Raw genomic sequence first — 113585 nt, forward strand, 5'->3', positions numbered from 1 at the left:
CCCGCACCGCCTCGACCAGCGCCCCGATCCTCGACGTGCTGGCCGAGCGCTGGAGCCCCCGCTCCTACGACGCCACCGCCGTGATCGCGGACGAGACGCTGACCTCGCTGCTCGAGGCCGCCCGCTGGTCCCCCTCCGCCGGCAACTCGCAGCCTTCGCGCTTCATCGTCGCGCGCCGCGGGACGCCCGAGTTCGTCAGCATCGTCGGCACCCTGGTCGGCTTCAACGCCGCGTGGGCCGGCTCGGCCGCCGCGCTGATCGTCGCGCTCGCCGAGACCGTCGACGAGAAGGGCGAGGCGCGCCCGTGGGCCGTCTACGACCTCGGCCAGGCCGTCGCCCACCTCAGCGTGCAGGCGCACCACGAGGGACTGCACGTGCACCAGATGGCCGGCTTCGACAAGGACGGCGTCCGGACGGCGTTCGGCGTCGACGCGCGCTTCGACCCCGTGACCGTCGCCGCCGTGGGCGTGCTGGCCGGCCCCGAGGCGCTCTCGAACGACGTGCTGCGCGAGCGCGAGACCGCGCCCCGCACGCGCCTCCCGCTCGAGGAGCTCGTGCTCGTCCAGGCGTAGTCCGCTCCCCCGAGGCCCCGTCGGCCGCCGCTCCGCGGTGCCGGCGGGGCCTTCGTCGTTCGGGGCCCGTGGCGCGGCGCCCGCTGTGTTACTCCGCGTTTCGTCATGGAATCGGAGGAGTCGGCGCTCGTCCGTACGATCGGACGGGTCCGCCCGCCCGCCCCGCCTCGGAGCCCTCATGACCGGAACGCCCGCCCGCACGAGCCTCGCCTTCGACGCCGCGCTCGGGCAGTCGGCGTTCCCGGTGCGCTTCGACGGGGTCGGCCGCACCTTCGCCCCGGGCGCCCCCGTCCTCGCCGACGTCTCGCTCGATGTGCGGGCCGGCGAGGTGATCGCGATCCTCGGACCGAGCGGCTGCGGCAAGTCGACGCTGCTCCGGATCGCGGCCGGTCTCGACACGGCGAGCGCCGGCAGCGTGCTGATCGACGACTCGCCCGTCTCCGGCATCGACCCGCGCTGCGCGGTGGCGTTCCAAGAGCCGCGGCTGCTGCCCTGGCGCTCCCTCGCGGCGAACGTGGCGCTCGGACTGCCCCGCGGTACCTCGCGCGAGGCGGGCCGCACCGCGGTCGACGAGCTGCTCTCGCTCGTCGGGCTGACCGCGCACGCCGGCTCCCGGCCGCGCGAGGTGTCCGGCGGCATGGCCCAGCGCGCCTCGCTCGCCCGCGCCCTCGCCCGCAACCCCGGTGTGCTGCTGCTGGACGAGCCGTTCGGAGCGCTCGACGCGCTGACCCGCCTGCGGATGCAGGACCTGCTGCTCGAGGTGCACGCCGCCGCTCCCGCGACGATCCTGCTCGTCACCCACGACGTGGACGAGGCGCTGCAGCTGGCCGACCGCATCGTGCTGCTCGGCCGCGACGAGCCGGGCGGCGTCTCTCGCATCCGGCAGATCATGACGGTCCCCGGCGCCCGGCCCCGAGACCGGGGCTCCGCCGAGCTCGCCGAGCGGCGGGTCGAGCTGCTCGAGGGTCTCGGGATCGAGCGGCACTAGGCCGTCCCGGACCCGCTCCCCCGCTCCTCCCCAGGCGGTGATCCCGCTGTCCGTCCACGGATCCCGCCGCTCGCGGGCATCCCTCCCCCCCTGCTCCCGCACACTCGTTCCACTCCCGGAACCGCATCGAAGTCGAGGCCCCCATGTCGCTCCAGTCCTTCAGCACCTCCCCGCTCACCCGTCGCACCGCGCTCGCCGGCCTGCTCACCGCCGCCGCGGTCCCGCTCCTCGCGGGCTGCGTCCAGGGCGAGGGCAGCGGCGGCGCGGCCGCGGCACCCGCCGCCTCCGACGGCTCGACCGCGACGACCCGGGGCGGCACGCTGACGCTCGACTTCGCGACCTACAACCCGCTCAGCCTCGTCATCAAGGAGAAGGGCTGGCTCGAGACCGCCCTCGCCGAGCAGGAGGTCACGGTCACCTGGGTGCAGTCGGCCGGCTCGAACAAGGCCAACGAGGCGCTGCGCGCCGGGGCGATCGACGTCGGCTCGACCGCCGGCTCGGCCGCACTGCTCGCCCGCTCGAACGGCTCGCCCATCAGGACGATCGACATCTTCTCGCAGCCGGAGTGGTCCGCCCTCGTCGTGCCCGCCGGCTCCGCCATCACGAGCGTCGAGCAGCTCGCCGGCAAGCAGATCGCGGCGACCAGCGGCACCGACCCCTACTTCTTCCTCGTGCAGGCGCTCGAGGCCGCCGGCCTGAGCATCGACGACGTCACCGTGCAGAACCTCCAGCACGCCGACGGCTGGGCGGCGCTGCAGAACGGCTCGGTCGACGCCTGGGCCGGTCTCGACCCGATCATGGCGGGGGCGGAGGCGGCCGGGGCGACCCTGCTCTACCGCAACGTCGACTTCAACTCCTACGGGCTGCTCAACGCCACCGAGAGCTTCCTCGCGGCCAAGCCCGACCTCGCGCAGACCGTGGTGAACGCCTACGAGCACGCCCGTGCCTGGGCGCTGGAGAACCAGGAGGAGACGGCGAGCATCCTCGCGTCGGTCGCCGGTCTCGACGTCGCCGTGGCGACCACGGTGATCACCGAGCGCAGCAACCTCGACGTCGACAACGTCCCCGGCTCCGCGCAGACCGACGTGCTCGCGGTGATCGGCCCGATCTTCGTCGCGAACGGCGACGTCGCCTCGCAGGACCAGGTCGACGCGGCCCTCGACTCGCTGATCGACGACACCTACGCGTCGGCGGCGGACCCGTCCGCGATCGCCTGACGGCGCTCCTGACGCCCACCCGGACCCGGCCCCCTGCACCGACCGCTCGATGAACGAGGAGACGACGATGGCGACACGCGACGACGAGACCGTGACCGACGCCGACCTCGTGCGCCGGAGCACCGGACTCGTGCAGGCGCCCGGCGCGGTGGGCACCGCCGTGGTCGGACCGAGCGTCGAGGCGTCGCAGAAGCGGCTCCGCGACGACGAGGCGGTGCACGCCCGGCCGCTCACCTCGCGGCGCTGGTTCCTGGTCGTCGGCGGGGCGATCCTGCCGGTGCTGCTGCTCGCGGCCTGGCAGATCGTCACGACCACCGGGATGGTGTCGGTCTCGGTGTTCCCGTCGCCGGCGATGGTCTGGGCGGCGGCGGTCGATCTCGCGCAGCGCGGCGACCTCGGGCAGGACGTGGCGATCTCGACGCAGCGGGTGCTGATCGGGTTCGGCCTCGGCTCCGCGCTGGGGCTGCTGGTCGGCGCGCTCTTCGGGCTCTCCCGGGTCTGGGAGGTCGTGCTCGCGCCGACGCTCGGCGCGATCCGCGCGGTGCCGTCGCTGGCCTGGGTGCCGCTGCTGCTGCTCTGGATGGGGATCGGCGAGGAGTCCAAGATCACCCTGATCACGATCGGCGCGTTCTTCCCCGTGTTCACCACCGTGGCGACCGCCCTCGGCCACGTCGACCGTCAGCTCGTCGAGGCGGGCCGGGCGTTCGGGCTCTCGGGCGTGCGGCTGTTCACGGCGGTGCAGCTGCCCGCCGTGATCCCCTCGGTGATCGCCGGGCTGCGACTGGCCCTCGCGCAGTCGTGGCTGTTCCTGGTCGCCGCCGAGCTGATCGCCTCGTCGATGGGCCTGGGCTTCCGCCTGACCGACAGCCAGAGCAACGGGCGGATCGACCGCGTCTTCCTCGCGATCATCCTGCTGGCGGTGCTGGGCAAGCTGACCGACTCGATCGTGGGCGTGTTCCAGCGCTTCGCGATCAGGAAGTGGGCGTGAGGATGACCGGCAGGACGCATCCCACGACCGGTACGACCATCACGGAGGCACGCCGATGAGCGAGACGATCGCCAACCTGCTCGAGGAGTCCCGCCGCTTCCCGGCGCCCGAGGCGTTCGCGGCGCAGGCGAACGTCGGCCCGGACGAGCACGCGCGCGCCGCCGCCGACCCCGTGGCGTTCTGGGAGGAGGCCGCCCGGCGCCTCGACTGGGTCGAGCCCTGGCACACCGCCCACCGCTGGGAGCCGGCCGTCCCGCAGGAGGACGGCACGCTGTCGGTCCCGCGCGCGACCTGGTTCGAGGGCGGCACGCTCAACGTCGCCGTCAACTGCGTCGATCGGCACGTCGATGCGGGCCGCGGCGACAAGACCGCCCTGCACTTCGAGGGCGAGCGCGGTGACCGGCGCTCGATCAGCTACGCCGAGCTGCAGCGCGATGTCGCCCGCGCCGCGCACGCTCTCACCGCGCTCGGCATCGGGAAGGGCGATCGCGTCGTCGTCTACCTGCCGGTGATCCCCGAGACCGTCGTCATCACCCTCGCCATCGCGCGGATCGGCGCGATCCACTCCCTCGTCTTCGGCGGCTTCTCCGCGGAGGCGGTGCGGTTCCGCGTCGAGGACACCGGAGCGAAGCTGCTCGTCACCACCGACGGCCAGTTCCGGCGCGGGAAGGCCGTCGCCGTGAAGGCGAACGCGGACCACGCCGTCGCCGGCGTCGAGTCGATCGAGCATGTGCTCGTCGTCCGCCGCACCGGCGACGAGACGCCGGACCTCCCGTGGACCGAGGGCCGCGACGTCTGGTGGCACGACGTGGTGGACCCGCAGCCCGACGTGCACGAGGCCGAGGCCTTCGACGCCGAGACGCCGCTGTTCATCATCTACACCTCGGGCACGACCGGGAAGCCGAAGGGCCTCGTGCACACCAGCGGCGGGTACCTCACCCAGGCCTCCTGGACGCACTGGGCCGTCTTCGACGCGAAGCCGGACGACGTGCACTGGTGCACCGCCGACCTGGCGTGGGTGACGGCGCACACCTACGAGATCTACGGGCCGCTCTCGAACGGAATCACCCAGGTGATCTACGAGGGCACACCGAGCACCCCGCACACCGCGCGGCACTTCGAGATCATCGAGCGCTACGGCGTCACCGTCTACTACACGGCGCCGACCCTGATCCGGACGCTGATGACCTGGTTCCCGGAGGGCGTGCCGTCCGAGTACGACCTCTCCAGCCTCCGGCTGCTCGGCACGGTCGGCGAGTCGATCAACCCCGAGGCCTGGGTCTGGTTCCACGAGCGGATCGGCGGCGGGCGCTGCCCGATCGTCGACACCTGGTGGCAGTCCGAGACGGGCGCGGCCGTGATGTGCCCGCTGCCCGGCGTCTCGACGCTGAAGCCCGGCTCCTCGCTCGGCGCCCTGCCCGGCCTCGGCGCCCTCGTCGTGGACGAGGCCGGCGAGCGGGTGCCGAACGGCTCCGGCGGCTACCTCGTGGTGGACCGCACCGGCCCGGCCCTCGCGCGGACGGTCTGGGGGAACCCGGAGCGGTACCGCGACTCCTACTGGGCCCGCTACGCCGACCGCGGCTACTTCTTCTCCGGTGACGGCGCGAAGTACGACGCCGACGGCGACATCTGGGTGCTCGGCCGGGTCGACGACGTCATCAACGTCTCGGGGCACCGGCTCTCGACCATCGAGATCGAGTCGGCGCTCGTCGCGCACCCGGCGGTGGGCGAGGCCGGGGTGGTGGGCGTCGAGGACGCGACGACCGGGCAGGCGATCGCGGCGTTCGTGATCCCCTCCGACGAGGGGATCGACCGCGCCGAGGAGGATCCCGCCTACTGGACGGCGCTCGAGGCCGATCTGTCGCAGCTGCTGCGCGAGCACGTGGCGACGGCGATCGGGCCGATCGCGAAGCCGCGCGACGTGGTCGTCGTGCCGGATCTGCCCAAGACCCGCTCGGGCAAGATCATGCGCCGCCTGCTCGGCGACATCCGCGACGGCCGCGCCCTCGGCGACGTCACGAGCCTCCAGGACGACACCGTCCCGGAGCGGATCGCCCGCATCGTCGCCGCGCGCGGCTGAGACGCACGGGCCCCGCGTCCAGCAGGGTGGGTCTCGAGACGCCCCTGCGGGGCTGCTCGACCAGCATGTGTGAGCGCGGGCGGGGCTGCTCGACCCGGCATGACGGTGCGCGCCGCCCGAGGCTTCCGGTCACCTCCGAAGCGGGGCGGGGCGGGGGCATCGGGAGTAGCGTTGACGCGTGCGCGATGTCCAGCAGCGAATCATCTCCGAGCTCCACGTCTCCCCCACCGTCGACCCGGCCGCCGAGGTCGAGCGGCGCAGCGGCTTCCTCGCCGACTACCTCCGGCACACCGGGGCCAAGGGCCTCGTGCTCGGCATCAGCGGCGGGCAGGACTCGAGCCTGGCCGGGCGGCTCTGCCAGCTCGCGGTCGAGCAGGTGCGCGCGGACGGCGGCGACGCCTCCTTCATCGCGGTGCGGCTGCCCTACAGGGTGCAGGCGGACGAGGAGGACGCGCAGCTCGCGCTGACCTTCATCCGGCCCGACCGCCAGGTCACCTTCGACATCCACGCCGGCGTCGACGGCATCGCCTCGGCGTTCGGCGATGCGGTCGGCGAGCCGATCTCGGACTTCGTCAAGGGCAACGTCAAGGCGCGCGCCCGGATGGTCGCGCAGTACGCGATCGCCGGCCAGGCGGGCATGCTCGTCGTCGGAACGGACCACGCGGCGGAGGCGGTGACCGGCTTCTTCACCAAGTTCGGCGACGGCGGTGCCGACGTCCTCCCGCTCACCGGCCTGACGAAGCGCCAGGGCCGCTCGCTCCTCGAGCACCTCGATGCCCCGGCCCGGCTCTACCAGAAGGCGCCGACGGCCGACCTGCTCGACGAGAACCCCGGCCAGACGGACGAGTCGAACCTCGGCCTCGTCTACGCCGACCTGGACGAGTACCTCGAGGGCGGCGACGTCGCGACCGAGGTCGCCGAGGCGATCGAGGCCCGGTACCAGGCGACCGAGCACAAGCGCCAGGTGCCGCTGTCGATGTTCGACGACTGGTGGCGCGCCTCCGCCGTGTACACGCCCGGCAACCACTGAGCCCACAGGCACAGCGACGGAACGAGCCCGCCGACAGCACGAGCCGCCCCGGAGATCCTCCGGGGCGGCTCGCTCGTTCAGGGCGCGGGGCTCAGTCGGCGGCGCGCGCGTTGTAGACGAGCACCTCGCCCGCGTCCACGTGCTCGCGGTAGGCGCGGAACACGGCCAGCGCCTCGTCACGCAGCACGCCGTCGACGACCTCGATGCCGCGCCCCTCGAACTGCGCGGCCCAGTCCTCGCGCATCGGGCCCTCGTCGAAGGTGGAGATCTCCTCCAGCTCCGGGCCCGACCCGGCGACCACCAGGCGGCGCACGCCCGACCACAGCGTCGCTCCGTAGCACTGCACGCAGGGCCGCCAGTTGACGACCAGCTCGTGCGCCGGCAGGCCCTCGCCGCCCAGGTCCCACGAGCCGAGCGCGGTCTGCGCGAGACCGAGCGCGGTGACCTCCGCGTGCCCCGAGGAGACCCCGCTGCCCAGGACGACGTTCACGCCGACCGAGACCACGCGGCCGGAGTCGCGCTCGACGACGATCGCCGCGAAGGGGCCGCCGTTGCCCTCGCGGAAGTTGCGGTCGGCCAGAGCGTGCACGAGGGCCATGCGGTCCTCGCGCTCGGGCAGGAACTCGGGGACGTCGCGCACAGCGTCCTCGATCCAGGCGGGCAGGGCGATCTCGTAGCGGGTGGCGAGGCGGTCGATGTCCATGCGTCCATGCTCCCATCCGGGGTGGCGGCAGCCGGACATCACACCGAGAGGGCCGCCTGGAGGGCCGCCGCCTTCGCCGCCCAGAAGCGCTTCGCCACCCCGGTGCGGGAGAAGAGCGCGTCGAAGCCGTGGAAGGCGCCCTCGACGATCTCGAGCTCGCACGGAACTCCGGCCGCGCGGAGCCGCTCGGCGTAGCGGACGTCCTCGTCGTGGAAGAGATCGAGCGTGCCGACGCCGATCCAGGCGGGCGGAAGGCCCGAGAGGTCGTCGCGGCGGGCGGGCGCGGCGTAGGGCGAGACGTCGGGGCCGCCGGGCTCGCCGCCGAGGTAGGACGTCCAGCCGAAGCGGTTGCTGCCCGGCGTCCACACGCGGACGCCGCGCGGCGCGGGGCCCGGGCGGGTGACGGTGCGGTCGTCGAGCATCGGGTAGACCAGCAGCTGGAAGGCGGGCTGCGCTCCCCCGCGGTCGTGGGCGAGGAGGGTCGCCCCCGCGGCCAGGCCGGCGCCCGCGCTCGCGCCGCCGAGCGCGATCCGCGCGGGGTCGATGCCGCGCTCGTCGGCGTGCGCCGCGAGCCAGTGGAACGCGGCCAGCACGTCCTCGAGGGCGGCGGGCGCCGGGTGGGCGGGTGCGAGCCGGTAGCCGACCGAGAGGACCGTGATGCCGAGGGTCCGGGCGAAGGCGATGTTCGACGCCTCGTCGTCGAAGCGGCTGCCGAGCACCATGCCGCCGCCGTGCACCCAGACCAGCGCGGGTGCGGCACCGCGGAGGGTGCGCGGGCGGTAGCTGCGGGCCGGGACCGGGTGGCCGTCCGGTCCCGGGATCTCGAGGTCCTCGACCACGAGGTCGGGCGGTGCCTCCCCGCCGGTGGCCTGGCGGCGGGTGGCGAGGCGGAGCAGGCGCGGGCCGAGGACGATCGGCGGGAGGAGGCGGCCGATCGCGAGGTCCGGATGGAAGAGGGGCGCCGTCGCGGCGCCGCGCGGTGACGCGGTCATGCGCGGGAGGCTACTCCTGCGCACCGCGCGAACGCCCCTCCCCGAGGAGGCCGGGCCCGGCTCGCGGGCGGGACCGGCCTCCGGCGGGTCGGACCTACGGGCGGACCAGCGTCTTGATCGCGCGGCGCTCGTCCATCGCGGCGTACGCCTCCGCGATCTCCTCGAGCGGCAGCTCCAGGTCGAAGACGAGGCCCGGCTCGATCGCGCCGCTCAGCACGTCGGGCAGCAGCTCCGCCATGTAGCCGCGGACCGGCGCGACGCCTCCGTTGACGCCGACGTTGGAGCCGAACATCTGGCGCACGGGCAGCTCGGGGCCGCCGTTGGGGACGCCGACGTAGCCGACCATGCCGCCGGGGCGGGCCGAGTCGAGGGCCTGCTGCATCGACTCCTTGGTGCCGACGCACTCGAGGACGCAGTCGGCGCCGATGCCGTCGGTGAGCTCGCGGACCCGGGCGACGCCCTCGTCCCCGCGGGTGTCGACGATGTGGGTCGCGCCGAAGCGGGTGGCGAGCGCCTGGCGGGACTCGTGCCGGGACATCGCGATGATCGTCGTCGCGCCGAGGCGCTTGGCCGCCAGCACGGCGCAGAGGCCGACCGCGCCGTCGCCGACGACCGCGACGGTGGAGCCCGCGGTGACCCCGGCCGAGACGGCGGCGTGGTGGCCGGTGCCCATCACGTCGGCGAGGGTGAGCAGGCTCGGGATGAGCGTCGGGTCGACGTCGGTGCCGACCGGGAAGAGCGTGCCGTCCGCGAGCGGGACGCGGACCTTCTCGCCCTGCGCGCCGTCGGCGAAGCCCTGCTCGCCGACCTCGGCGCCCCACCAGCCGCCGGTGAGGCAGGAGGTCGAGACGCCGTTCGCGCAGTTCGCGCAGGTGCCGTCGCAGACGTAGAAGGGGGCGATGACGAAGTCGCCGACCGCGATGTCGTGCACGTCGTCGCCGATCTCCTCGACGACGCCGACGAACTCGTGGCCGATGCGGTGCGCCTCCTTCGTCGGGGTGACGCCGCGGTAGGGCCAGAGGTCGGAGCCGCAGACGCACGCGGCGGTGACGCGGACGATCGCGTCGCGACCGGTGGACAGCACGGGGTCGGGCACCTCCTCGAGTCGGACGTCGCGCTCGCCGTGGATGATCGTTGCTCGCATGGGGACTCCTGCTCGAGAGGGGGTGGGGGCTCGACCACGCTACGCCGCTCGCGCGGAGCGACAGGTGCCGGGACAGGGGCTTGCACGAACGTCCGCGGACGCTACGGCGGTGCCTCCCGCCAGCCGTCGGCGCCGACGACGACGTGCGCGACGAAGCGCAGCCCGCAGGCCGCGCACGCCTCGACGAGCGACCGCGTCACGGCGCGGTCGGAGGGGAGGACCTCCGCCGCACCCGCGTGGCTGTGGGCGAGGCTGACCGCGGCCGCACCCCGCGCCAGCACCTCGGCGAGGATCTCGGACACCGGCAGGTCGGCGTGGGCGGGCGGGCCGTCCGCGAGCGCGATGACGTCGCGCACGGCGCCCGCGGCGGTCAGGGCGACCGCGAGCACGGTCTCCGTCGGCCGTGCGGCGAGCAGCGGCGTCACCAGCTCAGCGAGGCCGGCCGCGTCGACGACGCGCGCGGCCCGCCCGGCGCGGTTCATCCTCCGCCGCAGCTCGAAGGACGCGACGATGCGGCAGGCCGCGACCTCGCCGACGCCGCGCAGGCGGACCAGGTCGGCGACGCCCGCCCGCGATACCGCGTCGATGCCGCCGAAGCGTGCGAGCAGGCGCTGCGCGACGACGGTGGCGTTCGCCCCGCGGACCCCGCTGCCGATCAGCACGGCCAGCGTCTCCGCGTCGGTCAGCGCCTCCGGACCGCGGGCGCGGAGCCGCTCGCGCGGCCGCTCCTCGGGCGCGAGGTCGGCCATGCGCGCGCCGGGGAGGCGGGTCGAGTGGTCCATGCCCGGCACGGTACGCGCGCGGACTGCCGCCGCGCGGCTCCGTCCTCCGCTCTGTGGACGGACCGCCCGCGGTCGCCCCCTGTGGAGGAGCCCCCGTGCCCGGCCGCCCCCCTCACTCTCCAAAAGTTGCGGTAGTGGCGCGCGACTACCGCAACTTTTGAGGAATGGGAGGGGCGCGGGGGGAGGGCGCGGGGCGCGCCCGGGCTACGGCGTCGTCAGGCCCGCGGAGACCTGGAGGCCGTCCGGGCCCGCGTCGACGAGCACGACGTCGCCGTCGCGGATGGAGCCGTCGAGGAGGGCCGTCGCCAGCCGGTCGTCGATCTCCTGCTGCATGAGGCGGCGCAGCGGGCGGGCGCCGTACTGCGGGTCGTAGCCGCGCTCGGCCAGCCAGCCGCGGGCGGCGGGCGTGACCGCGAGGTCGAGGCGCCGCTCCGCCAGCCGGCGCGAGAGCCGGTCGACGTAGAGCGAGACGATCTCGCCGAGCTCGGTGCGGTCGAGCGCCTCGAACACGACGATGTCGTCGAGCCGGTTCACGAACTCGGGCTTGAAGGCCTGCCGCACCATCTGCTGCACGGCCTCCACCTTCTGCGGGCGGGACAGCGACTGGTCGATCAGGAACTGCGAGCCGAGGTTCGAGGTGAGGATGAGGATCGTGTTGCGGAAGTCGACCGTCCGGCCCTGGCCGTCGGTGAGCCGACCGTCGTCGAGCACCTGCAGCAGCACGTCGAAGACCTCGGGGTGCGCCTTCTCGATCTCGTCCAGCAGCACGACCGAGTACGGCCGGCGGCGCACGGCCTCGGTCAGCTGGCCGCCCTGCTCGTAGCCGATGTAGCCGGGAGGGGCGCCGACGAGCCGCGAGACGGCGAACTTCTCGCCGTACTCCGACATGTCGATGCGGACCATCGCCTTCTCGTCGTCGAAGAGGTGATCGGCCAGCGCCTTCGCGAGCTCGGTCTTGCCGACGCCGGTCGGGCCGAGGAAGAGGAAGGAGCCGGTGGGCCGGTCGGGGTCGGAGACGCCCGCGCGGGTGCGGCGGACGGCGCCGGCGACGGCCGAGACGGCCTCGTTCTGGCCGATCAGGCGCCGGTGCAGCTCGGTCTCGAGGTGCAGCAGCTTCTCCGTCTCGCCCTGCATCAGCCGGCCGACGGGGATGCCCGTCCAGGCGGCGATGACCGCGGCGATGTCGTCCGAGGTGACCTGCTCGTTGACCATGCGGCCCTCGGCCGGCTGCTCCTCCTGCTCGGCCGCCGCGAGCTCGCTCTCGGCCGCCGGGATGTCGCCGTAGAGCAGGCGCGAGGCGCGCTCGAGGTTGCCCTCGCGCTGGGCCCGCTCGGCCGCGATCCGCAGGGCGTCGAGCCGGTTCTTGAGATCGCCGATGCGGTTGAGGGAGGCGCGCTCGCGCTCCCAGCGCTGCTGCAGCTCGGCGAGGTGCGCACCACGGCGGGCGAGGTCCTCGCGCAGCTTCTCCAGCCGCGCCTTCGAGGCCTCGTCCTTCTCCTTCTTCAGCGCGAGCTCCTCGAGCTTCAGCCGGTCGACGGAGCGGCGCAGCTCGTCGATCTCGACCGGCGCGGAGTCGATCTCCATCCGCAGGCGCGAGGCGGCCTCGTCGATGAGGTCGATGGCCTTGTCGGGCAGCTGACGGGCGGTGATGTAGCGGTTGGACAGCGAGGCGGCGGCGATCAGCGCGGAGTCGGCGATGGCGACCTTGTGGTGCGCCTCGTAGCGCTCCTTGAGGCCGCGGAGGATCGCGACCGTGTCCTCGACGGTCGGCTCGCCGACGAAGACCTGCTGGAAGCGGCGCTCGAGGGCCGCGTCCTTCTCGATGTACTGGCGGTACTCGTCGAGCGTCGTGGCGCCGATCATCCGCAGCTCGCCGCGGGCGAGCATGGGCTTCAGCATGTTCGCGGCGGCCACCGAGCCCTCGCCGCCGCCCGCGCCCATCAGGGTGTGCAGCTCGTCGATGAAGGTGATGATGCGGCCGCCGGAGTCGTTGATCTCGGCGAGGACGGCCTTCAGCCGCTCCTCGAACTCGCCGCGGTACTTCGCACCCGCGATCAGCGCGGAGAGGTCGAGGCTGACGAGCCGCTTGCCCTTGAGGCTGTCAGCGACGTCGCCCGCGACGATCCGCTGCGCGAGCCCCTCGACGACCGCCGTCTTGCCGACGCCGGGCTCGCCGATGAGCACGGGGTTGTTCTTGGTGCGGCGCGTGAGCACCTGGCTCACGCGACGGATCTCGGCGTCCCGTCCGATGACCGGGTCGAGCTTGCCGCTCGCCGCGATCGCGGTCAGGTCGACGCCGTACTGCGCGAGAGCGGACGACTCGTCCTGCTGGGGTGTCCGACCGGCCTGCATCTGCATCTCCTCCTTGCGGTTCGAAAGTTGAGTTCGAATGACTCAACTTTACGCCCGTCGGAACCATTCCCGCGGGGACGGCGAGTTCTGCGGCGGCGACTCGCAGCTCAGGCCGTGAGACGGCCCTCGCTCAGCCCGCCTCGGAGGGAGCCGAGCGCGTCGCGGAGGACCGCGCCCAGGCGCGACTCGCGCACTCCCGTCAGCGCCGCGATCTCGGGCTGGGAGTAGCGGCCCGCGACGGCGAGCAGCAGCAGCTCGCGGTCCGGGCAGGCCAGGGCGAGGAGCCCGTCGGCGAGCGGGCGCCGCGAGGGCTCGCGGGAGGAGCCGAGCGTCTCGCAGAGCACCTCGAGCAGCCACAGCACCGGCTCCGGAGCGCGGGCACCCTCGCGGGCGCGGCGCCACACGGAGGCGAACGCCTCGGTGCAGATCCGGTCGCGAGCGGCGGCGTCGGCCTGCACGGTCGCGATCGACGCGGAGAAGAGCCCGCCGAAGCGGTCGAACAGCTCGGCGAACGCGGCACGGTCGCCGGTCGCGACGGCCCCGAGGAGGCGCGCGGCGGCCTCGGCCAGGGCGGGGCGGATCCGCTCCGCGCGCGCGTCGTCGCTACGTTCATGCATCTGCACACACTGGCACCGCAACCCGGGTCGTGGCACCAGTTGCGGTCACACCCGTCAGGGGGTAACGGCACCGCGGCGCCCCGACGGGTCACCCGCACGCGGGTGCCGGTGGCGTCCTTCCGCGGTTCCCGTGCCGCCCCGGGGCGAGGGACCGGACGCCGTTGCGCAGCAGAGTCCGGCGCGCATGGGCGGGCGCGGCGTCGGCGATCGTGCCGACGCCCGTCTCGGGAGCGCCGGCGGGCCGGCTCAGAGCTTGGGCCAGCGCGCGCGGGCGAAGCAGAACACGCCGTACGCGATGAGCCCGACGGCCACGGCGGCGAGCAGGGCCACGCCGAACGGCAGCTCGGTCAGCGACTTCAGCGCCTCGTCCAGCCCGCCCGCCTGCTCGGGGTCGTGCCGGACCGCGGCGACGATCAGGAGGACGCCGAGCGCACCGAGCACGATGCCCTTGGCGACGTAGCCGGCGACGCCGAGGCCCGTGACGACGCGGCCGGCGGTCCCGCCGGGCACGGCGATGTTCTTCAGGAACTTCTTCGAGGCGCCGCGGTAGACGAAGACGCCGCCCACGGCGAGGACCGCGAGCCCCGCGATCACGAGGAGGACGACGCCGCCCGGCGCGGCGAGGACCTGCGCGCTCGCACTCTGCGACGTCTCGGACGAGTCGGAGCTGCCGCCCGTCGCGAAGCGCAGAGTGGTCGCTCCGAGCGCGGCGTAGACGACGGCCTTCGCCGCCTCCTTCAGCCGGCTGCCCCAGCGCGACACCGCGCTGTCGCCGTCCGCGATCAGGAAGGCCTCGAGCACACCCCATAGGGCGAGCCCGAACAGGCCGATCGCGCAGACCCACAGCACGACCACTCCCCCGGGCTGCGCGGCGAGCTGCCCGAGCGCTCCGGTCTGGTCGGCCTCGCCGCCACCGCCTCGGGCGACCTGCAGGGCGATCACGCCGATGAGGATGTGGACGAGGCCGTTCGCGGCGTAGCCCCCGCGAGCGAGGGTGCGGATCGCGGTCGAGTCCTGCGCGTCGTCGGCAGCGCGCTTGGCCTGGGTGCCTGAGGGAGTGTTCACGATCCGGACGGTACGCGACTCCGCCCGCCGCGTCGAACCCGGGCCGTGGGCGCGGGCAGCCCGGGGAGCCCGCCGACCCCGATTCCCGGCGGGAGTCCGACGGCGGCACGCGTCGCTTCTCCACATGCTCTCCCCAGCCTGTGGACGGCGGATCCCGCGTCGGACCGGCCTCGACTCCGGGGCGGACCCTGTGAGGACGGTCGTTCTCCACATCTCTCCACAGAGTTATCCACAGCTGTGGAGATCTCTCCTGGGGAGAGAGCTGGAGTGGGCGCTCACCCCTGCTGCCGCTCTCCCCCTCAGCGCCCGATCGACCCGGCGAGGTCGGCGTGAGCGGCGATCGTCTCGATGAAGGCGGCGACGAGGGGGGTCGGGGGCGGCCCGGGTGAAGGCGGGGACAGCCCGCGTGGGGGCGGGATCCAACGGCAGGACGGCCCCGCGGAAGCCGCCGTCGAGGATGTTCCGCGGCACGACGACCTGCTGCAGGAGGTGTCCGGGCTGCTGGGCGAGGGGGTGCTGCGCACGACGCTCACCCGCGCACTGTCGCCCCTGAACGCGGGGACCCTGGCCCAGGCGCACCGCCTGGTCGAGGCCGGCGGGCGTCCCGGCGAGGTCGTGGTCAGCGGCTGGTGACGGTGCGGGCGGGGCTGGTCACACGTCGATCGCGTGGACCAGGCCGTCCTGCACGCTGCCGAGCCAGTCGTAGACCGCGCGGATCGCCTGCCCGGTCTCGTCTTCGGGCTCGACGTCGTCGGAGTCGAGGATGCCGAGTCGCGCGGCGAGGGCGAGGCGCATGTCGGTGAGGCCGCGGAGCCAGGACAGCGCCTGGGGCGGCTCGAGGCGGACGGTGACCTCGCCGAGCCCGGCGAACACGCGGGCGTGCCCGGAGCCCTCGCCCGCGTCGAGCGCGGCGGTGATCGCGCGGGCGTCGTCCATCTTGCGGCCGGCCAGGTCCGGGGCGGTGAAGCGGCGGAACTCGGCGGCGGCCTCGTCGTCGTCGCGGTAGGCGTCGGGGAGCAGGCGCGCCAGGGCGGGGTCGTCGCGGGCGTCCTCGGACGTGCCGCGATCGAGGAGCTCGAGCATCTCGCCGGCGAGGTGGCGGAGGATCCCGGCCTCCTCGCGGTCGAAGCGGGCCACGGCGGCGCCGGAGGAGTCGCGGCGGAAGGAGCGCATCAGCGGCCGCCGGCCGTGCGTCGGCGGGTCGAGCGTCGGCGGGCTGGGCCTCGGCGGGTCATGCGTCGGCCTTCTGCAGCGTCGCCCACAGGCCGTAGCCGTGCATAGCCTCCACGTGCCGCTCCATCTCCTCGCGGTTGCCGGTCGCGACCACGGCGCGCCCCTCCGTGTGCACCTGGAGCATGAGGCGCTCGGCCTCAGCGCGACCGAAGCCGAAATAGCTGCGGAAGACGTAGGACACGTACGACATCAGGTTCACCGGGTCGTCCCAGACGAGCACGACCCACGGCACCTCGGCGGCCGAGCGGGTCGCCAGCCGCTCGTCGGCGCGCTCGATCGTGTCCACCATCCCTCCAGCCTAGGTCGCGCGGTAGGGCCCCCATGCCGGTCGAGCAGCCACCTCCGGCGGCGTATCGAGACCCGGCCTCTGCAGAACGGTGGATCTCGATACGCCCGCTCCGCGGCTGCTCGATCAGCATGCAGCGCCCGCTCCGCGGGCTGCTCGATAGCAGGGGGTGCTCAGGCCGACAGCCGCGGCAGGACCTCCCGGGCGAAGAAGTCGAGGTGGTCGAGGTCCTGGAGGTCCATGAACTGGAGGTAGACGCGCTCGGCGCCGGCCTCGCGGAGGGACTCGAGACGGTCGACGGTCTCGTCGACTCCGCCGGCGACGCCGTGCTCGCGCAGCTCGGCGGGCTCGCGGCCGATGGCGGCGGCGCGACGGACGAACTCCGCCTCGTCCGCTCCGCCGACCGCGATCAGCGCGACCGAGTGCACGAGCGAGGACGGCTCGCGGCCGATCGCGGCGCACGCCTCATCGACGCGCTCGAACGATCCGGGGATCGCGTCGAACTCGGGGAAGGGCAGGTTGAACTCGCTGGCGAAGCGGGCCGCGAGCCGCGGGGTCCGCTTCGGCCCGCCTCCGCCGACGATCACCGGCAGCGGCAGCCGCGCGGGCTTGGGCAGCGCGGGCGAGTCGGTCAGCGTGTAGTGCTCGCCGGCGAACGAGTAGCGCTCGCCGACCGGGGTCGACCAGAGACCGGTGACGATCTCGAGCTGCTCCTCGAGCAGATCGAATCGGCGCGGCGGGAAGTCGATGCCGTAGGCGGCGTGCTCCTCCTCGAACCAGCCGGTGCCGAGGCCGAGCTCGACACGGCCGCCCGACATCGCGTCGACCTGGGCGACCTGGATCGCGAGGATCCCCGGCGGCCGGTAAGTGACGGAGGAGACGAGCGTGCCGAGCGCGATCCGCTCGGTCTCGCGCGCGAGGCCTGCGAGGGTCGTCCACGCGTCGGTCGGACCGGGGCCGGGGTCGCCGTCGCCCATCCGGAGGTAGTGGTCGGAGCGGAAGAAGCCGTCGTAGCCGAGGGCTTCGGTGGCCTGCGCGACCGCGAGGAGATCCTCGTAGCTCGCGCCCTGCTGGGGTTCGGTGAAGACTCTGAACTGCACGGGTCCAGCCTGCCGCACCGATCCGAGCGCCCTCGCCGCCCCCGCTCGCGACACGCCGCCCGTGTACGGTGGAGCTTTTGCCGTCGACGAGAGGCCCGCGCATGCTCGAGCAGAAGACGTCCGAGAGGCCCCCGCAGCGCCTCGCCCGCTGGGTGTTCTGGCCGGCGGCGGTGATCACGCTCTCCATCGCCGCTTTCGCGATCATCGCTCCCGAGGTCGCCACCGAGGTCTTCGCCTCCCTGCAGACCACCGTCGTGAACACCTTCAGCTGGTACTACGTGCTGATCGCCGCGGTCTTCGTCGCCTTCGCGATCTGGATGGGCGTCAGCCGCTTCGGCGACATCAAGCTCGGCGCCGACGACGACGAGCCCGAGTTCTCGATGCTCTCCTGGATCTCGCTGCTCTTCGCGGCCGGAATGGGCATCGGCCTCGTCTTCTACGGCGTCGCGGAGCCGCTCACCCACTTCGCCACCCCGCGCCCCGGCGTCACCGGCACGGAGACGGAGCTCGCGCAGAGCGCCATCTCGCAGACCTACCTGCACTGGGGCGTGCACGCCTGGTCGATCTACGTGGTCGTCGGCCTCGCCCTCGCCTACGCGATCCACCGCCGCAAGCGCCCGGTCTCGATCCGCTGGGCGCTCGAACCGCTGCTGGGCCGCCGGGTGCGCGGCGGCTGGGGCAACACGATCGACGTCGTCGCGCTGGTCGGCACGATGTTCGGCGTCGCGACGTCGCTCGGCCTCGGCGTCACCCAGATCTCGGCGGGCCTGGAGTCGAGCGGCATCGTCGACTCCTCGCTCACGGTGCAGATCATCGTCATCGCGGTCGTGACGGCGCTGACCGTCTTCTCGCTCGTCTCGGGCGTCGGCAAGGGCATGAAGTGGCTCTCGACCGGCAACCTGCTGCTCGCCGCCGCCCTGCTGGTGTTCGTGCTCGTCGCGGGCCCGACGCAGTTCCTGCTGCGCGAGTTCGTGCAGTCGCTCGGCAACTACCTGCAGAACTTCATCGGCCTCACCTTCACCGTCAGCGCCTACGCCGGCCGGGAGGGCGAGGCCTGGCAGGCGACCTGGACGACGTTCTACTGGGGCTGGTGGATGTCGTGGGCGCCGTTCGTCGGCATCTTCATCGCCCGGGTCTCCAAGGGCCGCACCGTCCGCGAGTTCGTCGCGGGCGTGCTGCTGGTGCCGACGATCATGACCTTCCTCTGGTTCAGCGTGCTCGGCGGGACGGCGCTCTTCCGCGAGCTCTACGGCGACGGCGGGCTCGTCGGCGCGGACGGCGCGGTGAGCACCGACACGGCGCTCTTCTCGATGCTGCAGGGCCTGCCGGCCGGCTCGGTGCTGGTCGTCGGCGCGATCATCCTGATCGGCGTCTTCTTCGTCACCTCCGCCGACTCCGGCGCCCTGGTGATGGCGATGATCGCGACCGGCGGCGACGCGGAGCCGCGCAACGGCATCCGCGTCTTCTTCGCGCTCGCGACGGCCCTGCTGGCGCTCTCGCTGCTGATCGCCGGCGGGCTCGACGCCCTGCAGACGGCCGCGATCCTCTCGGCGCTGCCGTTCAGCGTGGTGATGATCCTGATGTGCGTGGCGACGGTGATCGCCTTCCGGAGGGAGATCCGGGCCTACGACCGGGCCCGCCGGGCCGCCTTCGTCGGCGACATCGGCTCGTTCTACGGCCTCGAGGTGGAGGAGCCGCTCGAGCGCGAGCCGGCGCACCCGCTGAAGCGGCTGGCGCAGCGGATCAAGCCGGGGTCGACCCCGCGGGAGTAGGCGCCCGGATCTCGATACGCCCGCTTCGCGGGCTGCTCGACCAGCATGGGATCTTCTACGTCGATGAATTCGGGAATCACACGCTCGACCGGAACGATGCACCGGGAATTCCGACCCTCAAGGAAGGCGCCAGCCAGTACTTCGTGCTCGGCGCCGTCGGAGTCCGAGACACGTCACGGCGTGCCCTGGCAGAGCGGATCGTCGACGTCAAGGAGAAGCACTTCGGTGTGCTCGCCGCATGCGATCTTCCGTGGGGTGATTCCGAGATCAAGGGTCGCCACCTCCGTCGGGTGGCACGCAGTGTCGCATCAGGACATCGTCTGGACAGGCCCGCTGCGTACCGGGCACTCGTCACCGAGAAGCAGACGGCCGCCCTCTTCGAGGACGTCGGGCTGCTCTTCGACACCTTCCGCCCGCTCGTCTTCGCAGCGGCCGTGGACAAGCTCGAGATGGTGGAGACCGGACGCGACCTCATGCCGCTGGGCGTCGCCTACGCATACCTGCACCAGCGCGTCGCGACGACTGTGGGCGACTACTACTCCGGGGACGCCGCCATGTTCGTCGCCGACCAGCAGTCCCAGCACGAGAAGTTCTTCCGCAGCGGCGGCCTGCGGGACGCGCGGGCGACCCTGGACAGGATGCTGCGGAGGAAGCCCGAGTACGACCTGGTGCTCGACAAGCCGCTGTGGGTCGACACGGAGCTCAGCCACTGGGATCGCGAGATCCTGCAACTCGCGGACATCGTCGCTTACTCGGCAGGCACCTACCTTCTGCAGGGCGGAGCGCCGGAGGAGCAGAGCTACCTCTGGGAGCAGATCCGACGGTGCATGGCACTGCACCAGAAGACGGGACTGCGCCTCGGTGCCGGGTTCTCGATGTATCCGAGCAGCGCGCGGATCCCGACGGGTGAGGCCGACGACGCGTGAGGGACCAGGCAGACGGAACCGGCGCGATGCGGGGCCCGCCGGATTCCAGAAGCCCCCGCTCGCGCCGGTGGCGTCGACGCTAGCAGGCACTCCTCATCGCCTGTCGAGCAGGCGTGGCGACGTGGCGTTCGCTGCGGCGGATCTCGATGCGCCCGGCCGCGCCGGGCTGCTCGATCAGCATGCACTCGCAGCCGCCGGGTCACGCTGGTCGGAGGGCCACCGGAACATGCTGGTCGAGGAGCCGCTGCAGGCGGCGTATCGACACCCGGCGACGTCGCTCGACTCGTTCCGGTCGGCGGGACGGCGCACTCACCGTACGATCGCCTCGCACGAGACCGACGTCCGCACCAGCGTCCCGCCCCCAGGAGCACCCGCATGACCGATCCCCGCCCGCTGCTCTTCAACGCGTTCGTGATGAACACGCCCTCGCACATCCACCACGGCCAGTGGCGGCGGCCCGGGGCGCGGCCCGGCGCGTTCGAGGACCTGGGGCACTGGATCGAGGTGGCGAGGACGCTCGAGCGCGGGGTGTTCGATGCGATCTTCTTCGCGGACGTCGTGGGTACCTACGGCGCGGTCGGCGCCTCGCTCGAGGTGAATGCGCGCGAGGGCCTGCAGCTGCCGAACAACGACCCGTCGATCCTGCTGGCCGCCCTGATCGGCTCGACCGAGCACCTGGGCCTCGCGATGACGAGCTCGATCCTGCAGGCGCACCCGTTCGAGTTCGCGCGGCGGATGTCGACCCTCGACCACCTCTCGAAGGGCCGGGTCGCCTGGAACATCGTCACCAGCTACCAGGAGAACGCGGCCCGCAACTTCGGCCTCGACCGCCTGACCGAGCACGACGCCCGCTACGCGCAGGCCGAGGAGTACCTCGACGTCGTCTACAAGCTGTGGGAGGGGTCGTGGGACGACGACGCCTCGGTCCGCGACCAGGCCGGCGCGTACTCCCGACCGGAATCGGTGCACCGCATCGACCACGCCGGCGCGAGCTACCGGGTCGAGGGCCCGCACCTCTCGGCGCCGTCGCCGCAGCGCACGCCGTTCCTCTTCCAGGCCGGCTCCTCGCCCGCCGGCCGCGCCTTCGCGGCCCGGCACGCGGAGGCGCAGTTCGTCGGCGGCTCGACGACGGAGCAGACCCGCGAGCTGATCGCCTCGACCCGCGCGCTCACGGAGGCGGCCGGGCGCCGCGGTGACGACGTGCTGTTCTTCTCACCCCTGTCGGTGATCGTAGGCAGCACCGAGCGCGAGGCCCGGGAGCGCGAGGCCGAGCTCGACGCGTACACGAGCGTCGACGCCCACCTGCTGCACGCCGGCCTCAGCGTCGACCAGGCCGACGGGAAGCCCTTCCCGCCCGAGACGAAGCTGCGCGACATCGTCACCAACGGCAACCGCAGCACGCTCGAGTCGATGATCCGGCTGCTGCCCGACCGCGACGCGACCGTCGCCGACCTGGCCCGTCTCGCGGTGCGTCGTCACCAGCGCGTCGTCGGCACGCCCGAGCAGATCGCCGACCGGCTGTCGGAGCTGCGCGACGCGGGCGTCGACGGCATCAACCTCAACCACTGGTCGCTGCCCGACAGCTACGTCGAGTTCGTCGACGAGGTGATGCCGGTGCTGCGGGATCGCGGGCTGGCCCGCTCGGAGTACGCGCCGGGCGGCCTGCGCGAGCGGCTGACCGGAGCCGCGCGGCTGAACCCGCGGCACCCGGCGGCGCGCTACCGCGGAGCCTTCCGCGGCTGACGGGGGTCGACCGCCTCGTCACCGGCCGCTCGCAGCGTCGTCAGCCGCGGAGGGCGGGCACGACCGAGGGCGGAAGCGGCGGATCGGGCGTTCTCGCGGGCCGGTCCGGCCCTTGCCGCCTCACTCGTGCGCGCGCCGGGCGGGAGCCCAGGTCGGTCGCTCAGCTGGGCGAGGGGACGAAGGGGTGCTCCGGCGGGTCCTGGTCGTCGTCGAGGCGCGAGTCGGCTCCCTCGTCGGTCGCCTCTCCGGACGCCTGCGTGTCGTCGGCCTGCGTGTCGTGGACCTGCGTGTCGTCGACCTCGGCGGGGTCCTCCGGCGGGACCGGCAGGGAGTCGGCGTCAGGACGGGTGGTGTCGGTGACGTCCTCGGGGGCGTCGAAGCCGAAGCTGCTCATGGTGTCCTCTCCGCGGCGCACCGGGAGGCGACGCCGCTGCCGGCAGCCTAGGTCGCGCATCCGGGAGCAGTCACCGGCTTGACGGTGCCGCCCCTTGCGAGCACCTTCGGCACGCGGATCCGACCTCGGCACGTGGGATCGCGCGATTCCGGCGAGCCGGACGACGTTTCACGAGCCGGAGGTCGGCGAGCCTGGACCGCAGGGGAGCGAGCGGAAGCACGCGGCCGCTGCGACCGTCAGTGCACGTACTCCAGCAGGTCGACGCCCAGCGTGCGCATGCCGTCGAGCACCGCGAGGCGGTAGCGCAGGCTCGAGTCGTCGAACTGCGTGATCACGGCGTAGGCGACGCCGGCGCGCGGGCCGCGGAGCACGCCGACCTCGGCGCGGACGCCGGTGTCCGTGCCGGTCCGGTTGACCAGCAGCACGCCGTGGTCGGGCTGGCGGTGCGAGAGCGCGTCGAGGCCGAAGGCGGAGGCGACCATCGACAGGTCGCTGTTGAGCGAGAGCCAGCCGATCACGCGCGAGCTGACCGCCGCGTCGACGATCTCGCCGTTCGCGAGGGTCGCGAGCAGCCAGGTCAGCTCGCTGGCCGAGCCGATCGAGAGCTGCGGAGCGTCGTCCGGACCGCGCTCGTCGCGGACGACGTCGAGCAGGGCGGTGCGCGAGAGGCCGAGCGCCTCGGCCCGCTCGCGGACCGCGTCGAGGCCGACTCGGCGCAGGAGCACATTGGTGGCCAGGTTGTCGCTCGTCGCGCCGACGAGGGCGGCCAGGTCGGCGATCGGCATCGACGGGATCTGCAGGTGCTGCCAGATCCCCGTGCCGGTGACCGCGTCGGCGGCGGTGCGGTCGACGAGGCGCAGGTTCTCCTGGGGGTCGGTGGCGAGCCGCGCCGCGACCTCGATCAGGAGCACGATCGTGCCGACGGACGCCGTCGGCATCGAGACGGAGTCGTCGACCGCGAAGAGGGCGCGCCCGGTGCCGAGGTCGACCGCGCGCGCCGACACCACGACTCCGTCCAGCGCCAGCCGGCCGAGCGCGTCGAAGCCGCGCTGGAAGTCGTCGTGGTCGTACTCGCCCTTGTGGCGCCCGCGGCGGGCGCGGCGGTTCGCGCGGCGGGTCTCGTGGGCGGGGATCACCACGGCGGCGGCCTCTCTCCGGGGTCGGTGGAACGGTCGATGCGGAGGGGCGGGACGGGAGTCCGTCGATCCGCCGCGGGGACGCATCGGAGGACCGAGGACCCGCGGCATCGGTCGGCTCTCGATGCCCCGGGATCCGGCCGCGGTGCGGGACGGCAGCCGGCGAGGGCTACCAGATCGCGACGCGCTCGCTCGGCGGGAGCCAGAGGGCGTCGCCCTCGGTGACGTCAAAAGTAGCGTAGAACTCGTCGAGGTTCCGGACGATCTGGTTGCAGCGGAACTCCGACGGCGAGTGCGGATCGATCGCGAGCAGGCGGATCGTCTCCTCGTCGCGCGCCTTCTGCTGCCAGGCCTGTGCCCAGGAGAGGAAGAAGCGCTGGGCGCCCGTCAGGCCGTCGATCACGGGCGGCTCCTCGCCGTCCAGCGAGAGCAGGTACGCCTTCCACGCGATGCCGAGCCCGCCGAGGTCGCCGATGTTCTCGCCGATGGTGAGCGCGCCGTTGACGTGGTGACCGGGCGTGGTGGCCGGGGCGAGCGCGTCGTACTGCGCGATCAGCGCCTTCGTCCGCTCCTCGAACGCGGCCCGGTCGTCCTCGGTCCACCAGTCGGTGAGGCGGCCGTCGCCGTCGAAGCGCGAGCCCTGGTCGTCGAATCCGTGCCCGATCTCGTGCCCGATCACCGCGCCGATCGCGCCGTAGTTGGCGGCGGAGTCGCGGGACTCGTCGAAGAAGGGGAACTGCAGGATCGCGGCGGGGAAGACGATCTCGTTGAAGCCGGGGTTGTAGTACGCGTTGATGGTCTGCGGCGTCATGAACCACTCGTCGCGGTCCAGCGGCTTCCCGATCTTGCCGAGCTCGCGGTCGAACTCGAAGGCGGCGACGCGGCGGGCGTTGCCGACCAGGTCGGCGGGGTCGATCGTCAGGGCGGAGTAGTCGCGCCAGCGGACCGGGTAGCCGATCTTCGGCGTGAACTTCGCGAGCTTCTCCAGCGCGCGCTCACGGGTGTCGGCGCCCATCCACTCGAGGTCGACGATCGAGCGGCGGTAGGCCTCGATCAGGTTCGCGACGAGGACGTCCATCGCGGCCTTGGCGGTCTCGGGGAAGTGCCGCTCGACGTAGATCCGGCCGACGGCCTCGCCGAGCGAGCCCTCGACGAGCGAGACGGCGCGCTTCCAGCGCTCGCGCTTCTGCGGCGTGCCCGTGAGGGTGCGGCCGTAGAAGTCGAAGTTGGCGTCGACGAAGTCGCTGGAGAGGTAGGCCGCGGCGCCGCGGATCACCTGCCAGGACAGCCAGTCGCGCCAGGCGGGGAGGCGGTCGTCGGTCAGCAGGCCGGCGAGGCCCTCGAGGAAGCTCGGCTGGCGCACGACGACCTCGGCGAGCGCACCCTCCGGAGCGCCCATCGCGGTCAGCCAGACGTCGAGGTCGATGCCGGCGGCGAGCTCGGTGACCTCGGCCCAGGAGCGGAGGTTGTAGGTGGCCTGGCTGTCGCGGCTGCGCACCTTGTCCCAGTGCACGGCGGCGAGGTCGGTCTCGAGCGCGACGATGCGCTCCGCGCGCGCCTCGGGGGCGTCGATGCCGGCGAACCCGAGCATCCGCGCGACGAAGGGGAGGTAGGCCTCGCGGACGGAGGCGAACTCCTCCTCGCGGTAGTAGCTCTCGTCGGGAAGGCCGAGACCGCCCTGGTTCACGAAGACGAGGTAGCGCTCGGGGTCGCCCGGGTCGTTGTCGACGAAGAGGCCGAAGAGGCCGGGGACACCGGAGCGCTCGAACTCGCCCACCGCGCGCAGGAGCCCGGGGATCGAGTCGACGCGCTGCACGGCGGCCAGGTCGTCGGCGATCGGCTGGGCGCCGAGCTCCTCGGCGCGCGCCTCGTCGAGGAACGAGGTGTAGAGGTCGCCGAACATGCGCGCCTCGGTGCCGCTCGGGGCCGACTGCGCCTCGACGATGATGTCGCGGACCGCCTTCTCCGCCTCCTCCTGGAGCACGTGGAAGGAGCCGTAGCGCGCCTTGTCGCTCGGGATCTCGGTGCGGTCGATCCACAGGCCGTTCACGTGGCGGTAGAGGTCGTCCTGCGGACGCGTCGCCGGGTCGAGTTCGGAGAGGTCGATACCGGAGCGAGGCGTCGTCGAGGTCATGGCGGTAAGCCTACGTCGGGGGTCGGACACGGCGGCCCCGGGGCGCGGGTCCGGCTCGCGGAACCGTTCCCGGCACTCGAGAACCGGCCGATCCGACGAGCCGGAGCCGATTCTGCGTGCCGGAGGTGCACCGGTCGGAACTCCGGCACGCGAGAACACGTCCGGCACGCTGGAACCGGCCAGTCCCACGAGCCGGAGCGGAGTCCGCGAGCCGGAGGTCAGCCACCGGCAGCAGGCCGCGGCTCAGCGGGCGAGCTGCTCCTCGACGTAGGTGCGGATCGGGGTGGTCGGGCGGCCGATCAGGTGGGCGAGCGAGCCGTCGGTCTCGCCGAGGAGGCCGTCGGCGATGTTCGCGTCGAGGCCGACGACGAAGCCGACGCCGCCCTCGGGGACACCGGCCTCGGTGAGGATGCGGGCGTGCTCGGCGGAGTCGACGTGCGTGATCGCGGCGTCGCGGCCGGCGACCTCGCCGACGAGGGTCGCGAGCTCGTCGAAGCTCCAGGCGGTGTCGCCGGAGAGCTCGTGCACCGACCCGACGAGGGAGGCGTCGAGCAGGGCGACGGCGGCGGCCTCGGCGTAGTCGGAGCGGGCGGCACTGGAGACGCGGCCGTCGCCGGCGCTGGAGAGGGTGGTGCCGGTCGAGGCGAGCTCGGCGACCGTCTGCGTGTAGTTCTCGTTGTACCAGCCGTTGCGGAGGATCACGGCGGGGAGGCCCGCGGCGGCGATCGCCTCCTCCGTCGCCTTGTGCTCGGGGGCCAGGATCAGCGGGCTGGTCGTCGCCTTCGGGGCGCTCGTGTAGACCAGGCGCGCGCCGGCGCGGGCGGCGGCCTCGATCGCGGCGGTGTGCTGCGCGACGCGCTTGCCCACCTCCGAGCCGGAGACGAGCAGCACGGCCTCGGCGCCGGAGAAGGCGGCGTCGAGCGAGGCCGGGTCCTCGAAGTCGGCGACGGCGGTGCGGACGCCGAGATCGGCGGCGAGCGCCTCGAGCTTGGCGGCGTCGCGGCCGGTGGCGACGATGTCGGAGGCGGCGGTGCCGCGGGCGAGCAGGTGCTCGACGGCGAGACGGCCGAGGTGGCCGGTGGCTCCGGTGACGACGAGGGTCATGGGGTGGTCCTTCCGTTCGGGAGACGGCGGGTGGGGCGCCGTCGGTGAGGGGAACCGGGCGCCGCCGCGAGAACTTCCCGGAATGCAGTACCCACTATTTCGTTAGTACTCCTATGACCATCACCGAGAGCCCCCTCCTCACGGGAGACGTCTACTCCGCCGACTGCCCGAGCCGCGAGGTCTTCGGGCACGTCACGAGCAAGTGGGGAGTACTCGTCCTCGCTGCCCTGGCCGAGCGCAGCCTGCGCTGGGGCGAGCTGCGGCGCCGGATCGGCGGCATCAGCGAGAAGATGCTGGCGCAGACCCTCCGGACCCTCGAGGAGGACGGCTTCGTGCACCGCGAGGCGCACGCCGTGATCCCGCCGCGGGTCGACTACGCGCTGACGCCGCTCGGAGCCGAGCTGGCCGAGCGGCTGCTGCCCGTCGTCGAGTGGATCGCGGGCAACGTCGGCGCGGTGCTGGCGGCCCGAGACGCCCGCCGGAGCGACGAAGGGTAGCCTCACCTTCTTGTGAGAACGTTCATGTTCCGTTCAGGGAGAGGCCTCCGCTGAGCGGCGTGCGCGTCCCTTCGCCCTGGTCGACTCGGACGCACTGCTGCCGATCGAAGGACACCGCATGACCGACACCGCCCGCCGCCCGCTCCTCCTCCCCATGGCGGGGCACGTGCGCGGCAAGCGCAGCCCTGTCACCTGCGCCCTGAAGTGCGCCAACGCGTGCTCGACCGCCACCTGCAACACCTCGCACAACAGCTCGTTCCGCGACATCGTCGCGCGGCAGATCTCGCGCCGCAGCGCCCTCGGCCTCGGCCTCGCCGGCGCGGTCACTGTCGCCGTCGCCTCGGCCGGCGGCGCCCCCACCGCGGAGGCCGCCGTCGCCGGCGCCGCGGTCGGCGGCTCCCCGCTCGCCTTCACCCCGATCGCCCCGGTCCCCTACACGGTCGACGAGTTCACCGTCCCCGAGGGCTTCGCCTGGCAGCCGATCATCCGCTGGGGCGACCCGCTCTTCGCCGACAGCCCCGCCTTCGACATCGAGAACCAGACGGAGGCCGCCCAGGCCGCCCAGTTCGGCTACAACAACGACTACACCGACATCGTCGAGATCCCCGGCTCGAAGCGCCTGCGCGCGCTGCTGGTCGTGAACCACGAGTACACGAACGAGTCGATCATGTTCTCGGCCGCTCAGCTCGAGGCGGAGCCCGAGCGCGTGCGCGCCGTCGGCCGCGCCGCCCACGGCCTCAGCGTCGTCGAGCTGGTGCGCACCGCCGTCGACCGCCCCTGGGCCTACGTCCGCGGTGGCGAGCACAACCGCCGCTACCTGATCGACACCCCCTACGAGGTCACCGGCGCCGCGGCCGGCTCGGCGCTGCTGAAGACCGTCGCCGACCCGACGGGGCGCTCCGTCCTCGGCACGCTCGGCAACTGCTCCGGCGGCACCACGCCGTGGGGCACGATCCTCTCGGGCGAGGAGAACTTCAACGGCTACTTCCGCGCGACCGCGACCAGCGACGCCGAGAAGCGCTACGGACTCGCCGACGCCGAGACCGCGCGCCTCTGGGAACTCGACGACCCCCGCTTCGACGCCCGCACGCCCGGCTACGAGAACGAGCCCAACCGCTTCGGCTGGATCGTCGAGTTCGACCCCTTCGAGCCGGAGTCCACCCCGAAGAAGCACACCGCGCTCGGCCGCCTGAAGCACGAGGGCGCGAACGTCATCGTCGCCCCCGACGGCCGCGTGGTCGCCTACCAGGGCGACGACGAGCGCTTCGACTACCTCTACAAGTTCGTCTCGAAGAAGCGCTACATCGAGGGCGACCGCGCGCACAACAAGACGCTGCTCGAGGAGGGCGACCTCTTCGTCGCGAGCTTCACCGGCGACTCCCCCGTCGCCGAGATCACCGGCACCGGCGCGGTCCCCTCCGACGGCGGCTTCGACGGCATCGGCGCCTGGCTGCCCCTGGTCGTCGACGGCGCGTCGATGATCGCCGGCATGAGCGTCGAGGAGGTGCTCGTGCACACCCGCATGGCCGCCGACATCGCCGGCGCGACCAAGATGGACCGCTGCGAGGACGTCCAGCCGAGCCTGGTCAGCGGCCGGATCTACGTCGCCTGCACCAACAACTCCAACCGCGGCACCGAGGGCAAGGAGGGGCCGACGGAGGTCAACCCGCGCACCGAGAACCGCGACGGCCACATCGTCGAGATCATCGAGGACGGCGGCGACCAGACCGGCCGCACCTTCACCTGGAACCTGCTGATGCTGTGCGGCGACGTCGCGCAGGGCGACACGGTGTACTTCTCCGGCTTCCCGGTCGACCAGGTCTCGCCGATCTCCTGCCCGGACAACCTCGCCTTCGACTCGGTCGGGAACCTCTGGATCTCGACCGACGGCGCCCCCAGCGGCATCGGCTACAACGACGGCCTCTTCAAGGTGGCGCTCGAGGGCGCCGAGCGCGGCCGGGTGGAGCAGTTCCTCTCGGTCCCGCGCGACGCCGAGACCTGCGGGCCGATCGTGCACGACCAGGACCAGCACGTGTTCGTGGCCGTCCAGCACCCGGGCGAGGAGGGCACCTTCGAGGCGCCCACCTCGTACTTCCCGGACTTCGCGGCCGTCGGAGCCCTCGCGGCCGGCGCCGTGGCGGCGCCGCGCCCGACGATCGTGCAGATCCTGCCGGCCTCGCAGCTCGTCGCCCCGACGCCCACGCCGACCGCCGGGCCCACCACGGCGCCGACGGCGACTCCGACGGCCGCGCCCACCTCGGGACCGACCTCCGCGCCGACGGCGGCACCCACCGCCGGGCCGACCGCGACGCCGACGGCCGGACCGACCGCCGGGCCCACCGTGCCGACGGCCGCGCCGACCGGCACGCCCGTTCCGCTGCCCGTCGGCGGCGGCACGACCGGCGGACTCGCCTCGACCGGCGTCGAGAGCGTCGGCCTCGTCGCCGGAGCGGCGGCGCTGCTCACCGCGGGGGCTGCCGCGCTGGGTCTGGGTGCGCGCCGCCGCGCGGCCGGCACGGAGGCCGAGCCCGAGGCCTGATCCGGCGCCGACGGTGCGCGTCCGATCTGCAGGCGATCGAGGTCTCCGCAGCGCCCTTCCCGGGACGGAAGGCGTTCTCCGCGGGCCGATCGCCTGCAGAACGGACCGCCACCTGCAGAACGGGCCGGTCCCGAGACGGATCAGCGGGTGCGCTAGGTTGGGCGCGATGTCGACCCTCCGGAGCCGCGAGTCCGCGGTCATCGTCGCCGTGCAGCGCTCGCCGCTGGCACCGCCCCTGCGCCCGATCGCCCGATGGCTGAGCTTCTTCGGCGAGCACGCCGCGGGCTGGCTGCTGCTGGGCGTGGTCGGTGCGTTCGCCGATCCGTCGCGCTTCTGGGCGTGGGCGCTCTGCGACGTCGCGATCGTCGTCGCGCACGGGCTGTCGATCGTGATCAAGCGCGTCGTCCGGCGGCCGCGGCCCCTCGGCGAGGGTGTCGAGGTGCGGGGCACGGCGCCGAGCAAGTTGAGCTTCCCGAGCTCGCACGCGTCCTCGACCACCGCGGCGGCGATCGTGTTCGCCGTGATGCTGCCCGCGCTCTGGCCGCTCGCCGTCCTCGTGGTGCTGGTGATGCTGCTGTCCCGGATCGTGCTCGGGATGCACTTCCCGACCGACGTGCTCGCGGGCGCCGCGCTCGGCACGCTCGCGGCGTCGGCGGCGCTGCCGTTCCTGCCGCTGCTCTCGGCCTAGCTTCCGGGCGCGGGGGCGTCTGCCATCCGTTGTCCGATCTGCAGGCGATCCGCGCGTCCGTCTTCCGCGCCTCGCGGTGGAAGGCGCCTTCCGCATCGGATCGCCTGCGGATCAGACGAGAGCCTTCCGGCAGGAAGGCGGAGCGGCCGCGGCCGACGAGGCGGTGGTGAGAGGAGGCGGTGAGTAGCCGGTCAGAGGAGGCGGCGGGCCGAGGCCCAGGCGGTGAGCTCGTAGCGGGAGGAGAGCTGCAGCTTCCGCAGGACCGCCGACACGTGGGACTCGACGGTCTTCACCGAGATGAAGAGCTCGGCGGCGGCCTCCTTGTAGGCGTAGCCGCGAGCGATCAGCCGCATCACCTCGCGCTCGCGGGCCGAGAGGCGGTCGAGCTCGTCCACGGACTCCGCCTGCTCGCCCGAGAGGGCGCCGAACGCGTCGAGGACGAAGCCGGCCAGGCGCGGGGAGAAGACGGCGTCGCCGCCGTCCACCGCGAGGACCGCCCGGCTGACCTCGGCGCCGGAGCTCGTCTTGGTGATGTAGCCGCGAGCGCCGGCGCGGATGACGCCGACCACGTCCTCCGCCGCGTCCGAGACGCTGAGCGCGAGGAAGCGGACCGCCTCGAGGTGCGCGGCGCTGCGGCGCAGGACCTCGGCGCCGCCGCCGCCCGCCCCGCCGGGCAGGTGCACGTCGAGCAGCACCACGTCCGGACGCTCGGCCGCGACCAGCGCGACGGCGGAGTCGACGTCGGCCGCCTCGCCGACGACGTCGAGCTCGGGGGCGAGATCGGCGCGCAGACCGGAGCGGAAGATGGAGTGGTCGTCGACCAGCACGACGCGGGTCACCGCTCGGCCCCCGCCGGCAGGCGCAGGTGGACCTCGGTGCCCGCGCCGCCCGCTCCGGGCCGGACGGTCGCGCTGCCGCCCGCGCGCGCCATCCGCCCGACGATCGACTCCCGGATGCCGAGGCGGTCGCCCGGGAGGGCGCCGAGGTCGACTCCGGGGCCGCGGTCGCGGACGAACACGTCGACCCCGGCGGCGGAGGACTCGACGTAGACCGACACGTCGCCGCCCGCGTGCCGAGCGGCGTTGAGCATCGCCTCGCGGGTCGCGGCCAGCACGGGCGCGGCGCCCGGCACCGAGGCCCCCACCGCGACCACCTCGAGCGTCGCCGGCCAGTCGAGCTCGATCGCGGCGGCGATGGCGCGGATCTCGGCCGCCAGGTCGTTCGCCACCGGCACGTCGCGCTCGAACAGCCAGTCGCGCAGCTCCCGCTCCTGCGCGCGGGCGATGCGGGCGACCTCGCTCGACGCGCCCGCGCGGTTCTGGATCAGGGCCAGGGTCTGCAGCACGGAGTCGTGCAGGTGCGCGGCGATCTCGGCGCGCTGCTCCTCGCGGACCCGCGCCGCCCGCTCGCCCATCAGCTCGGTCCACAGCGTGACGACCCGGGGGGCGGCGAGCACGCCCGCGGCGACGAGCAGGACGCCGACCGCCAGCACCGCGTTGACCGCGCTGGGGCGCGCCGTGAGCACGACGGCCCCGGCGACGACGAGGACGGCGCAGGAGGCGAGGCGGACGACGGTGGAGGAGCGCGCCGAGCGCGAGGTGTCGCCGCGGTCGAAGCCCAGGCTCCAGGCGACGGCGCCGCCCGAGAGCAGCGCGACGGCGGCGAGCGCCCGGGTGACGTCCGCGTCGTCGCCCCCGCGGAGCGCGACGAGGACCGAGAGCGTCGCGGCGCCGGCGACGCCGACGAGCAGCGCGGCGACCGGGACGGAGCGGCGCACGCCGGCCGCCTCCCCGCCGGCGTCGCGCAGGGGCACGAGCGCCCAGAGCCACAGGTAGAGCAGTGCGCCGCCGCCGCCCAGCAGGGTCGCGACGATCGCGAGGAAGCGGACCGTCCCGACGCGCAGGCCCAGGTGCTCGGCGAGCGCCGCGCACACGCCGCCGAGGACGACCCTCCGCTGACGGCGCAGCGGCGGCCGGGCCGACGGCGCTCGGCCCGGTGGCGGCCCGCTCAGCGGCGGACTCCCGGCGGTGCTCGGGAGGGTGGGTGTGCTCACCCCTGCATCCAAACAGGTCGTCGGGGTCGACGGGGTGGGAGTCGGGGTCGGATCAGGGGTTCCCCCGATGGTCGGCGGCTGTGGAGGAGCGTCACACTCGAGCCATGACAGCAGCGAGCACGATCCCGCCGGCGCAGGAGGACACGGCGGGCGACCCGCCGACTCCCGGCCCCTCCGCACCCGGCGAGCCCGGCCCGGGCTACTCCGGCTCGGACCCCTCCGACCCCGGCCCGGGCGCCGCGGGCCCCGGCCCCTCCGGCCCCGACGCCCCCTCCGAGAACCGCTTCCTCCTCTGGCTGCGCTCGCTCGACCTGGCCCGCCGGCCCGGCTGGGTCGGCGGCGTCTGCGCCGGCATCGCCGACCGCCTCGGCATCGACCCGTTGATCGTGCGCGGGGTCTTCGTCGTCGTCGCCGTGCTGGGCGGCCCGGCCTTCCTCTTCTACGCGGCAGCCTGGCTGCTGCTGCCCGACGAGGACGGCGTGCTGCCGGTCGAGGAGCTGCTCGGCGGCCGCCTGACCCGCGTGCACGCCGCCATCGGGGCCCTCGTCCTCGCCTCGATGCTCCCCGTCGCGCAGGGCTTCTGGTCGCTCGGCGGCGCGTACACCGGCGCGGCGCCCTGGGCGCCCGCCACCGGCCGCGCCCTCTGGACCGTCGTCGTCCTCGTGCTCATCGTGCTCTTCGTGGTTTGGATCGCCCGCCGCTCCGGTCGAGCCGACCGGACGCCCCCGCCGTACGGCACCCCCGCAGGACCCGGCGCCTCGACCGCCGGCTACCCCGCTCCCAGCGGAGAGCCCGCGAGCGGCGCTCGCCTCCTGCCCCCGCAGCGCCCCACCGAGGCGCGCCCGAGCACCCCGGAGGACCTCGCGCTGTGGCGCGAGCGCCAGGAGGAGTGGAAGGCCGAGCGGGAGGCGTTCCGCGCCCAGGAGAGCGCGACCGCCCGCGAGACGGCCCGCGCCCGAGCGGAGGAGTCTCGCCAGCGAGCGGGCGCCATCACCGCGGCTCGGCTCGAGCGGCGGCGACAGCACCGCGAGGCGAACCCGCGGCTGCGGCGGAGCGTCACCCTGCTCGTGCTCGGCCTGGCGGCCGTCGCCGGTGCGATCGCGTCGCTCACCGTCTCCGGCTCGACCGCGACCGTGGTCGGCTTCAGCGTCGCGACCCTGGTGCTCGGGCTCGCGATCGTGGCGGCCGGGCTGCTCCGCCGGCGCGCGATCCTCCTGATCGCTGTCTCGGTGATCACGGTGCTGACGGCCTCGACGGCGTCGCTCGTCCCGCCCGAGCGCCGGCTGCTGCCGATGCTCAGCTCGTACGGCCTCTCGAACGCGGTTCCCGGCAGCTACGCGATGGTGGCGGGCGACCTGCAGATCACGATCGACCCGTCGCTGGGTGACCCGGGCGAGGTGATCGACGTCTGGCAGGGCGCCGGGAACATCACCGTCATGCCGATGGAGGGGGCGGCGGTCCGCCTCGAGGCGACCACGGCGAACGGCTACTACTGGCTGACGACCGCCTTCGCCGACGGCGACGTGGGGTCCGACCCGGTGGACGTCGAGTACAGCCGCGACGGAGCCACCTGGACGCAGACCTTCGGCGACCCGGACGCCGAGCCGGTCGTCGTCCGGATCGCGCAGGGCCGCGGCGGGGTCACCGTCTACGACCGGACCGCCGAGGACTCGACCAGCGGCGCCGCACTCGACCCGGACGGCCCTGCGACCGCGGAACCGACCGACCTCCCGGCCCCGGCGGACACCGACGCCCCGACGGATCCCGGCACCACGACGGACCCCGGCACCCCGACAGACCCCGGCAGCACGACCGGAACCGACAGCACGACCCCGACGGAGGCAGGACGATGACCGCGCAGAGCACCACCGCCACGCAGACCAGCACCGCCCCCGAGACCGCGCAGCGGCCCAGGATCCGCGCCGGCGCGGTCGTCTGGGGACTCGTCCAGGCCGTCGTGGCGGTCCTCCTGCTCCTCGTCGCCGCCGACGCCGGGCTGCGGACCGCCGTCGTCGACTGGGCGCTCTCGCTCGGCCCGGCCGGAGCCGCCGCGATCGCGATCGCCGCGCTGGGCACGATCGCCCTCCTGATCGGCCTCGTCCGGGTCCTCGATCGGCGCTGACGAGCGGCAGGACCGCGCCCACCACCCGGAAGCGCGCAACATCAGCCAGGAGTGCCCCTCATCGCCCGTCAGCGATGAGACGGCCTCCTGGCTGATGTCCGTGCACGCCCCGCGCCCGGAGCGACCGGCGCACCCACCCGCAACCCCCTAGGCCGAGGCCGGACACGAGCGCAGACTCGCAGTCCGGCCTCGACCGCGCGCGCGAGCCTCCGCCCGCGCACGGACAGGCGCCTCCCCCTCCCCGAATCGAGACCGCCGATGCCGCACGCCGCCCGCAGGACATGCCGATGGAGCTGAGCATCGCCGCCGTCATCGGCGTCGCCGTCCTCGTGGCCGTCGCCGCGTTCGCCCGCCGGCTCGGCGTCGCCGCGCCCATCGCGCTGGTGCTCGCCGGCGTCGGCCTCTCCTTCCTCCCCGGTGTCCCCGAGGTGGTCGTGCCGCACGAGTGGGTGCTCGACGGCGTGCTGCCGCCCCTGCTCTACGCCGCGGCGATCAGCGTGCCGTTCGTGGACTTCCGCCGGAACATCGCCACCATCAGCGGCCTCTCGGTGGTGCTCGTGCTGATCTCGGCCGCCGGGATCGGAGCGCTGCTCTTCGTCCTGCTGCCCGAGCTGGGCCTGCCGCTCGCCATCGCGGTCGGCGCGATCATCAGCCCGCCCGACGCGGTCGCGGCCACGAGCGTCGGCCGGCGCCTCGGCCTGCCGCCGCGACTGCTCACCCTGCTCGAGGGCGAGGGCCTGATCAACGACGCGACGGCGCTCGTCCTCCTGCGCTCGGCCCTGGCCGCCGCGGCCGGCACGCTCGCGACCCCGTGGGCGGCGATCGGCGACTTCCTCTACGCCGTGGTGGTGGCCGTGATCGTCGGCCTGGTCGCGAGCATCGTCACGGTGTTCGTCCGCTCCCGTCTCGAGGACCCGGTGCTCAACACCGTCGTCTCCTTCGTCGTGCCGTTCGTCGCGTTCATCCCGGCCGAGACCCTGGGCGCCTCGGGCGTGCTCGCCGTCGTCGTCGCGGGCCTGCACACCGGGCACGCCTCCTCCCGCGCCTTCACCGCGCAGTCGCGCGTGAACGACCGCATCAACTGGCGCACCGTGCAGTTCCTCCTCGAGAACGGCGTCTTCCTGCTGATCGGACTCGAGATCCGCAGCCTGATCGAGGACGCCGACAGCGCCGCCCTCACCATCCCGGCGGCGGTCGGCATCGGCCTCGTCGCCACGGCCGGGCTCATCGTCGTCCGCTTCGCCTGGGTCGGCCCGGTGCTGCTCGGCGAGCGCTGGCAGACCCGCCGGGCCGAGCGGCGGGCGCGCGAGCAGAAGGAGCTGCTGGAGTCGACGGGCGGGGTGCGGCTGCCGCGCGCGGAGCGCAGCAAGGCCCGGCGGCGGTACCAGCTGCGCCGCTCGGACTACCGCCACTTCAGCACCAACGACCTGGGCTGGCGCGGCGGCCTGGTGCTGGGCTGGTCGGGCATGCGCGGAGTGGTCACCCTCGCCGCCGCGCAGTCCTTGCCGGAGGACATCCCCTACCGTCCGCAGCTGGTGCTGATCGCCTTCACCGTGGCGGTGTCGACGCTGCTGATCCAGGGCAGCACCCTGCCGCTGCTCATCCGCGCCACCGGGATCCGCGGGGTCGACGTGCCGGAGGACCAGCGCGAGCTCGCGGGCCTGCTCGACGAGATCACCGAGAAGGGGCTCTCCGTCCTCGAGAAGCCGGGCGAGGTGGTCGAGGGCGTCGACGACGTCGACCCGGACGTGCTCGAGCGGGTGCGCCAGACCTCGTTCCTGCGCTCGGAGGCGGCGTGGGAGCGGGCGCGCGGCTCCCGGCGCGACGTGGCCGACACTCCGCACCGGCTCTACCGGGCGCTGCGGCTCGCCGTCGTCTCGGCCGAGCGCGAGGCCCTGCTCGACGCGCGGTCCCGCCGCGCGTACCCGCAGCGGATCCTGGGCCAGGCGCAGGCGCTGCTCGACCTCGAGGAGACCCGGCTGCGACTGCGGCGCGGGTCGACGTCGTAGCGGCGGACCCGGACGAGGGCCCGGGGCCGGGGATCGGACTCAGCCCGTGGTCGTCCGGGTCATGATCGCGACGACGAACAGCCCCGCCCAAAGCGCACCGCAGACCAGCAGCCGGAGGTTGCCGAGCACGATGTCCTCCGGCGCCGAGGCCCGCCCGCGCTCGATGTCGAGGGCGTAGAGGAAGAGCGCCGCGCCGAACGGCACGACCGACGCCATCGACCAGAGCGAGTTCTCGCCGTTGATGAACAGTGCCCACAGCGCGTAGGAGATCATCGTCAGCGATGCGGCGACCGACCAGATGAAGCGCAGGTAGCCCGGCGTGTAGACCTTGAGGGTCGAGCGGGTGTGGCTCTCCTCCTTGCCCTCGCTCTGCAGCTTCTCGGAGTAGCGCTTGCCCGCGACCATGAACAGCGAGCCCGAGGACACCGCGAGCAGGAACCACTGCGTCAGCGGGATGTCCGCGATGGCCGCGCCCGAGATCGCGCGGAGGACGAATCCGCCCGCCACGATCAGGATGTCGATGACCGGCTCGTGCTTGAGCCAGAGGCAGTACGAGATCTGCATCACCAGGTAGGCCGCGAGCGTCGCCGCGAACCACGTGAAGCCGAGGAGGAAGGTCACCAGCACCGGCACGATCATCAGCACGAACGCGGCCGGCCAGGCGACCTTCAGCGGCAGCGCCCCGGACGCGATCGCGCGGAAGCGCTTCTTCGGGTGCACGCGGTCGGACTCGACGTCGAGCAGGTCGTTGAGGAGGTAGCCGCCGGACGAGGCCAGGCTGAACGCGATCACGCCGACGACGGTCGCGACGAGGATCTCGGGCTCGAGGATGCGCGCGGCGGCGACCGGAGCGGCCAGCACCAGGACGTTCTTCAGCCACTGGCGCGGGCGCATGGCGGCGACGAGTGCGCGGGCGGTGTTCACGACGTCTCCCTCTCGGGGAACAGGGCCTGGAACGGCCGGATCGGGCGGGATCGGGGTGACGCGGGCCCAACCTACAATCGGGGGTGAACGCGCTCCATCCGCCCGGATCCGCAGCGCTCACGACCGGAGCACCACGGAGGGAAGCGCATGCGGACGACCGCGCTGTACGTCGTCTTCGCGATCCTTGCAACGGCGGTGAATCTGAGCACGCAGATGCTCGTCGAGCTCGCCGTCGACGCGGAGTGGGCCACCGTCGCCGCGGTGCTCGCGGGCACCCTGACGGGGGTGATCGCCAAGTACGTGCTCGACAAGCGCTTCATCTTCAAGCACGAGACGATGAATGCGGCGCACGGGCTGAAGACGTTCCTCCTCTACGGCGTGATGAGCGGCGTGACGACCCTGATCTTCTGGGGCTTCGAGTTCGGCTTCGACGCCCTCTTCGGCACGGACCTCGCCCGCTACACCGGGGCCGTCATCGGCCTGGCCATCGGCTACGTCGCCAAGTACCACCTCGACAAGAACGTCACGTTCTCCGGCCCGCGAGAGGAGCCCGCATGACCAGCCCCGTCTCCTCCTGGGGCCTGCTCTCGCGCGACGAGCACCGGGTCACCCGGATCACGAGCGTCGAGCAGGCGCAGGCCGCGCTGGCCGCGGGCGACAGCGGGATCGCCTACGGCCTCGGCCGCAGCTACGGCGACGTCGCGCTCAACGGCGGCGGCAGGATCTGGGACTTCAGCGGCTTCGACCGCCTCCTGGCCTTCGACGAGGAGACCGGCGTGCTCCGGGCCGAGCCGGGCGTGCTGCTGCGCGACGTGCAGGCCGTCTTCTCCCCGCGCGGCTGGATGCTGCCGGTCACCCCCGGCACCAAGAACGTGACCCTCGCCGGCGCGATCGCGAACGACGTGCACGGCAAGAACCACGCCTCCGCCGGCACGATCGGCCGGCACGTGCGCTCCTTCACGCTGCTGCGCAGCGACGGGTCGTCCTCGCGCTGCACGCCGACCGAGAACGTCGAGCTGTTCGAGGCGACGATCGGCGGCCTCGGGCTCACCGGGCTGATCGTCGAGGTGGAGCTCGGGCTCGCGCGCGTCCCCGGGCCGTGGCTCGTCAGTGAGGACGTGCCGTTCCAGACCCTCGAGGGGTACCTCGACCTCGTGCACGAGTCGATGGACGTCTTCGAGCACACGGTCGCCTGGATCGACGTGACCACGGGCGGCGGGCGCCGCGGCGTCTACTCCCGCGCCGACAGCACGGCCGCCCCGGAGCTGCCCGAGACGCGGCCGGGCTCGCTGAAGGTGCCCTTCGCCTTCCCGCTGTCGGTCGTCAACCGCGCGACGCTGCCGCTGCTCAACCGCGCCTACTACCGCCTGAAGGCGACCCGCGCCCGCCGCTCGGTGCAGCACTACGAGCAGTTCAACTACCCGCTCGACGCGATCGAGGGCTGGAACACGATGTACGGCCCGCGCGGCTTCTACCAGTACCAGAGCACCGTGCCGTGGGAGGGGGCGCTCGAGACGACCCGCGAGATGCTCGCGCTGATCGCGGCCTCGGGCACCGGCTCCTTCCTCGGCGTGCTGAAGACCTTCGGGGCGCTGGAGTCGCCGGGCCTGCTGAGCTTCCCGGCGCCCGGGGTCTGCTTCGCGCTCGACTTCCCCAACACGCCCGTCGCGCTGCCGCTGTTCGAGCGCCTCGACGCGCTGGTGCTCGCCGCGGGCGGCCGGCTCTACCCGGCGAAGGACGCGCGCATGACGCGCGAGATGTTCGAGGCCGGCTTCCCGCGCCTCGCCGAATTCGCCCTCCAGCGCGACCCGGGGATCTCCTCCGGCTTCTCGCGCCGAGTCCTCGGGAGCTGACGTGAGCACTGGTACCCCCTCCAAGATCGTCGTGGTCGGAGCGACCTCCGCCATCGCCGAGCACACGCTGCGGCTGTGGCTGGGCACGGGCGCGCGCTCGGCGCTGCTGGTCGGCCGCGACGCCGGCCGGCTGGAGGCGCTGGCGACGGATCTGCGCGTGCGCTTCCCCGCCGCCGCGCTCTCGGTCGCCGCGGTCGACCTGACCGATCCCGCCGCGATCTCCTCGGTCGTCGCGACCTCGCTCGAGGGCGGCGCCCCCGACTCCGTGCTGATCGCCCACGGCACGATGACGACCCAGGACGAGGCGTCCGCCGACCTCGCCGTCGCCCGCGACGTCCTCGTCGTCACCGGGGTCTCGGTGGCCCTCTGGATGGAGGCGTACGCGAACGCGCTGACCTCCGGGAGCATCGGCGTGATCGGCTCCGTCGCCGGCGACCGCGGCCGCAAGACCAACTACGTCTACGGCTCCGCCAAGGGCCTGGTCGAGCGCTTCGCCCAGGGCCTGCAGCACCGCCTGGCCGGCTCGCGCCTGTCCGTCGTGCTGATCAAGCCCGGCCCGACCGACACCCCGATGACGGCCTCGCTGAAGCAGAGCGGAGCGTCGCTGGCGCCGGTCGAGTCGGTCGCGAAGGACGTCGCCGCCGCGATGGCCTCCGGGCGCGCGGTCGCCTACGCCCCGGCCAAGTGGCGCGTCATCATGACGGTCATCCGCCTGATGCCGTCTCCGATCTTCAACCGCCTGAACATCTGACGCCGGGTCTCGATACGCCCCTCCGGGGCTGCTCGACCAGCATGCAGCGCGGGGCATACCGGCCCGCGCTGTCTATGCAGTCCCTGGCACGCCTCCCCCATGCTGATCAGGCAGTCCCTGGCAGGCCTTCTTCATGCTGATCGAGTAGCTCGCGGAGCGGGCGTATCGAGATCCACCGTCGTCAGAAGTCCGGTCCACCGCGGCAACGCACGGAACGCGCCGATCTCCGCGTCACGGCCCGCGAAGTCGTGTTCCTCGTTCACCGTCGGGGCACACTGGTCTGATGACGATCGCTTGGTTCTCAAGGTGCACGACGGGGTGGTCCTCGCCTCCGACAGTGCCACGACGCTGACGCAGACCCGCTCGGACGGCTCGATCGATGTCGTCAACATCTACAACAACGCCGACAAGCTCTTCAATCTGCAGAAGGCACTCCCGATCGGCGCGATCACCTGGGGGCTGGGGAACATCGGCCCGGCTTCCATGTCGACCCTCGCGAAAGACCTCCGGCACCGCTTCACCTCGAGTGACGACGACCGCTGGAGCGTGCTGCCCGGGTCGTACACGATGCAGGAGGTCTCGCGTCTCGTCGAGGAGTTCCTCTTCGACGAGCGCTACGAGCCCCTTCACCGCGGAGTCGCCGCACACGAGCTGCCGTCGCTCGGATTCCTCACCGCGGGCTACTCCGCCGGTGCGGACCATCCGCAGATCTTCCACCTCTCGATCGAAGGCGGTCGGGCGACCAGCACTGAGGTGCTCACCGGAGAAGCGGGCGCGATGTGGTGGGGGCAGCCCGAGGCCATTGCGCGCCTGTTGAACGGCGTGAGCCTCGATACCGGCCCCGCGTTGATCAATCTCGGCCTCGAGCCTTCGCAGGCTCCGACGGTCGCCGCGCAGTTGCGCGATCAGCTCGCGACGCGCATCGTCTCCCCTGCGATGCCGATCCAGGACGCCGTCGAACTGGCACAATTCCTCGTGTACACGACGATCCAGTTCGTGCGGTTCACCCCGGGGAATCCGACCGTCGGCGGTCCGATCGACATCGCGACCATCACCAAGCACGAGGGCTTCAAGTGGGTGGCCCGCAAGCACTATTACGACCACGACCTCAATCCACCGCAGGAGACGACATGAGCAGTCAGAGCTTCCCGGACAGCAACGTCTACCGTTCGCAGAGTCAAGGCGCTGCAGTCGGCGCCGCACGAGCCACGTCGGGGTCGTACGATCCGCGTCCGAGCCAGGGTACGAAGACGCCGCCGCAGAGGATCGTCCTCCATCCGGGCGGTACCTCCGCTCGATAGCCCTCCGCGGCTGCTCGACCGGCACATGCTGATCGGGTAGCCCGCAGGGCGGCCGCATCGATATTCGTGTCTCCCCGTGGAATCACCTCCGGAAGGGGGATCTGCAAGGGGGTCCGCCGCAGACGGCCGCGTTCTACGCTCGGCGCATGCCCCTCCGCAGTGCTGCGAGTGCCCCCGCCGTCCTTCCGCAGATCGCCGCGCCCAGCGCTCGACAGCGGGCCGCGGCCGAGGTGCTCGGGCACGTCGTGGTCGCCCTGGCGGTCGGGTCGGCGCTGCTGCTGCTGGCGTCGGCGAGCGTCGCGGGGCTGCCGTTCCTGCCCGGTGGGGGCCGCGTGCCTCCGTTCGAGGCGTGGTCGCTGATGCGGACCTCGGCGACGGTGCAGATCGGCGCCGCGGTGCTCGCCGCCGGCCTCGCCGCGCTCGCGCGGGCGGGCGGCTGCCGCGTCCGCGCCGACCGCTGGTGCCTCGTCGCCGCCCTCAGCGCCGCCGCCGGCGCCGTGCTGCTGGCAGCCCCGCCGCTCTGACGCCGCCGAGGCGTCCTCGAACGGTCGAGACGTCCAGGTGGAACGGGACGCCTCGACCGTAACGGGACGCCTCGGCGAGCGCCCCTACGCCGGCGCCCCGATCGTGGAGTCCTCGTAGTCCTCCGTGAGGCCGTGGGGCGTCTTCTCCCACTTGTGCGGGCTGAAGACGATCTGCCAGGCCGCGCGCCAGGCCGAGATGGAGTGCAGCACCCAGTAGACGGGGTTCAGGATCGCGAACGCCGCGACCCGCCAGTTGTAGCGCTTCCACGCCGCGATCCCCGAGACGACGATCATCAGCGTGTTCGAGAAGAGCATGTTCGTCGTCCCCGCGACGATCAGCCACTCCGGCAGATCCAGCCCCAGGAACTGCACGCCGATGTAGGTGATCACGGTGAAGCCGAGCACCAGCGGGTAGAGCAGGAAGGCGACCGGCGTCCCCATGATCAGAGCCACGAGGCTCAGCGAGCCCAGCACCCCGTTCACCTTGAACCAGCGGATCGGGTGCCGCGTGTTCACTCCCGCGGTCATCATGTAGCCCTTGATCCACCGGGTGCGCTGCTTGATCCACGCGGGGACCTCGGCGCACGCCTCCTCCCAGGTGTTGGAGTCGACGACGCCCACCCGGTAGCCGTGCGCGGCCACGCGCAGGCCGAGGTCGGCGTCCTCCGTGACGTTGTACGGGTCCCAGGCGCCGAGCTCGCGCAGCACGCGGGTCTCGAAGTGGTTCGAGGTGCCGCCGAGCGGGATCGGCAGGTGCGACTGGTCGAGGCCGGGCAGCATCGCGCCGAACCAGTGCGCGTACTCGACGGCGAACATCCGGGTGAGCACGTTGTAGTCGGCGTTGAAGTAGCTCAGCGCGCCCTGCAGGCAGACCAGCTGCTTCTGCTCCGGATCCACGTGCTCGCGCTCGAAGGCGTCCTCGCGGAACAGCCGCACGCACTTGCGCAGCTGGTCGGGGTCGGGCCGGTCCTCCGCGTCGTAGATCACCACGAACTCGCCGCGGGCGAAGCTGAGCCCGTAGTTGCAGGCGCGCGGCTTGGTCTGCGGGCCGCCCGGGGGCACGATCACCATCCGCACGTACTCCGGCGGGCTCATCCGGCGCACCGCCGCGATCGTCTCGTCGTCGTCGGCCTCGAGCAGCACGAGCACCTCGAGCTTGGCCTTGGGGTAGTCGAGGGCGCCGAGGTTCACCAGCAGCTTGCTGATGATGTTGGCCTCCTTGTAGGCGGGGACGAGGATCGTGTAGATCGGCAGCTCCTCGTCGGTCATCCGCGGCGGCGAGACGTCGAGGCCGCGGCGGCCGCGCTCGATCGCCACCTCCTCCTCCCAGGCCTTCACCGAGCTCTGGTTGAGCGGGGCGCGCAGGCCGGCCAGCGCCTTGAAGGCGATGTTCATCAGGAAGAGCAGGTTCGCCGAGGCGAGCACGATCACGAAGGTGAGGCTCGGCGCCAGCACCGCGCCGACGATCACGATCGCGGCGACCACGAGCGGAGTGATCACCTGCCAGCGGCGCAGCCCCGACTTGGCCGACTCGTCGCCGCTCTGCACCGCGAGCGAGTCGGCCGCGCCGAAGAGCAGGGCGGCGCGGCAGGCGTTCTCCACGGCCTGGAAGACGTCCCAGTCGGTCGTGGTCCGCACGGCGACGACCTCGACCTCGAGCATCGCGCGGGCCTCGGCGAGCATCTCCTCGGTCGGCGGGACGGAGGTGGCGATGACGCCGGTCCCGTCGGACAGCACGCGCCAGGGCAGCCAACCCGCGCCGACCAGGGTCGAGGCGCCGATGCGGGCCAGCAGCGCGGCTCCCGGCGGCTCCTCGACCAGGTCGATCATCGGCGCGTCCCACTGCTCCGCCAGCGCCGCGTACATCTCGCGGCGGGTGACGGCGCCGTCGATGATGAGGTGCCGGCCGAGCAGGCCACCCTCGCGCGCCTGCCGGCGCAGGGCCTCGTCGAGCTGCTCGCTCGTGATCAGGCCGCGGGCGAGCAGGATCTCGCCCACCCGGGCGGTGGCGGTCGCCATGGTCAGCCTCCGAGCCGCTCGTAGATGACGTAGATCCCCTGCGCGAACACCGGGCGGTAGCGGGTGTCGAAGGAGGAGTCGCGCGTGATCGCGTCGTAGACGAGGTCGGCGACGCCGGTCTCGCTGAGCTCGGGCGCGTCCGCGGTGGTCACGAAGACCCACTTCGCGTGCGTGTACGGGGCGGCGAGCGCCTCGTCGAACAGCTCGCCGGCCGAGCGGTTGTAGTACTCGGCCAGCGGCACGCCGATCTCGGGCAGCAGCGCGTTGCCGGCCGCGCTCTCGTCGATCAGGATGCCGCCGCCGTCGTAGTGCTCGCTCAGGAATCGGGCAGCGGCGGTCGCGCCCGACGCCTCCTTGATCGAGACGTAGCCGGTCGCCTCCGCGATGACGGCGTTGCGGTCCAGGTCCTGCGCCCACCAGGCGGTCTGCGCGCCGAGCAGCACGAGCACGAGACCGAGGGCGCCCGCGCCGATCCGCGGCAGCCGCCGCAGCGCGTCGACCAGCACGGCGCCCAGCACCGCGAGGAACGGCAGCACCGACAGCGCGTAGCGGTTGTTCCACCAGTTGGTCGGCAGGGTCTGGTCGTTGTTCATGTGCGTCTGGCCGAGGTAGAGGCTCAGCAGCGAGAAGGCGTAGGAGACGATCATCAGCCAGATCACGAGCGCGTCGTCCGAGATCCCGCGCCGCCAGGCCAGCACGAGCGCACCGGCGAGGCCGAGCGCGACCGTGAGCAGGCCCGAGGTCTCGAGGACCGCCCAGTTGTACGACCAGAGCGTCAGCCCCGCGTTGCCCTGGTACGCGAGCAGCCCCGCGTCGGCGACCGCCTTCTGCAGGTTCGCGGCCGAGTACTGGCCGTTCATGAACTCGAGCGGGTTGCTGTAGACGGCGAAGTTGTAGACCAGCCACCAGACGATGGCGATCAGCGGCAGGATCCCGAAGGCGCTCGCCATCTTGATCGCGTAGACGAACGACCGCTTCCTCCGCCAGGCGACGATCAGCACCACGAACGTGCCGCCGAAGACCAGCACCCAGCCCTCGTAGCGCGAGAGCGTCGCGGCCGCGGCGGGCAGGCCGGAGAAGACCATCATCTCGCCGGCGCTGAGGTTGCGCCGGCTGGTGACCCAGTGCGCGAGCCCGGAGAAGCAGCCGACCATCGTGACGATCAGCACCGGCTCCGTCATCGCGGTCGAGAAGGCGTAGAGCACGCCGGGGTTCGCCAGCACCAGCAGCACCGCGGTGAGCCGGCCGGCGCGCAGGTGGCCCACCCGCGCCGAGATCCGGTAGACGCCGCAGGCCGTGCCGGCCAGGCAGATCATCCCGAGCAGCCCCGCCGCCCAGCCCGTGTGCCACAGCCAGAGCGACTGGACGAACGGGATCAGGATCAGGCTCGGCACCGGCAGCCACACCGTGCCGAGCTGGGTGAAGCCGGGCGCCTTCGAGTCGAAGATGCGCCGCGAGATGGAGAGGTGGCTCTGGGTGTCGGCGTAGGCGAGGTTGATCCCGGAGGAGGTGGTCACCAGGCAGGCCGCGAAGCCCACCAGCAGCGAGACCACCAGGATCACGACCGTGCCGGGCACCTGCCGCCCGGTGACGGGCCGGCCGAGGCGGGCCCACGCCTCCCGCCACCAGGGCCGGCGGGCGGGCGCGCCGGCCACCGGCGGCGGGGCGGCGATCGTGCTGGTCATGCGCTCGGTCAGTCGGTCGAGGAGGGGCGCGCGGCGGGCTGGTCGCCCTCCGCGATCGGCGCGGATCCCGGCGCGGCGGCGGGATCGGCTGACTCGCCGGCCGCCCGCTCCTGCGCGTCGACGTAGGCGGCGACCTTCCGCGACCGGCGGCGGCGCGCCAGCCAGCCGAGCAGGATGAGCGCCCCGATCACCACGATCGCGATCACGAACCAGATCGCGTAGGAGGAGTAGTCGTCCTTCACCTCGTCCTGCGGGGTGATCTCGTTGCTGTCGATCGCGACCGGGTCGCTCTCCGTCGATCCGGAGACGGCGAGGTTGCCGGACAGCGAGGTCCAGCCCTCCTCGGCGGCCCATCCGGCGATCGAGGACTGCAGCCCGGAGGACGCGGTCGCGTCGCCGTCCGCGCTCCAGCCGCCCAGCAGCACGATCTCGCGGCCGTCCGTCGTGAAGGCCTCGAGCGCCGCGTACGGCGCCTCGGTGCCGACGCCGTAGCTGAGGCGCGAGGCGTCGATCGCCGTGAAGGCGGCGAGGCGCAGCGGCGTCTTCAGCGCCTCGGCCTCGTCGGTGCCGGCGCCCACGACGACCCCGGAGCGGTCCGAGTCGACGAACTCGTCGACTCCGACGACCGAGACGGCGAGGGGGTCGGAGTCGACCCGCTGCAGCGCGGTGACGAGGTCGCCGGCGCTGCGCAGGGCGTCGGCGCCGGTCGCGGACCCGCCGAACGCGACGGCGAGCTCGCCGCCGAACGCCTGCGGGAAGCGGCCGAAGCCCGGGGCCGCGGACTCGCCGCGGACACCGGTCACGGTCGAGCCGGCGCCGTCGACGAAGAACTCGATCGGCACGGAGTCGGCCGAGCCGATGCAGGCGCCGTCGCTCTCGCGCACGGCCGAGAGCGTCACCGAGAGCCCGTTCGACGCGCTGAGCTGGCCGGTCGGCACCGGCAGCGTCATCGCGACGTCGGTGTCGGCGCCGAGCACGGTCGAGCCGATCAGGAAGTCGTTCCAGTAGACGTTGGCGGTCGCGGTGATGCCCTCGGGGACGGCGGAGTGCGTGCCCACGAGGTTCAGCTCGACGCTCGAGACGGGTCCGCCGAACGCGGACTGCGTGATCGTCGTGTAGCTCGTCGACGCCCCGGTGCTGCCGAGGGCGATGCGCTCGGTGCCGAAGTCGGCCAGCGAGTGCTCGAGCGAGCTCGACGGGACGACCTTCTGCGCGAGGCCGGTGGTGGTCGCGCTCGAGGCCAGGCCGGCGTACTCGCTGCCGAGGGCCGCTCCGGCCGCGGCCAGGTCGGCCTCCGCGCCGGTGAGGGTCAGCTCGGGCACGCCGCCGGCGTCGCCGATCGCGCTGACGACGTCGCCGTCCCCCGCGGTGAAGCGGACGATGCGGCCCTGCGCGGCGTCGAGGACCGGGCGGCCCTCGGTGGCGCTCTCCTCCGACACGGTGATCGCGGTGCCGGAGGAGTAGCGCGAGGCGAGCGAGGCGGCGGCCGAGAGCCCCGCGGCGCGCAGGGCGTCGTCGGCGCCGTCGGGCACGACGATCGAGACGCCGGTGACCGCGTCCGAGAAGAAGTCGCCGACCGTGGTCGGCGCGGTCGGCGTGCCGTCGACGACGACGCCCAGGTCCGAGACGGTCAGCAGATCCGTCCCGACCTCGCAGAGCGCGCCGGCCGAGCCGTCGGACCCGCCGAGGCGGACGCCGATCGCGAGCACGCCGTCGACGACGTCGGAGGCCTGGACCGGGGCGTCGATCGCCGTCGCGGTGGCGGCGTCGAGCGTCTGCACGACGCGGCCCGACACGACGACCGAGAGCTGCCCGGTCAGCGGCTCCAGCGGGGTGAGCGACGCGATCACGCGGGTCGGCACGACGCCGTCGGCGACCGGGACGGTGACGAACTGCAGCTCGGACCCGGCCGCGACCGAGAGCACGGCCTCGCTCGCGAGGCCCTGGACGGTGCCGCCGGTGGCCGGATCGACGAGGTCGGCCGCGGCCGCGGGAGACGCGGCGCCGAAGGCGAGGCCGAGGCAGAGGACCGGGACGAGCACCGGGACGAGGGCGCGTCGAGGCAGGAGCGAGGAAGCCATGGGGCGGTGTTCCGATCGGCATACGGGAGCCCGGGAGGTCCGGCGCTCGAGGATGGAGAGTGGAACGGTCGTGCACGGACGAGGGCGGAGAACCGCGGAGGTCCGGGAGGAGAAGCCCCGTTCTCGCGTCAGTCTAGGCAGTCGCCGACGGCCGATCCGGTGGTCAGCAGCCGCTGCTCCGCCCCCGTCCGAGTGTCAGGCCGGCCGTAGACGAAACCCTGCACATCGGTCACCCCGAGCTCGCGCAGGGCGACGATCGTCCCCTCGTCCTCCGCGCCCTCGACGATCATCCGGACCCCGACGGCGACGGCGAACGACTGCATCGCCCGGACGATCTCGCGCTGGCGCATCTCGGTCGTCAGCTCGGCGATCAGGGCGCGGTCGAGCTTCACGATGTCGAGCGGGAAGGTCGCGACGGCGAGCGCGGAGGAGCCCTCGGTGCCGAAGTCGTCGAGCGCCAGCAGCACGCCTCCGTCGCGCAGGGCCTGCGCCTGCGCGCGCAGCGTGTCCGTCGCTCCCGCGAGCGAGCCCTCGCTCAGCTCGAGGCAGAACTGCACGCCCGGGAACCGCGCGGGGACGGCGGCGAAGAACGGGCCGAGCCGGTCGGCGGCGAGCTGCTCCAGGTCCGCGTTGACGCTCATGCACTCCACCCCGGCCCCGGAGTCGCGGAAGCAGGCGGCGGCGGACATCGCCTTCTCCACCACCTGGACGGTCAGCTCGTCGAGCAGGCCGGCGTGGCGCACGGTCCGGATGAGCAGGGACGGGTCGATCCGCCCGAGCGCCGGGTCCTCCAGCCGCACGAGCGCCTCATAGGCCCAGATCCGGTCGGTGCGGAGGTCGACGACGGGCTGGAAGGCGAGGTCGAGGGTGCGGTCGCGGAGGGCGCGCGACGCGGCCTGGCGGACCGGGTCGGTCAGCACCGAGGTGACGTCCAGGCTGCTCGAGCGCCCGCGGCCCGAGCGGCCCCGGCCGCGCTTGAGCGCGAGCATGCTGCGGTCGGCCTCGATCACGATGGTCGTCGGGTCCGGCTCCTCGTGCGCCGAGAAGGCGACGCCGACGGTCACGACCGGGGCGAGCGTGTCGCCGTCGACGGTCGCCGGCTCGCTCACCCGCTCGACCAGGGCCTGCGCCCGGGCGCGCGCGTCCTCGGCCGAGTCGAGTCCGCGCAGGATCAGCGCGAACTCGTCGCCGCCGACCCGCGCGGCGAACCCGCCCTCGACGGTGACCTCCGCGAGGCGCTCGCCGACCACGCGCAGCATCTTGTCGCCCACGTGGTGCCCGCGGCCGTCGTTGAGCTCCTTGAAGTCGTCGAGGTCGAGGAAGAGCACGGCGATGCCCTCGAAGGGCGTCCGGTCGCGGTTGGCGGCGACGAGCGCCCCCTGGAACGCGCGCTGGTTCGGCAGCCCGGTCAGCGCGTCGTGGTCGACGGAGCGCCGCAGCGACTCGACGTCGTAGCGGGTGGCGAGCGTGTCGGCGCCCATGTGCGCGAGGGCGTCGAGGATCTGCTCGTCCTCGGCGTCGAACGGGACCGCGCTGACCCGCTTGGACGCGACGACGTAGCGGGTCCGGCCGTCGGGAAGGACCATGGCCGAGGCGATCTCGCTCCCGGAGGCCGGCTCGTCCCGCACCTCGATGGCGTCCGCCTCGATCGAGGTCCGCGCATGCACGACGATCTTCCGCTCGGCCTGCGCCACGGTCCCCCAGGGCAGCCCGAGCGCCGCGTCGAGGACGCCGGAGAGCCGGCGCCGCACCCGGCCCACCTCGATCCGCTTCGCGACGCTGAAGACCAGCGCGCCGACCACGAGGACGACCATCGGGCTCTGCTCGATCGCGGGGTCCCCCGCCATCGCCGGCACGACGACCGCGTCGAGGAACCAGACGACCGTGCTGAGCGCCCAGACGAGGAGGAGATAGGCCCCGACCCGCTTGGGCGCGAGGGCGCCGAAGCCGAGCTCCCACTGCATCCCCCAGCGGCCGCGCTGGCGGACCAGGTCGACGAGCAGGATCACGGCGAGGAAGAGGGCACTGGCCGCGAGCAGCGCGATCGGCGGCGTCAGCGCGGCCCTCGTCGCCTGGAACACGGTCACGAAGAGCAGGGCGGCGAGCGAGCCGAGACCGGTGACGTAGCCGGCCACCGCGAGGCTCCGGGTCTGCAGCAGCTGCGTGACGAGGCTCGCCGCCGTCCACACGCCGAGCAGGCGGAACGGGTCGGCCTCCGGGGCCATGATCACGAGGAGCGTGACCGTCAGCCCGGCGATCGGCATCCCCGAGCGGCGGCCGAGGTTCATCCGCAGCGACGCGGTGAGGGCGACGGCGACCCCGAACGCGGCGACGAACGCCCAGCTGATCGGCGGAGTGATGATCAGCAGCGCGGTCGCCCGGGCCACGAGGACGAGCGCGAAGACGGTCAGCGCACCCGCGATCGCGATGTCGAGGAGGCCCAGCTCGCGCGTACGGTGCATGCTGGCATGGTAGGCGGTGGTCCGACGCGGGGCACCCGGGCCCGGCTGTCGACGATCCCTGCGGTCCGAACGCCCCAGTTCGGAGGTCTGCACGCGGTGGCGCGGCGCAGGACTGTGAGCCCATGCCTCCCCTTACCGCTCTGACTGCCGACCTCACCCGTCGCAGCCTCTTCGCCTCCCCCCTGGGCGTCGCTCTGGCCGATTCCGCCCCCTCCGACCCCGTCCTGCACTCCGAGATCGCCGCACCGGGCGGGGTCGCCGGCCTCGACTCCACCGCCACCGTCCCCGTCGCCCAGCTGCCCGAGGCGGTCCGCACCGTCTCCGGCGAGCGCCCCGTCGCGAAGGGCGAGCTCGTCTACAACGTCCAGGACTACGGCGCGACCGGCGACGGCAGCACCGACGACCTCCCCGCCATCGACGCCGCGATCGACGCGGCCGTCGCCAGCTACGGCGGTGTCGTGTACTTCCCGCGCGGCATCTACCGCATCGCCGGTTCGATCGGCCGCGCCGGGGGCCTCGCGAGCATCGCCTTCCGCGGCGCGGGCGAGCTGTCCACGCGGATCCGCTCGCTGACGAACGCCCCCGTCGTCACCGGCGCCTTCTCCGCCTGCCGCTTCGACAACCTGATCCTCGACGCGAACGACCTCGGCTCGCCCTGCGTCTCCGCGCACCTGGACAAGACCGTGCTCGACTCGCTGCAGCTCTACGGCTGGACCGGCTACGGGATGCGCCTGAACGACGGCACCTTCGGCGACCTCGGCCTGCTCAACCGCATCCAGCGCTGCAGCATCGACCAGTGCACGGGCATCGGCATCTGGACGGGCTACCGGATGATCGACTCCTGGATCGTCGAGAACAACATCGGCGCGAGCTACGCCGACCTCTCGATCGAGGGCGGTCCGATCCGCATCCTCGGCAACCACCTCGACGGCTCGCCGCAGATCAACATCGAGCTGCGCGGCAACCGCCGCGTCACGATCGCGAACAACATCATGGAGGGGGCGCGCAAGCAGTCCCTCGTCTACACGATGCCGCCGTGGCTGACCGAGGACCTCGCGCAGATCCAGATCGTCGGCAACGCGATCAGCAACGGCGGCAAGGCCGCGGCGAACACCTACCCCGCCATCGCGATCCTCGGCGTCTCGCCGACCGCCCGGACCGTCGGCTTCAGCATCACCGGCAACATCTTCGCCTGCGAGGACGCCGGCTCCGGCTGGACCCACTGCGTCGAGGCCCTGAACGCCCGCGCCGTCTCCGTCCTCGGCAACCAGTGGGCGACCGGCCACGTGAACGCCAAGCCGGTCCGCGCCGTCGGCAGCACGGCCTACGAGGTGATCGGCAACCACGGCGACAACGCGGTGAAGACCACGTAGCCGTCGGCCGCCGGCCGAGCAGCCCCGCAGGGGCGCGTCCATGCTGGTCGAGCAGCCCCGAAGGGGCGTATCGAGACCCACCCACCCCCGGGAGGGCGGATCTGCAGACCCGCCTCCCGGTGACGCCGGATCTCGATACGCCCGCTCCGCGGCCTACTCGATCAGCATGGAAGGGCCGCCCGCTCACTCCCCGCCCCGTTGCATGCTGGTCGAGCGGCCCCGTCGGGGCGCATCGAGACCCACCCATCGCCCGACCCGTGCCACCCTGTCCGCATGCCCCGACTCGACGCCTCCGTCACCGCGCACGTCGACGCGATGCACCACCCGCGCCGCGACCAGATCGAGCGCACGCGCGAGGCGGTCCTCGCCGCCGACGAGCGCCTCATCGAGTCGGTGAAGTGGAACGCCCCGAGCTACGCGATCGGCGCGCACCTGGTGACCCTCCGCCTCCGCCCCGGCGACCGCGTCGAGGTGATCCTGCACCGCGGCACCGCGCCCCTCCCGGACCGTCGCCTCGCCGACGCCCTGTCCGACCCCGACCACCGCCTCGACTGGCGCGCCCCCGACCGCGCCGTCCTGGCACTCGCCCCCGGCGAGGACCCGTCCTGGCTCACCCGTCTCGTCGCACAGTGGCTGGCGGCCATCGCCCCGCGCTGACTCGCTCGCCCCTCTCCCGACCTCCGGCACGCGGATCCACCTCCGGCACGCCGGAACCGCCCGGTCCCGCGAGCCGAACCCGATCCCGCGAGCCCGAGGTCCTCCCGAGCCGCGCACCCGCCCCGCGCGTCAGCGCCAGGCCAGCGCCGACCGCTCGGCCCAGTACTCCCCCGGATCCTGTGCCGGCAGCCCCTCCGGCACCGCGACGGCCCGCGCGCGCACGTTCTCCCGCAGCTGCCCCGGAGTCGCCGCCCCGCTCAGCACCACGTCGGCCCACGACTGCCCGAGCGCCGCACCGAGCGCGACGTCCTCCGGCGCCGCGGGCAGCCGCCGCAGCAGCTCCGGCGCGCGGTCACCGACGAGCCGCCCGTTCGCGAGCGCCTCCTTGACCACCACGGTCCATCCGGCGTCGTGCGCTTCGGCGAGCGCCGCTCCCGCCGAGCGCTCCAGCAGGTTCCAGGTCGTCTGCACCGTGCTGAACGGCGAGTCCGGGATCGCCAGGGCGAGCCGGATCGTCCGCGCCTGCTCCGGTCCGCTGGTCGAGAGCCCGACCGCGACCCCGGATCCCGCGAGCCCGCGCAGCCGATCCAGCAGCGCCCGGTCGACGAGCGCCGGGCTCTCCGGAGTGATCGAGTGCACGAGGTAGCGGTCCGGAGCGCTGCCCAGCGCCGCGAGCGTCGCCGACCACTGGCGCTCGAGCATCGCGACCGAGTGCTCCTTGCGCTCGTGCACGGCCGCGTCCATCGCCCACTCGCCGACGTACTCGTAGCCCCACTTCGACTCGACGGTCAGCTCGCTGCGCCGCTCCGGATGCTCCGCGAGCCAGCCGCCGAGGAACTCCTCGGCGCGCCCGTAGGACCGGGCCACGTCGGAGAAGCGGACGCCCAGATCCCACGCCGTGTCGAGCAGCTCGTGCGTGCGCCCGCGGAGGGCCTCGACGCTGCGCCCCTCCGGCGGCCCGAGGTCGCCGTCGCGCCCCGCGGTGATGTAAGCCGGTCGCCCGACGGCGGCCAGGCCGAGGCCGAGGCGGGGAGTGCGGGATGCCATGGTGCTCGTTCCGTCCGGGGGTGCCTCCACCGTAGCCACCGCCCGCGCGCCCCGCCCGTCCCGCTACCGTCGAGCGGTGACCACCGCCGACCGCCGCACCCTCGACCGCAGCATCCTGCGGCTCGCCGTGCCCGCGCTCGGGGCGCTGATCGCCGAGCCGCTGTTCCTGCTCACCGACTCCGCCCTCGTCGGCCACCTCGGTGCGGTGCCGCTCGCCGGCCTCGCCCTCGGCGGCGCGGTGCTGCAGACGATCGTCGGCCTGATGGTGTTCCTCGCCTACAGCACGACTCCCCGGGTCGGCCGCGCGCTCGGCGAGGGCGACGAGCGCCGGGCGGTGGCGGCCGGGATCGACGGCGGCTGGCTCGCGCTCGCGCTCGGCGCGGTCATCGCGGTCGCCGGAGCCATCGCCGCCCCCGCCCTCATCGGACTCTTCGGCGCGGAGCCCGCAGTCGCCGATGCAGGGGTCCGCTACCTCTCGGTGAGCATGGCCGGGATCCCCGCGATGCTGGGCGTCTTCGCGCTCACCGGGCTGCTCCGCGGCTTCCAGGACACCCGCACCCCGCTGATCATCGCGGGCGGCGGATTCGCGCTGAACGCGGCCCTGAACGCCGTGCTGATCTACCCCGCCGGCCTGGGGATAACCGGGTCCGCCCTGGGGACGGTCGTCGCGCAGTGGGGGATGTTCGGCGCCTACGCGGTGATCGCGCTGCGGCTCGCCCGGCGCACCCGCGCACCGCTGCGCCCGCACTCCGCCGGACTGCGCGCCTCCGCCGGTTCGGGCGGCTGGCTCCTGCTGCGCACCGCCTCGCTGCGCGCCGCCATCCTGATCGCCGTCGCGGTCGCCGGCTCGCTCGGCGCCGAGGAGCTCGGCGCGTTCCAAGTCGCGATGACGATGTTCTCCACCGTCGCCTTCGCCCTCGACGCCGTCGCGATCGCGGCGCAGGCGCTGCTCGGCCGCCTCCTCGGCGAGGGCGACCCCGCGCAGGCCCGAGCGGTGGCGAAACGCTGTGTGACCTGGGGAATCGGCGCGGGAGTCACCCTCGGAGCGGTCATCGTCGCGACCAGCGGAGTGCTCCCGTTCGTCTTCTCGAGCGACGCGGAGGTGCTCCGCCTGCTCCCCGCGGCCCTCGTCGTGGTAGGCCTGACGGCCCCGCTCGGCGGCTACGTCTTCGTCCTCGACGGGGTGCTGATCGGCGCCGGCGACGGCCGCTACCTCGCGCTGAGCGGCCTCGCGAACCTCGCCGTCCTCGCCCCGCTGGCCCTCCTCGCGCCCCTCGCGCCCGAGGACTGGCGCCTCCTGGCCCTCTGGATCGCCTACGCCGTCGGCTTCCTCGGCGCCCGCGCGCTCACCCTCGGCCTCCGCTTCCGCGGCGACGTCTGGCTCCGCTGACCCTCGAACGAAGTTTCGAACACCCTGTGGACAACCCTGTGCACAACTCCCGGCGACCCCCGCGTCCACCCCTCCCCGCGAGATGCCACTTGAGTACGCGACACGCCGCGAAACGCGGTCACAAGTGGCATCTCGCGGAGGGGATCAGGGCGCGTCAGCGCGGAGGAGCGCTCGTCGTGCCGCGGTGGAAGACGGCCTCGAAGCAGACCGGCTCGGCCTCGTCGCCGGCGATCAGCGCGAGCACGGCGCGGGCGGCGGCCCGGCCCTTCTCGACCGCGGGCTGCGCCATCGTCGTCAGGTCGTACTCGGCGGCGAGCCCCGGCACCTGCACGCCGTCGAAGCCGACCACGGACACGTCCGCGGGCACCCGCAGCCCGAGGCGCTCGGCGGCGAGGATCACGCCGGCCGCCAGCAGGTCGCTCTGCGCGATCACGGCCGTCGGCGGCTCGTCCGCGCCGAGCAGCGCCTGCCCGGCCGCGACGCCCTCGTCCACCGTGCTCGCCCCCGCGGTGACCACGTCCAGGTCGCCGAACACGTCCTGCGCCCCGAGCAGCCGCTCGACCGCCGTGATGCTCGGACTCGAGCGCCAGTCCGCCGGGAGCGGTCCGCGCCGCCGGTCCTTCGCGAAGGGCAGCGAGACGACGGCGACGCGCTCGTGCCCGAGCTCCCGCAGATGCTCGGCCAGCGTGCGGGTCGCCTCCCGGTTGTCGAGCGAGACGACGGCAGCGCCGAGATCGGAGACCCCCTCGACCACCACGACCGGCACGCCGCGGCGCCGCAGCACCGCCACCGAGTCGTCGACGGAGGGACTGCAGCCGACCAGGATCATCGCGTCCACCGGCGCCGTCGCCAGCAGTCCCGAGCCGCCCTCGGTCTCGGTGAGCAGCAGGATGCCCGCATCGGCCCCGCCCAGCACGTCCGCGATGCCGTCGAGCATCGCGATCTTGATCGGGTCGCGGAAGGCGTGCAGCACGCGCTCGTCGACGACGACCCCGACGATCCCCGAGCGCCCGCGCCGGAGCGACTGCGCCCGCGGATCCGGTCCGGCGTAGTCGAGCTCGGCGGCGGCCTGCAGCACCCGCTCGCGGGTCCCGGCCGAGACCGGCCCGGCGCCGCTGAAGACGAGGGAGGCGGTCGACGGCGACACTCCTGCCCGGCTCGCGACCCGCGCGAGGGTCGGTCGCGACGTCGGCGATCCGGCGCTCTTCGACTCCACGGCCCTGCTCGACTCCACGGTGCTCCTCGTCCCCGGTCCGGAGGCCGTCGTCGGGCGACTCGTCCTTGACCGGTCCGGGCGTTCCGGATAGCTTAGACCGGCCCGCATCGAATCGATTCGATTCCGTTCGATCCGGCCCCACGACCGCCCCGCGATCAGCCAGGACCCCGCATGACCTCGACCTCCGCCCTCAGCCGCCCCCAGCTCGTCGCCTGGCGGAACGCCGTCTTCACGATCTTCGTGCTGAGCGGCCTCTCGATCGCCACCTGGGTCTCGCGCACTCCCGCCATCCGCGATGAGCTGCAGCTCTCCACCTCGGGCGTGGGCCTGCTGATCCTCTCGATGTCGATCGGCGCCATCGTCGGCCTCAGCCTCTCGACCGTGATCATGTCGGTGCTCGGCGCCCGCCGCGGCATGGTCGCCGGGCTCGTCGTCTGCTCCTCCGGTCTCGCGCTCCTCGGTCTGGCGGCCGACGCGTTCGGTGCCCTCCCGCTCGCCTTCGCGGGCATGGTGCTGCTCGGCTTCGGCAACGGCGCGGTCGACGTGATGATGAACGTCGAGGGCGCCGCGAACGAGAAGGCCTTCGGCAAGACCCTGCTCCCCCTCTTCCACGCCTTCTTCAGCCTCGGCACCGTCCTCGGCGCGATCCTCGGCGCCGCCGCCTCCGCGCTCGCCGTGCCCGTCGCCGCGCACCTCTGCGGCGTCGCCGTCGTCGTGGTGCTCACCGTCTCGGCCGCGATCCGCTCCGTCCCCGTCCGCGACGAGCTCGACACCGCGGGCGTCGCCACCGTCGCGAAGGCGCCGGTCCGCGAGCGCGTCGCCGCCTCGCTCGGCGTCTGGCGGGACGGGCGCCTCGTCCTGATCGGTCTGATCATGCTGGGCATGGCCTTCGCGGAGGGCTCGGCCAACGACTGGCTGACCCTCGCGATGGTCGACGGCCACGGCACCGACAAGACCACCGCCGCGATCGTCTTCGGCGTCTTCGTCGCGGCGATGACCGTCGGCCGCGTGCTCGGCGGGCCCGTGCTCGACCGCTTCGGCCGGGTGCCCGTGCTGCGCGCCTCCGCAGGCCTGGCCATCGTCGGCATCCTCCTCTTCATCCTCGCCCCGGTCGACGGGCTCGTGATCGCGGGAGCGGTCGCCTGGGGTCTGGGCTGCTCGCTCGGCTTCCCGGTCGGCATGTCCGCCGCGGCCGAGGGCCCCCACTCGGCGGCCCGGGTCAGCGCCGTCGCGATGCTCGGCTACGTCGCCTTCCTGGTCGGCCCGCCCGCGATCGGCTTCCTCGGCGAGCACTTCGGGCTGCTGAACGCGCTGTTCCTGGTGCTCGCGCTCGTCGTCGTCGCCGGAGTCGCCTCGCCCGCCGCCCGGTCGCAGAAGGCCCCGGCGGAGCGCGTGCAGGACGGAGCGTCCGCGTGAGCGCCCCCGGCCTCGAGCCCTGCCGCGTCGCCGTCGTCACCGGCGCCAACCACGGCATCGGCGCCGCGATCGCGGAGCGCCTGGCCGCCGACGGGCTCGCCGTGCTGGTCGCCTTCCTCGCCGAGGAGCTGCCGGAGCACGAGCCGGAGCGCCAGCGCCTCGCCCACCGCACCGACGGCGAGCAGGTCGCCGAGCGGATCCGCGCCGCCGGCGGCCGCGCCCGCGCCGTCTCCGCCGACCTCCGCGACGCCGCCTCCGCCGCCCTGCTGCTCGACGCCGCGGAGGAGTCGCTCGGCCCGGTCGACGTCCTCGTGCACAACGCCACCGGCTCGATCGTCGACACCTTCCGCGCCCGGGCGAGGGACTGGATGGGCCGCCCCCAGCGCCGCGTCGACGCCGCGAGCATCGACCGGGTGCTCGGCATCGACGCCCGCGCCGGCGCGCTGCTGATCGCCGAGCTCGCCGAGCGGCTGGAGCGCCGCGGCGGCCACGGCGGGCGGATCGTCACGCTCACCTCGGGCGGCGAGCGCGGCTTCCCCGGCGAGGTCTCCTACGGCGCCGCCAAGGCCGCCCTGGTGAACTACACGATCTCCGCCTCGCTCGAGCTCAGCCCGCTCGGCGTGACCGCCAACGCGGTCCACCCGCCCGTCACCGACACCGGCTGGGTCACCGACGACGTCCACGCCGCCGTCGCCGCGAACGACGCCTTCTTCGACGTCGCCCGCCCCGACGAGGTCGCCGACCTCGTCTCCTACCTCGTCTCCCCCGCCGGCCGCCGCGTCACCGGCAACGTCCTCCGCATGGCCTGACACCCCCGGATCTCGCCACGGCCCCTCCGCGGCCTCCTCGATCAGCACGGATCCGCTTCGTGCCGATCGAGCGGCCCCGCAGGGGCGTCTCGAGACCCACCCGCCGGCCCCCGCCCGACCGTCGCCGTCTATCCTCGACGGGTGCGTCTCGTCATCGCGCGCTGCTCCGTCGACTACACCGGCCGTCTCAGCGCCCACCTCCCCCTCGCCACCCGACTCCTGCTGGTCAAGGCCGACGGCAGCGTCCTCGTGCACTCGGACGGCGGCTCCTACAAGCCGCTGAACTGGATGAGCCCCCCGTGCACCCTCAGCACCGGCGAGCCCGACGAGGACGCCCTCGCGGCCGGAGTCCTCGAGCAGTGGACGGTCACGCACAAGAAGACCGGCGACGCCCTCGTGGTCTCGATCCACGAGGTGCTGCACGATTCGGCGCACGAGCTCGGCGTCGATCCCGGCCTGATCAAGGACGGCGTCGAGGCCCACCTGCAGCGCCTGCTGGCGGAGCAGATCGATCTGCTGGGTGAGGGCCACACTCTCGTCCGCCGCGAGTACATGACGGCGATCGGGCCGGTCGACATCCTCGCCCGCGATTCCTCCGGCGCCGCTGTCGCAGTCGAGATCAAGCGCCGCGGAGAGATCGACGGGGTCGAGCAGCTGACCCGCTATCTCGAGCTGATGAATCGCGATCCGCACCTCTCGCCGGTGACGGGAGTGTTCGCCGCTCAGGAGATCAAGCCGCAGGCCAGGACCCTCGCGCAGGACCGCGGAATCCGCTGCGTCGTGCTCGACTACGAGTCGATGCGCGGCGTCGACGACTCGCACACGCGCCTCTTCTAGCGCCCGCGTCCCCCTTTCCAGGGTCCCGCTGCGGGATTCCGGGAGCGGCCGCAGAAACCCGCACGCGAAAGGCCCCGTCGACGGATCGACGGGGCCTTTCGACGGGGTGGCGCGACCTCTCGGTGCGCCGGGCGCGACTCTACTTGTGCGCGGCGGCGTAGGCCGCCTGGACCTCGGCGGGGATGCGGCCGCGGTCGGACACCTGGTGTCCGTTGGCGTTCGCCCACTCGCGGACGGCCTTGAGCTGCTTGGGGTCGCTCTTCGACGCCGAGGCGACCGACGTGGCGGCAGCCGGACGCGATCCGACGCGACGGCCGTTCGAGACGAACTTCTCCAGAGCGGAGTGCAGCTCGGCGATGTTGTCCGGTCCGAGGTCGATCTCGTAGTTGGCTCCGTCGATGCTGAAGCGGACGGTGCCGCCGTCACCGGAGTCGATAGGCGTTCCGTCGATATCGTCGACAAGCGTGATCTTCTGGGCCACTTTTCCTCCTGGATGTCACTGACAGGAGAAGACGATACCCCTTCTCCACCGTCCGACGAGTACTTATCGGCGCCATTCGCGCGAATCATCGCCATGATCTGCGCCGATACTCAGGATAAGCCGGTGCAATCCGCCTGAGAATCGGCTCATCTCTCCGCCATCCGTCGTATATCGCATCTCGTCGTCGAATGAGCGCGATTGTCGCGACAGATTCGAGAGATGGCGCGAACCCGGATACCGTGAAGACATGCCCCGGAGGAACGGACCCCCTGCCCGCCCGTCGCGACCCGGCCCCTACCGCAACACGGCGGCGCGCGAAGCGCTCGAGGCGCTGGTCGCCGACGCGACCGCGGAGGGGGTGGAGCGCCTCCTCACCGCCTGCCTCGAGGGCTCGCTCGTCGTGGACGTCACCGGCTCGCAGCCCGGCGGAGTGCCGCACGTGCGGGTGGTCGCGACGACCACCGGCGAGCAGGTGCTCCCGCTCTTCACCTCCACCGATGAGCTGCGCGCCGCGGTCCCACGGCAGCAGCACCCGCGCGTGCAGATGCTGGTCCTGCCCGGCCGCGAGGCGTTCGCGCTGATCCGCACCGCCGACTTCGTGGCCGTCCAGCTCGACGCCGGCTCGATCGCCCAGGTCGTCGCCCGGTCGTTCATCGAGCAGTCCCTCGACGCCGCGGCACCGTAGAGTGTTCCCCCCGACGGGGCGCACCGCCGGGATCACCTTCGTCCCTCGAGGGCAGGAGCCCGCCATGTCCGACACCACCCTCGCGCCCGACGCCCAGCCCGGCATCGAGGCGACCTGGAGCTGCATCCTCTTCGATCTCGACGGCACGATCACCGACTCGGCGCCCGGCATCACCGGCACCCTGGTCGAGACCTTCGTCGAGCTCGGCCGCCCGGTCCCGACCCCCGCGGAGCTGCTCGCCTACGTCGGCCCGCCGCTGCTCGACGCGTTCCGCGAGCTGGGCGGGATGAGCGTCGACGAGGCGCAGGCGGCCCTCGTCGTCTACCGCCGCCGCTACAACGCCGGCGGGCTCTTCGACTCCAGCGTCTACCCCGGTCTGCCGGAGCTGCTGGCGGGCATCGCCGCCTCGGGCATCCCGCTCTCGCTCGCCACCTCGAAGCCGGAGTCCGCCGCGCGGCGCGTCCTCGAGCACTACGGGCTCGCCCAGCACTTCACGATCATCTGCGGCGCCTCGGAGGACGAGGTCCGCAGCGCGAAGGCGGACGTGGTGGAGGAGGCGCTGCGCCGCCTCCGCGAGATCGGGGTCGACCTCTCGACGCCCGTCATGGTCGGCGACCGCGAGCACGACGTGCACGGCGCCGCGGCCCACGGGGTGCCGACGATCATGGTCGAGTGGGGCTACGGCTCGCCGATCGAGGCGGTCGGCACGATCGCGGTGGTCTCGGGCGCGGACGAGCTGCGGGCGCTGCTGCTGCCGTGAGGCGCGCACCCGCGAGCGGGGCGCTCCTCCTGCGGCGCGCCCTTCCCGTCGCGGGCCCCGTACGATGAGGGCATGACTGGTCTGGGCGTCGTCCTCTCTTTCGTGCTCTTCCTCGGCGGCATCCTGGTGCTCGGCAACTCGTTCCTGCTGCCCGACCTCGCCGGCTTCCTCTTCTTCGGCGGGATCCTGATGATCTCGGCGTCGCTCGGGCTCGCCTTCCACCTGCTGCCGAAGTCGGAGTAGCGCTCAGCGCCTCCCGCGCACCGCGGCCGCCCGGCGCCGCGCGGGCTCTCAGCCCAGGTAGTTCGCGTCGAGGTTGATGACGTTGCCGATGTAGACCGCCTCGCCCGCCCCCGCGACGCCGGGGTTCATCCGCAGCAGCTGCTGCACGGGGATCCCGAAGCGCTGGGCGATGTCGAAGAACGAGTCGCCCGAGACCACGGTGTAGGTCACGATGTCGCCCGCGGCGTTCCTGGTCGGCTCGCCGGACGCACCGGGGACCGCGCCGTTGTCCACGGCGAACGCCGTCTCCGGGATCACCGGGACGTCGTTCGGAGTGAAGGTGACCGTCGCCTCCGGAACCGGCACGAAGACCGTGGCGGTCGACTGCGGGAGCGCCGCCGTGACGGTCGGATCGGGAGTCGGCGTCGCCGTGGCGAAGACCGTGACCGTGGGGGCCGGAGCCGGTGCGGAGCAGCCGGCGAGCGCCGCCGCCGCCACGAGCGCGAGCGCGCCTCCGAGTACTCGTGCGCGCATCTGCTCCCCCTCGTCGCGCCCTCCCCCGGGCGCACGGTCCCACCCTAGAAGAAGGACGGGGAGCGGAGTGACCGGACGGCGCGGCGGATCGGACGCCGGGCGCCGGTCACGCTTTCGGCTCGGGCAGCAGCCGCAGCCCGCCGCCGCCGTTCGCCGCATCCATCAGCACCTCGACCCAGGACGGGTTGATCGTCGGCTGGCGACTGCCGGCGAAGTGGAACTGCAGCGCGATGTTCGGATTCATCCAGAACGAGTGGCGGCCGCGCGCCCCCTCGGGCATCGAGTCGAGGGTGAGGCTGAAGCGCTCGTCGCGCCGGAACTTCGCGTAGACGACGATCTGCAGGTGCGCGAGGGTCCGGTCCTCGATCTCGATCACGGCCGGCGGTGTGCCGTAGAGGAATTGACCCATGGAGCCAGCCTATCCCTAGTCCGACTCTTTACTAGAAGGTCTAGCTAGTTCTCGGCTTCGTCGGAGGCGGCGGCGGGGGCGGCGGCGCCCGTCTCGACCTCGTCCGCGTCGATCTCGTCGACGGCGGCGCCCATCCGGCGGAGGAAGTTGACGACCACCTCGGCCTCACCCGCGTCGAGGTCCTCGGCGATCTCGAGCATCCGGCGGTGCATCTGCTGCAGCGTCTCGCGGACCTCCTGATCGCTGTCGACCGTGGCCTCGACGACGATGCCGCGCCGGTCGCTCGGGTGCGGCTTCCGCACCAGGTGCCCGCTGCGGACGAGGCGGTCGATCAGCACGGTGGTCGAGGCGGAGGAGATCGAGAGGTGGGCGGCGAGGTCCTTCGCGCTGACGAGGTCGCCCTCGCGCTGCCGGCGGAGCAGGAACTGGATCGCGATGAGGTCGGTCTCGCCCATCGCCATCTTCTCGCGCGTGCGGCGGCGCATCGCGACCTCGGAGACGCGGTAGCCGCGCATCGCGCTCAGCACCTCGACGGCACGACGCGTCGACGACTCGTCCGGGTACCAGTAGCCGGCGCCGCCCCGGACCGTCGTCTCGCTCATCCGGCCATCCTAGACGCGCGTGCAATCAGGCCGTCTAGCGAGATCGGGCCCCCGCGCACCCGCCTACGCTGGACCGGTGACCGCCACCCTCGTCGCCAAGGGCCTCTCCGGAGGCTACGCGCACCGCACCCTGTTCGACCGCCTCGACCTCACGGTCGCCCCGGGCGACGTCGTCGGCGTCGTCGGCGCGAACGGAGCGGGCAAGTCCACGCTCCTGCGCATCCTCGCCGGCGAGACCGCCCCGCTGGAGGGCGGCGTCGTGCTCGCGCCCGGCGACGCCTTCGTCGGCTGGCTGCCCCAGGAGCACGAGCGCCGCGAGGGCGAGACCGTCGCCGGCTACATCGCCCGGCGCACCGGGGCCGCGGAGACCTCGACCGAGCTCGACGAGGCCGCCTCCGCACTGGCCGAGCCCGACCCCGACGGGCGGATCGCCGACCGCTACGCGCTCGCCCTCGACCGCTGGCTGGCGAGCGGCGCCGCCGACCTCGACGAGCGGACCCCGGTCGTCCTCGCCGACCTCGGCCTCGCCCTCGACGCCACCGGCCGCACCAGCGGCGTGGCCGCCGACTCCCTGATGACCTCGCTCTCCGGCGGGCAGGCGGCCCGCGTCGGCCTCGCCGCCCTCCTGCTCTCGCGCTTCGACGTGGTGCTGCTCGACGAGCCCACCAACGACCTCGACCTGGACGGCCTCGAGCGGCTCGAGGCGTTCGTCCGCGGACTGCGCGGCGGAGTGGTGCTCGTCAGCCACGACCGCGAGTTCCTCGCCCGCAGCGTCACCCGCGTGCTCGAGCTCGACCTCGCGCAGGGCACCACCACCGTCTACGGCGGCGGCTACGACGCGTTCCTGGAGGAGCGCGAGACCGCCCGCCGCCAGCGCCGCGAGAAGTACGAGGACTTCGCCGAGAAGAAGGACGACCTCGTCTCGCGCGCCCGCACCCAGCGCGAGTGGTCGAGCCAGGGCGTCCGCAACGCGATGAAGAAGGCGCCCGACAACGACAAGATCCGCCGCAAGGCCTCGGCCGAGTCGAGCGAGAAGCAGGCCCAGAAGGTCCGCCAGATGGAGAGCCGCATCGCCCGGCTCGAGGAGGTGGAGGAGCCGCGCAAGGAGTGGCAGCTCGCCTTCACCATCGGCAGCGCCCCGCGCTCGAGCTCGGTCGTCTCGACGCTGAACGGCGCGGTGGCCCGCCGCGGCACCTTCACTCTCGGCCCGGTCTCGCTGCAGGTCGACGCCGGCGACCGCATCGGCATCACCGGCCCCAACGGCGCCGGGAAGTCGACGCTCCTGTCGCTGCTGCTGGGCCGCTCCACTCCCGAGGAGGGCGGTGCCTCGCTCGGCGCGAGCGTCGCCATCGGTGAGATCGACCAGGCGCGCGCGCTGCTCGCCTCCGACGTGCCGCTCGCCGACGCCTTCGAGGCGCTCGTGCCGGAGTGGCCGACCGCCGAGGTGCGCACCCTCCTGGCGAAGTTCGGCCTCAAGGTCGACCACGTCTCGCGCCCCGTCGGCGAGCTCTCACCGGGCGAGCGGACCCGCGCCGCCCTGGCGCTGCTGCAGGCGCGCGGCACCAACCTCCTCGTGCTGGACGAGCCGACCAACCACCTCGACCTCGCCGCGATCGAGCAGCTGGAGCAGGCGCTCGAGGCCTACGAGGGCACGCTGCTGCTGGTCACCCACGACCGCCGCATGCTCGAGACCGTGCAGCTGACCCGCCACTGGCACGTCGAGGCGGGCGTCGTCACCGAGCGCTGACCCGCGCGCTCGACCTCACAGCGACGCGGCGCGCGCCAGCAGCAGCGCGCGGGTGCGCTCGTTGCCGGCCAGCGAGGCGGCCGTCGCGAGCTCGGCCCGCGCCTCCTCCCGCCGGCCCAGGCGCGCGAGCAGCTCGCCGCGCACACTCGGCAGCAGGTGCGAGGCCCGCAGGGCGCCCTCGGTCGCGAGCCGGTCGACGACGAGCAGCGCGGAGGCGGGGCCGGTCGCCATCGACAGCGCGACGGCGCGGTTCAGCTCGACGACCGGACTCGGCGACACCCGCCCGAGGATCTCGTACAGCAGCACGATGCGCTCCCAGTCGGTCGCGGCCACGCTCGGCGCGATCGCGTGGCACTCGGCGATCGCCGCCTGCAGTCCGTAGGAGCCGCGGCCCTTGCCGACGCGATCGGCGCGCCGCAGCGCCTCCCGGCCGCGCTCGATCTGGCCGCGGTCCCAGCGGGTGCGGTCCTGGTCCTCGAGCAGGACCGGAGAGCCGTCGGGCGCCGTCCGCGCCGCGAACCGGGAGGCCTGCAGCTCCATCAGGGCGAGCAGCCCCAGCACCTCGGGCTCGCGCGGCAGGAGCGCGGCGAGCACCCGCCCGAGCCGCAGCGCCTCCCCCGCCACCTCGGTGCGCAGCCAGCGGTCCCCCGAGGTCGCCGCGTAGCCCTCCGTGAAGACCAGATAGACGACCCCGAGCACCGCGTCGAGCCGCGCCTTCCACTCCGCCGGCTCCGGGACCTCGAACGGCACGCCCGACGCCGCGAGCGACTTCTTCGCCCGGACGATGCGCTGCTGGACGGTCGCGACCGGCACCAGGAACAGCCGCGCGATCGCCTCCGTCCCGAGCCCGCCGACGAGGCGCAGGGTGAGCGCGATGCTCGCCTCCCGGGACAGGACGGGGTGGCAGGCGGTGAAGACCAGCCGGAGCACGTCGTCCTCGATCGGCCGCCACTCGACGTCGATGCTTTCCTCGAGGGTGCGCGCGAGCAGGCGGTAGCGGTCGTCGAGCGCGGTCCTGCGCCGCCAGCCGTCGATCGCCCGGCGCTTGGCCACCGCCGTCAGCCAGGCCCCGGCGTTGCGCGGGACACCGGTCGTCGGCCACTGCTCGAGCGCCTCGACGAGGGCCTCCTGCGCCAGGTCCTCGGCCACGCCGACGTCACCGGTGACCCGGGCGAGCGTCGCGACGATGCGCGCGCTCTCGATGCGCCAGACGGCGGCGACCCGTGCGCGGGTCTCCTGCCCGGGAGCCGTCGGCGTCATGTCAGCCGTTCTCGGCGCGGGCCTTCTCGTCCTCGCGCCAGCCGGCCTCCTTCTGCAGGTACTCGTTGTCGGCGAAGTCCGCGAAGTCGCTCTCGTCGGTGACGCGGCGCACCTCGAGCGTGTTGCCGGGGACGAGCGGGCAGCGCAGCGCCCACTCCTTCGCCTCCTCCTTCGAGGAGACCTGGATGATCCAGAAGCCGTTGAACAGCTCGTGCGTCTCGCCGTAGGGGCCGTCGGTGATCGCGGCCGGCTCGGAGGAGAAGTCGACCACGAACCCGGAGGTCGCGACGTCGTCGGAGAGGCCCTCGCCCGCGAGCAGGACGCCCGCGGTGATCATCGCCTCGTTGTACTGCCCCATCCGGGTGATGATCTCGTCGAACGGGATCTCCTCGTAGGCGGCCTTGGCGGCGTCGGTCGCGCGCATGATCAGCATGTACTTCACGGTGTTCTCCTCGAGAGTCGCGGGCGCTGTCTGCGCCCTCCTACTATCGCGTCGAACGGCGCCCCCCGATATCGACACCTCCACCGAGAAGAATCGGAATCATGCCGGTCGGCGTCTCGGTGGTGAGCGAAAGGACCCGCGGCGGCCCGTTCATGCTGGTCGAGTAGCCCCGAAGGGGTGTATCGAGACCCGCCGTCACCAGCAGGGCGGGTCTGCAGACTCCACTTCTGACGCTGGCGGATCTCGATACGCCCGCTGCGCGGGCTACTCGATCAGCATGGCTATCCCCATACGAACTAGGTGATCGTTCCCAGGAGACCCACCCACCCAGCACGCCGACCCGCCGCCCCGGCCGTCCTACTTCCGCCCGCGCGCCGCCCGCTTCGCCGCGTTGAACGCGATCGCCGCGCGCACGAGCCCCGCGAGCGCCTCCTCCTGGATCGCGTCCCCCTCGGCGAACTCCACCGAGCGGCGCTGGTTCCCGCCGAGCTCCCCGTTGAAGATCCCCGCCGGATCCTCGAGCGACGCCCCGTACATGAAGCCGAGCTTCACCTTCTTCTGGAAGATGTTGCCGACCACGAGGATGCCGTCGAGCTCCCAGACCGGCGCGCCCCTCCACTTCCACTCCTCGACGATGCCCGGATCGACTTCGAGGATGATCCGCCGCGCCTCACCGAGCAGCTCCCCCCGCCAATCGGGATGCTTCGCGATCAGGCCGTCGATCTCCTCGCCGGGCGTCACGCGGCCACGCCGGCGGGCACCGCGTCGAGCAGCGCGCGCACCACCGCGGCCGAGCGGTCCGCAGCGTCGTCCACGTGCGCCTCGAACGAGCCCGGCTCGCAGAGGTCCGAGATGCCGCGCACCGAGACGAACGGCAGCCCGTGCACGTACGCGGTCTGCGCGAGCGAGACCGACTCCATGTCGGTCGCCAGTGCCCCGTCGTAGAGGCCGCGCACCCGCGCGACGTGGTCGCCGGACACGAAGACGTCCCCGGACACGATCAGTCCGCGCCGCACGGTGATCCCGCCGCCGTCCGGCAGCGACGCCGTGAGCTCCGCGGCGAGCGCCGGCCCGTGCCCCGAGTAGCGCGCCGGCATCCCCGGCACCTGCCCCATCGCGTAGCCGAACGCCTGCGCGTCCGCGTCGGTCTGCACGTACTCGTCGCCGACGACCACGTCGCCGACGCGCACCTCGGCCCCGAGTCCGCCCGCCGACCCCGCGCTGATCACCAGCGGCGCCCCGCCGACGCGGAGGATCGCCGCCGTCAGTCCGCCGGCCGCGTTCACGAGTCCCACGCCGGTGCGCACGAGCAGCACCGGGTGGCCGCCGACCTCGAGCGACCACTGCAGGGCGTTGCCCACCGCGACGGGCTCCGGTGCACCACCGGCCGCGACGAGGAACGGCTCGGCCTCCTCGTCCATCGCGACGAGGACGATCGCCTCGACCGCGCTCACGCGGTGACCTGCTCCCACTGGTCGCGCTGCGCGAGGAAGGTGCGCGCCGCGTCCTGAGCGCCCTCGAGCGAGTGGTTCGCGCCCCAGCCGCACTGCGTCTCGTTCGCCGCGGGGACCTCGGTGGCCTCGGTGATGTCGCGGAGGGTCGACTCGACCAGATCGAGCACCTCGGCGAGCTCGGGCTCGCCCTGCAGGATCAGGTAGAAGCCGGTCTGGCAGCCCATCGGCGAGAAGTCGACGACGCGGTCGGAGTGGTTGCGCGACTTCTCGGCGAACAGGTGCTCGAGCGAGTGCACGGTCGGCATCTCGAGGTGTCCGCGGTTGGGCTGGGTGAAGCGCACGTCGTACTTGACGAGGTGGTCCCCCGCCGGGAGGGTCTTGGCGTCGGCCAGGCGCACGTAGGGCGCGGCGACGGTGCGGTGATCGAGGTTGAACGACTCGACGTTCATGCGCGGCTGATCCACGGTGGTCTCCTTCTCCTGGGGTTCCTCCATTGTCCCCCCGCGCCGCAGTCGCATCGGGATCCGCAGCCCCGCCGTGCTGACGGTGGGCGGGTCTCGATACGCCCCTACGGGGCTACTCGACCAGCATGGGACCGCCCTCGGCTGCGGTCCTCCAGCGCCCGAGCAGTGCACGCTGAGGGCGCCGACGCGGCGGACGACGCGCGGGCCGCACTGCTGGCGGCCACCGGCGCCGCCACGCTCGACGACGCCGTGATCATCGCCAGGGGCCGCCCGCGGCTCGACGGCGGGGAGCCCGCCGGCCCGGTGTGGAAGGTCCGCTCGACCAGAGGGCTGGACCAGGAGGTGAGCCGGCTCGCGAAGAGCCGCGGCGTCAGCAAGTCGCAGATCCTCCGCGAGGCCGCTGCGGCCTACGTCGAGGCGTCCTGACCCGGCGGCTCCGCCGACACCACTAGCGCGCCGGCGCGTCCTCGCCCGGGACGAAGCGGTAGCCCATCCCCGCCTCCGTCAGCAGGAACCGCGGGTGCGCCGGGTCGGGCTCGAGCTTCTTGCGCAGCTGCGCCAGGTAGAGGCGGAGGTAGCCGGTGTCGGTCACGTGCGCCGGTCCCCAGATCTCGTCGAGCAGCGAGCGCCGGGTGACGAGCTTGCCCGCGTTGCGCACCAGGATCTCGAGCACCTGCCACTCCGTCGGCGTCAGCCGCACCGAGGCGCCGTCCCGGGTCGCGCTCTTCGCGACCAGGTCCACGGTCACGTCGCCGATCACCACCAGCGGCTCGCCCTCGGCCGGCTGCACGCGCCGCGACAGCGCCCGGATGCGCGCGAGCACCTCGTCCATCGAGAACGGCTTGGTCACGTAGTCGTCCGCACCGGCGTCGAGCGCGCCCACCTTGTCCGCCGAGCCCGTGCGCCCCGACACCACGAGTACCGGCGCGCTCGTCCAGCCGCGCAGGGCGTGGATCACCTCGATCCCGTCGAGCCGCGGCATGCCCAGGTCGATCATGTAGAGGTCCGGCCGCTCGTCGATCGCGCGGTTGATCGCCTCGGTCCCGTCGCCCGCGGTGACCACGTCGTAGCCGCGGGCGGTCAGCGTGATCCGCAGCGCCCGCAGGATCTGCGGGTCGTCGTCGGCGATCAGGATCTTCATGCGGCTCCTCCGGAGGCGTCGGTCTCGGCGGCCGTGCTGCTCTCGGCGGCCACGGCGGCGGCCACCACCGGCAGCGTCACCACCATCGTCAGCCCGCCGCCCGGGGTGTCCTCGGTCTCGAGCGTCCCGCCCATCCCCTCGGTGAACCCCTTCGACAGCGCGAGGCCCAGTCCCAGCCCGGTCGTGTTGTCGTCGTCGCCGAGGCGCTGGAACGGCACGAAGACCTCCGCCCGGCGCTCGGGCGGGATCCCCGGCCCGTGGTCGACGATCCGGATCTGCGCCGTCCCGCCGAAGACGCTGGTCGAGACGCGCACCCGGGTCCCGGACGGCGCGTAGCGCACCGCGTTCGCGAGCAGGTTCACCACGACCCGCTGCAGCAGCACCCCGTCGGCGAGCAGCTCCGGGCAGTCGAGGTCGAGATCGAGGTCGACCTCGCCCGGCCCGAGCCCCAGCTCGTCGAGCGCGGGCAGCACCACGTCGGCCGCGTCGAGCGGGGCCAGCGAGACGGCGAGCGCCCCCGCCTCGAGCCGGGTCACGTCGAGCAGATCGGTGACCAGCGCGCCCAGGGTGGTGAGGCTCTCGTCGGCGGTCGCGAGCAGCTCCTCCCGGTCGCGGTCGCTCCACTCGACGTCGCGCGAGCGCAGCCCCGAGACGGCGGCGGTCGCGGCCGCCAGCGGCCGGCGGAGGTCGTGGCTGACCGCCGAGAGCAGCGCGCTGCGCACCCGGTCGGTCTCGGCCAGCGGAGCCAGCGAGCTCGCCGTCTCGCTCAGCGCCGCGTTCTCCAGGACGGAGTCCAGCTGCGCGGCGACCACCTGCAGCAGCCGCCGCTCGCTGCCCTCGAGCTCGCGGCCGTGCAGCTCCAGCTCCGCATGCGCGCCGACCGGGATCCGCACGGGCTCCCCGTCGGGCCGCGGCTCGCCGTCCGCGGCGACGACCGCGCCGTCCCGCACCAGCCGCACGCCGGTCAGGCCGAACGCCTCGCGGGAGCGCTCGAGGATCGCCTGCAGCGCCCCCTGCCCGCGGATCACCCCGCCCGCGATCGTCGCCAGCAGCTCCGCCTCCGCCCCTGAGCGCTTCGCCGCGCGCGAGCGCCGCGCCGCGCGGTCGACCACGGCGCTCACCAGCGCCGCGTTCAGCACGTAGAGCACGAGCGCGAGCGCGTGCAGCGGCTCGTCGACGGTGATCGTGTACAGCGGATCGACGAAGAAGTAGTCGAGGGTGAGCCCCGAGAGCACGGCCGCGAACAGCGCCGGCCAGAGCCCGCCGACGAGCGCGACGAGCACCACGAGCAGCTGGTACGAGAGCACGTCGCTCGTGATCGACTCGTCGCTGCGCAGACTCGACAGCAGCCAGGTCACCAGCGGCCCGCCGACGAGCGCGAGCGCCGTGCCGAGGATCCTGCGCCGCAGGGTGAGCGCGCCGTCGAGCCGCGGCAGCACCGCCGTCCGCCCGGCCGCCGAGTGGTTGACGATGTGGACGTCGATGTTGCCCGACTCGCGGATCACGGTCGCGCCGATCCCCGGGGTGAGCGCCGCGGCGAGGCGGCTGCGCCGGCTCACGCCGAGCACCAGCTGCGTGGCGTTCACCGAGCGGGCGAACTCGACCAGCGTCCGCGGCACGTCCTCGCCGACGACCTGGTGGTAGCTCCCGCCGAGCGACTCGACCAGCGCGCGCTGCGACTCGAGCACCTGCGGCCGCGGCGTGCGCAGCCCGTCGGGCGTCACCACATGCACGGCGAGCAGGTCGCCGGCGGAGGCGCGCGCGGCGATCCGCGCGCCGCGGCGCAGCAGGGTCTCCCCCTCCGTGCCGCCGGTGAGCGTCACGACCACCCGCTCGCGGGCCTCCCAGGTGCTGTCGATGCCGTGCTCGCCGCGGTAGTCGCGCAGCGCGCTGTCGACCTCGTCGGCGAGCCAGAGCAGGGCGAGCTCGCGCAGCGCGGTGAGGTTGCCGAGGCGGAAGTAGTTCGAGAGCGCGGCGTCGATGCGCTCCGGCGGGTAGACCCGCCCGTCGGCGAGGCGGTCGCGCAGGGCCTGCGGAGCGAGGTCGACGACCTCGATCTGGTCGGCCGCGCGGAGCACGGCGTCGGGGATCGTCTCGCGCTGCGGCGCTCCGGTGATCGCCTGCACGACGTCGTTGAGCGAGGCGATGTGCTGGATGTTCACCGTGGAGAAGACCGTGATCCCGGCGTCGAGGAGCGCCGTCACGTCCTCCCAGCGCTTGTCGTGCCGCGAGCCGGGCGCATTGGTGTGCGCGAGCTCGTCGACCAGCGCGACGTCGGGCCGCCGGGCGAGCACCGCCTCCAGATCCATCTCCTCGAGCCGCACGCCGCGGTGCTCGACCGCGCGCCGGGGGACCACCTCGAGCCCCTCGACCATCGCGGCGGTGGCGGCGCGGCCGTGCGTCTCGACGACGGCGACGACGACGTCGCGGCCCTCGGCGGCGAGCCGGCGGCCCTCCTCGAGCATCGTGTACGTCTTGCCGACGCCGGGTGCGGCCCCGAGCAGCACGCGCAGGCGGCCCTTCGTCATGCTCCGGCCCCCACCCTCGGCTCGCGAGATCGGCTCCGGCTCGCGTGATCGCGGCGTCCCGGCGAGCCGAGGGTGAGTCTACGAGCCCGAGGTGCGCCCGGAGCCGCCCCGGTCACAGCCGCGCGAGCGCGAGGTTGAGCTCGAGCACGTTCACCGTCTCCTCGCCGAGGACGCCGAGGTCGCGCCCCTGCACCGCCCCGTCGACGAGCGCGCGCACGCTCTCCTCCGGCAGGCCCCGGGCGGCAGCGACCCGAGCCACCTGCAGCTCGGCGTAGGCCGGGCTGATCTGCGGGTCGAGCCCCGAGGCGGAGGCGGTGAGCGCGTCGGCCGGCACCGCGGCCGGGTCCACGCCGTCGAACGCGGCGATCGCGGCGCGGCGCTCCTGGATCGAGGCGACGAGGTCCTCGTTCGAGGGGCCGAGGTTCGAGCCGCTGGAGGCGCTCGCGTCGTAGCCGTCGCCGGCGGCGGAGGGCCGCGACTGGAACCACTCGGGCAGCGGCTGCCCGTCGGCGTCGGTGAAGGACTGGCCGATCAGGCTCGAGCCGACGTCGCGGCCGTCGACCGCGAGCATCGAGCCGTTCGCCTGCCGGGGCAGCGCGAGCTGCCCGATCCCGGTGACCACGAGCGGGTAGACGACGCCGAGGGCGAGGGTGAGCACGATCAGCGCGCGCAGCGCGACGGCGTACTGCCGGAGACCGGAGCGGGGGGAGTTCATCGGTGTCTGCTTTCTAGAAGCCGGGGAGGAGGGAGACGACGAGGTCGACGAGCTTGATCCCGACGAACGGCGCGATCACACCGCCGAGCCCGTAGACGAGGAGGTTGCGGCTGAGGATCCGCGAGGCGCTGAGCGCGCGGTAGGCGACTCCGCGCAGAGCGAGCGGGATGAGCACCACGATCACCAGCGCGTTGAAGACGATCGCCGAGAGGATCGCCGAGGCGGGCGAGTGCAGCTGCATCACGTTGAGCACCGCGAGCCCCGGGAAGGCCCCGGCGAACATCGCCGGGATGATCGCGAAGTACTTCGCGAGGTCGTTCGCGATCGAGAACGTCGTGAGCGCCCCGCGGGTGATCAGCAGCTGCTTGCCGATCCGCACGATGTCGATCAGCTTGGTCGGGTCGGAGTCGAGGTCGACCATGTTGCCGGCCTCCTTCGCGGCCGACGTGCCGGTGTTCATCGCCACCCCGACGTCGGCCTGCGCGAGCGCCGGAGCGTCGTTGGTGCCGTCGCCGGTCATCGCGACCAGGTTCCCGCCCTCCTGCTCGCGGCGGATGTAGGCGAGCTTCTGCTCGGGCGTGGCCTCGGCGAGGTAGTCGTCGACGCCGGCCTCCGCCGCGATCGCCTTCGCGGTGAGCGGGTTGTCGCCGGTGATCATCACGGTCCGGATGCCCATCGCCCGCAGATCGGCGAAGCGCTCCTTCAGCCCCTCCTTCACCACGTCCTTCAGGTGCACGACGCCCAGGATCCGACCCGTGCCGCCGGCGTCCTTCACCGCGACCACCAGCGGCGTCCCCCCGCTCTCCGAGACGCGGTGCACCTGCTCGTCGAGCTCGGCGGCGACCGTGCTCGCCAGACGCGCGTCGCTCTCGAGCCACGCGGTCACGGCCGAGCCGGCGCCCTTCCGGATCATCGACCCGTCGGCGAGGTCGAGCCCGCTCATCCGGGTCTGGGCGGTGAAGGGCACGATCTCGGCCGACAGCGCCTCGCTCGCGAGGGCGTCCGGGTGCACGCCCCGGGCCGCGGCGAGGTCGACGATCGACTTCCCCTCCGGCGTCGGGTCGCTGAGCGAGGACGACGCGGCGGCGCGGATCAGCTCGTCGGCGGCGGTGCCGTCGATCGCGACGAACTCCGTGGCGCGCCGGTTGCCGTAGGTGATGGTGCCGGTCTTGTCGAGCAGCAGCGTGGTGACGTCGCCCGCGGCCTCGACCGCACGGCCCGACATCGCGAGCACGTTGCGCTGCACGAGCCGGTCCATCCCCGCGATGCCGATCGCCGAGAGCAGCGCGCCGATCGTGGTCGGGATCAGGCAGACCAGGAGGGCGACCAGCACGGGGACGCTGACCGGCGCCGCCACGGAGGAGGCGATCGGGTTCAGCGTCAGCGTCACCACGAGGAAGACGATGGAGAGGCTCGCGAGCAGGATGTTCAGCGCGATCTCGTTCGGCGTCTTCTGCCGCGACGCCCCCTCGACCAGCGCGATCATCCGGTCCACGAAGGTCTCGCCGGGCTTCGAGGTGATCCGCACGACGATGCGGTCCGAGAGCACGCGCGTGCCGCCGGTGACGGCGCTGCGGTCGCCGCCGGACTCGCGGACGACCGGCGCCGACTCCCCGGTGATCGCCGACTCGTCGACGGAGGCGATGCCCCAGACGATGTCGCCGTCGCCGGGGACGAGCTCGCCCGCCTCGACCACCACGTGGTCGCCGAGCTGCAGATCGGCGGAGGAGATCTCCTCGATCCGGCTGTGCGCGGCCGAGCCGTCGCCGGCGCGGTACTCGGCGAGGCGGCGGGCGGCGGTGCTGGTGCGGGTCTGCCGCAGGCTGTCGGCCTGCGCCTTGCCCCGCCCCTCGGCCACCGACTCGGCCAGGTTGGCGAAGAGCACGGTCAGCCAGAGCCAGACCGCGATCCCCGCGGTGAACGAGGGCGGCACCGGCACCCCGCCCGACGCCTGGGCGCCGCCGAGGAACGGCTCGGCGACGGCGAGCGCCGTGGTCAGCGCGGCGCCGACCTCGACGAGGAACATCACGGGGTTGCGCACAATCAGGCGCGGATCGAGCTTGCGCAGCGCCCCGGGGAGCGCCGCGCCGACCTGCTCGAGGCTGAAGGCCGAGGCGCCGCGCCGCGGCCGCTCCTCCTCGGCGGTGGGGCGTGCGGAGGTGTCGAGTGTGCTGGTCATGGTGTTACTGGAGTCCTTCTGCGAGGGGTCCGAGTGCGAGCACGGGGAAGTAGGTGAGGGCGGTCACGACGACGGTGACGCCCACGAGCAGGCCGACGAACTGCGGCCGGTGGGTCGGCAGGGTCCCCGCGGTCGACGGAGTGACGCCCTGCCTGGCGAGCGAGCCGGCCAGGGCGAGCACCATCACGATCGGCAGGAACCGGCCGAGCAGCATCGCCACTCCGAGCGCCCCGTTGAACCAGGGCGTGTTCGCCGTGAGCCCCGCGAACGCCGAGCCGTTGTTGTTGGCCGCCGAGGTGAAGGCGTAGAGCACCTCCGAGAGGCCGTGCAGCCCCGGGTTCCAGATCGACGTGCTCTCCACGTCGGCCCGCACCGCGGGGATCGCGAAGCTCAGCGCCGTCCCGGCGAGCACGAGCGTCGGCGTGATCAGGATGAACAGGCTCGCCAGCGTGATCTCGTACGGGCCGAGCTTCTTGCCCAGGTACTCGGGCGTCCGCCCGACGAGCAGCCCGCCGATGAACACGGCGAGCACCGCGAGCACGAGCATCCCGTAGAGCCCGGAGCCGACGCCGCCCGGAGCGACCTCGCCGAGCATCATGTTCAGCATCGGCAGCATCCCGCCGAGCGCGGTGTAGGAGTCGTGCATCGAGTTGACGGCGCCCGTCGAGGTGAGCGTGCTGGTCGCCCCGAAGAGCGTCGAGCCGGCGATGCCGAAGCGCACCTCCTTGCCCTCCATCGCGCCGCCCGCGGCCTGCGGGGCGGGCCCGCCGCCCGCGAGCTCGAGCAGGGTCAGCGCCGTCAGCGAGACGACGAAGATCGCCGCCATCGCCGCCACGATCGCGAGGCCCTGCTTCGGGCTGCCGACCATCCGGCCGAAGGCGCGCGGGAGCGAGAACGGGATCGCGAGCATCAGCACGATCTGCAGCGCGCTGGTCGCCGCCGAGGGGTTCTCGAACGGATGCGCGGAGTTCGCGTTGAAGAAGCCGCCGCCGTTGGTGCCGAGCAGCTTGATCGCCTCCTGCGAGGCGACCGGCCCGCCCGGGATGCTCTGCGTCCCGCCGGTGAGCGTCGTCACGTCCGTGAAGCCGGCGAGGTTCTGGATCACGCCGCCCGCCAGCAGCAGCACCGCCGCGATCACCGACAGCGGGAGCAGCAGGCGGAGCGTCCCGCGGGTGAGATCGACCCAGAAGTTGCCGATCGAGTCGCTGCCGCGGCGCGCGAAGCCGCGCACCAGGGCGATCGCGACCGCGATGCCGACTCCGGCCGAGACGAAGTTCTGCACGGCGAGGCCGAGCAGCTGCACCGAGTAGCCCATCGTCACGTCCGGCGAGTACGACTGCCAGTTGGTGTTGGTGACGAACGAGACGGCCGTGTTGAACGACAGCCCCTCGGGGATCGCCGGGAAGCCGAGCGAGTACGGAAGCAGGGCCTGCGCCCGCTGCAGCGCGTAGACGAGCAGGACGCCGACCAGCGAGAACGCGAGCACGCCGCGGAGGTAGGCCCGCCAGCTCTGCTCGCCGCGCGGGTCGACGCCGATGAGGCGGTAGAAGCCGCGCTCGACGGCGAGGTCCCGGGAGGAGGAGTAGACGTGCGCCGTGTAGTCGCCCAGCGGGCGGTAGAGCAGCACCAGGACGAGGGCGACCGCGGCGACCTGGAGGATCGCGGGCAGCGCGCTCATCAGAACCGCTCCGGCTTCACGAGAGCGACGACGAGGTAGCCGATCGCGGCGATCGCGAGGACCACGGCGAGGACGTCGAACACGATCATCGTCGGCCCGCCCCGTCGCGAGCCGACCGCGGGCCGGTGCCGTCCTCCGCCGCGGCGCGGGGGCCGGCGGAGCGCGGCGCGAGCGCCTCGACCCCCCTGGCGACGACGCCGATGAGCGCGAAGACGGCGAGGACGCCGATCACGGAGAGAAGGTCGAGCACGGGAACTCCATTCGGGGGCCGAGGGCACCCCGAGTGCGGAGGCGCCCGGCCGGCACCGCGACGAGCGCAGCACCGGCACGGATCCCGATGCAACACCCGGCGACGCGTTCCGACGCCGGTCCTCACGACTTCCCTACGGCGGCGGCGGCGACCCTCACGCTCTCCTCACGGGAGCGGCGCCGGAGCCGCCCCGGCGCTCACTTCCTCAGGCGGTACGCCTTCCAGAACTGGCGCATCGTCAGGCCGTACTCCTTGCGGAACAGCCGCGCGGCGGTGACGTACTCGTGCAGACCGCACCGGGCGGCCAGCACCTCGAAGCCGTCGGGGCTGTCCGCCGCGCTGATCTCCGCCGCGAGCGCCGTCAGCCGGCTCGTGCGGATGTACTCGGACAGGGTGGGCCCGTCGCTGGCGAAGAGCCGGTGGATCGTCCGCGGGCTCGTGTGGAAGACCTCGGCGAGGGTGGCCACGGTCAGTTCGCGCTGGGCGAGGTGGTCGCGCACGTAGCCCTCGACGTGCTCGCGGGAGAGCTTGATCCGCTCGAGATCGCCGACGGCGAAGTGGCTCCGGTTCGCCAGCGACGCCTCGATCAGCCCGGTCAGCTGGGCGAGATGCGCGCGGAACGCCTCGGGCGTCATCGAGTCCTGCGAGGCGAGCTCGTGCGAGAGGGTCTGGAAGAGGCGCATCAGCCGCGGCGGCGAGATCACCTCGATGCCGTAGAGCGGGACGGAGGCCTGGAAGCGCTCGCTCAGCTGATCGGACGGAATGCTGATGTAGACGCACTCGGTCACGTCATAGGTCTCCGACGACACCGGTTCGCCGCCGCCGGCGATGGCGATGCAGCCCCGGGTGAGGCGATAGCGCTGAGTCCCGACGGAGACGAAGCACTCGCCCTCGATGAGGGCCACTATCTCGATCCGGTCGCTTCTCGGGAATCCGGTCGAACTCGAATCCGGAGAGGTGAAGTAGTTCGCGCGGGCGGTCATCCGGTGCGCACTCACCTGATCGACGATCAGGCGCTCGCACTCCGCCTCGAACGCCTCTCGGCTGCGGGGGTGGACCTCACCGACTCCCATCCACTCGCTGATCGCCTTCTCGGCGCCGGGACCGCTGAACCGCTGCCGATCGATACGGCAGGGAGGGCTCGGCCTGAGGGGGGAGTCCAGCGGTTGAAGGGTGTCTTTCATCGGTTCTCATCTGTCTCGAGGATCGTCTCAGAGCGCCCGGGAACGGGGTCCGCTCTCCACACGTCCGCGAGGGCAGAACATGTGAGTTCTCAAAGCCGCCGAATGCTCGTCCGCACGATGAACGGGGACGTCTGCAGGGTGACCGAGCGGTGAGTGTAACAGGAGAAAGGCCTTCGGATTCAAGTCCGGCGCCACTTCCGCGCTTCTCCGCCGAATCAGCCGATCTCCGCCATCACAGAAGCCGCGCAATTCCGCCGATGATCGCATTCATATACGTGAGTATCGACCTTTCTATACGTCCTCATGGACGAAGAGGACTTTCAGGGATCAGCCATTGTTCATCGAGCCTCATCAGTCATTCCCGCCAACCATGATCATCCGCGCCACAAGTTTTCGGAAGCCGCGCGGTCGACTCACCATCGATCCGACCCGCGAAGCCGTGCCGCCGCCCGTGAGGCCGGTTCGGACCGTCGCCCGCCGCGACCGTCGCCCGCCTCCACCACCCCTCGAAAGGCACCGAGATGAGAACCCGACTGAGCCGCCGCCTCCTGGCCGCCGCCGCCCTGGCCGCCGCGGTGGCCGTTCCGAGCGCGATCGCCGCCGGAGGTGCGGCGCCGCAGGCCGTCGCCGAGACCGCCCGCTCCGTCCCCGACCTCCGCGTCTCCTACCTCCAGCTCGGAGCGACGGGCTCGCTGGCGCAGATCGATCCCGCCGGCATCGCCGCATCGAACGTGATCGTCTTCGCGTTCGCCGACCCGGCGAGCAGCACCGCCGATTCCGCGACCCTCTCGGCGATGCAGAAGGTCATCGACCACGAGGCGCCGGGCACGGTGAACCTGCTCAGCCTGGGCGGGCAGACCGTCACCCGCGACACCGTGAACACCGCCACGGCGGGCGCCGTCGGCTCCCGGCTGCTCGCGCAGATCGAGGACTGCAACGCGAAGCTCTCCGGCGGGAGCATCACGGGCGTCGACCTCGACCTCGAGAACGGCATCGACGCCGAGACGATCAGCGCCCTCGGCGCGGCGGTGAAGGGCGCCGGCCTCTCCCTCGCCGTCGCACCGCAGGTCCACCTCAGCAGCGGGACCGAGGTCGACCCGGCCGCGCCGACCAACCTGACCCTCACCTCCGGCGTGCACGACGGCGCGAACGACCAGTTCGCTCCGCTGCTGAGGACCGGCACGGTCGACTACCTGCTGGCCCAGACCTACAACACGGGCGGCTGGACGGTCGGCGGCGTCGCCGAGAGCGATCCCGGCTTCTTCAGCACCATCAGCCGCGCGCTGAACAGCGCGGTCCGTCCCGACTGCTCCGCCGCCACCTCGCTGTGCATCGCCGAGCGCACGAGGATCGTGATCGGCCAGGTCAGCAACGCCGGCGCCAGCGGCACCGCGAACAACGTCTTCGGCGGATCGGGTGCGGCCGCGTACGACCAGGCCGCGGTCCTCGCGAGCCTCGCCTCCCAGTGGACGGCGATGGCGGCGAAGCCCGAGCTCTACGGTCACGTCGACGGCATCATGCAGTGGTCGCTCAACAACGACTACGCGCCGTCGGCCTGGGGCGACACATCGGCCTCGGCCGGCGCCTTCAGCGTCGCGCTCTTCGGGGCGACCCCGCCGGCACCGGCCCCGTACTTCATCCTCCAGGTGAGCAACACCGGCCCCGACACCCCGGACTCGGGCGCCTACGCCTCGGCCACGCTCGTGGTCGACGGGCAGTACTGGATCTTCGGTAACAGGTGGGGCTCGGCCCTGAGCCCGGGCACGAACGAGTCCTTCGGCACCTCCGCGTCGGCCGAGAACCCGGCCACGCCGTACGTGATCGACAGCAGCAACCTCGATGCGATCTTCAGCGGCGGCAAGAAGAGCTTCACCACCTCGCAGGTGCTGATCAACGGGTACTCCGCGCAGACGGACGTCGCCGCACCGGGCGCGCAGTACGCCTGCCCCGTCGGCTCGGGTTACACCTTCGAGGCCGGGCACTCCTACAACGTCCAGGTCAACGCGAACTCGGGCTTCAGATCCTGCGCGATCTCGAAGGTGAACTGACCCTTCCCCACTCCTCGGGCGGGCGGCGCCGTTCCTGCACCCCGCACTCCGCGGCGGCCCGCCCGAGGTCCCGACCGGATCCCCTCCGGTCGCCTCCCCCTTCTCCGTGGCGCCCCGTCCCGGAGATCCAGAGAACGAGAGGAACACCCCCATGTCCCGTCACCTGCTCCCCAAGGCGATCGCCGGAGTCGTCCTCGTCGCCGGCGTGCTCACCGGCTGCGCCCCTGCGGCCGACAAGGCCGAGACGTCGTCCACGAGCTCCAGCGCCGAGGCGAGGACGACCGCCCCGTCGACCGTCGCGCCGTCCGGCGAGAGCCGCTCCGGTGCGTTCGAGGGCCTGAACGGCAAGAAGGTCGCCGGCACCGCGACGGTCTCGGGCGCGACCGTGGACCTCAGCGGCTTCTCCTCGGACGAGGGCCCCGACCTGCACCTCTACCTCACGAACGGCACGGATGAGAAGGCCGTGAGCGCCGGAGTCGAGCTGGGCGCGGTGTCCTACGACACGAAGACCCAGAGCTTCGACGTCGCCGACGCCGCCGACTACAGCTACGTCGTGGTGCACTGCGAGAAGGCGAAGGCCGTGTTCGGCGCGGCGAAGCTCTCGTGAGCCGACCGGGGTGGCGCTGGGCGGCCGCCGCCCTGGGTGCCGCCGCCCGCGTCGCCCTGGGCCTGCTCTGGATCGACGAGGGCCTGCTCAAGCTCCGGTCCGGATTCGGCGGCTCCGACATCCTGCTCGTCGCCGACGGCGCCGCGGAGAACGGGCGGGTGCCCGAGTACTTCCAGCTGTTCGCGTCGACGATCCTGCACGACGCGGCAGGTCTCTTCGGCGTCGTCACCCCGTTCGTCGAGATCGGGCTGGGCGTCGCGCTGGTCGCCGGGATCCTGACCGCGCCCGTCGCTCTCGCGTCCCTCGCGACGCTGCTGATGTACTGGTCGGCCGACCAGCTCATCGAGGAGTACCCGGTGATGGCGCTGCTCTCGGGCGTCGTCCTCGGCTTCTCCACCACCTGCTCGCGGATCTCCGCGACGAGCGCCGTGATCCGCGCCCTGCGGGGCCGGCACAGCACGCCGGCCGCCGTCCTGGAGCGGCCGGAGCTGCGCCGCTGGCTCTGACGACGCAGAAGGCGCAGACGGAGGCGGGGACCCCGGAACGAGCTCAGCTCCTGTTCCGGGGTCCCCGCCTTCCGCGTCACACCGTGATCGGGGCGCTGCTGCTGGTTCTGCCCAGCGCTGCGAAGACCGCTTCCTCCGCCCCCGGGTAGACGGGGCCCTGCGTCACGGTGGCCGTCACGGCGAAGGTCCCGGAGGGGAGCGGGGTGAAGACGCTCGGGACCGCGGGCTGCCTGATCAGGTCGCCGACGACGAAGGTCGAGCCGTCGCGGAGATTCGTCGCCACGTTGGTCCGGTAGACGCCGGCGGCGATCGGAACGTGGGCGTTGCGCGGACCGTCGGAGACGATGCCGTCGCCCCAGGACGCGACGTCGTGCTCCGAGACGATGTCGACGCGGGAGTCGACGGGCAGCGTCAGCGGCGTCCCGAACTCCGCCGCGGGCCCGCCGACCCGCACCACGAGGGCGAATGCACCGGGAACCGCGCGATCCGGTGCGAGGAAGACGCCGAGCCAGGGCGCACCGCTCGGGGTCACGGTCGAAGCGGAGGCGCCCGGGGCGCTCAGAGCAGCGACGACCACGGGGGCCGACCAGGCGGCGGCGAGACCGGCCCGGCGGGTCAGACCCGCTGTGGTTGCGCTGTCATTTTCGGAGTCGAACGGCATGGCGGTTCCTCTTTCGTCGTGGTCAGTGCTCGGTCGCAGTCCCGAGCCTAGGAGCCGGATGCTCGCCAGGGCAGGGCGGAGGAGCCCCCCTTCCGTGCCACGCGGAAGGCGGGCGAGGAGTCCTGCCTCGGAGGCGACGGCACGCATCGGTACTGCGCGTCGCGGCTCCACACCCTCCTGCTGAGAGCGTTCTCACCCAGTGCTGGCGGGGATCGATCAGCGGAAGATCACGGTTCGGCAACGCCGCCGATCCGTCGCCTCTCGCGCTTTACAGACCGGTGCGCGCGCAATATGTTGTCTCCGTGGACAAAGCCCCTCGGGGCTCTCCCGCCCTCCCGGGCGACGACACGACGACGTGCTCCCACCTGCACGCTCTCGCGCCGTCCTCATCCTCGGACACTGCTTTCAGAGAGGAATGCACTCCATGAAGTTCTCCCGCAGCATCACCACGCTGGCCGCCGCCGGCATCATCTCCCTCGGTCTCACCGCCTGCTCGGCCAGCCCCGCCAACTCCGGCGGCGCCGCTGCCGGCGCCGGCGCCGAGGGCGACTGCACCGTCGGCATCTCGATGCCCACCCGCAGCCTCGAGCGCTGGATCAACGACGGCGAAGGCCTCCAGTCCCAGCTCGAGGGCGACGGCTGCACCGTCGACCTCCAGTACGCGGACAACAAGACCGACCAGCAGATCTCGCAGATCCAGAACCAGATCGCCGGCGGCTCGAAGATCCTCGTCGTCGCGGCCATCGACGGCGAGGCGCTCGCCCCCGTCCTCGCCGAGGCGAAGAAGCAGAACGCGACCGTCATCGCCTACGACCGCCTGATCAACGGCACCGCCGACGTCGACTACTACGCGACGTTCGACAACTACAAGGTCGGCCAGCTCCAGGGCCAGTACATCGAATCGACCCTCGACCTCGCGAACGCCGCGGGTCCCTTCACCCTCGAGCCCTTCGCCGGCAGCCCCGACGACAACAACGCCAAGTTCTTCTTCTCCGGCGCCTGGGACGTCCTGCAGCCCTACATCGAGAGCGGCAAGCTCGTCGTGCCGTCCGGCAAGTCGCCCGCCTCGGACGACGACTGGGCCTCGATCGGCATCCAGGGCTGGGCCTCGGACAAGGCGCAGTCCGAGATGGACAACCGCCTCTCCTCCTTCTACACCGGCGACCAGAAGGTCGACGTGGTGCTCTCCCCGAACGACAGCCTGGCCATCGGCATCGAGGCCTCGCTCAAGTCGGCGGGCTACGCGCCCGGCGCCGACTACCCGATCATCACCGGACAGGACGCCGACAAGGCGAACGTCAAGGCGATCCTCGCCGACGAGCAGTCGATGACGGTCTGGAAGGACACCCGCACCCTCGGTGACCGCGTCTTCCAGATGGTGCAGTCGATCGTCGCGGGCGACGAGCCCGAGGTGAACGACACCGAGACGTACGACAACGGCGAGAAGGTCGTCCCGTCCTACCTCCTCGAGCCGCAGGTCGTCGTCAAGGACGACGTGCAGTCGACCCTCATCGACTCCGGCTTCCTCACGGCCGGCGACGTCGGACTCTGATCGGTCGGGCGGGGTGCGGGAGGAGTGATCCTCCCCACCCCGCCCTTCTCCCCCTTCTTCCCCGCGTCCCCATCCATCCTCTGCACAACGAAGTGAGGCCCTGTTGGCCAGTCCCATCCTCATCATGCGCGACATCGTCAAGGAGTTCGGCGGCGGCGTCCGCGCCCTCGACGGCGTCTCGCTCTCGGTCCAGCCGGGCGAGGTCCACGCCATCTGCGGCGAGAACGGCGCCGGCAAGTCGACGCTCATGAAGGTCCTCTCGGGCGTCTACCCCGTCGGCAGCTTCGAGGGCTCGATCGAGTTCGAGGGCCGCCAGGCGCAGTACCGCTCGATCAACGACAGCGAGGCCGACGGCATCGTCATCATCCACCAGGAGCTCGCGCTGAGCCCCTACCTCTCCATCGCCGAGAACATCTTCCTCGGCAACGAGAAGTCCACCCGCGGCGTCATCAACTGGAACGCCACCAACGCGGAGGCGGCCAAGCTGCTCGCCCGCGTCGGCCTCGCCGAGAGCCCGGCCACGAAGATCCTCGAGCTCGGCGTCGGCAAGCAGCAGCTCGTCGAGATCGCCAAGGCGCTCGCGAAGGAGGTGAAGCTCCTCATCCTCGACGAGCCCACCGCCGCGCTCAACGACGAGGACAGCGACCACCTGCTCGGCCTGATCGACCAGCTGCGCAACCAGGGCATCACCTGCATCATCATCAGCCACAAGCTGAAGGAGATCCGCGCCATCGCGGACACGGTGACGATCATCCGCGACGGCCGCACCATCGAGAGCTTCGCGATGGCCGGCGAGGACGCCTCGGAGAGCCGGATCATCCGCGCGATGGTCGGCCGCGACCTCAACAGCATGTTCCCGCCGCGCGACCCGCAGATCGGCGAGGAGAAGCTCCGCGTCGAGAACTGGACCGTGCACCACCCCGTCGACGTGAACCGCGTCGTCGTCGAGGACGCCTCCTTCACCGTGCGCGCCGGCGAGATCGTCGGCTTCGCGGGGCTGATGGGCGCCGGGCGCACCGAGCTCGCGATGAGCATCTTCGGCCGCAGTTACGGCACCGGCATCTCGGGCCGCGTCTTCAAGGACGGCAAGGAGATCCAGACCCGCACCGTCGAGGAGGCGATCCGCAACGGCCTCGCCTACGCGACCGAGGACCGCAAGCGCTACGGCCTCAACCTGATCGGCGACATCACCGTCAACGTGTCGGCCGCCGCGCTCTCCCGGCTCGCCCGCCTCGGCGTGATCGACAAGCACCGCGAGTACAAGGTCGCCGACTCGTACCGCTCGAAGATGAACATCAAGGCCCCGAGCGTCTCCGCCGTCACCGGCAAGCTCTCGGGCGGCAACCAGCAGAAGGTCGTCCTCTCGAAGTGGATCTTCTCGGGCCCCGACGTGCTGATCCTCGACGAGCCCACCCGCGGCATCGACGTGGGAGCCAAGTACGAGATCTACGGCATCATCAACGAGCTCGCGGCCCAGGGCAAGGCGGTCGTCGTCATCTCCTCCGAGCTGCCCGAGCTGATCGGGCTGGCCGACCGGATCTACACCATCTCCGAGGGGCGCATCACGGGCGAGATCGACCGTGCCGACGCCACCCAGGAGCACCTCATGCACTACATGACCGCCGGAAAGGAACAGGCCCGATGAGCGCCACGACCACGACAGCCCCGAGCGGCACGCCGGCGAGCACGCCGTCCACGCCGCCGAAGCGCGCACGCCGACTCAACATCAACCTCCGCCAGTACGGCATCCTCGCCGCGCTCGCGATCATCATCCTGCTCTTCCAGGTGCTGACGAACGGCCGCCTGCTGCTGCCGGGCAACGTCAACAACCTGATCCAGCAGAACGCCTACGTCCTGATCCTCGCGATCGGCATGGTGATGGTGATCATCGCCGGCCACATCGACCTCTCGGTCGGCTCGGTCGTCGCGATGGTCGGCGCCATCTCCGCTATCGCGATGAACAACTGGGGCCTGCCCTGGTGGGCCGCCGTGGTCGTCGCCCTGGTCACCGGCGCCGCCGTCGGCGCCTGGCAGGGGTTCTGGGTCGCCTTCGTCGGCATACCGGCGTTCATCGTGACCCTCGCGGGCATGCTGATCTTCCGCGGCTTCACCCTGGTTCTGCTCACCGGCGGCACGATCAACGGCCTGCCGACCGAGTTCACCGCGATCGGCGCCGGCTGGCTGCCGGGCGTGCTCGGCGGGATCGCCGGACGCGACGCGCTCACCCTCGTCCTGGGCCTGCTGGTCTGCGTCGTGTTCGTCGTCCAGCAGCTGCGCTCCCGGGCGACGCTGCGCCGCCTCGAGCTCCCGCGCGAGCCGATCGCCTCGGTCTGGGCCAAGTCGGCCATCGCGGTCGTCGCGATCATGGCGCTCTCCTGGCTGCTCGCCGGCTACAGCGGCACCCCGATCATCCTGATCGTGCTCGCCGTGCTGATCCTCGCCTACAGCTTCGTGCTGGGGCGGACGGTCTTCGGCCGCCACATCTACGCGATGGGCGGCAACCTGTTCGCCGCGATGATGTCCGGCGTGAAGACGAAGTGGGTCAACTTCTTCATCTTCGTGAACATGGGCGCCCTCGCCGGTGTCGCGGGCATCGTCAGCACCGCCCGTGCGGGTGGCGCCGTCGCCTCCGCCGGTCAGAACTACGAGCTCGACGCGATCGCCGCGGTCTTCATCGGCGGCGCGGCCGTCCAGGGCGGCGTCGGCACCGTGGTCGGAGCGGTCATCGGCGGTCTGGTGATGGGCGTGCTCAACATGGGCCTGTCGATCCTCTCCGTCGACGCCGCCTGGCAGATGGCGATCAAGGGCTTCGTGCTGCTGCTCGCCGTCGCGTTCGACATCTTCAACAAGAGGAGGGCGGGCGGGCGCTAGCCTTCTCTCCTCCCTGCACCGTGCTCGGGCGCGCGCTCTCCCCGAGGAGGGCCCGCGCCCGAGCGCATCCCCGGACCCGGTGCCCCACCGCGCCGACGAGAGGCTGAGCAGCATGGCAGGAGCAGTCGGAGCATCGAGCAACGCTCTGCTCCGTCGGCACAACCTCGCCGCCATCGCGACCCTGGTGCACCGCTCCGGGCCGATCAGCCGGGCCGAGCTGGGCCGCGAGACCGGCCTGAACCGCTCGGCGGTGGCCAACCTGGTCGGCGAGCTGAGCGAGCTCGGCTGGGTGGAGGAGGAGACCACCGCCTCCGACGGACGCATCGGCCGGCCGAGCGCGACGGTCGTCCCCGGCCGGACCTTCGCGGTGGTCGGCGTGCACCTCGACACCGACGCGATCATCGTCGGGCTGGTCGGCCTGCACGGCGACCTCCTCCGCCGCGTCCGCTTCGACACCCCGAAGCCCGCGAGCCCGGCGACCGTCGTCCGCGTGGTCAGCGGCATCGTCGCCGGATTCCGTGCCGAGCGGGAGACCCACCGCGTCCTCCTCGGCGCGGGAGTCGCCGTGCCGGGCCTCGTGCAGGCCGACTCCGGTTTCGTGCACCGCGCGCCGCACCTGGGCTGGCGCGACGTCGACCTCGCGTCGCAGCTCAGCCGCGCGCTCGAGCTCCCCGTCTCCGTCGGCAACGACGCCACACTCGGCGCGATCGGCGAGTCGCTCTTCGGAGCCGCCCGGGGCGTCGCCGACGTCGTCTACGTCAGCGGCGGCGCCAGCGGCATCGGCGGCGGCGTCATCATCGGCGGAGTCCCCCTGCAGGGCTCCTCGGGGTTCGCCGCCGAGCTCGGCCACACCCTCGTCGCCGCGAACGGCCGCCTCTGCGGCTGCGGGCGGCACGGCTGCCTCGAGGCCGAGGTCCGGATGCGGTCGCTCCTCGACGTGCTCGGCGCGCGCGTCCTCGACCAGGACGAGCTCGACATCGCGCTCGGCACCTCCCGCGACCCCGCCGTGCTCGCCGAGGTCGCCCGGCAGGTCGATCTGCTCGCCGAGGGCCTCTCGACGTACATCAACCTCTTCAACCCGACCGCGGTCGTGCTGGGAGGCTTCCTCGGCTCGCTGCTCACGGTCGACCGCGAGCGCCTGGCGGCCCGCGTCTCGGCGCGCGCCCTCAGCGACCTCGCCCGCGGTGTCCGGATCGAGCGCGCGGCTCTGCGCTCGAGACTGGAGCTCGTCGGCGCGGCGGAGCTACCCTGGCGTCGCGCGCTCGCGGATCCCGCGGCCGCGGTCGGCGGCTCGGACCTGCCCCCCGCGTCCGGCCCCGGCACGCGGACGGACGCCCTCGGCGCCCGCGCCTGACACCGACGTCGAGGAGCACGAGCATGGCCGACTTTAACGAGCAGATCATCGCGGAGTTCCGCGCGAACGGCGGCACGGTGACGACCGCGGGCTTCGGCCGCAGCCTCGTCCTCGTGCACCACACCGGCGCACGCTCCGGCGAGGAGCGCATCGCCCCGCTGATGGGCCTGCACCCCTCCGACGACGTCTGGCTGATCGCCGCCTCCGCCGCCGGCGCCCCAAAGCACCCGGCCTGGTTCCACAACCTCGAGGCCCACCCCGACACCGAGATCGAGACCCCCGACGACGGCACCGTGCCCGTCCGCGCCCGCGTCCTCGAGGGCGCCGAGCGCGACGCCGGCTGGAAGCGCTTCACCGACGCCTCCGACGGCTTCAAGGGCTACGAGCAGAAGACCACCCGCACCATCCCGGTCGTGGAGCTCACCCGCCGCTGACCCCCGTCCCTCCCCCGCGCGAGATGCCACTTGTGCACGCGACACGCCGAGAGAAGCGTGCACAAGTGGCATCTCGCGGGAGGCGCCGGGCGTCAGCGGAAGGGGACCGGGACCGCGTCGGGGGTCGACCAGCGGAGGGCGAGCCTCTCGCGGAAGCCGTCGCGGCGCAGCTCCGCCTCGAGCGCGTCGATGACGACCGGCAGCAGCGCGCGCCGCTCCACCAGGACGTCGAGCACCAGCTCGGCACCGTCCGTGAGGAGCACCGGGCCCACCTCCGGCAGCACCGCGATCCACTGGCGCCCGCCCACCTGCACGTGCCGGTGCCGATGGAGTCGGCGGAGCAGCTCGGGCAGGGCTCGCGAGTCGAGGCCGCCGACATCGGCGCGCAGAGCGATCATGCGCCGACAGTGGCCGCCCACGGCGTCCGCCCGGTGAACGCGCGCCCCTCCCCCGGTGTCCCCGCGACGGCGAACGGCTCGGGAACGACACGGTCGTGAAACGACGAAGCCCCCGACCGGATTCCGATCGGGGGCTCTGTCTCTGGTGCGCGAGGGGGGAGTTGAACCCCCACGCCCTTTCGGGCACACGGACCTGAACCGTGCGCGTCTGCCTATTCCGCCACTCGCGCTCACCAACGGCACCGAAGCACCGACGAGAAAGACTAGCACCCCCGCAGTCGAGACCGGAAACCCGGCCGCGCGAGGACGGGGGTCTCGTGCCGCCTCGAACTCGCGGAACGGTCCTCGGCTCGCGAGATCGACGGATCCGAGCGTGCCGGACGCGGTTCCACGAGCCGGAGCCCGCCCGCCCGGACGGGCGCGGTCCGCACCCCGAATCCCCCTCGGGGAGGCCGTATCCAGAGCATCCCAGTAACATGCCCGTAGCCGTGCGCGGCGCAGACAGGAGATCGGAAGCGGACCGGGCGCGCAGACACCTCGATCCGCACGCGACCGCCGAGAGGCGAAGAAACGGAAGATCGGAAGACTGTGGGCATTCTGGACAACTTCGAGAAGGGACTCGAGCGCGTCGTCAACGGCGCTTTCGCTCGGACCTTCAAGTCGGGTCTGCAGCCGGTCGAGCTCGCCTCCGCTCTCCGCCGCGAGCTCGACACCACGGCGGCGGTGGTCACCCGCGACCGCATCCTCGTGCCCAACCAGCTGACCCTGCGCATGTCCGCCGCCGACCTCGACCGGATGGAGCGGATGGGCCCGACGCTCATCGACGAGCTCACCACGGTCGCCACCGAGCACGCCAAGAAGCAGGGCTTCCGCTTCTCCGGTCCGATCGACATCTCGCTCGCGGCCGACGAGTCGCTCAGCGCCGGGATGGTCGAGGTCGACTCCCGCAGCGTCAAGGGCGTCGTCGCCTCCACGCCCGCGCTCGAGATCGACGGCAAGCGCTACCCGATCACGAAGTCCAGGACGGTCATCGGGCGCGGCAGCGACGCCGACATCACGGTCGACGACTCCGGCACCTCGCGCAAGCACGTCGAGATCCTCTGGGACGGCGTCCGCGCCCAGGTCCACGACCTCGGCTCCACCAACGGATCGAAGCTCGACGGCAAGCCCGTCACCCAGGCGCCGCTCTCGCCCGGGCAGACCATCTCGATCGGACGCACGCGGATCGTCTTCCGCGTCGTCCAGGGCGCCGCACCCGCGCGCGCCGACCGCTCGCCGTCCGGTCCGTCCGGGCGCTCCTCCGAGGGATTCTGGGACGACCGGCTATGAGCGAGCTCACTCTCTTCCTCCTGCGCATCGCGTTCCTCGCGCTGCTGTGGTTCTTCGTGTTCGGCATCGTCTACGCGCTGCGCTCCGACCTTTTCGGCCAGCGGGTGCGCAAGCTGCCCGCCGGCCAGCAGCCGGCCGCCGGGCAGGACTCCGCGCCGTTCGTCACCGCGGCCCAGCCCGTCGTGGCCGCCGCGGCCGCCCCCGCCGCCGCGCCGGCACCGTCCGCCCCCTCCGCGCGGCGCCCCCGCGAGGAGCGCACCGACTCCGGCGGCGTCGCGACGGTGCACACCGCGCAGCGGCTCGTCATCACCTCGGGCCCCAAGCGCGGCACCGAGCTCGAGCTCAACGGCGAGCCGCTCACGATCGGCCGCTCCTCGGAGTCGGCGCTCGTGATCCGCGACGACTACACCTCGACCCACCACGCGCGCCTCCTGATCTGGAACGACGAGTGGATGATCCAGGACCTCGACTCCACGAACGGCACCTTCCTCGACGGCCGCCGGGTCGGCGCCCCCACCAAGGTGCCGCTGAACACCCCGGTCAAGGTCGGCACGACGACCTTCGAGCTGCGGCGGTCGTAGCGCGTGGCAGTCACACCCGACAGCGCCGCGGAGACGGGCGTCACGCGCGAGAGCGCCGCCGTCTCGCACGTCGGCCGCATCCGCTCCAACAACCAGGACTCCGGCTACGCGGGCCGGCAGCTCTTCGTCGTCGCCGACGGGATGGGCGGGCACGCGGGCGGCGACGTCGCCTCCTCCATCGCGATCAAGCGCATCGCGCAGGCCGACCGCACCTACGCCTCCACCTACGAGGCGGAGGACGAGCTCAAGCGCACGCTCCTCGCCGCCAACACGATGCTGGCCGACGCCGTCGTCGACCACCCCGAACTGACCGGCATGGGCACCACCGTCAGCGCGATCGTGCGCGTGGGCGAGTCGGTGGCCATCGCGCACATCGGCGACTCCCGGATCTACGTGCTGCGCGACGGCAAGCTCGAGCAGGTCACCACCGACCACACGTTCGTCCAGCGCCTCGTCGACTCCGGCCGCATCACCGAGGAGGAGGCGATGACGCACCCGCGCCGCTCCGTCCTGATGCGGGTCCTCGGCGACGTGCACACGAACCCCGAGATCGACACCCTCACCCTCGAGACCGAGCCGAACGACCGCTGGCTGATCTGCTCCGACGGCCTCTCCGGCGTCGTCCCGCACGACGAGATCCAGAAGGAGCTGTCCCGCGACGAGACGGCGCAGCAGGTCGCCGACCGCCTGATCCGCGACAGCCTCTCCCACGGCGCGCCGGACAACGTGACGGTCGTCATCCTCGACGTCCCGGGGGCCGGCGACACCGCGCAGATCCTCGCGCCCACCGCCGAGCCCGTGATCGTCGGCTCCGCCGCGGCCCCCACGCCGATCAGCACCGACGACTCGCAGAACCGGATCCGCATCCCCGGCCTCCGCCTGCACACCCGCGCCCCGGCCGCCCAGGGCCCGACCCACTTCGAGCCCGCGTCCGAGGACTACCTCGACGAGCTGATCGAGGAGGACCGCCGCCGGCACCTGCGCCGCCGGATCACCTGGCTGGTCGGCCTCTCGCTCGTGCTGATCGCCGGTTTCCTCGGCGTCCTGCTCGCCTACGACTGGACGCAGTCCCGGTTCTACGTCGGCACCGACGGCCAGAACGTGATCATCTACCAGGGCATCCAGCAGTCCGTCGGCCCGCTCTCGCTCTCCGGAGTGAAGGAGGACACGGGGATCCCCCTCGACTCCCTCCGCGACTACGACGTCGAGCAGCTCGAGCAGACGATCAGCGCCGACTCCTACGCCGGCGCGGTCGACATCGTCGAGCGCCTGACGGACGCGAACGGAGCACCGTGACCGCCACCGCCACTCCTCCCGTGACCCGCGAGCGCCCACGCTTCCTCCGCCAGCGCCTGCGCAACCTCGAGCTGCTCCTGCTCATCGGCGCGTGCCTCATCGACGCGTCGGCGATCGTGCTGGTCCAGCTCGGCGCCCTCGGCGCGGTCGACACCACCCTCGTGTCCCTCGGTGCGGGCCTCTCCGGTCTCGTGCTGGTCGTCCACGTCGTGCTGCGCTTCGCGGCGCCCGAGGCCGATCCGTTCCTCCTCCCGATCGCCACCGTCCTCAACGGGCTCGGCGTGGCCGAGATCTACCGGATCGACATCGCCGACGGTGCGACCGGCTGGGAGTCGGTGGCCGTCCGGCAGATCATCTGGAGCGGCCTCGCGATCGTCGCCGCGATCGTCGTCCTGCTGGTGATCCGCAATCACCGCATCCTCTTCCGCTACACCTACGTGGCCGGATTCGCGGCGATCGTGCTGCTCCTGCTCCCCCTCCTGCCGTTCATCGGCCGCGAGGTCAGCGGTGCGCGCGTCTGGATCGGCATCGGCGACTTCTTCAGCTTCCAGCCCGGCGAGATCGCCAAGATCGCGCTCGCGGTCTTCTTCGCCGGCTACCTCGTCCGCAACCGCGACTCGCTCTCGATGGTCGGCAGGACGTTCCTCAAGGTGCGCTTCCCGCGGCTGCGCGACCTCGGCCCGATCCTCGTGGTCTGGGCCGTCACGATGGGCGTCATCGTCTTCCAGCGCGACCTCGGCACCGCGCTGCTCTACTTCGGCCTCTTCCTCGTCATGCTCTACGTGGCGACCGGCCGCACCAGCTGGGTGCTGATCGGCGTCGGCCTCTTCCTCGGCGGCGCGATCCTCGCCAGCCAGACCCTCGGCTACGTCGGCAACCGCTTCGCGAACTGGCTCGACGCCTTCAGCTCGGAGCGCTACGGCGCCGACCCCGGCGGCAGCTACCAGCTCGTGCAGGGCCTGTTCGGCCTCGCGCACGGCGGCCTGCTCGGCACCGGCCTCGGTCAGGGGATGCCCGACATCACCCCCGTCCCGCAGTCGGACTACATCATCGCGAGCCTGGGCGAGGAGCTCGGCCTCGCCGGCCTCTTCGCGATCTTCGGCCTCTACCTCCTGCTGGTCTCGCGCGGCTTCCGGATCGGCTTCGCCGGCCAGGACGACTTCGGCAGGCTCCTCGGCGTCGGGCTCTCGTTCGTGATCGCCCTGCAGTGCTTCATCGTCATCGGCGGTGTCACCCGCGTCATCCCGCTGACCGGCCTCACCACGCCGTTCCTCGCCGCGGGCGGCTCGTCGCTCGTCGCGAACTGGATGATCGTCGCCGTCCTCCTCCGCCTGTCCGACACAGTGCGCAATCAGCCGCGTCTGGTGGTGTGACTCCCCGATGAACCGAGAACTCAAGCGCGTGAGCTTCGTCGTCCTGGCGATGTTCGTGGCGCTCTTCGTGTCCACCTCCACCATCCAGGTCCTCCAGGCCGACACCCTCTCCGAGGACTCCCGGAACACCCGGACGCTCTACGAGAGCTTCTCGACGGAGCGCGGCGTCATCCTCGCCGACGGGGAGCCGATCGCCTCGTCGACGTCGTCCGACGACATCTACAAGTTCCAGCGCCAGTACGCGAACGGCCCGCTCTACTCGGCCGTCACCGGCTACTTCACGCTCAACCAGGGCACGACCGGCATCGAGCGCTCGCTCAACGACTACCTCTCCGGCACCTCGAACTCGCAGTTCTTCGACGAGATCAACAACCTCGTCACCGGCCAGGACCCCGAGGGCGCCTCGGTCGAGCTCTCCATCGACCCCGTCGCGCAGCAGGCCGCGTTCGACGCGCTCGGCGACTACACCGGAGCGGTCGTCGTCACCGAGCCCGCTACCGGCCGCATCCTCGCCATGGTCTCCAAGCCCACCTTCGACCCGACCGCGCTCGCCTCGCACGACACCGACGACGTCCTCGCGGCGTACCGGGCGCTCAACGACGACCCGGCCGAGCCGCTCGTGAACCGCGCCATCGGCGGCTCGCTCAACCCGCCCGGCTCCGTCTTCAAGCTCGTCGTCGCCTCCGCCGCCCTGGAGTCCGGCCGGTTCACGCCCGACTCCAGCTTCCCGAATGTCCAGGCGTACACGCTGCCGGGCTCGAGCTCGCAGGTGACCAACTCCGGCGGCGGCCTGTGCGGCTCCGGAGACACGGTGACGCTCGCCACAGCGGTCTCACTCTCCTGCAACGTGCCGATGGCCGAGATGGGCGTGCAGCTCGGCGCTCCCGCGATCCGCGCGCAGGCCGAGAAGTTCGGCTTCGACACCGAGCTCGAGATCCCGATGTCGGTCGAGGCGAGCACCTATCCGCAGACCACGGACGACGCGCAGACGGCGCTGACCGCCTTCGGCCAGTTCGAGGTCCGGGCGACCCCGCTGCAGATCGCGATGGTCTCCGCGGCCATCGCGAACGGCGGCGAGGTGATGCAGCCGAACCTCGTCGACGTCATCCGGTCGCAGGATCTCAGCGTGCTGCAGCGCTTCGAGGAGAAGCCGCTCGGACGGGCCGTGAGCACCGAGACCGCGGACGCCGTGAAGGCCATGATGGTCGCCAGCGTCCAGGGCGGCGCGGCGACGAATGCAACAATAGGTGGCGTCACGGTGGCCGGTAAGACCGGCACCGCTGAGAACGGCGGGGACGACCCGTACACCCTCTGGTTCACCGGATTCGCTCCTGCGGACGATCCGCAGTACGCCATCACCGTCCTCGTGGAGGACGGCGGGGGGCTCGGCCAGACCGGGTACGGCAACCTGATCGCCGCACCCATCGCACAACAGGTACTAGAGGCGGTGCTGAACAAATGAGACCCACATCAGGCCTCACCTTCGGGGGACGCTACGAACTGCAGTCCCGGATCGCCATCGGCGGCATGGGAGAGGTGTGGCAGGCGACGGATCTCGTCATCGGCCGCACCATCGCGATCAAGATCCTCAAGGACGAGTACCTCGGTGACCCCGGGTTCCTCGAGCGCTTCCGCGCCGAGGCCCGGCACGCCGCCCTCGTCAACCACGAGGGCATCGCCAACGTCTACGACTACGGCGAGGAGGACGGCTCCGCCTACCTCGTGATGGAGCTGGTGCCCGGCGAGGCGCTCTCCACGGTCCTCGAGCGCGAGCGGGTGCTGTCGACCGACAAGGTGCTCGACATCGTCGCCCAGACCGCGCTGGCCCTGCATGCAGCGCACGCCGCCGGACTGGTGCACCGCGACGTGAAGCCCGGCAATCTCCTGATCACGCCGGACGGCCGCGTCAAGATCACCGACTTCGGCATCGCCCGCATCGCCGACCAGGTCCCGCTCACCGCGACCGGCCAGGTCATGGGCACGGTGCAGTACCTCTCCCCGGAGCAGGCGAGCGGCCAGCCCGCCTCCCCCGCCACGGACATCTACTCGCTGGGCATCGTCGCGTACGAGTGCCTGGCCGGCCGCCGCCCGTTCACCGGCGAATCGCAGGTGGCCATCGCGATGGCCCAGATCAACGACACCCCGCCCGAGCTGCCGGTCACGGTCGCCGAGCCGGTGCGCAATCTGGTCTACTCCTGCATCGCCAAGAAGCCGGTCGACCGTCCGGCGACCGCCGCCCATCTCGCCCGTGCGGCGCAGGCGCTGCGCTCGGGCGACGTGCGCGGCGCCGCACTCGCAGTGCCCGCGGTCGCCGCAGACCTGCCGAGCACGCAGGCCACCACCGTCCTGCCCTCCGCGGCGGGCAACGCGACCCAGGCCACGACGATCCTCGGCGCCGGAGCGACGACCGCCTTCGCGGCGAACCCGCCGACCGGTGCCGTCGACGCCCCCGTCGCAGCCGAGGAGCCGCGCAAGCGCAGCCCCTGGACCTGGCCGCTCGTCGCCCTGATCGTGATCCTCGCCGTCGTGATCGGCGGCACGATCTTCGCCCTGACCACCAACGGCAGCACTCAGTCCGACCCGACGCCGACCGCGACTGCGCCATCCCAGACCCCGTCGCAGACGCCGACGCCGTCGCAGACCCCGTCGGCCACGCCGAGCTCGAACATCGTCGTGATCAACTCGTCCGACTACGTGGGCCGCCCGTTCGACGAGGTCGAGGCCGAGCTCACGGACCTCGGCATGGGTGTCCAGCGCGAGGAGGGCTCGAGCGCTCCGAGCTCCGACCAGGTCGGCACGGTCGAGGAGGTCAACCCGACCGCCAATGTGATCAAGGGCACCACGATCGTCGTCACGACCTACACCGAGGTCGCCGTCCCGGGTGCGCCGACCGCCGTCCCGACGGTCACTCCCGCCGCGTCGAGCGTCGAGCCAGGAGACACCTTCAACGTCACATGGAGCAACTACAACCAGTGCCCGAGCGGAACCTCCGTGACCGGTTACCGGGTGACCGTCGCCGGCGAGGGCGCGACCGTGACGAGCACCAACCCGTCGACCTCGACCACCGCGACGATCCAGGCCGGAGCGTCCGCCGGCCAGATCGACATCACCTACACGGTGCTCTGCGGCGAGCCCGAGTCGCCCGCCTCGCCGACCCTCTCGGTCCCCGTCGTGGCCCCCACCCCGACGCAGACCCCCACGCCGACGTCGAGCCCGACCTCGTCGGCGCCGGCGACGAACGCGCCCGACGAGCGCTGACCCTCCCCGCTCGAACGAGCCCGCCCTCCGACCGCGACCGCGGCACCGGAGGGCGGGCTCCTCGCTTTCAGCGGCTGCGACTGTCCCGACGGCGGACCAGGGCACGAGTGACCACCGCAGCGATCACCCCCGAGACGGCAGCGATGCTGATCCGCGCCGGAGCGGGCAGCTCTGTTCCTACGGCGAGCACCACTCCGATGGTGAGGACCACGAGCAGTAGCGCGACGACTGCGAGGCGATCCGCGGAGAGACGAGAGGACGAGGACATGGGACTCCTTCGATCGATGTCGGTCTGACGAACGACGAGCCGCTCGGCGAGCCCGTCGCATCATGAGGGGAACTCACCATTTGCTCCCCGCAGCTCCTCGTCAACGGAATGAGCGAATGTGTGCGAAGCGGTGTCGCACGACGTCGGTCTCGGAAGGGTCCGCGCGCGCGGCTCATCGAGCGACGCGGTGAGTGCCCGACGCTGTGCGCCGGGCTGCCAGGAGGCGCCCGGGTACACTTGCCGTGGCTCCCCGGGGGCCGTGCCACACGGAAGTACAGGGCGGGAGCGTGCGCGTGACGGATGAGGGACGCCTGATCGCAGGACGGTATCAGGTCGGGCCCCGGCTCGGTCGCGGCGGGATGTCCGAGGTCTACCTCGGCACCGACACCCGCCTGGGCCGCACGGTCGCGATCAAGGAGCTCAAGCTCTCGCTGTCGTCCGACTCGGCCTTCCGCCTGCGCTTCCGGCAGGAGGCGCAGTCCGCCTCGCGGATGTCGCACCCGACCATCGTCCGCGTCTTCGACGCCGGCGAGGAGGTCTCCCTCGACGACAACGGCGCGGAGTCGCGCCGTCCGTTCATCGTGATGGAGCACATCGAGGGGCGCCTGCTCAAGGACGTCATCGCCGAGGGTCCCGTCGACGTCGACGAGGCCGTCCGCATCACGGAGGGCATCCTCACCGCGCTCGAGTACTCGCACCGCGCGGGCGTGGTCCACCGCGACATCAAGCCCGGCAACATCATGCTGACCCCCTCGGGCCAGGTGAAGGTCATGGACTTCGGGATCGCCCGCGCCGTCTCCGACTCCGCCGCGACCGTCGCGCAGACGACCGCGATCCTCGGCACCGCCGCCTACTTCTCGCCGGAGCAGGCGAAGGGCGAGCAGGTCGACGCGCGCAGCGACCTCTACTCCGCCGGCATCGTCCTCTTCGAGCTGCTCACCGGCCGCGCCCCGTTCCGCGGCGACACCCCTGTGGCGGTCGCCTACCAGCACGTCAGCGAGACCCCGCCGGCCCCGAGCTCGATCAATCCCGCCGTCTCTCCCGCCCTCGACGGCGTGGTCGCCCGGGCGCTGTCGAAGGACCGCTACGAGCGCTTCCAGGGCGCCGCCGAGTTCCGCGACGACCTGCGCGACGCCGCCGCCGGCCGCCTCCCCGACCACCGTCCGATCGACGAGCTGACCACGTCGCTCTTCGCGGCGCGTGGCGGCGGCATGAACGACTCCGAGCTCGCCCTGCGCCAGCTCGCGGAGGACAACTCGATCGTCCGGACGCAGCGCCGCCCGCCGGTGCTCTGGATCTGGTCGTCGATCGTCGTGCTCGCCGTCATCGTCGCTGCGCTGGTCATCTGGGTGCTCACGCTCCAGCCGACGACCACGCTGCCCTCGCAGTCCCGCGAGGTCCCCGCGCTCACGGGCACCAGCTACGACAGCGCCCAGTCGACGCTGACGGAGCTCGATCTGGTGGCGAGCCAGCTCGCCGAGTTCGACGACACGGTCCCGGCGGGCGAGGTGATCCGCACCGATCCCGGGTCCGGCACCATCGTCGCTCCCGAGACCGTCATCCGGGTCTACGTGTCGCAGGGCGCGCAGCCGGTCGCCGTCCCCGAGACGGCCGGGTCGACCCTCGAGGAGGCGATCGCCGCCCTCACCGGGGCCGGCTTCAGCGAGGGATCGCAGACCCGGCAGAACTCCCCCACCGTTCCCGCCGACGTCGTGCTCTCGAGCACTCCGGACGGCGGCCAGCAGCTCGAGCCGGGCACGCAGGTCGACCTCGTCGTGTCCTCCGGGCAGGTCACCCTGCCCGACCTGGTCGGCCAGACGCTGAGCACGGCCCTGGCCACTCTCGCCTCCGAGCAGCTCCAGCTGATCGGCGAGGAGGCCCCCGACGAGACCTGCGAGTCCGTGCGGGCCAACCCGCCGATCACCACACAGTCGGTCGCTCCGGGTGACGTCCCCCAGGGCTCGACGATCGAGCTCGGCTTCTGCGCCGGCTGACCCGCGCCCCCGAAGGGGCGCATCGAGCGGCGAAGCCGCTTCGCGTCTCGATGGTCGAGGAAGCGACGCGGCTGCGCCCCCTCATGCTGGTCGAGTAGCCCCGCAGGGGCGTATCGAGACCCACCGTCGGCAGCAGGGCAGGTCTGCAGACTCGTCCTTCTGCCGCTGGTCGATCTCGATACGCCCGCTGCGCGGGCTACTCGATCAGCATGGACGACACCGTCCGCCCTACGCCCGCCGCGCCGCGTCCGCGAGTGGCAGCGCGAGGTGCAGGATCCCGTCGTCCGGGGAGCCGGCCTCGACCGGTGTCCCGACCCGCCCGCGGATGTCACTGGGCGTGAGCCCCTCCCGGCGCTTCAGCGCCCGGCGCAGGTGATCGGCCGAGGAGAAGCCCGACGCTGCGGCGATGGCCTCCAGCGGCACCTCGCGCGGCCGCCGCCGCAGCAGCTCGACCGCGCTCGCGACGCGCGCGCGCTCGATCTCGCTCGCCACCGTCGTCCCCGCGTCCTCGAACAGTCGCTGCAGGGAGCGAGTGGACACGTTGACGGCGTCAGCCACCGCCTCCGGCGTGCACCGCGGCGTCCGGTGGGTCCGATCGATCACGGTCCGCGCCCGCCCGAGCGTCGCCGCGCGAACACTCGTCGTCCCCGGCTGGGAACCGGCCGAAGCGAGGAACGCGCTCACCAGCAGCTGCTTGACGACGTGCCCGAAGCCCTCGACCTCACTGTCGGAGGGGAGGCCGGTGCCCGACTCCGCCGCGAGCGCGAACGCCGTCGTGAAGGCGAAGGCCGCACGCGTGGACCGCGCGTCCGGATCCAGCCCGTGCACGTTCCCGCCGAGATCGAAGCCGTAGCGGCGCATCTCGTCCGCCCGGATGGTGACCTGGAGCGAGGTGACGGGCATCGTCGACTCGGTGGTGAAGCTGGTCGTGCCCGGCTGGTAGGCGATCGAGCCCGGGCGGAGCAGGACGGTCCGGTCCGGACCCACGAGCCTGACCGCACCCTCGATGAGGAAGCTGAAGTTCAGGTAGGACGTGTCGTCCGCACCCCAGGTGCCGCGGAGGACGCGCAGCGGCGAGGTCGTCAGGAGCACGACGCTGATGCCCGCCGCAGTGAAACCGGACCCGGCCATGCGCGGCACGGTTCCCGGCTTGACCACGATCCGCGGCCCGAGAGTCTCGAGCTCCCTTATTCCGGAATAAGCCCAAGAAATCGCTTCCACCATGTGATGCCTCGGAATTCTCTATTCGACGGCTCCGGTCCCCTAACCGGCGCCCTCCGATTATGCCTGGGGAGCGCCGCGCATCATCCGCCAGGGCTCCGTCAAATCACGCCACCTGGTTGGGGGGGCTCCCGGAATCGATCAGAGGGTGGTTCGCCGTCCTGGCGCCGATCGTGACAGGAGTACGCGCTCTCATAGCGCTTCTGTGGCGCGGATCGCAGCATCGCTGACGGGGAGAGGCACCCCCTATCAGGGGGCCACCGGACGGAGCGATTGCTCGGCCCGACAGGCGTGAATAGCCTGACGATAACCTCGCGAATTCGTTTGTCCGCACGGTGCGATAAGCGTCGCTGCGACGGGTCCTCACCCCGCCGCACTCGGTCTCCCGATCACCGAGCCGGAGGAGTCCGCTCCGCCTCGGCGAGCCAGTTCGCCAGGAACCGGCGGCCGCCCTCGGTGAGGACGGACTCGGGGTGGAACTGGACCCCGACCGCGGGTGCGGAGCGGTGACGCAGCGCCATCACGACACCGTCGGGCGTCTCCGCCGTGACCGCGAGCTCCGGGGGCAGGGTGGAGCGCTGGACTGCGAGCGAGTGGTAGCGCATCGCCGTGAACCCCGACGGGATCCCGGCAAACAGCGGGTCGCCGTCGTGCACGACCGAGGAGGTCCGGCCGTGCAGCAGCTCCGGAGCCCGGCCCACGCGAGCGCCGAGTGCGTGGGCGAGCACCTGGTGGCCGAGGCAGACCCCGAGCAGCGGTTGCGCCACGGCGACCGCGTGCCGCACGAGCGCCGCCGACGTCGGTGCGTCCTCCGGTCGTCCCGGCCCGGGAGACAGCAGGATCCCGTCACTCCCGGCCGCGCGCTCGATCGCCTCCCGAGGGGACAGCTCTCCCCCCTCGACGACGTCGACCTCCGCTCCCGCCTCCCGGAGGTAGGCGACCAGGGTGAAGACGAAGCTGTCGTAGTTGTCGACCACCAGCACGCGCGTCATCGCGGTGGCCGCGTCCGCGCCGGCGTCACGACCCGACGGTGACGTTCTGGTCGAGCACGAGCGACTGCACCCAGGGGAAGACCCACTCGGCCAGCGCGGCGAGCACGGCCACCAGCAGGACGATCACGAGGAGCAGCCGGAGCCACCAGGGCCCGGGCAGGATCCGCCACAGCGCTGCGTACACGGTCAGCCCTCCTGCGCGAGTGAGCCGGCGATCTCCGCCGGCGCCCCGGCGGATCGCGGCTGCCACGACTCGAAGACGCCGTAGGCGATGATCCGCTCGGCGGTCGAGTACAGCGGATTGCAGCTGGTGAGCGTGATGAGCCGGTCCGTGGCGGTTGCGCCGCTGGTCCAGGGCACCGGATCGATCACCTGGATCTCGGAGGGCTGCACGTACTCGAGGTTGCGGAACCGGTAGGTGTACCAGCCGTCCGCCGTCTCGATGTAGATCGCGTCGCCCAGCTGGAGCTCGTCGATCAGGTGCATGCCTCCGCCGTAGGCGCTGCGATGCGCCGCGAGGGCGAAGTTCCCCGCCTCACCGGGCATCTGCGTGCCCGGGTAGTGGCCGATGCTGCCCTCGTCGAGGACGTTCTCGGCATCCACTCCCTCCGCGATCGTGCGGACCCAGCCCTCGCCGTAGCGCGGGATGTAGAGGTTGCCGAACGAGGTGTCGAGGGCCGACACCGGTGCGATCACCGGGTCGCCGAAGCCGGCCGGGGTCTCGCTCGGCGCCGTCGACGGCTCGGGAGCCGGAGCGGGGTCGCCCCAGCTCTGACGGAGCTCCGCGGCCTCGGAGGTCTGCTGCCCGGCGATCACCGCGTCGTTCCACCACAGCTGCCAGCCGAGATAGAGGAGGACGAGCGCGCCCGCCGTCATCAGCAGCTCGCCCAGGACGCCGAAGAACGTCAGTCGCCGGCGCGGTCGGCGGCTCGGTCGCCGGTCGCGCAGGCGCAGCGGGGCGGCAGCGTTCGACGGGACGGTCATGCGACGAGTCTAGGCGCGGGTCACGCGCCGCAGACGGCCCTCCGGCGCCCGCTGGCGCGTTCTCCACAGGCGCTCCCGGGCGTCTCCGCGGCATCACCCCGGTCTCGCGCTCCCGGTCGACGGTCCTCGCCCGGTACAGTGGAAGGCATGGCACGAGCGACGAAGAGCCCGAAGCCCGAGCGCGACGAGGCCCGGACCGGTGAGGACGCACCCAATCCGGTGTGGTTCAAGCCCGTCATGTTCGGGTTCATGCTGCTGGGCCTCGCCTGGATCATCGTCTTCTACGTCAGCCAGGGCACGCTCCCGGTCCCGGACCTCGGCAACGCCAACATCCTGATCGGCTTCGGCATCGCCTTCATCGGCTTCCTGATGACCACGCGCTGGCGCTGACCAGCCGCGCATGAACGACGCCCCGTCCGGTCCGCCGACGGGGCGTCCGTCGTCGGCGGACCCGGCCTCGACCGTGACGCGCCTGCGTGCGGCGGGGTGCGTGTTCGCGGAGGAGGAGGCGGATCTCCTGCACGGTGCGGCCACCGATGCCGATCGCCTCGAGTCCCTGCTGCGTCGCCGCGAGGGCGGCGAGCCGCTGGAGCAGATCCTCGGCTGGGTCGCCTTCCGCGGGTTGCGCATCCCGGTGGTCCCCGGAGTCTTCGTGCCCCGGCGTCGCACCGAGGCGGTCGTCGACGCCGCCCTCGCACTGCTCGACGGACGCGGGCCCGCGACCGTCCTCGACCTGTGCTGCGGTGCCGGAGCGATCGCCCGGGCGCTGGCCGAGGAGCGCGACGGCCTCGCACTGCACGCGGCCGACCTCTCCCCCGCCGCCGTCGCCTGCGCGCGACGCACGCTGGCGGGGCTCGCCCCGGTCCACCAGGGCGACCTCTTCGAGGCCCTGCCCGAGGAGCTGCGCGGCCGGATCGATCTCGTCGTCGTCAACGCGCCCTACGTGCCGACCGCCGCGATCGCCCTGATGCCGCCCGAGGCGCGCCTGCACGAGCCGGCGTCGACGCTCGACGGCGGGAGCGACGGTCTCGCTCTGCACCGGCGGATCGCGGCGGAGGTCGTCCCCTGGCTCGGCGACGGCGGCGCGGTCGTGATCGAGACCAGCCGCGAGCAGGCGGAGCGGACGGCGGCGCTCTTCGCCGACGCGGGATTCGACCCGACGATCCTCCTCGACGACTACCGCGACGCCACGGTCGTCTCGGCCCCGCTCCGGCGAACTACACGCGTGTAATTATCCCCAGGTGTTGAAACTCCTGTGGAGAACTCCGCAGGCCGCGCAGGGCCGCGGATGCGGAGGCCGTGCCGGCCCGCATCGGCGGCGGGCCGGGGCGGGATCGGTGATCCCGAGGGCGTCGGAGTCACGGCTCCGAATGACAACGGCGTAGTTCTCCCCAGTGTTAACAACTCTGTGGATAACTTCGTCCCCAGCTGTGGAGAGCAGCTGTGGACAGTGCGCGCGTCCTGTGGACGGTCGCTCGGCGCGCTCCGGGCGCTCAGGCCAGGACGTACGCGCCGACGGTGATCGCGACGAGACCGGCGCCGATCAGCCCGACGAGGAGGTTCTGGACGCGCCGCTGCGAGCGCTGCCGCGTCCGGGTGAAGACCAGCCCGATCAGCGCGCCGGCGACGAGGCCGCCCACGTGCGCCTGCCACGCGACGTTCATGCCGGGCAGGAAGCCGATCACCAGGTTCAGGCCGACCAGCACCAGCAGCTGCGAGGCCTGACCGCCGAGGTGGCGGAGGATCACGAGGTACGCGCCCATCAGCCCGAAGATGGCGCCCGAGGCGCCGATCACCGGGGTCAGCGGGCTGGAGAGGATCAGGACGCCGACCGAGCCGGCGAAGCCGCTGAGGAGGAACAGCGTCAGGTAGCGTCCGCGGCCGAGCATCCGCTCGAGCGCCATGCCGAAGACCCACAGCGTGTACATGTTGAGAAGCAGGTGGAACGGCACCACGAAGAAGAGGGAGGTGCTGTGCGCGAAGATCGAGGTGATCATCCGCCACGGCTCGAAACCGGCGCCGAAGCCGGGCAGCGTGTAGGCCGGGAAGTACGCGATCGCGTTGAGCACCGTGTCGCCGACGAACGGCAGCACCTCGAGGATCCAGACCAGGACGCAGAGCGCGATGATCGCGTAGGTGACCGTCGGCTGGTCCGCCCGCGTCATGGCCCGCACCCGCGAAACGAGCGGCCCGCGCACTCGCGGCGCCTCACTGCGCTGCTGGGCCATGTCGTCGGGGCAGATGACGCCGACCGGTGCCGGGGTCTGGCACTCGCCGCAGATCGTGCGACCGCACCGCTGGCAGCGCACGAAGCTCTGGCGATCGGGGTGGCGGTAGCAGGTGTAGGTGCTGCTGCTCGGCGGGACCTGGGTCACGAACGTTCCTCCGGGAGAGAGAGAACGAGGGCCGGGCCCAGACGGACCCGACCCTCGATGAGTGGTGGTGAGGCGATCAGACCTCGGTGATCTCGACGCTCTCGATGACGACGTCCTCGAGGGGCTTGTCGCGACCGTCGGTCGCCACGGCCGACAGCGAGTCGACGACCTTCTTGGACTCGTCGTCGGCGACGGCGCCGAAGATGGTGTGCTTGCCCTGGAGCCAGGTGGTCGGCGCGACGGTGATGAAGAACTGCGAGCCGTTGGTGCCGCGGCCCGCCTGCTTGCCGGCGTTGGCCATCGCGAGGATGTAGGGCTGGGTGAAGTCGAGCTCGGAGTTGATCTCATCGTCGAACTGGTAGCCCGGGCCGCCGATGCCCTGGCCGAGCGGGTCGCCGCCCTGGAGCATGAAGTCGGGGATGATGCGGTGGAAGACGGTGCCGTTGTAGAGCGGCTCCTTCGTCTTCGCGCCCGTCGCCGGGTGGGTCCATTCGATGTCGCCGGTCGCGAGACCGACGAAGTTGCGGACCGTCTTCGGCGCGTGGTTGCCGTAGAGGTTGACGACGATGTCGCCCTTGGTCGTGTGGAACGTCGCGACTGCGGTGTGCAAAGGCATGGGTGGATTCTCGCACAGCGGCTCTGTAGGGCTCCGCAACGCCGGGTGTCAATGCGCTGGGTGCGCGATGCGCGGGCCGCGTGATGAGTGGCAGTATTGAGCCGTTGTTCGCCGCTCGTAGCCGATGGAGGACCAAGTGGGTCTGTCACGTAAGCACAAGAAGGATCTCAAGCGCCTCCGCAAGAACGCCGAGGCGGTCTGGAGTGAGCAGCAGGAGGTGCTGGCGCACGCCGCCTCCGTTCTCGAGAAGAGCCGCCGCCACGCGACCACGTACGCGAAGAAGGAGGTCGTGCCTGCCGTCAAGGACGCCTACTCGAGCCGGGTGAAGCCCGTCTACGACAACGGGGTCTCCGCCGTCGAGGGCACGTACTCCTCCGCACGCGACGCCTACAAGCACAAGGTCCTCCCGACCTTCGCCGCTGTCGGCGGGACCGCGGCGGCCGCGTTCGAGGCCGCCAAGGACTCGAAGAACCGCGCGAAGCTCGCCGAGATCTCGAAGGCGCGCTGGGAGGAGCTCACCACTCCCCCGAAGAAGAAGAACAAGGTCGGCACGGTCTTCGCGATCGGCGCCGCCCTCGTCGCCGTGGGCGGCATCGGCTACGCCGTCTGGCAGACGTTCCGTGCCGACGACGAGCTGTGGGTCGCCGAGGACGAGCCGGCCAGCGCCGCGCAGTCGCCGGCGTCGACCGCTTCCTGACTCGCCGCGTGAGGCCCGGACACCGCACTGCGGGTCCGGGCCTCACGCGTGTCCGGCGGCGACCGGTCCGCGGTTAGGCTGCTGAGGTGGACATCCGGGTCGCCGCATACGGCGTGATCATCGACGGCGAGCGCATGCTCCTCGCGCACTGGAGCCAGGGACCGTGGGAGGCGTGGACGCTTCCCGGCGGCGGCATCGACGAGGGCGAGTCGCCCGCGGACGCTGCCGTCCGCGAGATCTTCGAGGAGACCGGCTACCACGCCGAGCTCGAGGGCCTGATCGGCGTCGACTCGCACGTGATCCCCGCGCACCGCCGCAGCGACCCCGCGGCCGGCCCGCTGCACGCGATCCGTGTCGTCTACCGTGCCCGCGTCACCGGTGGCGAGCTCACCCACGAGGTCGACGGCTCGACGGACGCCGCGGCGTGGTTCCCGCTCGCGGAGGTCGAGGGCCTCGAGCGCGTCGAGCTGATCGACGTGGCCCTGACGATGAACGAGGCCTGGACGCTGCGCTGACCCCGGCGGGTCTCGATACGCCGCCTTCAGCGGCTACCCGACCACCGTGCAGGACACCCCACGGCGTCACGTCCGATGTGGAGCGGCCTCCATGCTGATCGAGTAGCCCGCGCAGCGGCCGCATCGAGATCCCGCCTCCCGAGGGAATCGTGCGGTGCCGCCCGGCGTTGTCTCCCCTGTGATCGTCGAGCTCTACACGTCCGCGTTCTGCGGCGCCTGCAACGCGGCCCGCAGCGTGCTCGAGCGCGCGGCCGAGCTCGTCCCCGCTGCGGAGATCCGCGAGTTCGACGTCGCCTTCGCGCCCGATGCGGCCGAGGCCGCGGACATCCGCTCCACCCCCACGGTCGTCGTCCGCGACGCCGACGGCCACGCGGTGTTCCGGGCGGAGGGAGCGCCGTCACTCCCCCAGGCGCTCTCGGCGCTCGCCCTCGCCGTAGGGTGACCTCGTGCCGCATCGTCGTCGAGTCGCCAGCGTCGCGGTCGTGCTGGCGGCCACGACCTCGCTGACGCTGTCCGGCTGCGCCACGGAGCTTGTCTCGGAGGCGACCGTCGGCATCGGCCGCGGCGGTCAGCGCGCCGAGGTGCTGGGCGTGGTCGTCGTCTGCTCCGGCGCCGTCGACGGCCTCGACCTGGCCGTCGAGGACACCGCTCCCCTGCTGATCGGCGACCGCGCGCGTCGGATCACCCGCTGGGTGGCCCCGGAACCCGTCGACGACATCGGCGCGACCGACCTCGCCGGCCGGACCGTCTGGCCCGCCGACCGCGAGATCGAGCGCTTCCCCCTGGGGGTCGACCTGACCCTCGGCGCCTACGCGGTCGACGGATCAGTCGTCGGGCGCCCGGTCGTCTTCACCGCCGAGCAGTTCGACACCCTGTCCGTCGGCGAGATCATCGTCGGCGACATCCGCGACGGCACCTCCGAGACTCTCTCCGTCGAGAACTTCCTCGGCCTGGCCTGCCAGCCCCGCTGACCCTCGCCGTCTCGCCTCCAACAGGCATGCGTGGCTGGAGCTGGCGCGACTCGATGATCAGGTCGGCGCGCTCTCCGAGGAGCTGGACACCGATGCCTGCTCACCATGCAGCGCGTCCTGCTGGAGAGCACGGCCCCCGACACCGTCGGGCACTGACACGACCAGCAGGGACGCAGGAACCGATGGTTCGAGGCCGTGGAGGTCCTGGCGGCCCTCGACGACTTCGCCGCCAGAGCGCGCCGACCGCGGTTCGGCACGCACAGCGGATGAGGAGGACCCACGGAGGGGTGCGAGTGTGGAGCCTAGGAGATTCGAACTCCTGACATCCTGCTTGCAAAGCAGGCGCTCTACCAACTGAGCTAAGGCCCCGAGCCGGTGGTGACACCGGCGAGAGTGGAACGGCCCGTCACCTCGCGGTGACGGGCCGTTCGGCACGTGGGGGTACCAGGACTTGAACCTGGGACCTCTTCATTATCAGTGAAGCGCTCTAACCGCCTGAGCTATACCCCCGAAATGGCCAGATGTGACTCTACCCGACAGCGGGTCAGAATCCCAATCGGCCGCTCCGCCGCAGACCCTACTGGTTGGTGAAGCCGACCAGCAGGCCGCCGGTGATCTTGACGCTGAGGTTGTACAGCAGCGCCACGATCGCCCCGAGGGCGGTGGTGACGATGGTGTTCAGCACCGCGACGACGATCGCGAAGCCCATGATCTGGGGCAGCGAGATGATCGTGTTGAGGTCGAACGCCTCCGCGCCGGCGATGTCCTGGACGAGGCCGTTGACCTCGTTGAAGACTCCGGTCTGCGCGAGAACCGTGTAGACGAGGTAGACGACGACGATCGTGATGATCGCCAGCGTCAGACCGAGCAGGAAGGACAGCTTGACGGCCGACCAGAAGTCGACGTACACCAGCTTGAGTCTGACCTGCTTCGCCGCCGGGCTCTTCGCGGACTTCTTGGCGAGCTTCTCGGCGACCGTGCTACTCATCGACGGACTCATCCTCCTCCGACACCGCGTCGGACTCGGCCGACGCCGCGGCGTCGGGATCCTCGTCCTGGGCGTCGAGATTGCGTTCGGTGTTCTTGGCGAGTGCGATGATGCGGTCGTCGTCTGCGAATCGTGCGAAGACGACTCCCATGGTGTCGCGACCCTTGGCCGGTACCTCGGCCACGGCAGAGCGTACCACCTTGCCGCTGGCGAGCACGACGAGCACCTCGTCGTCCTCCCCGGTGATGATGGCGCCCACCAGGTCGCCGCGCTTCTCCTCGAGCTTGGCCACCTTGATGCCCAGTCCGCCGCGGCCCTGGAGCCGGTACTGGTCGACGGCGGTGCGCTTCGCGTAGCCGCCCTCGGTCACCACGAAGACGTAGCCCTCGTCGCTGACGACGTTGGCGTCCAGCAGTCGGTCGTCGCCGCGGAACGACATGCCCCGCACTCCCGAGGTCGAGCGGCCCATGGGGCGCAGCGCCTCGTCGGAGGCGGTGAAGCGGATCGACATGCCCTTGCGGGAGACGAGCAGCACGTCGCTGTCCTCGTCCACCAGGAGCGCCGAGACGAGCTCGTCGCCGTCGCGCAGCTTGATCGCGATGATGCCGCCGGAGCGGTTGGTGTCGTACTCGGCCAGGGCCGTCTTCTTGACGAGGCCGTCGCGGGTGGCGAGGACGAGGTAGCGGGCCGCCTCGTAGTCGCGGACGTCGAGGATCTGCGCGATCTGCTCGCCCGGCTCGAGTGCGAGGAGGTTCGCGATGTGCTGGCCCTTGGCGTCGCGGCTGACCTCCTGCAGCTCGTACGTCTTGGCGCGGTACACGCGGCCGGTGTTCGTGAAGAACAGCAGCCAGTGGTGCGTCGTGGTGACGAAGAAGTGCTCGACGATGTCGTCGGCCTTGAGCTGGGCGCCGCGCACGCCGCGGCCGCCGCGGTGCTGGGCGCGGTAGGAGTCGCTCCGGGTGCGCTTGAGGTAGCCGCCGCGGGTGACGGTGACGACCATCTCCTCCTCGGGGATCAGGTCCTCGACGCTCATGTCGCCGTCGAAGCCGAAGAGGATCTCGGTGCGGCGGTCGTCGCCGAAGCGGTCGACGATCTCGTCGAGCTCGTCCGAGATGATCGTCCGCTGGCGCTCCGGGCTCGCGAGGATCGACTTGTAGTCCTCGATCTCGGCCTGGATCCGGTCGTGCTCGTCGATGATCTTCTGGCGCTCGAGCGCGGCGAGCCGGCGCAGCTGCATGTCGAGGATGGCGCGCGACTGCACCTCGTCGATGTCGAGGAGCTCCATCAGGCCGTCGCGGGCCTCCTCCACCGTGGGGGAGCGGCGGATCAGGGCGATGACCTCGTCCAGCGCGTCGAGCGCCTTGAGGTAGCCGCGCAGGATGTGGATCCGCGCCTCGGCCTCGTCGAGCAGGTACTGCGTGCGGCGGACGATGACCTCGACCTGGTGGTCGACCCACGCGCGGATGAAGCCGTCGAGCGAGAGCGTGCGCGGGATGCCGTCGACGATCGCCAGCATGTTCGCGCCGAAGTTCTCCTGCAGCGGGGTGTGCTTGTAGAGGTTGTTCAGCACGACCTTCGCGACCGCGTCGCGCTTGAGCACGACGACGAGGCGCTGACCGGTGCGGCCCGAGGTCTCGTCGCGGATGTCGGCGATGCCGGAGACGCGGCCGTCCTTGACCAGCTCGGCGATCTTGATCGCGAGGTTGTCCGGGTTCACCTGGTACGGCAGCTCGGTGACGACGAGGCAGGTGCGGCCCTGGATCTCCTCGATCGAGACGACGGCGCGCATCGTGATCGAGCCGCGGCCGGTGCGGTAGGCGTCCTGGATGCCGCGGACGCCGAGGATCTGCGCGCCCGTGGGGAAGTCGGGGCCCTTGATGCGCTGCAGCAGCGCCTCGAGCAGCTCCTCGCGGCTGGCCTCCGGGTGCTCGAGCGCCCACTTGGCACCCGACGCGACCTCGCGCAGGTTGTGCGGCGGGATGTTGGTGGCCATGCCCACCGCGATGCCGACCGAGCCGTTGACCAGCAGGTTCGGGAAGCGCGCGGGCAGGATCGCCGGCTCGCGGGTGCGGCCGTCGTAGTTGTCCTGGAAGTCGACGGTGTTCTTGTCGATGTCGCGGACCATCTCGAGGGCCAGCGGGGCCATCTTGGTCTCGGTGTAGCGGGGGGCCGCGGCGCCGTCGTTGCCGGGGGAGCCGAAGTTGCCCTGGCCGAGCGCGAGCGGGTAGCGGAGGCTCCACGGCTGGACGAGTCGCACGAGGGCGTCGTAGATGGCCGAGTCGCCGTGCGGGTGGAACTGGCCCATCACGTCGCCGACGACGCGGGAGCACTTCGAGAACGCCTTGTCGGGGCGGTAGCCGCCGTCGTACATCGCGTAGATCACGCGGCGGTGCACGGGCTTGAGGCCGTCCCGCACCTCGGGCAGCGCGCGGCCCACGATCACGCTCATCGCGTAGTCGAGGTAGGAGCGCTGCATCTCGAGCTGCAGGTCGACCGGCTCGATCTTGTCGTGCCCGTGGATCACGACACCGGTCTCGGTGACGATGTCCTCGCCGTCGTCCGGTCCGGTGGGGGTGTCTGATTCGTCTGCCATGATCTCTGTCTTCTCAGGTGGGTCCGGGCCCCGGGTCGTGACGGGGGCGGGTCGCGCTGGGTGTCAGGTGAGTGCGGTGGTGCTGGGTCGTGCCGGGGGAACGTCCGGATCTCGATACGGCCTTCGGCCTACTCGATCTCGACATCTGTCGGTCATCGCTCTGCGATGACCGATCAGATGTCGAGGAACCTCACGTCCTTCGCGTTTTTTTGAATGAAGGAGCGGCGGGACTCGACGTCCTCGCCCATCAGGGTCGAGAAGATCTCGTCGGCGGCGGCCGCGTCGTCGAGGGTGACCTGGAGGAGGGTCCGCGTGGCGGGGTCCATCGTGGTCTCCCACAGCTCCTTGTAGTCCATCTCGCCGAGGCCCTTGTAGCGCTGGATCCCGTTGTCCTTGGGCATGCGCTTGTTCGAGGCCGCGCCGTGCGCGAGCAGCGCGTCGCGCTCGCGGTCGCTGTACACGTACTCGTGCGGCGAGTTCGACCACTTGAGGCGGTAGAGCGGCGGCTGAGCGAGGTAGACGTAGCCGAGGTCGATCAGCGGGCGCATGTAGCGGAACAGCAGCGTCAGCAGGAGCGTCGTGATGTGCTGGCCGTCGACGTCGGCGTCGGCCATCAGGATGATCTTGTGGTACCGCGCCTTGTCGGGGTTGAAGTCCTCACCGATGCCGGCTCCGAAGGCCGTGATCATCGCCTGGACCTCGTTGTTGCCGAGGGCCCGGTCGAGGCGGGCCTTCTCGACGTTGAGGATCTTGCCGCGGAGGGGGAGGATCGCCTGAGTCTCGGGGTTGCGGCCCTGGACGGCGGAGCCGCCGGCCGAGTCGCCCTCGACGATGAAGATCTCGGAGATCGACGGGTCCTTCGACTGGCAGTCCTTGAGCTTGCCCGGCATGCCGCCGCCCTCGAGGAGTCCCTTGCGGCGAGCGGTCTCGCGGGCCTTGCGGGCGGCCATCCGCGCGGACGCCGCCTGGATCGCCTTCCGGATGATGTCCTTGGCCTGGTTGGGGTTGCGGTCGAACCAGTCGGCGAGCTGCTCGCCGGCCACCCGCTGCACGAAGGCCTTGGCCTCGGTGTTGCCGAGCTTGGTCTTGGTCTGGCCCTCGAACTGCGGCTCGCCGAGCTTGATCGACACGACGGCGGTGAGGCCCTCGCGGATGTCGTCGCCCGAGAGGTTCTCGTCCTTGTCCTTGAGCAGGTTGTTGGCTCGCGCGTACTTGTTGACGAGCGTCGTCAGCGCCGCCCGGAACCCCTCCTCGTGCGTGCCGCCCTCGTGGGTGTTGATCGTGTTCGCGTAGGTGTGCACGCTCTCGGTGTACGCCGTCGTCCACTGCATGGCGACCTCGAGCGAGATGCGGCGCTCGGTGTCCTCGGACTCGAAGTCGATGATCTCGGAGTGCACGAGATCGGACTTCTTGAGCGAGTTGATGTACTCGACGTAGTCGACGAGGCCCTTCTCGTAGAGGAAGACGTCGCTGCGCGGACCCGAGGTCTCGTTCTCCCCCTCGCCGTCGAACTCGATCTCCTTCTCGTCCGTCAGGGCGATCCGGAGTCCCTTGTTGAGGAACGCCATCTGCTGGAAGCGGGCGCGGAGGGTCTCGTAGTCGAACTCGACGGTCTCGAAGATCTCCGCGTTCGGCCAGAAGGTGATCGTGGTGCCGGTCTCGTCGCTCGGCCCGCCCTTCGCGAGCGGCGCCTCCGGGACGCCGTCGGCGAAGGTCATGCTGTAGGACGCGCCCTGGCGCTTCACCTCGACCTCGAGCCGGGTGGAGAGGGCGTTGACGACGGAGGAGCCGACGCCGTGCAGTCCGCCGGAGACCGCGTAGCCGCCGCCGCCGAACTTGCCGCCGGCGTGCAGCACGGTGAGCACGAGCTCGACGGTGGAGATGCCCTCGGTGGGGTGCATGTCGACCGGGATGCCGCGGCCGTTGTCGACGACGGTCAGGCCGCCGTCCGCGCGCATGACGACCTCGATGTTGTCGCAGTAGCCCGCGAGCGCCTCGTCGACGGCGTTGTCGACGATCTCGTAGACCAGGTGGTGCAGGCCGCGCGGCCCCGTCGAGCCGATGTACATGCCGGGGCGCTTGCGGACCGCCTCGAGGCCCTCGAGGACCTGGATCTGGTTCGCGCCGTAGTCGCCGGAGGACTTCGTCGACATGCCGGCGGAGTGCGCCGCCTCCGACGGGGCGGCCTCGGCCGGGGCGGAGGGGCCGGTGGAGCCGTTCGCGTCCAGGTCGTTCGCTGCGGGGGCTGACGTGGAGTCGGTCGGCTCGGGGGTCATAGCTGTGGAGTTCTCCTCTGACGGTCCGTCGCGGCGCGCAGGCGGATCTGGAGATCTCGCGCACGGGGTCGACGCTGCGGTTCGGCGGCCCTCCATTCTACCGCGCGGCGGCCGGTCGCGCGGCGCTCAGTGGCGATCTGACGAACGATTTCTCCGGGGTCGACCGAAAATGCGTCCTCAGCCGTAGGTATCGCGCGGACCACGCCCTGGAATCGACCTGGGGCCCTTTTTCCAGTTCGGGACGTCGGGCCCTTGGAAACGGATCGCGGTGATCCCCGCGTCCGGGTGGTTCACCGCGATGTGGTTCATGATCTCGATCCGCATCAGCCGCAGCTGCGTCGACCAGGCCGTCGACTCGCACGCCACCGTGAGCACGCCGTCGACGACGCCCACCGGGGTGGAGTGCTTGGCCGTCTCCTCGCCGGCGATCGCCGTCCACGACGACATCAGGTCCCCCTGGGCGAGGGGAGCGGTCCAGCCGAGCTTCACCGTGAGGGAGGAGAGGACGTCGCCGAGGTCGTGCGGGTCGCGGCCGCCCCCGAACGGGGCCGCATCGCCCTTCGGCTCGGCGCGGTCGACGGTCTTGCGCACTCGACGGGGAGCGTCGCCGCCGAAGACCTCCTTGAGGTGCTGGTAGACGCGCGCCGCCTCGGAGTCGGCAGCGGGGGAGGGAGCACCGCGGCGGGGGGACTCAGCCACGGTCGGGCTCCGGGTCGGGCTCCGCTGTGCCGTCCGCGCTGTCGTCCGCAGCTGCGTCCACGGTGTCGTCGCGCTCGCAGGACGCATCCGTCTCGGCGGGATCCGTCGGCGTGGACGCGGCCTCGGCCGGAGCGGTCAGGGGTGCCTCCGGGACCACGACGGCGTCGGACTCGACGATGCGCCCCGCCTCGATGCGGACCGTGTGCGCGGCCAGCTCCGCGGGCACGTCGTCGAAGACGGCCGCCGTGATCAGCACCTGCTCGTAGTCGGCGACCACCGAGGCGAGGCGCTCGCGCCGGCGCGCGTCGAGCTCGGCGAAGACGTCGTCGAGCATCAGCACCGGGTCGCCCATGGGGGAGTCGCGACGGAGCAGCTCGGCCGCGCCGAGCTTGAGCGCCAGCGCGAACGACCAGCTCTCGCCGTGGCTGGCGTAGCCCTTGGCCGGCAGGTCGTTGAGCTCGAACTGGACGTCGTCCCGGTGCGGTCCAACCAGCGAGATCCCGCGGTCGAGCTCGCGGCGGCGCACGGAGAGCAGCGCGGCGGAGAACGTCTCGGCCAGCTCCGCCGGCGCGGCGGCGACCTCGGACGTCGCGACGGGCTCGTCGTCGTCGTCGACCGCCCCCTGGACGCTCAGTCGCGAACGCAGCACCGGGCGCTGATCGGCCCCGGCGACCGCCTCGTAGGCGGCGCGGACCGGTCCGCTCAGCTCGTCGACCAGGGTCAGCCGCGACTGCATGATCTCGGTGCCGAGCGCGACGAGCCGCTCGTCCCAGATGTCGAGC

The 113585-nt window shown here is 72.3% G+C and carries 106 protein-coding genes, 3 tRNA genes and 1 pseudogene (2 of these 110 running past the window's edge); 54 read left to right on the forward strand and 56 right to left on the reverse strand.

The window, feature by feature from the left end:
* The 6 genes from GTU73_RS00280 to nadE form a co-directional block, all read left to right on the forward strand.
* A protein-coding gene (locus GTU73_RS00280) for a nitroreductase family protein (protein ID WP_160085956.1) crosses the window boundary here: on the forward strand, positions 1 to 572 show its 3' portion. 16 nt of this gene lie to the left of the window's left edge; only the last 572 of its 588 coding nucleotides appear in the window; the start codon falls outside the window, past its left edge; the stop codon is at positions 570 to 572.
* A gap of 178 nt (positions 573 to 750) precedes the next feature.
* Positions 751 to 1560 carry an ABC transporter ATP-binding protein gene (locus GTU73_RS00285; protein WP_160085958.1) on the forward strand — a complete coding sequence of 270 codons (810 nt, stop codon included), beginning with the start codon at positions 751 to 753 and terminating at the stop codon, positions 1558 to 1560.
* 143 nt (positions 1561 to 1703) lie between these two features.
* Positions 1704 to 2777 (forward strand): aliphatic sulfonate ABC transporter substrate-binding protein, encoded by a 1074-nt coding sequence (locus GTU73_RS00290; RefSeq protein WP_160085960.1) that lies wholly within the window; start codon positions 1704 to 1706, stop codon positions 2775 to 2777.
* Positions 2778 to 2844: 67 nt separating this feature from the next.
* Positions 2845 to 3765 (forward strand): ABC transporter permease, encoded by a 921-nt coding sequence (locus GTU73_RS00295; RefSeq protein ID WP_160085962.1) that lies wholly within the window; start codon positions 2845 to 2847, stop codon positions 3763 to 3765.
* A 55-nt stretch (positions 3766 to 3820) separates the two neighbouring features.
* A complete protein-coding gene (gene acs, locus GTU73_RS00300) occupies positions 3821 to 5845 on the forward strand; it encodes an acetate--CoA ligase (RefSeq protein ID WP_160085964.1) in 2025 nt (674 codons plus the stop codon).
* 178 nt (positions 5846 to 6023) lie between these two features.
* Positions 6024 to 6875 carry an ammonia-dependent NAD(+) synthetase gene (gene nadE, locus GTU73_RS00305; protein WP_160085966.1) on the forward strand — a complete coding sequence of 284 codons (852 nt, stop codon included), beginning with the start codon at positions 6024 to 6026 and terminating at the stop codon, positions 6873 to 6875.
* Between the two features lie 91 nt (positions 6876 to 6966).
* Here the strand turns inward: nadE and GTU73_RS00310 are convergent, their stop codons facing one another.
* From GTU73_RS00310 to GTU73_RS00340, 7 genes are all read right to left on the reverse strand, one after another.
* Positions 6967 to 7578, reverse strand: a complete 612-nt coding sequence (locus tag GTU73_RS00310; RefSeq protein ID WP_208543709.1) for a hypothetical protein — start codon at positions 7576 to 7578, stop codon at positions 6967 to 6969.
* 38 nt (positions 7579 to 7616) lie between these two features.
* Positions 7617 to 8570 (reverse strand): alpha/beta hydrolase, encoded by a 954-nt coding sequence (locus GTU73_RS00315; protein ID WP_160085968.1) that lies wholly within the window; start codon positions 8568 to 8570, stop codon positions 7617 to 7619.
* A gap of 94 nt (positions 8571 to 8664) precedes the next feature.
* Positions 8665 to 9714, reverse strand: a complete 1050-nt coding sequence (locus GTU73_RS00320; protein WP_127887857.1) for a zinc-dependent alcohol dehydrogenase family protein — start codon at positions 9712 to 9714, stop codon at positions 8665 to 8667.
* Between the two features lie 101 nt (positions 9715 to 9815).
* On the reverse strand, positions 9816 to 10496 hold the full coding sequence (locus tag GTU73_RS00325) for a UPF0758 domain-containing protein (RefSeq protein ID WP_160085970.1): 681 nt from the start codon (positions 10494 to 10496) through the stop codon (positions 9816 to 9818).
* A gap of 204 nt (positions 10497 to 10700) precedes the next feature.
* Positions 10701 to 12848: an AAA family ATPase gene (locus GTU73_RS00330; RefSeq protein WP_160085972.1), complete on the reverse strand. Its 2148-nt coding sequence runs from the start codon at positions 12846 to 12848 to the stop codon at positions 10701 to 10703.
* 107 nt (positions 12849 to 12955) lie between these two features.
* The gene (locus GTU73_RS00335; RefSeq protein ID WP_160085974.1) at positions 12956 to 13465 is read right to left on the reverse strand and encodes a hypothetical protein; all 510 of its coding nucleotides are present in this window, start codon (positions 13463 to 13465) and stop codon (positions 12956 to 12958) included.
* Between the two features lie 246 nt (positions 13466 to 13711).
* Entirely contained in the window at positions 13712 to 14530 is an 819-nt protein-coding gene (locus tag GTU73_RS00340) for a DUF1206 domain-containing protein (RefSeq protein ID WP_244231707.1), read from the reverse strand.
* A gap of 348 nt (positions 14531 to 14878) precedes the next feature.
* Between GTU73_RS00340 and GTU73_RS19435 the strand changes: the two genes are divergently transcribed.
* Positions 14879 to 15163, forward strand: coding sequence for a zinc-binding dehydrogenase (locus GTU73_RS19435; protein ID WP_279630802.1), 285 nt, complete (start codon positions 14879 to 14881; stop codon positions 15161 to 15163).
* 18 nt (positions 15164 to 15181) lie between these two features.
* Here the strand turns inward: GTU73_RS19435 and GTU73_RS00350 are convergent, their stop codons facing one another.
* The 3 genes from GTU73_RS00350 to GTU73_RS00360 all read right to left on the reverse strand — a co-directional run bounded on the left by GTU73_RS00350 (position 15182) and on the right by GTU73_RS00360 (position 17149).
* Entirely contained in the window at positions 15182 to 15703 is a 522-nt protein-coding gene (locus GTU73_RS00350; RefSeq protein ID WP_160085980.1) for a DUF2017 domain-containing protein, read from the reverse strand.
* Positions 15704 to 15761: 58 nt separating this feature from the next.
* The gene (gene clpS / locus GTU73_RS00355) at positions 15762 to 16052 is read right to left on the reverse strand and encodes an ATP-dependent Clp protease adapter ClpS (RefSeq protein WP_123706048.1); all 291 of its coding nucleotides are present in this window, start codon (positions 16050 to 16052) and stop codon (positions 15762 to 15764) included.
* A gap of 170 nt (positions 16053 to 16222) precedes the next feature.
* Positions 16223 to 17149 (reverse strand): LLM class F420-dependent oxidoreductase, encoded by a 927-nt coding sequence (locus tag GTU73_RS00360; protein WP_160085982.1) that lies wholly within the window; start codon positions 17147 to 17149, stop codon positions 16223 to 16225.
* A gap of 101 nt (positions 17150 to 17250) precedes the next feature.
* Between GTU73_RS00360 and GTU73_RS00365 the strand changes: the two genes are divergently transcribed.
* The 3 genes from GTU73_RS00365 (at position 17251) to GTU73_RS00375 (ending at position 21590) form a co-directional block, all read left to right on the forward strand.
* Entirely contained in the window at positions 17251 to 18921 is a 1671-nt protein-coding gene (locus GTU73_RS00365; protein ID WP_160085984.1) for a BCCT family transporter, read from the forward strand.
* Between the two features lie 50 nt (positions 18922 to 18971).
* Complete coding sequence (locus GTU73_RS00370; RefSeq protein WP_279630812.1) at positions 18972 to 19847, forward strand: DUF3800 domain-containing protein; 876 nt, start codon at positions 18972 to 18974, stop codon at positions 19845 to 19847.
* 375 nt (positions 19848 to 20222) lie between these two features.
* Positions 20223 to 21590, forward strand: coding sequence for an NtaA/DmoA family FMN-dependent monooxygenase (locus GTU73_RS00375; protein ID WP_160085988.1), 1368 nt, complete (start codon positions 20223 to 20225; stop codon positions 21588 to 21590).
* 160 nt (positions 21591 to 21750) lie between these two features.
* Here the strand turns inward: GTU73_RS00375 and GTU73_RS00380 are convergent, their stop codons facing one another.
* The 4 genes from GTU73_RS00380 to GTU73_RS00395 form a co-directional block, all read right to left on the reverse strand.
* Entirely contained in the window at positions 21751 to 21984 is a 234-nt protein-coding gene (locus GTU73_RS00380) for a hypothetical protein (protein ID WP_160085990.1), read from the reverse strand.
* Positions 21985 to 22220: 236 nt separating this feature from the next.
* Positions 22221 to 23123 (reverse strand): serine hydrolase, encoded by a 903-nt coding sequence (locus GTU73_RS00385; protein WP_244231708.1) that lies wholly within the window; start codon positions 23121 to 23123, stop codon positions 22221 to 22223.
* A 166-nt stretch (positions 23124 to 23289) separates the two neighbouring features.
* Positions 23290 to 25254 carry a M13-type metalloendopeptidase gene (locus GTU73_RS00390; protein WP_160085994.1) on the reverse strand — a complete coding sequence of 655 codons (1965 nt, stop codon included), beginning with the start codon at positions 25252 to 25254 and terminating at the stop codon, positions 23290 to 23292.
* A gap of 243 nt (positions 25255 to 25497) precedes the next feature.
* The gene (locus tag GTU73_RS00395) at positions 25498 to 26358 is read right to left on the reverse strand and encodes an NAD(P)H-binding protein (protein ID WP_160085996.1); all 861 of its coding nucleotides are present in this window, start codon (positions 26356 to 26358) and stop codon (positions 25498 to 25500) included.
* Positions 26359 to 26471: 113 nt separating this feature from the next.
* Here GTU73_RS00395 and GTU73_RS00400 point away from each other — a divergent pair, with 113 nt between their 5' ends.
* The 4 genes and pseudogenes from GTU73_RS00400 to GTU73_RS00410 all read left to right on the forward strand — a co-directional run bounded on the left by GTU73_RS00400 (position 26472) and on the right by GTU73_RS00410 (position 30082).
* Positions 26472 to 26855: a helix-turn-helix domain-containing protein gene (locus GTU73_RS00400; protein WP_160085998.1), complete on the forward strand. Its 384-nt coding sequence runs from the start codon at positions 26472 to 26474 to the stop codon at positions 26853 to 26855.
* 118 nt (positions 26856 to 26973) lie between these two features.
* A pseudogene (locus tag GTU73_RS00405) lies at positions 26974 to 29022 on the forward strand (PhoX family phosphatase); the annotation flags it as partial.
* Positions 29014 to 29394 (forward strand): PT domain-containing protein, encoded by a 381-nt coding sequence (locus GTU73_RS19150; RefSeq protein WP_244231882.1) that lies wholly within the window; start codon positions 29014 to 29016, stop codon positions 29392 to 29394. The pseudogene GTU73_RS00405 and the gene GTU73_RS19150, both read left to right, overlap by 9 nt.
* 166 nt (positions 29395 to 29560) lie before the next feature.
* Positions 29561 to 30082, forward strand: a complete 522-nt coding sequence (locus GTU73_RS00410; protein ID WP_160086002.1) for a phosphatase PAP2 family protein — start codon at positions 29561 to 29563, stop codon at positions 30080 to 30082.
* A 191-nt stretch (positions 30083 to 30273) separates the two neighbouring features.
* On the opposite strand, the gene GTU73_RS00415 is transcribed toward GTU73_RS00410, so the two are convergent.
* Both GTU73_RS00415 and GTU73_RS00420 read right to left on the reverse strand, forming a co-directional pair.
* Positions 30274 to 30921 (reverse strand): response regulator transcription factor, encoded by a 648-nt coding sequence (locus GTU73_RS00415; protein ID WP_160086004.1) that lies wholly within the window; start codon positions 30919 to 30921, stop codon positions 30274 to 30276.
* Positions 30918 to 32135, reverse strand: a complete 1218-nt coding sequence (locus GTU73_RS00420) for an ATP-binding protein (RefSeq protein WP_160086006.1) — start codon at positions 32133 to 32135, stop codon at positions 30918 to 30920. The genes GTU73_RS00415 and GTU73_RS00420 overlap by 4 nt, the downstream gene beginning before the upstream one ends.
* Before the next feature lie 104 nt (positions 32136 to 32239).
* On the opposite strand from GTU73_RS00420, the gene GTU73_RS00425 reads away from it, so the two are divergent.
* From GTU73_RS00425 to GTU73_RS00435, 3 genes are all read left to right on the forward strand, one after another.
* Positions 32240 to 33988: a PspC domain-containing protein gene (locus GTU73_RS00425; protein WP_160086008.1), complete on the forward strand. Its 1749-nt coding sequence runs from the start codon at positions 32240 to 32242 to the stop codon at positions 33986 to 33988.
* The gene (locus tag GTU73_RS00430; RefSeq protein ID WP_127887872.1) at positions 33985 to 34257 is read left to right on the forward strand and encodes a hypothetical protein; all 273 of its coding nucleotides are present in this window, start codon (positions 33985 to 33987) and stop codon (positions 34255 to 34257) included. Before GTU73_RS00425 ends, GTU73_RS00430 begins: the two co-directional genes overlap by 4 nt.
* Before the next feature lie 287 nt (positions 34258 to 34544).
* Positions 34545 to 36266, forward strand: a complete 1722-nt coding sequence (locus tag GTU73_RS00435; RefSeq protein ID WP_160086010.1) for a sodium:proton antiporter — start codon at positions 34545 to 34547, stop codon at positions 36264 to 36266.
* 39 nt (positions 36267 to 36305) lie between these two features.
* On the opposite strand, the gene GTU73_RS00440 is transcribed toward GTU73_RS00435, so the two are convergent.
* A complete protein-coding gene (locus GTU73_RS00440; RefSeq protein ID WP_160086012.1) occupies positions 36306 to 37190 on the reverse strand; it encodes a decaprenyl-phosphate phosphoribosyltransferase in 885 nt (294 codons plus the stop codon).
* Positions 37191 to 37337: 147 nt separating this feature from the next.
* On the opposite strand from GTU73_RS00440, the gene GTU73_RS00445 reads away from it, so the two are divergent.
* From GTU73_RS00445 to GTU73_RS00465, 5 genes are all read left to right on the forward strand, one after another.
* Positions 37338 to 37748 (forward strand): GtrA family protein, encoded by a 411-nt coding sequence (locus GTU73_RS00445; RefSeq protein WP_160086014.1) that lies wholly within the window; start codon positions 37338 to 37340, stop codon positions 37746 to 37748.
* Positions 37745 to 39043: an FAD-binding oxidoreductase gene (locus GTU73_RS00450; protein WP_160086016.1), complete on the forward strand. Its 1299-nt coding sequence runs from the start codon at positions 37745 to 37747 to the stop codon at positions 39041 to 39043. Before GTU73_RS00445 ends, GTU73_RS00450 begins: the two co-directional genes overlap by 4 nt.
* 1 nt (position 39044) lies before the next feature.
* A complete protein-coding gene (locus tag GTU73_RS00455) occupies positions 39045 to 39794 on the forward strand; it encodes an SDR family NAD(P)-dependent oxidoreductase (protein ID WP_160086018.1) in 750 nt (249 codons plus the stop codon).
* Between the two features lie 294 nt (positions 39795 to 40088).
* Positions 40089 to 40928 (forward strand): hypothetical protein, encoded by an 840-nt coding sequence (locus GTU73_RS00460; protein WP_160086020.1) that lies wholly within the window; start codon positions 40089 to 40091, stop codon positions 40926 to 40928.
* Between the two features lie 313 nt (positions 40929 to 41241).
* Positions 41242 to 41619, forward strand: a complete 378-nt coding sequence (locus GTU73_RS00465; RefSeq protein ID WP_159421716.1) for a hypothetical protein — start codon at positions 41242 to 41244, stop codon at positions 41617 to 41619.
* 84 nt (positions 41620 to 41703) lie between these two features.
* On the opposite strand, the gene GTU73_RS00470 is transcribed toward GTU73_RS00465, so the two are convergent.
* The 4 genes from GTU73_RS00470 to GTU73_RS00485 all read right to left on the reverse strand — a co-directional run bounded on the left by GTU73_RS00470 (position 41704) and on the right by GTU73_RS00485 (position 49866).
* Complete coding sequence (locus tag GTU73_RS00470; RefSeq protein WP_160086022.1) at positions 41704 to 43638, reverse strand: glycosyltransferase; 1935 nt, start codon at positions 43636 to 43638, stop codon at positions 41704 to 41706.
* Between the two features lie 2 nt (positions 43639 to 43640).
* Complete coding sequence (locus tag GTU73_RS00475) at positions 43641 to 45323, reverse strand: hypothetical protein (RefSeq protein WP_160086024.1); 1683 nt, start codon at positions 45321 to 45323, stop codon at positions 43641 to 43643.
* An 8-nt stretch (positions 45324 to 45331) separates the two neighbouring features.
* Positions 45332 to 47404, reverse strand: a complete 2073-nt coding sequence (locus GTU73_RS00480; protein WP_160086026.1) for a hypothetical protein — start codon at positions 47402 to 47404, stop codon at positions 45332 to 45334.
* 128 nt (positions 47405 to 47532) lie between these two features.
* A complete protein-coding gene (locus GTU73_RS00485) occupies positions 47533 to 49866 on the reverse strand; it encodes a bifunctional diguanylate cyclase/phosphodiesterase (RefSeq protein ID WP_160086027.1) in 2334 nt (777 codons plus the stop codon).
* 122 nt (positions 49867 to 49988) lie between these two features.
* Here GTU73_RS00485 and GTU73_RS00490 point away from each other — a divergent pair, with 122 nt between their 5' ends.
* Both GTU73_RS00490 and GTU73_RS00495 read left to right on the forward strand, forming a co-directional pair.
* Positions 49989 to 51239 (forward strand): glycosyl hydrolase family 28-related protein, encoded by a 1251-nt coding sequence (locus tag GTU73_RS00490; protein WP_160086029.1) that lies wholly within the window; start codon positions 49989 to 49991, stop codon positions 51237 to 51239.
* Positions 51240 to 51512: 273 nt separating this feature from the next.
* Entirely contained in the window at positions 51513 to 51896 is a 384-nt protein-coding gene (locus tag GTU73_RS00495; RefSeq protein WP_160086031.1) for a DUF1801 domain-containing protein, read from the forward strand.
* A 129-nt stretch (positions 51897 to 52025) separates the two neighbouring features.
* Here GTU73_RS00495 and GTU73_RS00500 read toward each other — a convergent pair whose 3' ends face one another.
* On the reverse strand, positions 52026 to 52943 hold the full coding sequence (locus GTU73_RS00500) for an aldo/keto reductase (protein WP_160086033.1): 918 nt from the start codon (positions 52941 to 52943) through the stop codon (positions 52026 to 52028).
* Between the two features lie 76 nt (positions 52944 to 53019).
* On the opposite strand from GTU73_RS00500, the gene GTU73_RS00505 reads away from it, so the two are divergent.
* A complete protein-coding gene (locus tag GTU73_RS00505; RefSeq protein WP_244231709.1) occupies positions 53020 to 54333 on the forward strand; it encodes an MATE family efflux transporter in 1314 nt (437 codons plus the stop codon).
* A gap of 154 nt (positions 54334 to 54487) precedes the next feature.
* On the opposite strand, the gene GTU73_RS00510 is transcribed toward GTU73_RS00505, so the two are convergent.
* A complete protein-coding gene (locus tag GTU73_RS00510) occupies positions 54488 to 55567 on the reverse strand; it encodes a substrate-binding domain-containing protein (protein WP_244231710.1) in 1080 nt (359 codons plus the stop codon).
* Between the two features lie 153 nt (positions 55568 to 55720).
* Here GTU73_RS00510 and GTU73_RS00515 point away from each other — a divergent pair, with 153 nt between their 5' ends.
* The 3 genes from GTU73_RS00515 to nucS all read left to right on the forward strand — a co-directional run bounded on the left by GTU73_RS00515 (position 55721) and on the right by nucS (position 58611).
* Positions 55721 to 56965 carry an MFS transporter gene (locus tag GTU73_RS00515; protein WP_160086039.1) on the forward strand — a complete coding sequence of 415 codons (1245 nt, stop codon included), beginning with the start codon at positions 55721 to 55723 and terminating at the stop codon, positions 56963 to 56965.
* The gene (locus tag GTU73_RS00520; RefSeq protein WP_160086041.1) at positions 56962 to 57774 is read left to right on the forward strand and encodes an SDR family NAD(P)-dependent oxidoreductase; all 813 of its coding nucleotides are present in this window, start codon (positions 56962 to 56964) and stop codon (positions 57772 to 57774) included. The genes GTU73_RS00515 and GTU73_RS00520 overlap by 4 nt, the downstream gene beginning before the upstream one ends.
* A gap of 141 nt (positions 57775 to 57915) precedes the next feature.
* On the forward strand, positions 57916 to 58611 hold the full coding sequence (nucS, locus tag GTU73_RS00525) for an endonuclease NucS (protein ID WP_160086043.1): 696 nt from the start codon (positions 57916 to 57918) through the stop codon (positions 58609 to 58611).
* A gap of 139 nt (positions 58612 to 58750) precedes the next feature.
* Here the strand turns inward: nucS and GTU73_RS00530 are convergent, their stop codons facing one another.
* The gene (locus GTU73_RS00530) at positions 58751 to 59092 is read right to left on the reverse strand and encodes an Lsr2 family protein (RefSeq protein ID WP_160086045.1); all 342 of its coding nucleotides are present in this window, start codon (positions 59090 to 59092) and stop codon (positions 58751 to 58753) included.
* Between the two features lie 247 nt (positions 59093 to 59339).
* On the opposite strand from GTU73_RS00530, the gene GTU73_RS00535 reads away from it, so the two are divergent.
* The 3 genes from GTU73_RS00535 to GTU73_RS00545 all read left to right on the forward strand — a co-directional run bounded on the left by GTU73_RS00535 (position 59340) and on the right by GTU73_RS00545 (position 60780).
* On the forward strand, positions 59340 to 59777 hold the full coding sequence (locus GTU73_RS00535; RefSeq protein WP_160086047.1) for an SseB family protein: 438 nt from the start codon (positions 59340 to 59342) through the stop codon (positions 59775 to 59777).
* Between the two features lie 64 nt (positions 59778 to 59841).
* On the forward strand, positions 59842 to 60537 hold the full coding sequence (locus GTU73_RS00540) for an HAD hydrolase-like protein (RefSeq protein WP_160086049.1): 696 nt from the start codon (positions 59842 to 59844) through the stop codon (positions 60535 to 60537).
* A gap of 72 nt (positions 60538 to 60609) precedes the next feature.
* Positions 60610 to 60780, forward strand: coding sequence for a hypothetical protein (locus GTU73_RS00545; RefSeq protein ID WP_160086051.1), 171 nt, complete (start codon positions 60610 to 60612; stop codon positions 60778 to 60780).
* 48 nt (positions 60781 to 60828) lie between these two features.
* Here GTU73_RS00545 and GTU73_RS00550 read toward each other — a convergent pair whose 3' ends face one another.
* The 3 genes from GTU73_RS00550 to GTU73_RS00560 form a co-directional block, all read right to left on the reverse strand.
* Positions 60829 to 61293 (reverse strand): LysM domain-containing protein, encoded by a 465-nt coding sequence (locus GTU73_RS00550; protein WP_160086053.1) that lies wholly within the window; start codon positions 61291 to 61293, stop codon positions 60829 to 60831.
* A gap of 106 nt (positions 61294 to 61399) precedes the next feature.
* On the reverse strand, positions 61400 to 61702 hold the full coding sequence (locus GTU73_RS00555) for an ATP-dependent DNA ligase (RefSeq protein WP_160086055.1): 303 nt from the start codon (positions 61700 to 61702) through the stop codon (positions 61400 to 61402).
* Between the two features lie 44 nt (positions 61703 to 61746).
* On the reverse strand, positions 61747 to 62304 hold the full coding sequence (locus GTU73_RS00560) for a MarR family transcriptional regulator (protein WP_160086057.1): 558 nt from the start codon (positions 62302 to 62304) through the stop codon (positions 61747 to 61749).
* A 76-nt stretch (positions 62305 to 62380) separates the two neighbouring features.
* Between GTU73_RS00560 and GTU73_RS00565 the strand changes: the two genes are divergently transcribed.
* A complete protein-coding gene (locus tag GTU73_RS00565; protein WP_160086059.1) occupies positions 62381 to 64051 on the forward strand; it encodes an ABC-F family ATP-binding cassette domain-containing protein in 1671 nt (556 codons plus the stop codon).
* A gap of 15 nt (positions 64052 to 64066) precedes the next feature.
* Here the strand turns inward: GTU73_RS00565 and GTU73_RS00570 are convergent, their stop codons facing one another.
* The 5 genes from GTU73_RS00570 to GTU73_RS00590 form a co-directional block, all read right to left on the reverse strand.
* A complete protein-coding gene (locus GTU73_RS00570) occupies positions 64067 to 65311 on the reverse strand; it encodes an RNA polymerase sigma factor (protein ID WP_160086061.1) in 1245 nt (414 codons plus the stop codon).
* Position 65312: 1 nt separating this feature from the next.
* Positions 65313 to 65753 carry a YciI family protein gene (locus GTU73_RS00575; protein WP_160086063.1) on the reverse strand — a complete coding sequence of 147 codons (441 nt, stop codon included), beginning with the start codon at positions 65751 to 65753 and terminating at the stop codon, positions 65313 to 65315.
* Between the two features lie 357 nt (positions 65754 to 66110).
* Positions 66111 to 66494 carry a DUF1801 domain-containing protein gene (locus GTU73_RS00580; RefSeq protein WP_160086065.1) on the reverse strand — a complete coding sequence of 128 codons (384 nt, stop codon included), beginning with the start codon at positions 66492 to 66494 and terminating at the stop codon, positions 66111 to 66113.
* The gene (mtnN, locus tag GTU73_RS00585) at positions 66491 to 67207 is read right to left on the reverse strand and encodes a 5'-methylthioadenosine/S-adenosylhomocysteine nucleosidase (RefSeq protein WP_244231711.1); all 717 of its coding nucleotides are present in this window, start codon (positions 67205 to 67207) and stop codon (positions 66491 to 66493) included. Before mtnN ends, GTU73_RS00580 begins: the two co-directional genes overlap by 4 nt.
* The gene (locus GTU73_RS00590) at positions 67204 to 67701 is read right to left on the reverse strand and encodes an S-ribosylhomocysteine lyase (protein ID WP_244231712.1); all 498 of its coding nucleotides are present in this window, start codon (positions 67699 to 67701) and stop codon (positions 67204 to 67206) included. The genes mtnN and GTU73_RS00590 overlap by 4 nt, the downstream gene beginning before the upstream one ends.
* Positions 67702 to 67836: 135 nt before the next feature.
* On the opposite strand from GTU73_RS00590, the gene GTU73_RS00595 reads away from it, so the two are divergent.
* Complete coding sequence (locus GTU73_RS00595; RefSeq protein ID WP_160086067.1) at positions 67837 to 68097, forward strand: CopG family transcriptional regulator; 261 nt, start codon at positions 67837 to 67839, stop codon at positions 68095 to 68097.
* Positions 68098 to 68119: 22 nt separating this feature from the next.
* Here the strand turns inward: GTU73_RS00595 and GTU73_RS00600 are convergent, their stop codons facing one another.
* The 8 genes from GTU73_RS00600 to GTU73_RS00635 form a co-directional block, all read right to left on the reverse strand.
* A complete protein-coding gene (locus tag GTU73_RS00600) occupies positions 68120 to 68812 on the reverse strand; it encodes a response regulator (protein WP_160086069.1) in 693 nt (230 codons plus the stop codon).
* Positions 68809 to 71340: an ATP-binding protein gene (locus GTU73_RS00605; RefSeq protein WP_160086071.1), complete on the reverse strand. Its 2532-nt coding sequence runs from the start codon at positions 71338 to 71340 to the stop codon at positions 68809 to 68811. Before GTU73_RS00605 ends, GTU73_RS00600 begins: the two co-directional genes overlap by 4 nt.
* Positions 71341 to 71452: 112 nt before the next feature.
* Complete coding sequence (kdpC, locus tag GTU73_RS00610; RefSeq protein ID WP_160086073.1) at positions 71453 to 72055, reverse strand: potassium-transporting ATPase subunit KdpC; 603 nt, start codon at positions 72053 to 72055, stop codon at positions 71453 to 71455.
* A gap of 13 nt (positions 72056 to 72068) precedes the next feature.
* Complete coding sequence (kdpB, locus tag GTU73_RS00615) at positions 72069 to 74234, reverse strand: potassium-transporting ATPase subunit KdpB (protein ID WP_160086075.1); 2166 nt, start codon at positions 74232 to 74234, stop codon at positions 72069 to 72071.
* Positions 74235 to 74238: 4 nt separating this feature from the next.
* Complete coding sequence (kdpA, locus tag GTU73_RS00620) at positions 74239 to 75912, reverse strand: potassium-transporting ATPase subunit KdpA (protein WP_160086077.1); 1674 nt, start codon at positions 75910 to 75912, stop codon at positions 74239 to 74241.
* Positions 75912 to 76001 carry a potassium-transporting ATPase subunit F gene (locus GTU73_RS00625; protein ID WP_160086079.1) on the reverse strand — a complete coding sequence of 30 codons (90 nt, stop codon included), beginning with the start codon at positions 75999 to 76001 and terminating at the stop codon, positions 75912 to 75914. The genes kdpA and GTU73_RS00625 overlap by 1 nt, the downstream gene beginning before the upstream one ends.
* A complete protein-coding gene (locus tag GTU73_RS00630; RefSeq protein ID WP_160086081.1) occupies positions 75998 to 76162 on the reverse strand; it encodes a hypothetical protein in 165 nt (54 codons plus the stop codon). The genes GTU73_RS00625 and GTU73_RS00630 overlap by 4 nt, the downstream gene beginning before the upstream one ends.
* A gap of 197 nt (positions 76163 to 76359) precedes the next feature.
* The gene (locus tag GTU73_RS00635) at positions 76360 to 77346 is read right to left on the reverse strand and encodes a helix-turn-helix domain-containing protein (protein WP_160086083.1); all 987 of its coding nucleotides are present in this window, start codon (positions 77344 to 77346) and stop codon (positions 76360 to 76362) included.
* Between the two features lie 521 nt (positions 77347 to 77867).
* On the opposite strand from GTU73_RS00635, the gene GTU73_RS00640 reads away from it, so the two are divergent.
* From GTU73_RS00640 to GTU73_RS00650, 3 genes are all read left to right on the forward strand, one after another.
* Positions 77868 to 79394 carry a hypothetical protein gene (locus GTU73_RS00640; RefSeq protein ID WP_160086085.1) on the forward strand — a complete coding sequence of 509 codons (1527 nt, stop codon included), beginning with the start codon at positions 77868 to 77870 and terminating at the stop codon, positions 79392 to 79394.
* Positions 79395 to 79545: 151 nt separating this feature from the next.
* Entirely contained in the window at positions 79546 to 80001 is a 456-nt protein-coding gene (locus GTU73_RS00645) for a DM13 domain-containing protein (protein WP_160086087.1), read from the forward strand.
* Positions 79998 to 80507 (forward strand): DoxX family membrane protein, encoded by a 510-nt coding sequence (locus tag GTU73_RS00650; protein ID WP_244231713.1) that lies wholly within the window; start codon positions 79998 to 80000, stop codon positions 80505 to 80507. Before GTU73_RS00645 ends, GTU73_RS00650 begins: the two co-directional genes overlap by 4 nt.
* A gap of 76 nt (positions 80508 to 80583) precedes the next feature.
* Here the strand turns inward: GTU73_RS00650 and GTU73_RS00655 are convergent, their stop codons facing one another.
* Positions 80584 to 81168, reverse strand: a complete 585-nt coding sequence (locus tag GTU73_RS00655) for a hypothetical protein (protein WP_160086089.1) — start codon at positions 81166 to 81168, stop codon at positions 80584 to 80586.
* A 415-nt stretch (positions 81169 to 81583) separates the two neighbouring features.
* Here GTU73_RS00655 and chvE point away from each other — a divergent pair, with 415 nt between their 5' ends.
* The 5 genes from chvE to GTU73_RS00680 all read left to right on the forward strand — a co-directional run bounded on the left by chvE (position 81584) and on the right by GTU73_RS00680 (position 87379).
* Positions 81584 to 82720 carry a multiple monosaccharide ABC transporter substrate-binding protein gene (gene chvE / locus GTU73_RS00660; RefSeq protein WP_160086091.1) on the forward strand — a complete coding sequence of 379 codons (1137 nt, stop codon included), beginning with the start codon at positions 81584 to 81586 and terminating at the stop codon, positions 82718 to 82720.
* 124 nt (positions 82721 to 82844) lie between these two features.
* Positions 82845 to 84365 carry a multiple monosaccharide ABC transporter ATP-binding protein gene (mmsA, locus tag GTU73_RS00665; RefSeq protein ID WP_160086093.1) on the forward strand — a complete coding sequence of 507 codons (1521 nt, stop codon included), beginning with the start codon at positions 82845 to 82847 and terminating at the stop codon, positions 84363 to 84365.
* Positions 84362 to 85591 carry a multiple monosaccharide ABC transporter permease gene (gene mmsB / locus GTU73_RS00670; RefSeq protein WP_160086095.1) on the forward strand — a complete coding sequence of 410 codons (1230 nt, stop codon included), beginning with the start codon at positions 84362 to 84364 and terminating at the stop codon, positions 85589 to 85591. Before mmsA ends, mmsB begins: the two co-directional genes overlap by 4 nt.
* Positions 85592 to 85703: 112 nt before the next feature.
* Positions 85704 to 86945 carry an ROK family transcriptional regulator gene (locus tag GTU73_RS00675; protein WP_160086097.1) on the forward strand — a complete coding sequence of 414 codons (1242 nt, stop codon included), beginning with the start codon at positions 85704 to 85706 and terminating at the stop codon, positions 86943 to 86945.
* A gap of 23 nt (positions 86946 to 86968) precedes the next feature.
* Positions 86969 to 87379, forward strand: a complete 411-nt coding sequence (locus tag GTU73_RS00680; protein WP_160086099.1) for a nitroreductase/quinone reductase family protein — start codon at positions 86969 to 86971, stop codon at positions 87377 to 87379.
* Positions 87380 to 87471: 92 nt separating this feature from the next.
* Here the strand turns inward: GTU73_RS00680 and GTU73_RS00685 are convergent, their stop codons facing one another.
* Positions 87472 to 87777: a hypothetical protein gene (locus GTU73_RS00685; RefSeq protein WP_160086101.1), complete on the reverse strand. Its 306-nt coding sequence runs from the start codon at positions 87775 to 87777 to the stop codon at positions 87472 to 87474.
* A gap of 143 nt (positions 87778 to 87920) precedes the next feature.
* Positions 87921 to 88007: transfer RNA gene (locus tag GTU73_RS00690), tRNA-Leu, on the reverse strand.
* Positions 88008 to 88365: 358 nt separating this feature from the next.
* Between GTU73_RS00690 and GTU73_RS00695 the strand changes: the two genes are divergently transcribed.
* The 7 genes from GTU73_RS00695 (at position 88366) to pknB (ending at position 97876) form a co-directional block, all read left to right on the forward strand.
* The gene (locus GTU73_RS00695) at positions 88366 to 89106 is read left to right on the forward strand and encodes a DUF3662 and FHA domain-containing protein (RefSeq protein WP_123447236.1); all 741 of its coding nucleotides are present in this window, start codon (positions 88366 to 88368) and stop codon (positions 89104 to 89106) included.
* Positions 89103 to 89687: an FHA domain-containing protein gene (locus GTU73_RS00700; protein ID WP_160086103.1), complete on the forward strand. Its 585-nt coding sequence runs from the start codon at positions 89103 to 89105 to the stop codon at positions 89685 to 89687. The genes GTU73_RS00695 and GTU73_RS00700 overlap by 4 nt, the downstream gene beginning before the upstream one ends.
* Positions 89688 to 89690: 3 nt before the next feature.
* Complete coding sequence (locus tag GTU73_RS00705) at positions 89691 to 90983, forward strand: Stp1/IreP family PP2C-type Ser/Thr phosphatase (protein ID WP_160086105.1); 1293 nt, start codon at positions 89691 to 89693, stop codon at positions 90981 to 90983.
* Positions 90980 to 92356: an FtsW/RodA/SpoVE family cell cycle protein gene (locus GTU73_RS00710; RefSeq protein WP_160086107.1), complete on the forward strand. Its 1377-nt coding sequence runs from the start codon at positions 90980 to 90982 to the stop codon at positions 92354 to 92356. Before GTU73_RS00705 ends, GTU73_RS00710 begins: the two co-directional genes overlap by 4 nt.
* Before the next feature lie 7 nt (positions 92357 to 92363).
* A complete protein-coding gene (locus tag GTU73_RS00715; RefSeq protein ID WP_160086109.1) occupies positions 92364 to 93818 on the forward strand; it encodes a penicillin-binding protein 2 in 1455 nt (484 codons plus the stop codon).
* The gene (locus GTU73_RS00720) at positions 93815 to 95614 is read left to right on the forward strand and encodes a protein kinase (RefSeq protein WP_160086111.1); all 1800 of its coding nucleotides are present in this window, start codon (positions 93815 to 93817) and stop codon (positions 95612 to 95614) included. Before GTU73_RS00715 ends, GTU73_RS00720 begins: the two co-directional genes overlap by 4 nt.
* A gap of 561 nt (positions 95615 to 96175) precedes the next feature.
* On the forward strand, positions 96176 to 97876 hold the full coding sequence (gene pknB, locus GTU73_RS00725) for a Stk1 family PASTA domain-containing Ser/Thr kinase (protein ID WP_160091148.1): 1701 nt from the start codon (positions 96176 to 96178) through the stop codon (positions 97874 to 97876).
* A 228-nt stretch (positions 97877 to 98104) separates the two neighbouring features.
* Here pknB and GTU73_RS00730 read toward each other — a convergent pair whose 3' ends face one another.
* The 4 genes from GTU73_RS00730 to GTU73_RS00740 form a co-directional block, all read right to left on the reverse strand.
* Positions 98105 to 99100 (reverse strand): helix-turn-helix domain-containing protein, encoded by a 996-nt coding sequence (locus GTU73_RS00730; RefSeq protein WP_160086113.1) that lies wholly within the window; start codon positions 99098 to 99100, stop codon positions 98105 to 98107.
* Between the two features lie 386 nt (positions 99101 to 99486).
* Complete coding sequence (locus GTU73_RS00735; protein ID WP_160086115.1) at positions 99487 to 100089, reverse strand: aminodeoxychorismate/anthranilate synthase component II; 603 nt, start codon at positions 100087 to 100089, stop codon at positions 99487 to 99489.
* A gap of 25 nt (positions 100090 to 100114) precedes the next feature.
* Positions 100115 to 100273 (reverse strand): hypothetical protein, encoded by a 159-nt coding sequence (locus GTU73_RS18910; protein WP_167306035.1) that lies wholly within the window; start codon positions 100271 to 100273, stop codon positions 100115 to 100117.
* Between the two features lie 2 nt (positions 100274 to 100275).
* The gene (locus GTU73_RS00740) at positions 100276 to 101073 is read right to left on the reverse strand and encodes a class E sortase (RefSeq protein WP_160086117.1); all 798 of its coding nucleotides are present in this window, start codon (positions 101071 to 101073) and stop codon (positions 100276 to 100278) included.
* 147 nt (positions 101074 to 101220) lie between these two features.
* On the opposite strand from GTU73_RS00740, the gene GTU73_RS00745 reads away from it, so the two are divergent.
* Both GTU73_RS00745 and GTU73_RS00750 read left to right on the forward strand, forming a co-directional pair.
* Positions 101221 to 101463, forward strand: coding sequence for a cell division protein CrgA (locus GTU73_RS00745; RefSeq protein WP_123447247.1), 243 nt, complete (start codon positions 101221 to 101223; stop codon positions 101461 to 101463).
* 10 nt (positions 101464 to 101473) lie between these two features.
* Positions 101474 to 102304, forward strand: coding sequence for a putative protein N(5)-glutamine methyltransferase (locus tag GTU73_RS00750; protein WP_160086119.1), 831 nt, complete (start codon positions 101474 to 101476; stop codon positions 102302 to 102304).
* Positions 102305 to 102566: 262 nt separating this feature from the next.
* Here the strand turns inward: GTU73_RS00750 and GTU73_RS00755 are convergent, their stop codons facing one another.
* Together GTU73_RS00755 and GTU73_RS00760 are read right to left on the reverse strand one after the other, a co-directional pair.
* On the reverse strand, positions 102567 to 103448 hold the full coding sequence (locus GTU73_RS00755; protein ID WP_160086121.1) for a rhomboid family intramembrane serine protease: 882 nt from the start codon (positions 103446 to 103448) through the stop codon (positions 102567 to 102569).
* 76 nt (positions 103449 to 103524) lie between these two features.
* Positions 103525 to 104064 (reverse strand): peptidylprolyl isomerase, encoded by a 540-nt coding sequence (locus tag GTU73_RS00760; RefSeq protein WP_133961341.1) that lies wholly within the window; start codon positions 104062 to 104064, stop codon positions 103525 to 103527.
* Positions 104065 to 104200: 136 nt separating this feature from the next.
* Between GTU73_RS00760 and GTU73_RS00765 the strand changes: the two genes are divergently transcribed.
* From GTU73_RS00765 to GTU73_RS00780, 4 genes are all read left to right on the forward strand, one after another.
* A complete protein-coding gene (locus GTU73_RS00765; protein WP_160086123.1) occupies positions 104201 to 104761 on the forward strand; it encodes a hypothetical protein in 561 nt (186 codons plus the stop codon).
* 86 nt (positions 104762 to 104847) lie between these two features.
* Entirely contained in the window at positions 104848 to 105276 is a 429-nt protein-coding gene (locus GTU73_RS00770) for an NUDIX hydrolase (protein ID WP_160086125.1), read from the forward strand.
* A 154-nt stretch (positions 105277 to 105430) separates the two neighbouring features.
* Positions 105431 to 105718, forward strand: coding sequence for a thioredoxin family protein (locus tag GTU73_RS00775; protein WP_244231715.1), 288 nt, complete (start codon positions 105431 to 105433; stop codon positions 105716 to 105718).
* Between the two features lie 4 nt (positions 105719 to 105722).
* Positions 105723 to 106247, forward strand: coding sequence for a hypothetical protein (locus GTU73_RS00780; protein ID WP_160086127.1), 525 nt, complete (start codon positions 105723 to 105725; stop codon positions 106245 to 106247).
* 296 nt (positions 106248 to 106543) lie between these two features.
* Here GTU73_RS00780 and GTU73_RS00785 read toward each other — a convergent pair.
* The 7 genes from GTU73_RS00785 to recF all read right to left on the reverse strand — a co-directional run.
* Positions 106544 to 106616: transfer RNA gene (locus tag GTU73_RS00785), tRNA-Ala, on the reverse strand.
* Between the two features lie 67 nt (positions 106617 to 106683).
* Positions 106684 to 106757, reverse strand: a tRNA-Ile gene (locus GTU73_RS00790).
* Positions 106758 to 106824: 67 nt separating this feature from the next.
* Entirely contained in the window at positions 106825 to 107235 is a 411-nt protein-coding gene (locus tag GTU73_RS00795; RefSeq protein WP_160086129.1) for a DUF3566 domain-containing protein, read from the reverse strand.
* Positions 107228 to 109828, reverse strand: coding sequence for a DNA gyrase subunit A (gyrA, locus tag GTU73_RS00800; protein ID WP_160086131.1), 2601 nt, complete (start codon positions 109826 to 109828; stop codon positions 107228 to 107230). The genes GTU73_RS00795 and gyrA overlap by 8 nt, the downstream gene beginning before the upstream one ends.
* 173 nt (positions 109829 to 110001) lie before the next feature.
* Entirely contained in the window at positions 110002 to 111981 is a 1980-nt protein-coding gene (gyrB, locus tag GTU73_RS00805) for a DNA topoisomerase (ATP-hydrolyzing) subunit B (RefSeq protein WP_160091150.1), read from the reverse strand.
* Between the two features lie 300 nt (positions 111982 to 112281).
* Positions 112282 to 112803 (reverse strand): DciA family protein, encoded by a 522-nt coding sequence (locus tag GTU73_RS00810; protein WP_244231716.1) that lies wholly within the window; start codon positions 112801 to 112803, stop codon positions 112282 to 112284.
* On the reverse strand, positions 112796 to 113585 hold the 3' portion of the coding sequence (recF, locus tag GTU73_RS00815; RefSeq protein WP_160086135.1) for a DNA replication/repair protein RecF. The gene runs 539 nt beyond the window's last position; only the last 790 of its 1329 coding nucleotides appear in the window; its start codon lies off the right edge, out of view; its stop codon occupies positions 112796 to 112798. Before recF ends, GTU73_RS00810 begins: the two co-directional genes overlap by 8 nt.

This window comes from Rathayibacter sp. VKM Ac-2804 (assembly GCF_009866655.1).
GTDB lineage: Bacteria > Actinomycetota > Actinomycetes > Actinomycetales > Microbacteriaceae > Rathayibacter.

Coding starts and splice junctions, on each gene's coding strand:
- GTU73_RS00285 (WP_160085958.1), top strand. CDS start 751: ATGACCGGAACGCCCGCCCGCACGAGCCTCGCCTTCGACGCCGCGCTC.
- GTU73_RS00290 (WP_160085960.1), top strand. CDS start 1,704: ATGTCGCTCCAGTCCTTCAGCACCTCCCCGCTCACCCGTCGCACCGCG.
- GTU73_RS00295 (WP_160085962.1), top strand. CDS start 2,845: ATGGCGACACGCGACGACGAGACCGTGACCGACGCCGACCTCGTGCGC.
- acs (WP_160085964.1), top strand. CDS start 3,821: ATGAGCGAGACGATCGCCAACCTGCTCGAGGAGTCCCGCCGCTTCCCG.
- GTU73_RS00310 (WP_208543709.1), bottom strand. CDS start 7,578: ATGGACATCGACCGCCTCGCCACCCGCTACGAGATCGCCCTGCCCGCC.
- GTU73_RS00315 (WP_160085968.1), bottom strand. CDS start 8,570: ATGACCGCGTCACCGCGCGGCGCCGCGACGGCGCCCCTCTTCCATCCG.
- GTU73_RS00320 (WP_127887857.1), bottom strand. CDS start 9,714: ATGCGAGCAACGATCATCCACGGCGAGCGCGACGTCCGACTCGAGGAG.
- GTU73_RS00325 (WP_160085970.1), bottom strand. CDS start 10,496: ATGGACCACTCGACCCGCCTCCCCGGCGCGCGCATGGCCGACCTCGCG.
- GTU73_RS00330 (WP_160085972.1), bottom strand. CDS start 12,848: ATGCAGGCCGGTCGGACACCCCAGCAGGACGAGTCGTCCGCTCTCGCG.
- GTU73_RS00335 (WP_160085974.1), bottom strand. CDS start 13,465: ATGCATGAACGTAGCGACGACGCGCGCGCGGAGCGGATCCGCCCCGCC.
- GTU73_RS19435 (WP_279630802.1), top strand. CDS start 14,879: ATGAAGGCGGCGACGAGGGGGGTCGGGGGCGGCCCGGGTGAAGGCGGG.
- GTU73_RS00350 (WP_160085980.1), bottom strand. CDS start 15,703: ATGCGCTCCTTCCGCCGCGACTCCTCCGGCGCCGCCGTGGCCCGCTTC.
- clpS (WP_123706048.1), bottom strand. CDS start 16,052: ATGGTGGACACGATCGAGCGCGCCGACGAGCGGCTGGCGACCCGCTCG.
- GTU73_RS00365 (WP_160085984.1), top strand. CDS start 17,251: ATGCTCGAGCAGAAGACGTCCGAGAGGCCCCCGCAGCGCCTCGCCCGC.
- GTU73_RS00375 (WP_160085988.1), top strand. CDS start 20,223: ATGACCGATCCCCGCCCGCTGCTCTTCAACGCGTTCGTGATGAACACG.
- GTU73_RS00380 (WP_160085990.1), bottom strand. CDS start 21,984: ATGAGCAGCTTCGGCTTCGACGCCCCCGAGGACGTCACCGACACCACC.
- GTU73_RS00390 (WP_160085994.1), bottom strand. CDS start 25,254: ATGACCTCGACGACGCCTCGCTCCGGTATCGACCTCTCCGAACTCGAC.
- GTU73_RS00395 (WP_160085996.1), bottom strand. CDS start 26,358: ATGACCCTCGTCGTCACCGGAGCCACCGGCCACCTCGGCCGTCTCGCC.
- GTU73_RS00400 (WP_160085998.1), top strand. CDS start 26,472: ATGACCATCACCGAGAGCCCCCTCCTCACGGGAGACGTCTACTCCGCC.
- GTU73_RS00410 (WP_160086002.1), top strand. CDS start 29,561: ATGTCGACCCTCCGGAGCCGCGAGTCCGCGGTCATCGTCGCCGTGCAG.
- GTU73_RS00425 (WP_160086008.1), top strand. CDS start 32,240: ATGACAGCAGCGAGCACGATCCCGCCGGCGCAGGAGGACACGGCGGGC.
- GTU73_RS00430 (WP_127887872.1), top strand. CDS start 33,985: ATGACCGCGCAGAGCACCACCGCCACGCAGACCAGCACCGCCCCCGAG.
- GTU73_RS00435 (WP_160086010.1), top strand. CDS start 34,545: ATGGAGCTGAGCATCGCCGCCGTCATCGGCGTCGCCGTCCTCGTGGCC.
- GTU73_RS00445 (WP_160086014.1), top strand. CDS start 37,338: ATGCGGACGACCGCGCTGTACGTCGTCTTCGCGATCCTTGCAACGGCG.
- GTU73_RS00450 (WP_160086016.1), top strand. CDS start 37,745: ATGACCAGCCCCGTCTCCTCCTGGGGCCTGCTCTCGCGCGACGAGCAC.
- GTU73_RS00465 (WP_159421716.1), top strand. CDS start 41,242: ATGCCCCTCCGCAGTGCTGCGAGTGCCCCCGCCGTCCTTCCGCAGATC.
- GTU73_RS00470 (WP_160086022.1), bottom strand. CDS start 43,638: ATGGCGACCGCCACCGCCCGGGTGGGCGAGATCCTGCTCGCCCGCGGC.
- GTU73_RS00475 (WP_160086024.1), bottom strand. CDS start 45,323: ATGACCAGCACGATCGCCGCCCCGCCGCCGGTGGCCGGCGCGCCCGCC.
- GTU73_RS00480 (WP_160086026.1), bottom strand. CDS start 47,404: ATGGCTTCCTCGCTCCTGCCTCGACGCGCCCTCGTCCCGGTGCTCGTC.
- GTU73_RS00485 (WP_160086027.1), bottom strand. CDS start 49,866: ATGCACCGTACGCGCGAGCTGGGCCTCCTCGACATCGCGATCGCGGGT.
- GTU73_RS00490 (WP_160086029.1), top strand. CDS start 49,989: ATGCCTCCCCTTACCGCTCTGACTGCCGACCTCACCCGTCGCAGCCTC.
- GTU73_RS00495 (WP_160086031.1), top strand. CDS start 51,513: ATGCCCCGACTCGACGCCTCCGTCACCGCGCACGTCGACGCGATGCAC.
- GTU73_RS00500 (WP_160086033.1), bottom strand. CDS start 52,943: ATGGCATCCCGCACTCCCCGCCTCGGCCTCGGCCTGGCCGCCGTCGGG.
- GTU73_RS00515 (WP_160086039.1), top strand. CDS start 55,721: ATGACCTCGACCTCCGCCCTCAGCCGCCCCCAGCTCGTCGCCTGGCGG.
- GTU73_RS00535 (WP_160086047.1), top strand. CDS start 59,340: ATGCCCCGGAGGAACGGACCCCCTGCCCGCCCGTCGCGACCCGGCCCC.
- GTU73_RS00540 (WP_160086049.1), top strand. CDS start 59,842: ATGTCCGACACCACCCTCGCGCCCGACGCCCAGCCCGGCATCGAGGCG.
- GTU73_RS00545 (WP_160086051.1), top strand. CDS start 60,610: ATGACTGGTCTGGGCGTCGTCCTCTCTTTCGTGCTCTTCCTCGGCGGC.
- GTU73_RS00550 (WP_160086053.1), bottom strand. CDS start 61,293: ATGCGCGCACGAGTACTCGGAGGCGCGCTCGCGCTCGTGGCGGCGGCG.
- GTU73_RS00555 (WP_160086055.1), bottom strand. CDS start 61,702: ATGGGTCAATTCCTCTACGGCACACCGCCGGCCGTGATCGAGATCGAG.
- GTU73_RS00560 (WP_160086057.1), bottom strand. CDS start 62,304: ATGAGCGAGACGACGGTCCGGGGCGGCGCCGGCTACTGGTACCCGGAC.
- GTU73_RS00570 (WP_160086061.1), bottom strand. CDS start 65,311: ATGACGCCGACGGCTCCCGGGCAGGAGACCCGCGCACGGGTCGCCGCC.
- GTU73_RS00590 (WP_244231712.1), bottom strand. CDS start 67,701: ATGGAGGAACCCCAGGAGAAGGAGACCACCGTGGATCAGCCGCGCATG.
- GTU73_RS00600 (WP_160086069.1), bottom strand. CDS start 68,812: ATGAAGATCCTGATCGCCGACGACGACCCGCAGATCCTGCGGGCGCTG.
- GTU73_RS00605 (WP_160086071.1), bottom strand. CDS start 71,340: ATGACGAAGGGCCGCCTGCGCGTGCTGCTCGGGGCCGCACCCGGCGTC.
- kdpC (WP_160086073.1), bottom strand. CDS start 72,055: ATGAACTCCCCCCGCTCCGGTCTCCGGCAGTACGCCGTCGCGCTGCGC.
- kdpB (WP_160086075.1), bottom strand. CDS start 74,234: ATGACCAGCACACTCGACACCTCCGCACGCCCCACCGCCGAGGAGGAG.
- kdpA (WP_160086077.1), bottom strand. CDS start 75,912: ATGAGCGCGCTGCCCGCGATCCTCCAGGTCGCCGCGGTCGCCCTCGTC.
- GTU73_RS00625 (WP_160086079.1), bottom strand. CDS start 76,001: ATGATCGTGTTCGACGTCCTCGCCGTGGTCCTCGCGATCGCCGCGATC.
- GTU73_RS00635 (WP_160086083.1), bottom strand. CDS start 77,346: ATGAAAGACACCCTTCAACCGCTGGACTCCCCCCTCAGGCCGAGCCCT.
- GTU73_RS00640 (WP_160086085.1), top strand. CDS start 77,868: ATGAGAACCCGACTGAGCCGCCGCCTCCTGGCCGCCGCCGCCCTGGCC.
- GTU73_RS00645 (WP_160086087.1), top strand. CDS start 79,546: ATGTCCCGTCACCTGCTCCCCAAGGCGATCGCCGGAGTCGTCCTCGTC.
- GTU73_RS00655 (WP_160086089.1), bottom strand. CDS start 81,168: ATGCCGTTCGACTCCGAAAATGACAGCGCAACCACAGCGGGTCTGACC.
- chvE (WP_160086091.1), top strand. CDS start 81,584: ATGCACTCCATGAAGTTCTCCCGCAGCATCACCACGCTGGCCGCCGCC.
- mmsA (WP_160086093.1), top strand. CDS start 82,845: ATGCGCGACATCGTCAAGGAGTTCGGCGGCGGCGTCCGCGCCCTCGAC.
- mmsB (WP_160086095.1), top strand. CDS start 84,362: ATGAGCGCCACGACCACGACAGCCCCGAGCGGCACGCCGGCGAGCACG.
- GTU73_RS00675 (WP_160086097.1), top strand. CDS start 85,704: ATGGCAGGAGCAGTCGGAGCATCGAGCAACGCTCTGCTCCGTCGGCAC.
- GTU73_RS00680 (WP_160086099.1), top strand. CDS start 86,969: ATGGCCGACTTTAACGAGCAGATCATCGCGGAGTTCCGCGCGAACGGC.
- GTU73_RS00685 (WP_160086101.1), bottom strand. CDS start 87,777: ATGATCGCTCTGCGCGCCGATGTCGGCGGCCTCGACTCGCGAGCCCTG.
- GTU73_RS00700 (WP_160086103.1), top strand. CDS start 89,103: ATGAGCGAGCTCACTCTCTTCCTCCTGCGCATCGCGTTCCTCGCGCTG.
- GTU73_RS00715 (WP_160086109.1), top strand. CDS start 92,364: ATGAACCGAGAACTCAAGCGCGTGAGCTTCGTCGTCCTGGCGATGTTC.
- GTU73_RS00720 (WP_160086111.1), top strand. CDS start 93,815: ATGAGACCCACATCAGGCCTCACCTTCGGGGGACGCTACGAACTGCAG.
- GTU73_RS00730 (WP_160086113.1), bottom strand. CDS start 99,100: ATGGTGGAAGCGATTTCTTGGGCTTATTCCGGAATAAGGGAGCTCGAG.
- GTU73_RS00735 (WP_160086115.1), bottom strand. CDS start 100,089: ATGACGCGCGTGCTGGTGGTCGACAACTACGACAGCTTCGTCTTCACC.
- GTU73_RS00740 (WP_160086117.1), bottom strand. CDS start 101,073: ATGACCGTCCCGTCGAACGCTGCCGCCCCGCTGCGCCTGCGCGACCGG.
- GTU73_RS00745 (WP_123447247.1), top strand. CDS start 101,221: ATGGCACGAGCGACGAAGAGCCCGAAGCCCGAGCGCGACGAGGCCCGG.
- GTU73_RS00750 (WP_160086119.1), top strand. CDS start 101,474: ATGAACGACGCCCCGTCCGGTCCGCCGACGGGGCGTCCGTCGTCGGCG.
- GTU73_RS00760 (WP_133961341.1), bottom strand. CDS start 104,064: ATGCCTTTGCACACCGCAGTCGCGACGTTCCACACGACCAAGGGCGAC.
- GTU73_RS00795 (WP_160086129.1), bottom strand. CDS start 107,235: ATGAGTAGCACGGTCGCCGAGAAGCTCGCCAAGAAGTCCGCGAAGAGC.
- gyrA (WP_160086131.1), bottom strand. CDS start 109,828: ATGGCAGACGAATCAGACACCCCCACCGGACCGGACGACGGCGAGGAC.
- gyrB (WP_160091150.1), bottom strand. CDS start 111,981: ATGTCGACGAAGTCCTCCGGCGACTACGGCGCGAACCAGATCCAGGTC.